The 115,343-nt window shown below is 58.4% G+C and carries 85 protein-coding genes and 33 pseudogenes (2 of these 118 cut by a window edge); 76 read left to right on the top strand and 42 right to left on the bottom strand.

Going from position 1 to position 115,343, the window contains the following annotated elements:
* The 5 genes and pseudogenes from nolG to J3R84_RS29370 form a co-directional block, all read right to left on the bottom strand.
* Nucleotides 1-1,462: the 5' end (the start) of an efflux RND transporter permease subunit gene (gene nolG, locus J3R84_RS29390; protein WP_203530012.1), read on the bottom strand. 1,736 nt of this gene lie to the left of the window's left edge; 1,462 of the gene's 3,198 nt are visible here — the first part of the coding sequence; it begins with the start codon at nt 1,460-1,462; its stop codon lies off the left edge, out of view.
* Between the two features lie 3 nt (nt 1,463-1,465).
* Nucleotides 1,466-2,569 carry a nodulation protein NolF gene (gene nolF / locus J3R84_RS29385; protein WP_011970885.1) on the bottom strand — a complete coding sequence of 368 codons (1,104 nt, stop codon included), beginning with the start codon at nt 2,567-2,569 and terminating at the stop codon, nt 1,466-1,468.
* 83 nt (nt 2,570-2,652) lie between these two features.
* The gene (glmS, locus tag J3R84_RS29380) at nt 2,653-4,479 is read right to left on the bottom strand and encodes a glutamine--fructose-6-phosphate transaminase (isomerizing) (protein WP_018009574.1); all 1,827 of its coding nucleotides are present in this window, start codon (nt 4,477-4,479) and stop codon (nt 2,653-2,655) included.
* 690 nt (nt 4,480-5,169) lie between these two features.
* Nucleotides 5,170-5,466, bottom strand: coding sequence for a hypothetical protein (locus J3R84_RS29375; RefSeq protein ID WP_203530011.1), 297 nt, complete (start codon nt 5,464-5,466; stop codon nt 5,170-5,172).
* Nucleotides 5,467-5,707: 241 nt separating this feature from the next.
* Nucleotides 5,708-5,920: pseudogene (locus tag J3R84_RS29370) on the bottom strand (hypothetical protein).
* 180 nt (nt 5,921-6,100) lie between these two features.
* On the opposite strand from J3R84_RS29370, the pseudogene J3R84_RS38865 reads away from it, so the two are divergent.
* A pseudogene (locus J3R84_RS38865) lies at nt 6,101-7,072 on the top strand (peptidoglycan-binding protein).
* Nucleotides 7,073-7,192: 120 nt separating this feature from the next.
* On the top strand, nt 7,193-7,486 hold the full coding sequence (locus J3R84_RS29355) for a hypothetical protein (RefSeq protein WP_225906561.1): 294 nt from the start codon (nt 7,193-7,195) through the stop codon (nt 7,484-7,486).
* Nucleotides 7,487-7,789: 303 nt separating this feature from the next.
* On the opposite strand, the gene J3R84_RS29350 is transcribed toward J3R84_RS29355, so the two are convergent.
* Nucleotides 7,790-8,308, bottom strand: coding sequence for a hypothetical protein (locus J3R84_RS29350; protein ID WP_203530010.1), 519 nt, complete (start codon nt 8,306-8,308; stop codon nt 7,790-7,792).
* Between the two features lie 147 nt (nt 8,309-8,455).
* Here J3R84_RS29350 and J3R84_RS29345 point away from each other — a divergent pair.
* Nucleotides 8,456-9,020: pseudogene (locus J3R84_RS29345) on the top strand (aminotransferase class I/II-fold pyridoxal phosphate-dependent enzyme); the annotation flags it as partial.
* 275 nt (nt 9,021-9,295) lie between these two features.
* On the opposite strand, the pseudogene J3R84_RS29340 reads toward J3R84_RS29345, so the two are convergent.
* A pseudogene (locus J3R84_RS29340) lies at nt 9,296-10,181 on the bottom strand (type IV secretory system conjugative DNA transfer family protein); the annotation flags it as partial.
* A 41-nt stretch (nt 10,182-10,222) separates the two neighbouring features.
* Between J3R84_RS29340 and J3R84_RS29335 the strand changes: the two are divergent.
* Nucleotides 10,223-10,407, top strand: a pseudogene (locus J3R84_RS29335) (Lrp/AsnC ligand binding domain-containing protein); the annotation flags it as partial.
* A 231-nt stretch (nt 10,408-10,638) separates the two neighbouring features.
* Here the strand turns inward: J3R84_RS29335 and J3R84_RS29330 are convergent.
* Nucleotides 10,639-10,818, bottom strand: a pseudogene (locus J3R84_RS29330) (transposase); the annotation flags it as partial.
* Nucleotides 10,819-11,449: 631 nt separating this feature from the next.
* Between J3R84_RS29330 and J3R84_RS29325 the strand changes: the two are divergent.
* The 17 genes and pseudogenes from J3R84_RS29325 to virG all read left to right on the top strand — a co-directional run bounded on the left by J3R84_RS29325 (nt 11,450) and on the right by virG (nt 26,367).
* The gene (locus J3R84_RS29325; RefSeq protein ID WP_011970881.1) at nt 11,450-12,157 is read left to right on the top strand and encodes a type IV secretion system lytic transglycosylase VirB1; all 708 of its coding nucleotides are present in this window, start codon (nt 11,450-11,452) and stop codon (nt 12,155-12,157) included.
* A gap of 13 nt (nt 12,158-12,170) precedes the next feature.
* A complete protein-coding gene (virB2, locus tag J3R84_RS29320) occupies nt 12,171-12,533 on the top strand; it encodes a pilin major subunit VirB2 (protein ID WP_011970880.1) in 363 nt (120 codons plus the stop codon).
* Nucleotides 12,530-12,856: a type IV secretion system protein VirB3 gene (locus J3R84_RS29315; RefSeq protein ID WP_011970879.1), complete on the top strand. Its 327-nt coding sequence runs from the start codon at nt 12,530-12,532 to the stop codon at nt 12,854-12,856. The genes virB2 and J3R84_RS29315 overlap by 4 nt, the downstream gene beginning before the upstream one ends.
* Nucleotides 12,856-15,225, top strand: coding sequence for a type IV secretion/conjugal transfer ATPase VirB4 (gene virB4 / locus J3R84_RS29310; RefSeq protein ID WP_011970878.1), 2,370 nt, complete (start codon nt 12,856-12,858; stop codon nt 15,223-15,225). The genes J3R84_RS29315 and virB4 overlap by 1 nt, the downstream gene beginning before the upstream one ends.
* Nucleotides 15,226-15,238: 13 nt before the next feature.
* Complete coding sequence (virB5, locus tag J3R84_RS29305; protein WP_203530008.1) at nt 15,239-15,922, top strand: pilin minor subunit VirB5; 684 nt, start codon at nt 15,239-15,241, stop codon at nt 15,920-15,922.
* Between the two features lie 81 nt (nt 15,923-16,003).
* Complete coding sequence (locus tag J3R84_RS29300; protein ID WP_203530007.1) at nt 16,004-16,891, top strand: type IV secretion system protein; 888 nt, start codon at nt 16,004-16,006, stop codon at nt 16,889-16,891.
* 32 nt (nt 16,892-16,923) lie between these two features.
* Nucleotides 16,924-17,091, top strand: coding sequence for a type IV secretion system lipoprotein VirB7 (locus J3R84_RS29295; protein ID WP_011970875.1), 168 nt, complete (start codon nt 16,924-16,926; stop codon nt 17,089-17,091).
* Entirely contained in the window at nt 17,078-17,791 is a 714-nt protein-coding gene (locus J3R84_RS29290) for a type IV secretion system protein VirB8 (RefSeq protein ID WP_011970874.1), read from the top strand. Before J3R84_RS29295 ends, J3R84_RS29290 begins: the two co-directional genes overlap by 14 nt.
* Complete coding sequence (locus J3R84_RS29285; RefSeq protein WP_203530006.1) at nt 17,788-18,669, top strand: P-type conjugative transfer protein VirB9; 882 nt, start codon at nt 17,788-17,790, stop codon at nt 18,667-18,669. The genes J3R84_RS29290 and J3R84_RS29285 overlap by 4 nt, the downstream gene beginning before the upstream one ends.
* The gene (virB10, locus tag J3R84_RS29280; protein WP_028054757.1) at nt 18,666-19,784 is read left to right on the top strand and encodes a type IV secretion system protein VirB10; all 1,119 of its coding nucleotides are present in this window, start codon (nt 18,666-18,668) and stop codon (nt 19,782-19,784) included. Before J3R84_RS29285 ends, virB10 begins: the two co-directional genes overlap by 4 nt.
* 39 nt (nt 19,785-19,823) lie before the next feature.
* Nucleotides 19,824-20,864, top strand: coding sequence for a P-type DNA transfer ATPase VirB11 (virB11, locus tag J3R84_RS29275; RefSeq protein WP_011970871.1), 1,041 nt, complete (start codon nt 19,824-19,826; stop codon nt 20,862-20,864).
* Between the two features lie 321 nt (nt 20,865-21,185).
* The gene (locus J3R84_RS29270; protein WP_057207512.1) at nt 21,186-22,223 is read left to right on the top strand and encodes an IS110 family RNA-guided transposase; all 1,038 of its coding nucleotides are present in this window, start codon (nt 21,186-21,188) and stop codon (nt 22,221-22,223) included.
* 351 nt (nt 22,224-22,574) lie between these two features.
* Nucleotides 22,575-23,469: pseudogene (locus J3R84_RS29265) on the top strand (IS110 family RNA-guided transposase); the annotation flags it as partial.
* A gap of 42 nt (nt 23,470-23,511) precedes the next feature.
* Nucleotides 23,512-23,763 carry an IS66 family insertion sequence element accessory protein TnpB gene (gene tnpB, locus J3R84_RS29260; RefSeq protein WP_101780113.1) on the top strand — a complete coding sequence of 84 codons (252 nt, stop codon included), beginning with the start codon at nt 23,512-23,514 and terminating at the stop codon, nt 23,761-23,763.
* Nucleotides 23,764-23,930: 167 nt separating this feature from the next.
* Nucleotides 23,931-24,125: a hypothetical protein gene (locus J3R84_RS29255; RefSeq protein WP_203530157.1), complete on the top strand. Its 195-nt coding sequence runs from the start codon at nt 23,931-23,933 to the stop codon at nt 24,123-24,125.
* A gap of 314 nt (nt 24,126-24,439) precedes the next feature.
* Nucleotides 24,440-25,516 (top strand): elongation factor 1-alpha C-terminal domain-related protein, encoded by a 1,077-nt coding sequence (locus J3R84_RS39120; RefSeq protein WP_435526098.1) that lies wholly within the window; start codon nt 24,440-24,442, stop codon nt 25,514-25,516.
* Between the two features lie 125 nt (nt 25,517-25,641).
* A complete protein-coding gene (gene virG, locus J3R84_RS29245; RefSeq protein WP_011970867.1) occupies nt 25,642-26,367 on the top strand; it encodes a two-component system response regulator VirG in 726 nt (241 codons plus the stop codon).
* A gap of 106 nt (nt 26,368-26,473) precedes the next feature.
* Here the strand turns inward: virG and J3R84_RS29240 are convergent.
* The 6 genes and pseudogenes from J3R84_RS29240 to istA all read right to left on the bottom strand — a co-directional run.
* Nucleotides 26,474-26,854, bottom strand: a pseudogene (locus J3R84_RS29240) (ATP-binding protein); the annotation flags it as partial.
* A gap of 220 nt (nt 26,855-27,074) precedes the next feature.
* Complete coding sequence (locus J3R84_RS29235) at nt 27,075-28,001, bottom strand: tyrosine-type recombinase/integrase (protein ID WP_225906608.1); 927 nt, start codon at nt 27,999-28,001, stop codon at nt 27,075-27,077.
* Entirely contained in the window at nt 27,998-28,972 is a 975-nt protein-coding gene (locus tag J3R84_RS29230; protein WP_207932888.1) for a tyrosine-type recombinase/integrase, read from the bottom strand. Before J3R84_RS29230 ends, J3R84_RS29235 begins: the two co-directional genes overlap by 4 nt.
* Nucleotides 28,973-28,983: 11 nt before the next feature.
* Complete coding sequence (locus J3R84_RS29225) at nt 28,984-30,195, bottom strand: tyrosine-type recombinase/integrase (RefSeq protein WP_203530177.1); 1,212 nt, start codon at nt 30,193-30,195, stop codon at nt 28,984-28,986.
* 137 nt (nt 30,196-30,332) lie between these two features.
* A pseudogene (locus J3R84_RS29220) lies at nt 30,333-30,857 on the bottom strand (ATP-binding protein); the annotation flags it as partial.
* The gene (gene istA / locus J3R84_RS29215; RefSeq protein WP_435526097.1) at nt 30,854-32,368 is read right to left on the bottom strand and encodes an IS21 family transposase; all 1,515 of its coding nucleotides are present in this window, start codon (nt 32,366-32,368) and stop codon (nt 30,854-30,856) included. The gene istA and the pseudogene J3R84_RS29220, both read right to left, overlap by 4 nt.
* Before the next feature lie 247 nt (nt 32,369-32,615).
* Between istA and J3R84_RS29210 the strand changes: the two are divergent.
* The 3 genes and pseudogenes from J3R84_RS29210 to J3R84_RS29200 form a co-directional block, all read left to right on the top strand.
* Nucleotides 32,616-32,882: pseudogene (locus J3R84_RS29210) on the top strand (hypothetical protein); the annotation flags it as partial.
* A gap of 80 nt (nt 32,883-32,962) precedes the next feature.
* A protein-coding gene (locus tag J3R84_RS29205) for an IS630 family transposase (RefSeq protein WP_113569768.1) occupies nt 32,963-34,023 on the top strand; the annotation gives its coding sequence in 2 pieces (ribosomal slippage) (nt 32,963-33,455 and nt 33,455-34,023; 1,062 coding nt in all).
* A gap of 20 nt (nt 34,024-34,043) precedes the next feature.
* A pseudogene (locus tag J3R84_RS29200) lies at nt 34,044-34,833 on the top strand (IS110 family RNA-guided transposase); the annotation flags it as partial.
* 589 nt (nt 34,834-35,422) lie between these two features.
* Here J3R84_RS29200 and virD4 read toward each other — a convergent pair.
* Nucleotides 35,423-37,114, bottom strand: a complete 1,692-nt coding sequence (gene virD4 / locus J3R84_RS29195; protein WP_024312635.1) for a type IV secretion system ATPase VirD4 — start codon at nt 37,112-37,114, stop codon at nt 35,423-35,425.
* Nucleotides 37,115-37,713: 599 nt separating this feature from the next.
* Nucleotides 37,714-38,601: a hypothetical protein gene (locus tag J3R84_RS29190; RefSeq protein ID WP_018009356.1), complete on the bottom strand. Its 888-nt coding sequence runs from the start codon at nt 38,599-38,601 to the stop codon at nt 37,714-37,716.
* 208 nt (nt 38,602-38,809) lie between these two features.
* Between J3R84_RS29190 and J3R84_RS29185 the strand changes: the two are divergent.
* Nucleotides 38,810-40,149: pseudogene (locus J3R84_RS29185) on the top strand (aldehyde dehydrogenase family protein).
* Between the two features lie 302 nt (nt 40,150-40,451).
* Complete coding sequence (locus J3R84_RS38860) at nt 40,452-40,709, top strand: transposase (RefSeq protein ID WP_354006120.1); 258 nt, start codon at nt 40,452-40,454, stop codon at nt 40,707-40,709.
* 318 nt (nt 40,710-41,027) lie between these two features.
* On the opposite strand, the gene J3R84_RS29180 is transcribed toward J3R84_RS38860, so the two are convergent.
* The 11 genes and pseudogenes from J3R84_RS29180 to J3R84_RS39115 all read right to left on the bottom strand — a co-directional run.
* Nucleotides 41,028-41,777 (bottom strand): carbonic anhydrase, encoded by a 750-nt coding sequence (locus J3R84_RS29180; RefSeq protein ID WP_203530112.1) that lies wholly within the window; start codon nt 41,775-41,777, stop codon nt 41,028-41,030.
* Between the two features lie 252 nt (nt 41,778-42,029).
* Entirely contained in the window at nt 42,030-43,172 is a 1,143-nt protein-coding gene (locus tag J3R84_RS29175; protein ID WP_225906589.1) for a pectate lyase family protein, read from the bottom strand.
* Nucleotides 43,173-43,238: 66 nt separating this feature from the next.
* Nucleotides 43,239-44,857, bottom strand: a pseudogene (locus J3R84_RS29170) (putative bifunctional diguanylate cyclase/phosphodiesterase).
* 925 nt (nt 44,858-45,782) lie between these two features.
* Nucleotides 45,783-46,970, bottom strand: coding sequence for an IS91 family transposase (locus tag J3R84_RS29165; RefSeq protein WP_203530113.1), 1,188 nt, complete (start codon nt 46,968-46,970; stop codon nt 45,783-45,785).
* A gap of 4 nt (nt 46,971-46,974) precedes the next feature.
* Nucleotides 46,975-47,673, bottom strand: a complete 699-nt coding sequence (locus tag J3R84_RS29160; protein ID WP_435526096.1) for a tyrosine-type recombinase/integrase — start codon at nt 47,671-47,673, stop codon at nt 46,975-46,977.
* 43 nt (nt 47,674-47,716) lie between these two features.
* Nucleotides 47,717-48,816, bottom strand: a protein-coding gene (locus J3R84_RS29155) for an IS3 family transposase (protein ID WP_144239139.1) whose coding sequence is annotated in 2 segments (ribosomal slippage) — nt 47,717-48,564 and nt 48,564-48,816 — 1,101 coding nt in all. Because the reading frame shifts where the segments join, the coding sequence is not laid out codon by codon here.
* Nucleotides 48,817-48,882: 66 nt separating this feature from the next.
* Nucleotides 48,883-49,065: pseudogene (locus tag J3R84_RS29150) on the bottom strand (phage integrase N-terminal SAM-like domain-containing protein); the annotation flags it as partial.
* A gap of 405 nt (nt 49,066-49,470) precedes the next feature.
* Nucleotides 49,471-50,649, bottom strand: coding sequence for an IS110 family RNA-guided transposase (locus J3R84_RS29145; protein ID WP_025429639.1), 1,179 nt, complete (start codon nt 50,647-50,649; stop codon nt 49,471-49,473).
* Nucleotides 50,650-51,071: 422 nt separating this feature from the next.
* On the bottom strand, nt 51,072-52,457 hold the full coding sequence (locus J3R84_RS29140; RefSeq protein WP_203530135.1) for a transposase: 1,386 nt from the start codon (nt 52,455-52,457) through the stop codon (nt 51,072-51,074).
* A 223-nt stretch (nt 52,458-52,680) separates the two neighbouring features.
* Nucleotides 52,681-52,945 (bottom strand): annotated as a pseudogene (locus J3R84_RS29135) (UPF0149 family protein); the annotation flags it as partial.
* Nucleotides 52,942-53,133, bottom strand: a pseudogene (locus tag J3R84_RS39115) (transposase domain-containing protein); the annotation flags it as partial. The pseudogenes J3R84_RS29135 and J3R84_RS39115, both read right to left, overlap by 4 nt.
* A 279-nt stretch (nt 53,134-53,412) precedes the next feature.
* Here J3R84_RS39115 and J3R84_RS39250 point away from each other — a divergent pair.
* Together J3R84_RS39250 and J3R84_RS29130 are read left to right on the top strand one after the other, a co-directional pair.
* Nucleotides 53,413-53,514 carry a hypothetical protein gene (locus J3R84_RS39250; protein WP_018009359.1) on the top strand — a complete coding sequence of 34 codons (102 nt, stop codon included), beginning with the start codon at nt 53,413-53,415 and terminating at the stop codon, nt 53,512-53,514.
* A gap of 27 nt (nt 53,515-53,541) precedes the next feature.
* Nucleotides 53,542-53,835 (top strand): hypothetical protein, encoded by a 294-nt coding sequence (locus J3R84_RS29130; RefSeq protein ID WP_018210635.1) that lies wholly within the window; start codon nt 53,542-53,544, stop codon nt 53,833-53,835.
* A gap of 307 nt (nt 53,836-54,142) precedes the next feature.
* On the opposite strand, the pseudogene J3R84_RS29125 reads toward J3R84_RS29130, so the two are convergent.
* Nucleotides 54,143-54,449 (bottom strand): annotated as a pseudogene (locus tag J3R84_RS29125) (GcrA family cell cycle regulator).
* A pseudogene (locus J3R84_RS38855) lies at nt 54,446-54,863 on the bottom strand (hypothetical protein); the annotation flags it as partial. The pseudogenes J3R84_RS29125 and J3R84_RS38855, both read right to left, overlap by 4 nt.
* A 231-nt stretch (nt 54,864-55,094) precedes the next feature.
* Here J3R84_RS38855 and nodD2 point away from each other — a divergent pair.
* Nucleotides 55,095-56,021, top strand: coding sequence for a transcriptional regulator NodD2 (nodD2, locus tag J3R84_RS29115; RefSeq protein WP_011970740.1), 927 nt, complete (start codon nt 55,095-55,097; stop codon nt 56,019-56,021).
* Nucleotides 56,022-56,308: 287 nt separating this feature from the next.
* Complete coding sequence (locus tag J3R84_RS29110) at nt 56,309-57,397, top strand: IS630 family transposase (RefSeq protein WP_011970739.1); 1,089 nt, start codon at nt 56,309-56,311, stop codon at nt 57,395-57,397.
* A 260-nt stretch (nt 57,398-57,657) separates the two neighbouring features.
* Here the strand turns inward: J3R84_RS29110 and J3R84_RS29105 are convergent.
* The 5 genes and pseudogenes from J3R84_RS29105 to J3R84_RS29085 form a co-directional block, all read right to left on the bottom strand.
* A pseudogene (locus tag J3R84_RS29105) lies at nt 57,658-58,128 on the bottom strand (IS5 family transposase); the annotation flags it as partial.
* 301 nt (nt 58,129-58,429) lie between these two features.
* Nucleotides 58,430-59,584 carry an IS110 family RNA-guided transposase gene (locus J3R84_RS29100; protein WP_203530189.1) on the bottom strand — a complete coding sequence of 385 codons (1,155 nt, stop codon included), beginning with the start codon at nt 59,582-59,584 and terminating at the stop codon, nt 58,430-58,432.
* A 38-nt stretch (nt 59,585-59,622) separates the two neighbouring features.
* A pseudogene (locus J3R84_RS29095) lies at nt 59,623-59,994 on the bottom strand (IS5 family transposase); the annotation flags it as partial.
* A 389-nt stretch (nt 59,995-60,383) separates the two neighbouring features.
* The gene (locus J3R84_RS29090) at nt 60,384-61,550 is read right to left on the bottom strand and encodes an IS91 family transposase (protein WP_018481639.1); all 1,167 of its coding nucleotides are present in this window, start codon (nt 61,548-61,550) and stop codon (nt 60,384-60,386) included.
* Nucleotides 61,551-61,563: 13 nt separating this feature from the next.
* Complete coding sequence (locus J3R84_RS29085; RefSeq protein WP_203529966.1) at nt 61,564-62,424, bottom strand: tyrosine-type recombinase/integrase; 861 nt, start codon at nt 62,422-62,424, stop codon at nt 61,564-61,566.
* Nucleotides 62,425-63,098: 674 nt separating this feature from the next.
* Between J3R84_RS29085 and J3R84_RS29080 the strand changes: the two genes are divergently transcribed.
* The 38 genes and pseudogenes from J3R84_RS29080 to syrA all read left to right on the top strand — a co-directional run bounded on the left by J3R84_RS29080 (nt 63,099) and on the right by syrA (nt 100,028).
* Complete coding sequence (locus J3R84_RS29080; protein WP_028054713.1) at nt 63,099-63,779, top strand: flavin reductase family protein; 681 nt, start codon at nt 63,099-63,101, stop codon at nt 63,777-63,779.
* Nucleotides 63,780-63,989: 210 nt separating this feature from the next.
* Complete coding sequence (locus J3R84_RS29075; RefSeq protein ID WP_011970736.1) at nt 63,990-64,337, top strand: response regulator transcription factor; 348 nt, start codon at nt 63,990-63,992, stop codon at nt 64,335-64,337.
* A gap of 79 nt (nt 64,338-64,416) precedes the next feature.
* A pseudogene (locus J3R84_RS29070) lies at nt 64,417-64,665 on the top strand (cyclic nucleotide-binding domain-containing protein); the annotation flags it as partial.
* Between the two features lie 271 nt (nt 64,666-64,936).
* A pseudogene (gene ccoN, locus J3R84_RS29065) lies at nt 64,937-66,556 on the top strand (cytochrome-c oxidase, cbb3-type subunit I).
* Between the two features lie 13 nt (nt 66,557-66,569).
* Entirely contained in the window at nt 66,570-67,301 is a 732-nt protein-coding gene (gene ccoO / locus J3R84_RS29060) for a cytochrome-c oxidase, cbb3-type subunit II (RefSeq protein ID WP_203529965.1), read from the top strand.
* A 12-nt stretch (nt 67,302-67,313) separates the two neighbouring features.
* Complete coding sequence (locus tag J3R84_RS29055; protein WP_011970733.1) at nt 67,314-67,466, top strand: CcoQ/FixQ family Cbb3-type cytochrome c oxidase assembly chaperone; 153 nt, start codon at nt 67,314-67,316, stop codon at nt 67,464-67,466.
* Nucleotides 67,467-67,469: 3 nt separating this feature from the next.
* Nucleotides 67,470-68,339 (top strand): cytochrome-c oxidase, cbb3-type subunit III, encoded by an 870-nt coding sequence (gene ccoP, locus J3R84_RS29050; RefSeq protein WP_011970732.1) that lies wholly within the window; start codon nt 67,470-67,472, stop codon nt 68,337-68,339.
* A 73-nt stretch (nt 68,340-68,412) separates the two neighbouring features.
* Nucleotides 68,413-69,382: pseudogene (locus J3R84_RS29045) on the top strand (heavy-metal-associated domain-containing protein); the annotation flags it as partial.
* A 206-nt stretch (nt 69,383-69,588) separates the two neighbouring features.
* Nucleotides 69,589-70,140, top strand: a complete 552-nt coding sequence (gene nodL, locus J3R84_RS29040) for a nodulation O-acetyltransferase NodL (protein WP_203529964.1) — start codon at nt 69,589-69,591, stop codon at nt 70,138-70,140.
* Nucleotides 70,141-70,336: 196 nt separating this feature from the next.
* Nucleotides 70,337-70,552, top strand: a complete 216-nt coding sequence (locus tag J3R84_RS29035; RefSeq protein ID WP_011970946.1) for a hypothetical protein — start codon at nt 70,337-70,339, stop codon at nt 70,550-70,552.
* On the top strand, nt 70,530-71,960 hold the full coding sequence (gene noeA, locus J3R84_RS29030; RefSeq protein ID WP_024312489.1) for a nodulation protein NoeA: 1,431 nt from the start codon (nt 70,530-70,532) through the stop codon (nt 71,958-71,960). Before J3R84_RS29035 ends, noeA begins: the two co-directional genes overlap by 23 nt.
* A 6-nt stretch (nt 71,961-71,966) precedes the next feature.
* Entirely contained in the window at nt 71,967-73,628 is a 1,662-nt protein-coding gene (gene noeB / locus J3R84_RS29025; RefSeq protein WP_203529963.1) for a nodulation protein NoeB, read from the top strand.
* A gap of 1,110 nt (nt 73,629-74,738) precedes the next feature.
* Nucleotides 74,739-75,434 carry a GntR family transcriptional regulator gene (locus J3R84_RS29020; protein ID WP_018210195.1) on the top strand — a complete coding sequence of 232 codons (696 nt, stop codon included), beginning with the start codon at nt 74,739-74,741 and terminating at the stop codon, nt 75,432-75,434.
* Between the two features lie 462 nt (nt 75,435-75,896).
* The gene (locus J3R84_RS29015) at nt 75,897-76,499 is read left to right on the top strand and encodes an amino acid synthesis family protein (protein ID WP_011970941.1); all 603 of its coding nucleotides are present in this window, start codon (nt 75,897-75,899) and stop codon (nt 76,497-76,499) included.
* 18 nt (nt 76,500-76,517) lie between these two features.
* Nucleotides 76,518-77,351 carry an alpha/beta fold hydrolase gene (locus J3R84_RS29010; RefSeq protein ID WP_018210193.1) on the top strand — a complete coding sequence of 278 codons (834 nt, stop codon included), beginning with the start codon at nt 76,518-76,520 and terminating at the stop codon, nt 77,349-77,351.
* A complete protein-coding gene (locus J3R84_RS29005; protein ID WP_011970939.1) occupies nt 77,348-78,283 on the top strand; it encodes a flavin reductase family protein in 936 nt (311 codons plus the stop codon). Before J3R84_RS29010 ends, J3R84_RS29005 begins: the two co-directional genes overlap by 4 nt.
* On the top strand, nt 78,280-79,320 hold the full coding sequence (locus J3R84_RS29000) for an LLM class flavin-dependent oxidoreductase (protein ID WP_011970938.1): 1,041 nt from the start codon (nt 78,280-78,282) through the stop codon (nt 79,318-79,320). Before J3R84_RS29005 ends, J3R84_RS29000 begins: the two co-directional genes overlap by 4 nt.
* Nucleotides 79,321-79,325: 5 nt before the next feature.
* On the top strand, nt 79,326-80,789 hold the full coding sequence (locus tag J3R84_RS28995; protein WP_011970937.1) for an aldehyde dehydrogenase: 1,464 nt from the start codon (nt 79,326-79,328) through the stop codon (nt 80,787-80,789).
* A gap of 5 nt (nt 80,790-80,794) precedes the next feature.
* Nucleotides 80,795-81,121, top strand: a complete 327-nt coding sequence (locus J3R84_RS28990; RefSeq protein WP_011970936.1) for an NIPSNAP family protein — start codon at nt 80,795-80,797, stop codon at nt 81,119-81,121.
* Nucleotides 81,122-81,158: 37 nt separating this feature from the next.
* Nucleotides 81,159-82,169: an ABC transporter substrate-binding protein gene (locus J3R84_RS28985; RefSeq protein WP_011970935.1), complete on the top strand. Its 1,011-nt coding sequence runs from the start codon at nt 81,159-81,161 to the stop codon at nt 82,167-82,169.
* Nucleotides 82,170-82,261: 92 nt separating this feature from the next.
* Nucleotides 82,262-83,137: an ABC transporter permease gene (locus tag J3R84_RS28980; RefSeq protein WP_011970934.1), complete on the top strand. Its 876-nt coding sequence runs from the start codon at nt 82,262-82,264 to the stop codon at nt 83,135-83,137.
* A gap of 1 nt (nt 83,138) precedes the next feature.
* Nucleotides 83,139-83,939 carry an ABC transporter permease gene (locus tag J3R84_RS28975; protein WP_011970933.1) on the top strand — a complete coding sequence of 267 codons (801 nt, stop codon included), beginning with the start codon at nt 83,139-83,141 and terminating at the stop codon, nt 83,937-83,939.
* A complete protein-coding gene (locus J3R84_RS28970) occupies nt 83,936-85,015 on the top strand; it encodes an ABC transporter ATP-binding protein (protein WP_011970932.1) in 1,080 nt (359 codons plus the stop codon). The genes J3R84_RS28975 and J3R84_RS28970 overlap by 4 nt, the downstream gene beginning before the upstream one ends.
* A gap of 79 nt (nt 85,016-85,094) precedes the next feature.
* On the top strand, nt 85,095-86,567 hold the full coding sequence (locus J3R84_RS28965; protein ID WP_011970931.1) for an NAD-dependent succinate-semialdehyde dehydrogenase: 1,473 nt from the start codon (nt 85,095-85,097) through the stop codon (nt 86,565-86,567).
* Nucleotides 86,568-86,934: 367 nt separating this feature from the next.
* A pseudogene (locus J3R84_RS28960) lies at nt 86,935-87,285 on the top strand (transposase); the annotation flags it as partial.
* Nucleotides 87,286-87,337: 52 nt separating this feature from the next.
* On the top strand, nt 87,338-88,492 hold the full coding sequence (locus J3R84_RS28955; protein WP_203530189.1) for an IS110 family RNA-guided transposase: 1,155 nt from the start codon (nt 87,338-87,340) through the stop codon (nt 88,490-88,492).
* A gap of 311 nt (nt 88,493-88,803) precedes the next feature.
* On the top strand, nt 88,804-89,226 hold the full coding sequence (locus J3R84_RS28950) for an IS5 family transposase (RefSeq protein WP_203530152.1): 423 nt from the start codon (nt 88,804-88,806) through the stop codon (nt 89,224-89,226).
* Nucleotides 89,227-89,600: 374 nt separating this feature from the next.
* Nucleotides 89,601-89,758: pseudogene (locus J3R84_RS28940) on the top strand (RNA polymerase factor sigma-54); the annotation flags it as partial.
* 540 nt (nt 89,759-90,298) lie between these two features.
* A complete protein-coding gene (nifH, locus tag J3R84_RS28935) occupies nt 90,299-91,192 on the top strand; it encodes a nitrogenase iron protein (RefSeq protein ID WP_011970918.1) in 894 nt (297 codons plus the stop codon).
* 99 nt (nt 91,193-91,291) lie between these two features.
* On the top strand, nt 91,292-92,794 hold the full coding sequence (nifD, locus tag J3R84_RS28930; protein ID WP_203530151.1) for a nitrogenase molybdenum-iron protein alpha chain: 1,503 nt from the start codon (nt 91,292-91,294) through the stop codon (nt 92,792-92,794).
* A 90-nt stretch (nt 92,795-92,884) separates the two neighbouring features.
* Nucleotides 92,885-94,441, top strand: a complete 1,557-nt coding sequence (gene nifK, locus J3R84_RS28925) for a nitrogenase molybdenum-iron protein subunit beta (protein ID WP_207932881.1) — start codon at nt 92,885-92,887, stop codon at nt 94,439-94,441.
* 58 nt (nt 94,442-94,499) lie between these two features.
* A protein-coding gene (locus J3R84_RS28920) for an IS5 family transposase (RefSeq protein ID WP_139353949.1) occupies nt 94,500-95,263 on the top strand; the annotation gives its coding sequence in 2 pieces (ribosomal slippage) (nt 94,500-94,815 and nt 94,815-95,263; 765 coding nt in all).
* Between the two features lie 66 nt (nt 95,264-95,329).
* On the top strand, nt 95,330-96,757 hold the full coding sequence (gene nifE / locus J3R84_RS28915) for a nitrogenase iron-molybdenum cofactor biosynthesis protein NifE (RefSeq protein ID WP_011970915.1): 1,428 nt from the start codon (nt 95,330-95,332) through the stop codon (nt 96,755-96,757).
* Between the two features lie 486 nt (nt 96,758-97,243).
* Complete coding sequence (nifX, locus tag J3R84_RS28910) at nt 97,244-97,741, top strand: nitrogen fixation protein NifX (protein ID WP_011970914.1); 498 nt, start codon at nt 97,244-97,246, stop codon at nt 97,739-97,741.
* Nucleotides 97,742-98,214: 473 nt separating this feature from the next.
* Nucleotides 98,215-98,418 carry a CCE_0567 family metalloprotein gene (locus J3R84_RS28905; RefSeq protein ID WP_011970913.1) on the top strand — a complete coding sequence of 68 codons (204 nt, stop codon included), beginning with the start codon at nt 98,215-98,217 and terminating at the stop codon, nt 98,416-98,418.
* Nucleotides 98,415-98,732 (top strand): ferredoxin III, nif-specific, encoded by a 318-nt coding sequence (fdxB, locus tag J3R84_RS28900; RefSeq protein WP_203530148.1) that lies wholly within the window; start codon nt 98,415-98,417, stop codon nt 98,730-98,732. Before J3R84_RS28905 ends, fdxB begins: the two co-directional genes overlap by 4 nt.
* Nucleotides 98,733-98,874: 142 nt before the next feature.
* A pseudogene (locus tag J3R84_RS28895) lies at nt 98,875-99,147 on the top strand (SRPBCC family protein); the annotation flags it as partial.
* Between the two features lie 635 nt (nt 99,148-99,782).
* A complete protein-coding gene (syrA, locus tag J3R84_RS28890) occupies nt 99,783-100,028 on the top strand; it encodes an exopolysaccharide biosynthesis transcriptional regulator SyrA (RefSeq protein ID WP_011970911.1) in 246 nt (81 codons plus the stop codon).
* Between the two features lie 603 nt (nt 100,029-100,631).
* Here the strand turns inward: syrA and J3R84_RS28885 are convergent.
* The gene (locus tag J3R84_RS28885; RefSeq protein ID WP_225906605.1) at nt 100,632-100,928 is read right to left on the bottom strand and encodes a transposase; all 297 of its coding nucleotides are present in this window, start codon (nt 100,926-100,928) and stop codon (nt 100,632-100,634) included.
* 192 nt (nt 100,929-101,120) lie between these two features.
* A pseudogene (locus tag J3R84_RS28880) lies at nt 101,121-101,366 on the bottom strand (ATP-binding protein); the annotation flags it as partial.
* A gap of 160 nt (nt 101,367-101,526) precedes the next feature.
* Here J3R84_RS28880 and J3R84_RS28875 point away from each other — a divergent pair.
* From J3R84_RS28875 to J3R84_RS28860, 4 genes are read left to right on the top strand one after another with little or no spacing between them, the layout of a single operon-like run.
* Nucleotides 101,527-102,738 (top strand): tyrosine-type recombinase/integrase, encoded by a 1,212-nt coding sequence (locus tag J3R84_RS28875; protein WP_203530177.1) that lies wholly within the window; start codon nt 101,527-101,529, stop codon nt 102,736-102,738.
* 11 nt (nt 102,739-102,749) lie between these two features.
* Entirely contained in the window at nt 102,750-103,514 is a 765-nt protein-coding gene (locus J3R84_RS28870) for a site-specific integrase (RefSeq protein ID WP_203530176.1), read from the top strand.
* 53 nt (nt 103,515-103,567) lie between these two features.
* Entirely contained in the window at nt 103,568-103,723 is a 156-nt protein-coding gene (locus J3R84_RS28865) for a hypothetical protein (protein WP_203530175.1), read from the top strand.
* Nucleotides 103,720-104,646 (top strand): tyrosine-type recombinase/integrase, encoded by a 927-nt coding sequence (locus J3R84_RS28860; RefSeq protein ID WP_225906608.1) that lies wholly within the window; start codon nt 103,720-103,722, stop codon nt 104,644-104,646. The genes J3R84_RS28865 and J3R84_RS28860 overlap by 4 nt, the downstream gene beginning before the upstream one ends.
* Before the next feature lie 197 nt (nt 104,647-104,843).
* Here J3R84_RS28860 and J3R84_RS28855 read toward each other — a convergent pair.
* A pseudogene (locus J3R84_RS28855) lies at nt 104,844-105,194 on the bottom strand (ATP-binding protein); the annotation flags it as partial.
* Nucleotides 105,192-105,326 (bottom strand): annotated as a pseudogene (locus J3R84_RS28850) (transposase); the annotation flags it as partial. The pseudogenes J3R84_RS28855 and J3R84_RS28850, both read right to left, overlap by 3 nt.
* A 246-nt stretch (nt 105,327-105,572) precedes the next feature.
* On the opposite strand from J3R84_RS28850, the pseudogene J3R84_RS28845 reads away from it, so the two are divergent.
* Nucleotides 105,573-106,809 (top strand): annotated as a pseudogene (locus J3R84_RS28845) (IS110 family RNA-guided transposase).
* Nucleotides 106,810-106,899: 90 nt separating this feature from the next.
* Here the strand turns inward: J3R84_RS28845 and J3R84_RS28840 are convergent.
* Nucleotides 106,900-107,898, bottom strand: a pseudogene (locus tag J3R84_RS28840) (IS256 family transposase); the annotation flags it as partial.
* A gap of 208 nt (nt 107,899-108,106) precedes the next feature.
* Nucleotides 108,107-109,048, bottom strand: a complete 942-nt coding sequence (gene nodD3, locus J3R84_RS28835) for a transcriptional regulator NodD3 (RefSeq protein ID WP_024312554.1) — start codon at nt 109,046-109,048, stop codon at nt 108,107-108,109.
* Between the two features lie 881 nt (nt 109,049-109,929).
* Here nodD3 and J3R84_RS28830 point away from each other — a divergent pair.
* Nucleotides 109,930-110,835 (top strand): annotated as a pseudogene (locus tag J3R84_RS28830) (IS3 family transposase); the annotation flags it as partial.
* 21 nt (nt 110,836-110,856) lie between these two features.
* Here J3R84_RS28830 and J3R84_RS28825 read toward each other — a convergent pair.
* Nucleotides 110,857-111,637: pseudogene (locus J3R84_RS28825) on the bottom strand (IS256 family transposase).
* 600 nt (nt 111,638-112,237) lie between these two features.
* Here J3R84_RS28825 and syrM point away from each other — a divergent pair.
* A complete protein-coding gene (syrM, locus tag J3R84_RS28820) occupies nt 112,238-113,218 on the top strand; it encodes a nod/exo genes transcriptional regulator SyrM (RefSeq protein ID WP_026160743.1) in 981 nt (326 codons plus the stop codon).
* A gap of 84 nt (nt 113,219-113,302) precedes the next feature.
* Nucleotides 113,303-114,066, top strand: a protein-coding gene (locus J3R84_RS28815) for an IS5 family transposase (RefSeq protein WP_139353949.1) whose coding sequence is annotated in 2 segments (ribosomal slippage) — nt 113,303-113,618 and nt 113,618-114,066 — 765 coding nt in all. Because the reading frame shifts where the segments join, the coding sequence is not laid out codon by codon here.
* Between the two features lie 75 nt (nt 114,067-114,141).
* Here the strand turns inward: J3R84_RS28815 and tnpC are convergent.
* On the bottom strand, nt 114,142-115,343 hold the 3' portion of the coding sequence (tnpC, locus tag J3R84_RS28810; protein WP_013845737.1) for an IS66 family transposase. Its footprint extends 418 nt past the window's final position; only the last 1,202 of its 1,620 coding nucleotides appear in the window; the start codon falls outside the window, past its right edge; it ends in the stop codon at nt 114,142-114,144.

Genomic DNA, 115,343 nt, shown 5'->3' with positions numbered 1-115,343 from the left:
TGCTCGACAGCATCGGATCAAGAGTAAAGGACACAAAGAGCGAAATGAACACGGCCACGGCTACGGTAACGCCAAACTGAAGGAAAAAGCGACCGATCAGCCCGCCCATGAAGGCAACCGGCAGAAACACAGCGACGATGCACAGTGTTGTCGACAGCACTGCAAGGCCAATCTCGTTGGTACCATCCAGGGCCGCCCTTACAGGATCCTTGCCCATCTGTAGATGGCGAGTGATGTTTTCACGTACGACTATCGCATCGTCAATCAGAATGCCGATGGACAAGGAGAGTGCCATAAGAGTCATGATGTTCAGCGTGAAGCCGAGAGCGTAAATTGCCGCGAATGTGCCAATAACTGAAATGGGGAGGGTAAGGCCGGTGATAACCGTGGATCGCCAGGAGTTCAAAAATATGAACACGATCAGCACTGACAGAACACCTCCTTCGACCAGCGTTCGCTGTACTTGGGAAACCTGGGAAGCAATGGGGCGGGAGTTGTCACGTGTGATGGTGAGTTGGACGTTGTCCTTTGTCAGTTCTGCGTTCAGCGCGGAAACTTCCCTGCGAACTGCGGACGCAACCTCGACCGTGTTGGCGCCTTGGACCTTGACGATGTGCAAACCGAGAGTCGTCTGGCCTTGGTAGTTTGCAAGGCTGGTAACTTCGGCGCCTGTGTCGAGAATGGTTGCCACTTCCGAAAGGTAGACGGGATAGCCATTTCTTTGAGCGACGATGATGCGGTTGAAGGCTGAAGTATTCGCAATGCGTCCCTCGACCGTTACGATTCGCTGATTGATGCCGGATGTAAGCGTTCCCGCCGCCCGATCCTGGTTTTCGCCTCGGATTGCTTCGATGACGGTGGCGACAGGGAGGCCGTGGGCCCCGAGACGATCAGGGTCCACAACAACGAGAACTTGCCGCTCGCTGCTGCCAATCAGTGAAACTTGGCCGACGCCCGATATAACGCTCAGGCGATTGTTGATCACGCGAGTGGCAAGCGTGGTGATTTCGGGCAGCGTCCGGCTCGTCGAGGACACTGCAACAGAGAGGATTGCCTGGCCTTCGGGCTTGTATCGCGTGACCTGAGGGGTCGCCACTGCGTCGGGAAACTTAGTTTCAAGACGCGCAACCCTGTCGCGCACCTCCTGTGCCGCGTCTTGTGAATCGACATCGACTTCGAACTGCACCACGACGATCGAACGCCCTTCGTAGGATTCCGAGGTGATGGTGTCGATTCCGCCGATAGTGTTGAGCGCCGCCTCAATCGGCCGTGAGATCTCGCTTTCGACCGATTCGGGCGATGCTCCGGTGTAGGTGGTCGCGACCACTACGACTGGCAGGTCGGTCTCGGGGTAGTGATCGACACCGAGTCGACCATATGAAAACAGACCAAGGACAAGGATCATCACCATCATCATGGTAGCGAAGACCGGATGGTTGATGCTGATACGTGTGAGGAACATCCCTCAGATGCCTTCGATGATCACGGGCGTATTGGCGACGAGATCGGGCAATGGGGCGGTTACGATAACATCGCCCTCGCTCACTCCCGACACCTGCACAAGATCACGGTCGCTCCAACTCCTGCCGAGCCCGACAGGTCGCCTTTGCAAAACGCCCGCTTTCACCTTGAGAACGAAAAAACCATCTGCGTCGTGTCGGATTGAAGCCGCCGGTAGTGCGATGACATCCTTCTGGTCGTCTACTCTTAGATCGCCGATGGTGAACATTCCGCCTCTCAACAGGCCTTCCTCGTTGTCGACGGCGATGAACACTCGCACAGCACGGGATCCGGCTTCGGCGGTGGGCGAGATACGAGCGACCTCTCCGGAAAACGTCCGGCCCGGAAAGCCCTCTACCGTCAGCTCTACGGGCTGCTTGAGGCGAATGAGCGGGATCCGGCTTGTGGGAACACCGGCGTCAACTTCCAGCCGATTGAGCTCGACAATAGTCATCAGTTGGGTATTCAGCGGAACTGTCTGGCCCTCTTCAACCGAACGCGCAGCAATAACGCCACCGAACTCGGCTCGCACTTCTGCATGGGAGAGCGATCGTTCGGCATCCGAAACCTCGGCCTGTTTCGATCTTAGCTGCGCGCGAAGATCAAGCACATCCGCCAGCGCAGCAAGCCTCGTGGCCTCCGATGCCGCGCGTCGTTCACTAAGTCGCGTGTTTCGCTCAAGCACTGCCTCGGCGAGGTCGGTCTGCGCGCGAAGGGCATCCGCCTCTGCTTTTCGCCCCGTCACCGCCGATTCGAGAGCTCCCCTTTCGAAACGGACGAGGAGATCGCCGGCATTGACCACGTCCCCGATCTGAACAGGTAGCTCAATGATCGTCGAGGATACGCGTGAGGTCAGTGTAGAACGTCGAATGGGCGTGAGAGAGCCGACTATACGAACGTCGTTTGCCATGTCTTGCCGGACGGCGGTGCTTACGTCGGCTTTGGCAAGCTCGATCGGGCTACCGTGTTTAACCTGCCCAATTGCCCGACCTTGCGAAAGAACGATGGTCACGGCCAAGCTTGTGGCGAACGCCAGTTTCTGGAGATTGCACTGAGCAGATATCGTCATCTGGAGCTCTATTCGACGTTTGCTTAATACGAGGTGTGGTGCTTTACGACGGAGGAACGTTGCCAACTATGAAAATGGGGCCATCATTCGACCGTTACCGATTTCGCAAGGTTGCGCGGCTGGTCCACGTCGGTCCCCATGGAGACGGCCGTATGATAGGCGAGAAGCTGGAGCGGCAATGAGAAGATCATCGGTGCGATGATCTCGTCGACGAACGGCAGCACGATCGTGTGCATCGTGTCGAGTTTCGAGGCGGCTGCTCCTCTCTCGTCGGTTATGAGGATGATCCGGCCGCCACGTGCTGCCACCTCCTGCATATTCGATACCGTCTTGTCGAAGAAGCGGTCATGCGGCGCAATGACGATGACGGGCATGTTTTCGTCGATAAGGGCGATCGGTCCGTGCTTCAGCTCGCCCGCGGCATAACCCTCGGCGTGGATATACGAGATCTCCTTAAGCTTCAGCGCCCCCTCCATTGCCAGTGGAAAGCTGGTACCGCGTCCGAGATAGAGCACGTCGCTGCATTTCGACAGTTCCCGCGACAGCGTCTCGATTGCGGGCTGGATACTGTTCAGCACCTGGCCCATGATCCGCGGCATCTCGGAAAGGCTCTTTACGAGCGCCTGCTCCTCCTCCGCGCTCACGGTCCCACGAGCTCTGCCGGCGCCGACTGCGAGTGCGGCAAGAACTGCAAGCTGGCAGGTGAAGGCCTTGGTCGAGGCGACGCCGATCTCCGGGCCGGCAAGGATTGGGAAGACCGCGTCGGACTCGCGCGCGATGGTCGACTCGCGGGTATTGACCACAGCGCCGATCTTGAGGCCGTGCTCCTTGCAATATCTCAGAGATGCCAGGGTGTCGGCGGTTTCGCCCGACTGCGAGATGAAAAGGGCTGCCGACTGCGGCGACAGAGGTATATCGCGATAGCGGAATTCGGATGCGACATCGATTTCGACAGGCAGGCGCGCATAGCGTTCGAACCAGTATTTTCCGATCAGGCCGGCAAGATAAGCGGTGCCGCAGGCCGAGATCGCCAAGCTCGGGACCTTGGCGAAATCGATACCGTCGGAAATCGGAACAACGCGGTTTTCTATGAAGTTCACATAATGGCCCAGAGCATGGGCGATGACCTCCGGCTGTTCGTAGATCTCCTTCTCCATGAAGTGCCGATGGTTGCCCTTGTCGACCAGAAAGGCAGCGGTGGTGGAAATCTGGCGCGGACGTTCGACCGTATTGCCGTCGAAATCGAAGATATGAACGCCGGTCTTGCCGATGACCGCCCAGTCGCCATCGATCAGATAGGTGATCTCATTGGTAAAGGGAGCAAGCGCGATCGCGTCCGAGCCCAGGAACATCTCGCCGTTGCCGTGGCCGATCGCCAGCGGCGGACCGTTGCGTGCGGCCATGATGGTCGATGGGTCGTCCTCGAAGAGAATGGCGAAGGCGTAGGCGCCCTTGATGCGCTTCAGCATGGCAAGCATGGCTTCGCGCCGCCCCAGTCCATCACGGCGGAACTTCTCCAGGAGATGCGCGACGACCTCCGTGTCGGTTTCCGTCTGGAACTGGGCTCCTGCCGCGGCCAGTTCGTCCTTGAGTTCGGCGAAGTTCTCGATGATGCCGTTGTGTACGACCGCCACGCCCCGGGTGAAATGCGGATGGGCGTTCCGTTCCGTAGGCGCCCCGTGGGTCGCCCAGCGGGTGTGTGCGATGCCGATGGTGCCGGCCAGCGGCTGCTCTTTCAACCTGTTCTCGAGATTGACCAGCTTGCCCTCGGCCCGACGGCGCTGCAACGTTCCCGCCTCGATCGTCGCGACGCCGGCCGAATCATAGCCGCGATATTCCAGACGCTTCAAGGCTTCGACCAGCCGCTCCGAAACCGGCTGATGTCCAACGATACCAACAATCCCGCACATGTTCTCTCCGAAATCATCTAGGCACAACAGTAGGACTACCCGCCGCGCCTTCATTCAGGGTCTTCTAAATAACATTCAGCAAGATTGGTAAAATCGATTATTAGGATAGCAATCATCCACCCTATGGATAAAGAAAGATCGGTTCGCAGCCGGTGATTCGAGCCCTACGGCTAAAATGGCGCTGGGTTAACCTTGACCAACAAAGCGGCGGTGATGACCGCGATGGGCATCCGATCAGAGCCGGCACGGTTTGGATGAAGCAAGGCGCCGCTAAACTGCCCACCGTTATTACTGCGATTTACGAGGACTTAGTCGGTCGGCGAGGGACCCCATTGGATCTCGCCCAAGTGCTATTGGAAGGGCTTACGGCGACGGAGCGCCGGCGCCGACTGCGAATGCGGCAGCTGCAGTTAGAGGCCATTGGCGACTCTTTCGTTCGCCCAAGCGTTCGATAAGATAGCCCAGCTTGAGAAGACGGGGTGCGTCGCGGTTGCTTTCCGCAGGTGGGGAGAAGGGAGTCGCGCCGACCGCTTGCCAGCGTCCTCTCCCCTCGAGCGGAAAGGGTTAGGGGAGGGCGCGCAATCGCTATCCTCGGCGACATGTTGTTCGACGGCAAGAAAGGCCCGGCGAAGCCGGGCGCTCGTACTTGCAATTTTAGGTCTAAATGGTTCAACCTGTTGCGTTCAAAATCTAGGAAATGAGCGCGGTCTTCGGTGCGGCTCCGACCTTTTTGTCGGCTACCCTGCCTTGCACATTACAAGCATCGGGATCGAGCCGACGCCATACGCGGCCGCGAGCTGGGGTTTCATCGAAATTGACCTCAGGCTGCGCATGCACGTAAAGCAAAACATTCTCTTTTACATGCAGGCCATATGGAACCATGAGCCCCCGGACCAGCGGTTCTTCCGCCTGCGTGCCCCGCGTCAGTTCCACTTTATTCCATTCGCAGGCCTCTTCACAGCGTCCAAGCCGGGCGATCCAGCTCATCTGTCTTTATCACAAGCACCAACCACGACTATTATGGCTCGGGAAGACTCTTCCCGTCGCCCTCGAACTCATGTTCGAGCAACGATCTTTGTTGCGGAGCGTTTCGTTTCAGGGGCTCACCGAAGGAGGAGTGCGATGCGTCCTGCCGAGCGCGTCAAGATAATAGACGCGCTGCAGCTCTCGCAGCAGTCGTTTTCGTGGCGGCATTTATTGCCGCCTTACTGTCTTGATGGCTCAATTTTCAAATGATGCCGGAGGAGCCTGATTCAGGCTCATCGTCGGGATGTCGGTCTGGGTTCGATCGGCCTTGACGATTTGGCTTTGAGGTCCTCGGCGAGGCCGGCAAGCTGTGCCGCAACGTCCAAAAGATTGAAACGGCGCTATGTGCCGCGATGTCTGAGAGGTCAGAAGCCGGCTCGATTGGGCCGGCGCTTTTCGCTTCGTTATCGTCCATGTTCAATTCCCATTTCCATTGACGTGGATCAATGGCGAGGCCCGTCAAGGGCCGGGGCCGATGACGAGCCTCCCGGCCGGCTGCGAGGGGCAAGACGACCAATGTCGGTCTAATCCCGAACACTGCCGGCCCCCATAAACCAGCCGCCGAATATTCCCCAACGACAACCAGGAGACCTCAATGAGCGCCATCACCGCTCAGCAGGTTCGCGCTGCCGCAAAGGGTAGGGTGAACGAGAGCAATCTCGCGTCCGTGCTTGTGCCGCTGCACAGATACTGGGAGCGTTTCGGCATGGATCGGCCGCACCGTCTCGCGCAGTATTTCGCCCAGTTCATGCATGAGAGCGGAGACTACCGCTACGATCGAGAGATCTGGGGGGCCGACGCCGGCGCAGCAGCGCTACGACACCCGCACCGATCTCGGCAACACGCCGGAGAAGGATAGCGACGGGCACCTCTACCGCGGTCGCACCGGTACGCAACGGACCGGCAAGGACAACTATCGCCAGTTCCGCAACTGGTGCCGCGCGGGCGGCCTCGACTGCCCCGATTTCGTCAAGGATCCGGACGCGGTCAATACCGATCCGTGAGAAGGCCTGGTGTCTCTGTTCTACTGGGACACCCGGGACCTTAACCGCTGGACCGGCGAAGGCGACGCCGAGACCATCACGAAGAAGATCAACGGCGGCAAGAACGGCCTGGCTGATTGGTTTGGCCGACTGACGCGGATCTCGCTCGTTCTTCTCGGCTACCGCGCCGACAACGTCCTTCAGTTCCAAGCTGACCAGCGGCTGCAGGTCGACGGCGATGTTGGTCCGAAAACCCGTGCTGCGATGCATACGGCGCTTGTAGCGCTCACTCCGGGCGAAGCGGCCCGGCCGGAGGTCGAGGCGGCCCCGGTGACGGAGGAGAAGCCGGTACCGGTACCTGTCACGCCGCTAAGCCTAGACGCGCCGTGGTGGAAGTCCAACGAGGTCATCACTCCGTCTGTCGTCGTCGTCGAGCACTTTCGCTGCTCTACGAGATCGGCGGCATACCCTGACAGAACCTCCTCCTGATCCTTGTCGCGTTCAGCGGCATGGCCGGCTTCCTCTACTGGCGCAAGAACGCCGATAGGAAGGCCGTCGCGAAACAGGTCGAGACGATGGTTTGATGTTCTGCACTCCTCGCCTCATCGTGGCTGCGGCCGGTCTCGCTATCATCGCCGCCGTCGTTGCCTGGATCTACCGGCAGGGCGGCGACGATGTCAGAACCTCCATCGAAAGGCAGAACAATGAAGCTGGCCGCACTGCGGACGATGACTGCACTCGCTTTGACCTTTGCCCTCCAGGGATGTGGGAGTTCGGCGCCGGCAAGTGCCGACGGTCTCCGCCGCGTGGTGGGCACTGATCTAATCGGCGGGCGTGGCGGGACGCCGGCTGATCAACGCAAGATCGATCGGACCGTCGTCGGCATCTGCGCGGCGGCGGTCTGGACGAGAAGGGCGCTGAATGTCGCAGAAATATTCGTCTTTGATCGAGCTGCTCAACGCGTGGTTCGGCGGCGCGGCGACGACCATCACCCATGATCGGCGCGATGGTCGGCCGGCTGATGTGGCACACGAACGAAGTCTGGAAGATGCGCCGGAAGTTCTTCGGAAAGAAACTGCTACCCGATCGCCGTCGGCATGGCCTTCATCGGCGCGGCTTTGGCGTCGTGGTTGGCGCTGGAGCAACCGATGGCATCGGGACTCATTGCGCTCGCCGATCTCGGGCCGCGCGGGTCCGAGGTGCTGTTCATGCGGTGGTTTGCGGCGAAACTCGACAGGCAAGACTGAGCGGCCGAACGCGCTATTGCTGCGGCCTCAGCCATGTGGCCTTTTGTGCGCGGCTTAGACATTCCATATCCTGGGCCAAGCTGTGGACAGGCGCGTCTTTGGCCCCCGGGGCCGATTAAGAAGAGGGAAGAACGCAACCCAGAGATAGAAAAATAGGAAGCTGAACAGCCCTGTCGCTGCATTCTTCTTCAGGTCGGTTTCGCTCCAATTGAGCGCCAGCATTCTACCGATGACGAGAGCGCCAGCGACATACGTCCCGTAGTAGAACATCGCTATCCTCTCCTTAGATTTGCGAATCCAGGCCTCATAGAGGCGAGTTTCCCCGCCCCGTCGCTCCTCGAGCCACTCGGCCTCGCTGCGGAGGGTATTGTCATTTTTCACACAATAGATGGCGAGCTCTTCAGGCGTCGGGAGAAGGATAAACATGGGCCTGTAGAGTTTACGGCGTACCCGCCCGGGAATGCTGATAGCATACATGACGCCCTTGCCCAAAAGCGCCAGTACGTAAAGGATTGTTATGATTGCTGTTGCGGCCGCCGATAGATCGGCCAGTGTCTTCAGAACGTCACTCATTGCGCCCCGCGCTAACTATTCCTGGTGCAACCTAGTTGCGCAGGCCGAGCTGATCAACCAGTTCTCGATTTTGTCCTCTGATGGTTCGAAAACTCGGGCCGGCTGGGGCGCTCTCGAGGCGTTGGGCTGCCATCTCCGTCGCCATCATATGACGTACGTCCGATTCCGCCGCTGTGGATGATCGGTCAAGGTCGGGTCATCTATGTCGGCACCGTATCCAAGACGCTGTCGCCAACGCTCCGCCTTGGTTACATGGTGTTGCCTGGCACGCTGGTGGAGCCCTTTGTCCGATGCAAGCAGATCACCGATCGACATAGCGAGCTTCGAGCAAGAGGCTCTCGCTTCGATCATCAAAACGGGCGCATATGAAAGCCACGTTCGAAAGATGAGGCGACTGAACGCCGAAAGGCGTGCGGTATTCCTGAATGCATTGGCCGAAGCGTTTGGCGACGAGGTCGACATCGTTGGGACTTCGGCGGGTCTCCATGTCGTCGTGTCGTTCAACCATCTCACTGGCAGCGATGAAGAGCGTTTCGCCGCCTGCGCGAGGCAAGAAGGTGTTGGCATCTACCCAATCTCGCGTCTGTATGCGGCCCCAACAGATCGACGTGCGGGGTTCATATTCGGATACGCCTCCATGCCCGTTGAGCAGATCGGAAAGGGTGTGAATGACCTAGTACAGGTCTACCGATCCAAATTCCGGTCGGCATGAGCGGTTTGGGCCGGCACCAGAAGTTCCGGCTCGTAACCACGAGCAGCAGCAAAAGGGATCGAAAGCCGACCTAAGAAGGGTCGCGTAAGGGTTGTGGAGAGGCTGAGGGGGCTTGTTCTGTTAGGCGGCTTCTGAACGTTGGACCGAACCTGCAAGTGCCTAAGCGGCGCGTCTGCTGGCGCACCTGAGCGATCACCTTCTCGAGCGCCACGGGGGTTCTTCCGACGCGACGCATCCGCTCGAACCACTCGTCGAGCTCGTCGCGTTGACCGGCACTAAGGGTCGATCTTTCCGGGTCCCATGTGTCCTGGAGTGTCAGAAGCGCGCTTCGCAAACAAATCGGCCGCCACGCCAGCTTCGACGGGATCAGGCAGGGTCGAGCTGAAGATATCGATGATGTTGCGGCGCTTGGACGGAGACTTGTCGCCAAGCTTCTCAGCCTTTTTCTCGACCACTTCCTTGAGTTGTGCGGCCTTTGATTTGAGGCCTTCCTCGATGGCCTTTATCCGGGCTTCCACCGCATCGAGGCTTGCAGATGCTTCCGCACCGCCCGTTTTTGCAGCAGTCGGCTTAGGCTTCGGGCGCAGCGCCTTTTTATTGACTGTGCGTTTGGCAGGTGCTGCAGGTTTCTCTTCTGCTGCAGTGGCTGCCTTGAGCGGTGCTGCCTCCGCCGCGGCGGCTGCCAAAGGCTTCTCCTCTTTCGCTGGCGCCGGCGAGGGAATTTCGAACGGTTTTCCCCCCGTTGGCATATTGCGGGGTTGTCGCCGGCACGACCTTCGGCGGGAAATAATCGACTTCCGGCACTTGCGGAATGTTGGCCTGGGAATACGCCTCGGCTGATTTGAAGGGCTGCGTTTGGAAGAACCGGAGCTTTTCACCGAAGATTGGCCGTTGTCCTTCGATGAGCAGGACCATCTTGTTCTCCGGCATTTGCCGGACCTCCTGCGGCATCATCAGATCGCGTTCGCGAATCTGCTCTACCTTCGTGCGGCGAGGCAGGCCCATCAGTTCGATCGTGCGGGATTCCGATTGGTAGCGGATCGTGCGCTTTCCGAGCGCGCGGGATGCGTACTCGGCTGTGGCCTGGTCGTCGGCGCCAAGGACGAGCTGATAGCCACAATTGCCGAGCAGCGAATGCCGGGAGGTTTCGCCGTAGATCTTCGGACGCGGCACGCTCGTCTTTGTCGAGGTAAGGAAGGCACCCGAAATCATTTGAATGCCATATGGTGATTGGTGGTTTCGACTATCTGGTCAAAGCACGATAGCTGACATGGCGATGTTTCAGAAATTCCTGCAGCGGGTCATTCTGCCGCTTCCTGGTGTCAGGGAAACGCACACTTACGCATCAATCGGTGATGTGAAGCCTGACGCATTGTTGCCGCTTTGACACCTCCGGTTTTCTGGGCCGATTGAGGCTGGGAACTCCGGTCAACGCAGTTTTCGGCATGAATAAGTCGAAATTCGCGGAGGCGCAGATCGCTCTCTGCGGCAAAACGGGAGGAAGCGGGGTTCCCGAGGTCGTCCGCACGGCCTGCCGATCAGATGAACATGGTCACGGCTGCGCCGTCGGTGAGCTTCTGGCCGAGCTTGATGATCTGGGCGAGGATTGTCGCGTGCCGCGCCTGTTGGCGGGGCCGCCCTCCAGGCGCTCGACGTCGAGATGGTCGTCAAGCTCCGCATTGAGGATGCGCTCTGAAAGCGCCTTCTTCAGATCGTCCAGCAAACCGTCCTTGCCGAAAACCTCGGATGGATCACGTCCAGCCAGGAGCTGGTCCAGAAGTTCTTTCTCGATAGCCATGTGATGATTCTCTCCTTTTCATCATCATGGCCCACCGCACAGAATTCCTGACAGTCCCCCGGCCGCCGCACCCGGCGCTTCCACAGCCGATCGCAGCCAGTGGACTCGTGTCGGGGTCATGCGCATTGAAGCGCATCACTCAACACGCACGATCTGAAGAGTGGCGTTGAACCGCCGTCATAGATCGAGGCAACGGCCCAATAGACGCCGTGCCTGCGCAGCATCCTTTGTCTGGCGTGCCAGACGCGCCGCAGATGCTCCCTATTAAAATCTCCTCGTAATGAATAGCTGACCTGACCCCCAAATTCTCGATCCAGCTAGACCACCACGTCGTATTCTCTGCTGCCCTTACTTTCCTAAGAGGTTCACTGCTTCGTGTGATCACTTGCCGCTAGTTGGTCGCCTTTGTGCCAGTCTTAATGCGGCAGTGGTAGCGATATCGCGCGAGCTAATAAGAGCGATCCCCCTCTCTGCCTTGATCCGGTGGATCATCTCGTTCCCATTCGTTTCAAACGTAACCAGAATGTGGAATTGCAACATCCTAGAGTAACAGACCGCGTTGATAATCCCGAGTGATCAATGACCTGGCCGCTGATTCTTTCGGCAGCTCTCGACTTTTAGGCGGTAGGAAATGTTAAACGCAGCTTTGCCCTTGGCTGTCGCCATCTTGGCCTCGATGTGCGTATCGAGCAACGCCGCGCCAATCTCCTTGCGTGAGTTCGAGCGCCTTGCACGCGGATGCGCGCCGCAGGTAAATCCGTCTACGCTTGCCGCAATCGCCAAGGTTGAAAGCGGCTTTGATCCGCTTGCGGCACATGACAACACCACCGGAGAGAGCCTTCACTGGAACGATCAAACGCAAGCGCGCCAGAGCGTCAGAGCCCGCCTCGAGGCACAACATTCAATCGACGTTGGGCTTATGCAGATCAACAGTAAGAACTTTTCCGTCCTCAATCTCACGATAGAAAAGGCCTTTCAGCCCTGTATTTCACTTGTGGCCGCGGCGCACTTGCTTGAAAGCCGCTATGCCGGCGGCGACACTGCCGCAGAAAAGCAGTTGGCGCTTCGCCAGGCAATCTCGGCCTACAACACGGGTGACCTGACGCGCGGATTTGCGAACGGTTATGTGCAGAAGGTTGAGTCAGCCGCTCGAGAGATCGTGCCACCGCTGGTCGGATGTCCGGAAAAGGCTGATGAAAAGCCGATCTCGGAAAAAATATGGGATGTGTGGGGTTCGTTAGAGCCAGACTTATCGGCAGGCGATCTCATCAGCCTCCCCGCACTCCAGAAGCCTGGAGACCATGAACATCTCGAAAAACAACATATTATATTCGATTAAATGGAGCGTAGTAATGGCGTCACTTAACAAACATCGTGCGCGTTTGAGTCCTGTTGCTTTCTTGAAAGCCATGTCGCGCACAGCGGTTGACCATGCGCCCGCTGCCGGCGGAGCGGCGGTGTGGAGCATTGTCTGCTCCGGGCCAGCGACGGCGCAAGTGACGGGGGGGACCGACCCTGCCACAATGGTGAATAATATCTGTGCATTCATCCTTGGTCCCTTCGGACAGTCTCTGGCTGTGCTCGGCATCGTCGCCATCGGCATATCGTGGATGTTCGGCCGTGCTTCACTCGGTCTCGTTGCCGGTGTCATCGGGGGGATCGTTATCATGTTCGGGGCCAGCTTCCTTGGTAAAGCCCTCATAGGGGCCGGATGAGCGACCGACTGGAAGAGAGTACTCTCTACGTAGCAGCGACACGCCCTGCATTGTTCTTGGGCGTGCCGCTGAACTTGGCGGCATTGCTCATGATGTTAGCCGGCCTGATCATCGTCGTTGTTCAGAACCCTCTTTACGAAATCATTCTTGTGCCACTGTGGTTCGGATCACGTGTTGTTGTCGAGCGCGACTACAACGCGGCCAGTGTAGCCCTACTCTATCTCCGGACGGCTGGGAGAAGCGTGGATGCGCCGTTCTGGGGCGGGGCAAGCGTCAGCCCCAATCCTATCAAAGTGCCGAGACGAGGACGAGGAATGCTTTAATGTTCGGCACAAATGGCAGGAACGAGAGGTCTGGTGAGATATATCTACCATATGTCGGCCACCTCAGCGATCAGGTTGTCCTTCTCGAAGACGGCTCAGTCATGGCTATGGCACACGTCAAAGGTTTGCCCTTCGAAATGGAAGACGTTGCCATCCGCAATGCACGCTGCCGAGCGTTCAATACGCTCTTACGCAACATTGCCGATGATAGTGTATCAATATGTGCTCATCTGGTCCGACATAACGACGTGGCGTTGCCCCCGGCGCGGCACTTTCATAGCGGGTTTGCTGGTAGTCTGAGCGAAGCTTATGAGCGGCGTGTGCTGTCCGGAAAACTCTTTCGAAACGATCATTTCCTCACCTTGGTCGTGTTTCCCCGAACTGCGGTCGGTAAAATCACGGGCCGGTTCATCAAGCGGAACAATAGAAACGAGAACGATTTAGCAAATCAGACGCGGAACCTGGAAGATCTGTGGCACATCACTAGTGGCGCCCTCGACGCCTATGGTCTCCGCCGGCTTGGTCTCCGCGAGAAAGATGGCGTGATTTTCTCGGAAATCGCGGAGGCGCTCCGACTTATAATGACCTGCCGTGCCACTCCGGTTCCAGTGGTTAGTGGTTCACTGGGCGCTTCGATTTATACCGACCGAGTAATCTGCGGCAAGCGGGCACTGGAGATTCGAACCCCGGGAGATAGCTACGTTGGCTCATTGTTCTCATTTCGAGAATATCCGGCAAAGACGCGGCCAGGCATGCTCAATCCGCTATTGTCCGCGAATTTCCCGCTCGTGTTGAGCCAAAGTTTCTCCTTCCTCACGCGTGCACAGGCCCATGCCAAACTCAGCCTCAAGTCCAGTCAAATGACGAGTTCCGGTGACAAGGCCGTCTCCCAAATCAATGAACTCGCCGAGGCAGAGGACGCGTTGGCAAGCAGCGAATTCGTAATGGGCGCGCATCATTTGAGCCTGTGCGTGTATGCCGATGATCTCAATAGCCTTGCCAACCGCGCCGCAAGCGCCCGCACGCGATTGACGGATGCGGGCGCCGTTATCGTCCAAGAGGGTATTGGTATGGAGGCGGCTTATTGGGCGCAACTTCCGGGGAACACCAAGTGGCGCACGCGACCCGGGGCGATCACCTCACGCAATTTCGCGGGCCTTGTCTCGTTCGAGAATTTCCCAAGTGGCAAGGATTCCGGCCACTGGGGCAACTCGGTTGCGCGCTTCCGCACCAATGGTGGAACCCCTTTCGACTACCTCCCTCACGAGAATGACGTGGGTATGACGGCAATATTCGGACCCGTCGGAAAAGGCAAAACAACGCTCATGACCTTTGTCCTTGCGATGCTCGAACAGAGCATGGTTGGACACGATGGTGCGATTGTCTTCTTTGACAAGGACCGCGGTGGTGAACTGCTGGTACGTGCCACGGGAGGCACGTATCTGGCGTTACGTAGAGGCGTTCCCAGTGGCCTGGCGCCTCTACGGGCCCTGGACGATACGTCGGCCTCCCGAGACTTTCTGCGCGAGTGGGTGACAGCCTTGATCGAGAGCGATGGACGGGGAGCTATTTCGCCGGAAGAGAACCGCCGCCTGGAACGCGCCATCGTCCGGCAGCTTTCATTTGAGCCCGCTATGCGTTCCCTCGCGGGCCTACGCGAATTCCTATTACACAGCCCGTCCGAAGGCGCAGGAGCGCGACTGGAGCGGTGGTGCAGAGGAAACGCGCTCGGTTGGGCCTTCGATGGCGAGGTGGATGAAGTAAGACTGCATGCCTCCATTACCGGCTTCGATATGACACAGATTCTGGAGTACGAAGAGGTTTGCGCGCCGGCGGCCGCATACCTCCTCCATCGCGTGGGCGCTGTTGTGGATGGCCGTCGCTTTGTCATGTGTTGCGACGAGTTTCGATTTTATTTATTAAACCCTCAGTTCGCTGCAGTTGTAGACAAGTTCTTGCTCACTGTTCGCAAGAATAACGGCATGTTGATACTCGCAACACAGCAGCCTGAGCATGTTCTCGAATCGCCCCTCGGAGCCAGTCTCGTGGCACAATGCATGACAAAAATTTTCTATCCATCTCCGACGGCGGATCGATCAGCCTATGTCGGCGGCTTAAAGTGTACCGAAGGAGAATATCAAGCCGTTCGCGAGCAGATGGCAATCGGGAGCCGCAAATTTCTGCTTAAGCGCGAGAGCGGAAGCGTTATCTGCGAATTCGACCTCGGCGAGATGCGCGAATATGTCGCCGTGCTATCGGGTCGGGCCAACACGGTGCGTTTTGCCGATCAGCTCCGTGCCAGACACGGGGATGCTCCTGGTGCGTGGGTAGACGAGTTCATGGCCCGTTACCAAGAAGTTCAAGACTGACGGAGGAAGTTTCATGAAATTTACCCAACTGACAGTAACGACTATTGCCGCTTGCCTTACTATGCAGGCCCCGGCCCGAGCGCAGTTCGTTGTCACCGACCCCGGAAATACATATCAGGCAGCGATCACTGCTGGTACCACTATTCTGAACTATGCGAAGACAGCACAGATGCTCGAACAGACGATTGCGATGGTGGGGATGTTTACAACGAACTTCGCAGTCACCGGCCTGTTGAGCCAAATCAACCAGGGGAATAAGTACCCCTCGACGAATAAGCTAAGCGAGCAGATGTTTGACAGTCAGAGGCCAGTCTCGGCCACAGCACGCGCTATCGCAACGGACCGCGATCGCGCAATCGATGGCAGCGACGCACATGCAGAGTTGCTCCGTGGGCAGATCACCGGTGCTGCTAATGCCGCGAGTGTTGCAGCCGACAATCTCGAGTTGATGGACAAGCGCCTCCGCGAAAATGGCAACACGCTTGGTCAGCTGTCGCGTTCAAGGAACATTATGCAGGCAACTGTAACAAACGGATTGCTTCTCAAACAGATTCACGACGCAATCATCCAGAACAGCCAGGCTACGAGTCTGCTGACGATGGCCACTGCACAGGCCAGCCTCCACGCTGCAGAGGAGGCCGCCGCCCAGCGACGAGAACGCCTGGAAACCGCGAAAATCTTCAGCCCCGGACTATAGTTGAACGGTAGGTAATGCGGCTCAGATAAAAAGTTCAACTCCGCCCACCTGCGGTGGAAAGAGCCAAACCAGGTTGGAGCGATGAAATTCTCAGTATCTGCGCCTTTTACGACTATACACACGGTCTTCGATACCGCCTTTACAATCGCACTGGACTCAGTGCTCGAAAAAATCCAGAGCGCAATCAATGCCCCTCTGGTTGCGTGCGTTACGCTTTGGATCATAGTCCAGGGCATTCTGGTGATACGTGGCGAAATCGATACTCGTGTTGGGATCATGAAGATCATCAGAGTATCGATCGTTGTAGCCCTTATCTTGGGCCAGGCTAACTATCACTCTTATGTAGTATTATTCTTCGAGGATACTATACCTAATTTCGTTCACAAAATCAGCGGTAGTAGTATTGCGCTGATTAATATCCCGCAACAGCTCGACCTGATGTTTGCGTTAAGTCTGGGCTCGTTTCAGAAGATTGCGGCCGAAATAGGACCAATGAATAGCCAAGACATTCTCGCCTTTGAAGGCGCACAGTGGGTTTTTTACGGTGCGCTTTGGGTAACGTTCGAGGTCTATGATGCCTGTGGGATTCTTACTAAGGTACTATTAGCGATCGGTCCGCTGATCCTGGTCGGCTATCTCTTTGATCACACCCGCGACATGGCTTCAAAATGGGTCGGCCAGCTCCTCTCTTACGGGCTGCTGCTTCTCCTGTTGAACATCGTGGCGACCATCGTCATAACAACGGAAGTAGTGGCTCTCAAACTAATGCTCATTGTGATCAACAATGCGGGCACGACGGCAGCCAAGATTATCGGGCTTTATGAACTCGACATGCTCTTTCTAGCTGGGGACGCCCTGATCGTCGCGCTTCCGGTGATCGCGGGCAATATTGCAGGTGCTCATTGGTCAGGCTCGAATAAATCTCTCAGCAGCCTTAGCCGCCAGTTGGCCCAAGTTGCGCGCCGTTGAACGCAATGACAAAGAACTAACAGGTTGATTGCATGAAGTATTGTTCTCTAATCCTATTCCTCGCTTTGGCCGCTTGCAAAACAAGTGATACCCTGGCGACCTGCAAGGGTGCCGCGTTTCAGCTGAATGTGGAGCGTTGGCAACCCACGGCTTCAGATCTCCAGTTCGAATGTACGGGAGAGCCAAATGAAGAGCGCTGAACATGCTCTCCTGGTGGAGCGAGGAGCGCTTGCCGCGCACTACATTGAAGTAGAGGCCTTCCAAACGTCACGTGCGAAGTCGGCGCGGCGTCTTTCCAGGGTTCTGGTCGTCATTGCGACGGCCGCTGTTTTTGGAAATATCGCGCAGGCCTTCACCATCGCGACTATGGTTCCGCTTGCCAAGCTCGTGCCTGTGTATCTCTGGGTACGACCGGATGGAACCGTTGACAGCGAAGTGTCCGTGTCTCGACTTCCCGCAACGCAAGAACAGGCCGTTATCAACGCTTCACTCTGGCAATATGTCCGTCTGCGCGAGGGGTATACAGCCGACACAGCTCAATACGCCTATGATCTCGTATCGAGCTTCAGCGCACCATCTGTGCGCCTGGAATATCAGCATCACTTTAATTACCCTAATCCGACGTCACCGCAGGTCACAATCGGTGAGGGGGGGAGACTAGATGTCGAGCACATCTCCTCAAATGATATTGCGACGGGCGTGCAGCAGATTCGTTTCAACCGAACGCTCATGATGGATGGCCAGACGCCGGTGATGAGTACATGGACTGCAACGGTCCGGTATGAAAAGGTGACAAGCCTGTCCGGTGAATCGAGACTGTCCAACCCAGGGGGGTTGACTGTTACCTCCTACCAAGTCTCGGAAGACACCGTATGGAACGAGGGGCGTAGCGAGCAATGATAACAAGGACCTTCCTCACAATAATCTGTTTGCTTTGCTTAGCGATAGCCGCGCATGCGGAGGACACACCTGCGGCCGGCAAACTAGACCCGCGCATGCGGTATCTGGCCTACAATCCTGACCAAGTCGTCCGACTATCGACCGCTGTCGGGGCCACGTTGGTTGTTACATTCGGCGCCAGCGAGACCGTAACAGCCGTCGCCGTCTCTAATAGCAAATATCTGGCAGCCCTTCCGCGCGGCCACTATCTCTTTTTCAAGGCAAGCCAAGCCCTCCCGCCGCAGCCAGTCGTCGTGCTGACCGCTAGCGAGGCAGGTACCCGACGATATGTCTTCAGCATCTCTACCAAGACCATGTCTCAGCTTACCAAAGAGCAGCCTGACCTCTATTATAGTGTGCAATTTGTCTATCCTGCCGACGAAGCTGCTGCTCGGCAAAAACAAGCAGAAAAGTTGTCGATCGTCGGTCGGCTTCGGGCGGATGCGGAGTATCAACAGAGGGCTCAGCATTTATTGGATCAGCCGGCCGCAATCGCGGATTCCGGAGCCAACAATTTCCATTACATCGCACAGGGCGACCGTTCGCTTACGCCGTTGGAGGTTTTTGATAACGGAGTCAGTACTGTATTCCGCTTTCCAGGCAATGTGCGCATCCCGTCCATATACGTGATCAATCCGGACGGCAAGGAAGCCACCGCCAATTATTCGGTCAAAGGAGACTATGTCGAGGTTCCCGCAGTTGCCCGTGAGTGGCGCCTGAGAGATGGCCATACGGTATTAGGCATCTGGAATAGCGCATACGATCCCATTGGACGAAAGCCGGGCACCGGCACAGTGAGACACGATGTGTGGCGCGTTCTGAAAGGGGCAAGTCGATGAACGACGCCAATCCACAAACCGGGCACGACGTAGATGCAGACGGATCCCTGGTCTCTGAGTCAACTCGCCGGCGTCTTTCAGGACCGCAGAAGTTGATGATTGCAAGCACTATTGTGGCATCATCACTATCCTTAATCTGGGTTAGCGGAAGTTCAAAGAAAGAAGTGGAACCTACTCCGCCTCAAACAACAGTTCTCACCAACACCGAGCCCTTTCGTCCGGCACCAATTGAGGTTGCTCCCGTTCGTTCAGCTCCCCCGTCAGTTGGTCAGCCGGAGGCTCCCCCGTCAGCACAGAGCTCCTCGGAACCAAATGATCCGCGGGCCGAGCAATCGCCAATTTTTGCCTATGAAAGCGGTGAGCAAGACACCGGCCACGCACGCGAGGACAAAGAGGATGATACCTCGAAACAACTTCCCTCGAGGCTCGCGGATGAAGCTTCAGTCGATAATGACTTATCGACGCGGATGAAAGCAGGCGTCCAGGAGCCTAGCCGGGCCACACTCTTGCCGCACCCTGACTTCACGATCACGCAAGGAACAATCATTCCCTGCATTTTACAAACAGCGATCGATACAAGCTTGCCTGGCTATGTGAGGTGCCTTCTACCTCAAGACGTCCGCGGGGCAACGAACAACGTTGTGCTTCTAGATCGCGGGACAACCGTCATTGGCGAAATTCAGCGGGGCCTTCAACAAGGCGACGCGCGCGTTTTTGTGATCTGGAATCGCGCCGAAACGCCGCATCATGCCGTAGTTTCGCTCGCGTCACCAGGCGCTGACGAGCTCGGTCGCTCAGGTATGCCGGGCACGGTGGACAATCACTTCTGGCAACGTTTCGCAGGGGCAATGCTCTTGAGCGTCGTTCAAGGTGCGTTCCAGGCCGCCAGTCAGCACACAGAAAGCTCCGGCGGGCCTAACCTCAACAGCTTTCAAAGCAATGGGGCACAAGCCGCCGACACGGCGCTTAAAACGACGATCAACATCCCGCCAACCCTGCAGAAGAACCAGGGGGACGCAGTATCGATATTCGTGGCTCGAGATCTTGATTTCTCAGATATATACGAGCTTCGCATGACCACTGCGACAACGAGCGCGCGCCATCGCCGGCCCTAGCCCAAGCAGGCCAACGACAACGAATATTCGGAGATCTCAATGCAAACCGAGGCAGATCCTCAACTGCGTTTGCTCCTCAAACCAGTACTAGAATGGCTTGAGGACCCAAGGACCGAAGAGGTCGCGATTAATAGACCAGGAGAGGCTTTCGTCCGGCAAGCCGGAGCGTTTACGAAACATCCTCTATCTCTGACCTATGACGATCTCGAAGATATCGCGATCTTAGCGGGAGCGCTACGAAAGCAAGATGTTGGACCACGAAGCCCTCTCTGCGCCACCGAGTTGCCAGGCGGAGAGCGGCTGCAGATTTGTTTACCGCCAGCAGTTCAGTCAGGTACTGTCAGCCTGACGATCCGCCGCCCATCTTCTCGCGTTTCGGAACTTAAGGAAGTCTCATCTCGCTATGACGCTTCGCGCTGGAATCAATGGCGCTTCCGCCAGGAGCGCCAAACTCAACAGGATATGCAGATCCTTGAGCATTACGCCCGCGGTAATTTGGAAGAATTCCTGCAAGCGTGCGTGACAGGGCGGCTGACGATGCTGCTTTGCGGCCACACGGGTAGCGGCAAGACGACGATGAGCAAGACTTTGATTAACGCCATTCCGCCGCAGGAAAGGCTGATCACCATAGAGGACACGCTCGAGCTCGTGATTCCACATGAGAATCATGTCCGGCTACTTTATTCGAAGGATGGGGCAGGAGTAGGTGGGGTGACCGCGGAGCAGCTTCTACAAGCCAGTCTCCGCATGCGGCCGGACCGAATACTGCTCGGCGAGATGCGCGACGATGCCGCTTGGGCATATCTCAGCGAAGTGGTATCTGGCCATCCAGGATCAATCTCGACTATTCACGGAGCCGATGCCGTCCAAGGTTTCAAGAAGCTCTTTTCGCTCGTCAAGAGCAGCCCACAAGGAGCTGCCATAGAGGACCGTACGCTGATTGACATGCTATCGGCGGCCATCGATGTCATCGTGCCGTTCCGGACCTACGGTGACGTCTACGAAGTTGGCGAGATTTGGCTGGCGGCCGACGCGCGTCGACGCGGAGAAACAGTCGCTGGTCTTCTGGACCAGCATTAGGGTGCAACAGCCTTTATCTTTTAGCTATGTCGCTGTGGATTCCTCGCCGGGAACCATCATCCAGCCCGGGCTTCTTAACTCATTGAGCGTCTTGCCCGTGGCTCCGCGCCCGCAGCCTTAGCATTGGGCGACTCGGCGTACCCCTCCGGTGATGGCCGCCTTGCCGAGGTAGGCTGAAGAGTGCGGTCCTAGTGCAAGCACTAGATGGTGTAACGGGCGGTGCCCAGCCAGCAAGGTTTGAAAGGCTGGTGGTCGTCCCTCACAATGATGGTGTCGCGGAGTCAGGAATGGCCTGCTCCATAGCATCACGGAGAGACGACCATGAAGCAGTATGCCGGCATCGACGTGTCATTGGAATGCTCAAGCGTGTGCGTGGTGGATGCGGATGGCCGCATTGTGCGGGAAGCAAAGATCCTCAGCGAACCCGATGCGCTGATCGCCTGGTTCGGCGAGCACGGCGTGGCGATGGAGCGAATTGGTCTGGAGGCCGGCCCTTTGTCGCAGTGGCTCCATGCCGGGATGGTGAAAGCAGGTCTTTCGGTCGAGCTGATTGAGACGCGCCACGTGCGGGCAGCCTTTAAGACGATGCCGGTCAAGACCGACAAGAAGGACGCACGGGGCATTGCGCAGTTGATGCGGCTTGGCTGGTTCAGACCGGTCCACTGCAAATCCCTTCCGGCCCAGGAGGTGCGTGCGCTGCTGACCGCCCGCAAGCTCATTCAGGGTAAGCTTCACGACATCGAGATGAGCATCCGGGGCATTCTGCGCGGCTTCGGCCTCAAGGTCGGGCCGACGACGCGACGCACCTATGCGGCACGGATCCGCGAGCTGATTGAGGGTCATCCGACACTGGAGGCGATCGCCGCGTCGCTATTGAAGGTGCGCGACACACTTGCTGACGAATTTGCAGGTTTTGAGCGCAAACTGCGCGCTATGGCTCGTCAGGACGACAACGCACTTCGGTTGATGACGACGCCCGGCGTCGGCGTCCTGGTGGCGCTGACATTTGTGTCGGCCATCGACGCTCCCGAGCGCTTCCGATCATCCCGAGCGGTGGGGCCGCATTTCGGATTGACGCCGAAGAAGTACCAATCGGGCGAAACCGACTATAGCGGTCGCATTTCAAAGATCGGCGATGTGGGCGTGCGAACCGCGCTCTACGAGGCGGCCAACGTCATCCTCACGCGACCGGTCAAAGGCTCCGATCTGAAGTGTTGGGCACTGGCGGTCGCCAGACGTGCGGGGCCTAGAAAGGCGCGTGTCGCGCTGGCCCGCAAGCTGGCGGTGGTGTTGCATCACATGCTCCGGGATAAAACCAACTTCATTCCCCACAAGGCCGCGCCAGCAATGGCCGCCTGAGCCGGAGACAACAGGACAGCTTTCGGGCGGGCACCACCATCAGCCGCCCGGAGCAAGGTCCCTTCGCCGGGACGATGGAAGGGTTAGGCCGCCATACGGCAAGCAGCACTCAGGTGACTGCGCGTTCCTAGATTGGCCAGCCGGTCCTCAGCAGACCCCATACAGCAGCGGCCCAGCGCCGACTGCGGACAGAAGCAAGCACTCGGCGAGGGATTAAGCTCACAAGGGATTGACTCGGGAGAACCCGTTACAGAAGACCGTATGTTCGTTGGTGAAGGCCGCTCACCCACGCTGTAGATTGTATGGGCTCTGGAATTGGCCAGAGCGACCTACCGATCAGCGAGGGAAGACATGACAGGCGAGCACGTAGCTTTCATTGGCTTGGACACGTCGAAGTTTAAGATTTCGGTGGCGGTCGCCGACGGCGAACGCAACGGTGAGGTTCGGTTTCTGGGTGACATTTCCTCCGAACCCGCATCCGTCGCAGGAATGGTCAAGAAGCTGGCTAAACGCGGGGCCAAGCTCCACTTCTGCTACGAAGCCGGCCCTACAGGTTATGGACTCTACCGGCAAATCGTTGAATTGGGTCACGAATGCAGTGTTGTCGCACCGTCATTGGTGCCAAAGCATGCCAGTGATCGGGTGAAGACAAATCGTCGCGATGCGACCAGCCTTGCGAGGCTTTATCGAGCCGGCGGACGAAGCACACGAGGCGGTTCGCGACCTGGTGCGTGCCCGCGACGCGGCTTTCGAGGCACAAAAGCAGGCACGACAACAACTCCACTCGTTCTTACTCCGTCACGGCCGATATTATACAGGACGCAAAGCCTGGACCCGAGCGCATGGACGGTGGCTGGCATCCCAAGCGTTTGAACATCCCGCGCATCAAATTCTGCTGGCCGAATACTGTCAGGCCGTTGAGGATGCCGGAGTTCGCCTTGATCGACTGGGCAAACTGATTGGTGAGACTCCGGCCTCTTGGTCAATGGCCCCGGCGGTCGCCACCTACCAAGCGATGCGCGGTGTCGCGTTCATGACAGCCGTTACGTTGGTGGTCGAAATCGGAGATATCCGTCGCTTCGACAGTGCCCGTCAGTTGATGGCATATCTCGGACTCGTTCCTTCAGAAAGCTCAACAGGCGAGCGCGTCAGGCGCGGAGGGATCACCAAGGCGGGCAACGCTCGGGCACGCCGCGCACTGATAGAGGGGGCTTGGACATACCGCTATCCAGCGAGGATCAGCCCCGTCCCGAGCGGTGTGAAGGTCTGGCTGGCGACGGGCTATAACATGCGGAGAGGCTTTCCCGGCCTGTCGCTGATGGTGCAGGAGACGTTGAAGCGCGATCAGATGAGCGGCCATCTGTTCGTCTTCCGGGGCCGGAGCGGCCAATTACCAACATTTTGCATACGGTTTTCGTTTTGCGACGATCGCATATCCTTGGCATCCGCTGTTCGGGAGAAAGGTGCAGGTCTCGCCGTATCGGCGCGGCAAGAGCCTGATGGCGATCTATACGGACGAGCGGCCCGATCTTTCCCGTGAGTTGCCGAACTGGATGTTCGATGAGCGCTATTGCGGCGAGATGAGACTTGGACCACCCGAGATCAGCATCGCTGGTCTTAATGAATTGGCTTCCGCCTTAGCATCATTCGGCGCGACTCGGGCAAGAGGCGCAAGATCCCGTCCTTCGAGGAAGAAGGAGAAGGGTGATGCGAAGCAGGCGACATCAAAATCGCGACCAGCTCGTCCTACAGTTGGAGCGTCAAAATCTTGAGGTTCCGCTCAAGAACGTCAAAGGGTTAGTGGAAGCGCTGGAGGATCTTCTGCTGGAAGCTTTTGAGGTGAGCAGGACGGCGAAGACGGGAGGCGCAGATGAACATCACTCGCCTGCGCGTCATTGGTAACGGGAGTAAGGAACGCTGCACCCCATTCGCGAAGTCTACGACTACACGGAAAGCGCGCCATTGTGCGTCGTCTGGGGCACACGATGACCACTGGCCTCCTACAGGCCGGCGTCGATCGCGGCGTTATCCCCTGTGGCTCGGCCATGAATCGGTCGAGACGACACAAATCTATCTCGAGGCGACGTTGGCGATGAAGGAGCCGACGTTGATAAAGACGCCCCCTTATTCCGGGCTGGAGTTCCTGAATAGGCTGTAGACGCATTCTGCGGCATCCATAGCGTAGATTATCGGTATCCGAATAATCAATTTTACCAATGTCGGTGCGTCCTATTAGAGAAGAATTCAGGTGCGGAGAGAGAGGGAAGCTTTCAAGAGGGATGGGCTCGATTTTTTTCGGTCGTGTCGCCGCTTACATGGCGCCATCATCCAATCGGCGTCAGGATTGGACGTGCCGGTGCGTGCCTAACGCATTCGACCGCTGGGGTGAAAACAACAATCAGCTTGAGCTCTCTATCTACTGGCTAACCTCGACGGTTAGTTCACGCCAGACCCGGTCCAGCGTCAAGGAGATCGTCACCCGTTACAGGGACCACGTGACAGCAAAGGAGGGCGAGGCCGTCTTCTTCGTCTTTGCCGTGAGGGCCTCGCGCCGCAACACGCTCGTGGCCCCTTCTTCGAGACCTTTAGTGGCAGGTCAGTTCGGGGCGCACGTCATCTGGTCCGATGTCAATCCGGTCTTCCCCCGGCGGAAGTATATTCTGTGGGCGAAGACGGACAGTGCCAGCACTGTCACCTTGCTCAATCAACAAGTGAATGTCTACACCTCCGTGCACGAGGCAGCGATATCGCTGAGCGAAGTTGGTGTCTGCAACTTCTCTACGCACGGGCCGATCGCGTTCGACTCTTACAAAGACAACAAACTAGCAACTGGTGACTTGATCTTCGTCGACGGGGTGACCAATGCGACTGTCGCAGCCCCGCTAATTGATTTCCCGCTGCGGCGACCACGACATCAGCCTTTGGCAGGCCATGGACGTGAACAAAGGCGCGCTTGCAGCGACGCAGAGGCGCCCTGCTGTCCTGTCATTCACCAAACTTTCCGGCGACAGCACGGCGATCGCAAATGCACTCGACAGGCTCCTGCACGGCGGCGGCAATCACATGTTTCCGTCCGGCGGCGACCACTTGGGCCACGGGGGGTAGCCTTCACGGACGCCGATCGCGTCGAGGATATTGGACGCGTCGCGGAGCGTTCAAGCTGGTGGGCGTTTCGGTGCCGACATAGCCGTTCCGCGACAAAAGGCGCACGGCAAGCGCGTTGCTGGAGAAGCGAGTTCATCGGAAGTTTTGGAGGATACGCCGTTGGAAGAGTGCGCGCGCCATGGCCCTAAGGGCCTAAACGAAAGGCGTTTGCCGGCAGATCCGGAATGCGGCCGGTGTCTCGTCCTACGGAGTGCCCGTTAAGAGCTGCACCGGGCAATCAGAAACGATTGATTGAAGATCGAAAGGTGAGCCATTGAAACACGTTCTTGTCATCGATAACGATGTCGCCATGCGGCACCTCATTGAGGAGTATCTAACGATGCATGCCTTTAAGGTAACCGCACTAAGCGATGGTGGCCAGCTCAATCGCGTGCTCTCGTGTTATCCGGTCGATCTGGTGGTTCTTGATCTTGCTTTGGGTCGCGAAGATGGACTGGACATCGTCCGCAATTTGACCAGCAAAACGGATATTCCCGTCATTGTCATCAGCGGAGATCGGCTTGAGGAGACCGAAAAGGTTGTCGCACTGGAACTCGGAGCAACTGATTTCGTTCCGAAGCCCTTTGGAATGCGAGAATTCTTGGCCCGCATTCGCGTAGGATTGCGCCAGCGGGCCGTCATTCCACGGACGAAAGATCGCCGTTCCTTCTATTTTGCCGGTTGGACGCTCAATCTTAAGCAACGCCGAGTGATCTCTGAACAGAGAGGCGAGCTCAAGCTGACCGCAGGTGAGTTCAATCTTTTAGTCGCCTTTCTGGAAAAGCCACGCGAGGTTTTGTCCAGAGAACAGCTTTTGCTTGCGAGCCGAGTACGTGGAGAAGAGGTGTATGACCGAAGCGTCGATGTCGTGATCCTGCGCTTGCGCCGAAAGCTTGAGTCGGATCCGGCCAACCCTCGTCTGATCAAAACATTCCGGGGTGCAGGCTACTTCTTTGAGGCTGATGTCGATATTCACTACGGAGGCACATTGGCCGCGTGACGGGTAGTCCTCACGACGACGTCGGCGGGTAGGCTCCCGGTGAAGCAGCCATTGAGTATAGCGCGACGATCAGGATGAGACGGCGGCGACAATCTGGATGAGATTCTTATGTCGCGGTCGGGATGACCGTATCATGCTGATTGTCGCTGGCAAGAGTCTCGTCGTGTTCTGATTGTCGCTCCGCGACAATCTGGGAAGCACTTTTGATTGTCGCGAAGGCGGCAGGTCTGCCGCGCTGGCGTTTGGCTTCCATGGCGGAACGTCGCCGATAACTTTCGACGTTCATTTCGAAGATCGTTGCGTGATGAACAAGTCGGTCCACCGCGGCAAGCGTCATGGCCGGGTCCGGAAAGACGCGGTTCCATTCTCCAAAGGGCTGATTGGCGGTGATCATGATGGAACGCCGCTCATATCTTGCGGAGATGAGTTCGAAGAGCACGCTGGTTTCGGCCTGGTCCTTGGTGACGTAGGCCAGATCATCAAGTAATGTTGTGCTGCACATTACTCGATTAACGTGCACTGCACAGAGATGTGGAGCTGACACCGCAAGAGCCCGCAGACGCGCGACTTCCCACGATACAACTCCACATAACTGAGCGTTTACAAGCGGCGCAGCCAGCCTAACATCCCGCCATCATAAGCGATGACCGTCTGATCTTTTGCCGATGACATCACGTCGGGAAAGACTTGTTCGAGCGCTTGCCGCTTCATATCGATATCGGCCCGCGCGTATAGCGCATCGTTACGTTCAGCCCCGAGTGGCCAAGCCATTGACTGATGGTGGCGATGTCAACACCCGCCTTGAGAAGGTGGATGGCCGTCGTATGCCGCAAAGAGTGGGGATGGATGCTTTTTCCCGCCAGGGTGGTTTCTTCCCCCGCAGCCATATCAACATATTTGCGCAGCAAGTATCGAACACCGAACCGGGTCAGTGGTGTGCCGCGGTCGTTGAGAAAGACCCTTTGCTCGGCGGGATTATCTGAGGGCGGGTGCAGCGTGTTGATCAACTCCTGAAGTAGTTGGGCCGTGTTTCGCCAGATCGGGCAGAGGCGAACCTTGTTGCCTTTGCCGTGCAAGCGCACCTGACAGGGCGATACCAGACGAAGGTCACAAATGCGAAGATTCAGGATTTCCTGAACTCGTGCACCCGTATTGAACATCAGCGAGAACAGCGCGTAATCCCGCTGCCCAGAAGGCGTGCGGCGGTCGATACGCGCCAGGACGCACTTGATTTCGGGCTCTTCGAGATATTCGACAGGTGCCACCCGCGCGCCCCTCTTGAAGGGAAGTGTCACCACCAGTTGCAGGGTATCCATATATTCGGGATGCTCCGAGATCAGGAACCGCGCAAAGGTATGCATCGCCGCCAGCCTTGCATTGCGGGTCGCAATGCTGTTGCCACGCTCGACCTCAAGTGACGTGAGAAAGCTGCCGATCCTGTCGGCATTGATGTCGGAGACGTCGATGCTTTCAACGGATCCATTGGTCTCTGCCGCTGCAAATCGCAGGAACAGGACCATCGTGTCGCGATAGCTTTGGATCGTATGATGGCTCATGCCGCGGAGAGCGGGAAGATATTCTTGAAAGAAGCGTGCCATGCTTCGGCCCAATGCGGTGGATTGATGTTTCTTCATGCCACAACCTCGCTGACGAGACCGCCGAAAGCCCCTTCAAAGCGGTCGCTGGCGATCTCTCTCAGCTTTGGAAGGAAGTGCAGATAACATGCCGTCGACACGATGCTGACGTGGCCCATGTAGAGAGCCAGTTTCGGCAAATTCGATTGCACATCGGCGCCGTCCAGATACCAACGGATGAGCGCGCCGACCGCAAAGCTGTGCCTCAGATCGTGGATGCGCGGGCGCCGGCCCTCGCTATCCTCAACACCTGCCATTTTGAATAGAGCGTGGATGCCGCCGCTGATCCCAGTTCCGGTATAGGCACGAAGACCGCCTTCCGTGTTGATGAGAAGGGGTGTGTCTGGATCCCTGCTGAAGGGTGGGGCGAGACGTTTTCGAAGGTAGCTGCACAATTCGGCATGTGCGTGGGACGACAGCGGCAATATTCTCGATTTGTGGAACTTGGATTCCCGTACCCGCAACACCCCGCTTTCAGGCTCACAGTCTGCCAGCGTAAGGCGTAGCAATTCGCCGCGACGCATCCCGGTCGTGTACAGCAGAATGACGGCCATCCTATATACCGCAGGCCGCAGTGGCGATCCCGACGCGACGGACATATTGTTCGCAGCCGTCAACATTTTGGCTATTTGCCCAGGCTCCACGATAACGGGACGCCGGTAAGGCTGGGGCCGCGCGAAGTACAAGGGATCAGGGACAAAGCAGCCCGGCTCCTTGCGCCGTCGATAAAGGCAGAACATGCGGACAACGCGTTGGCGATAACGCTGGGTATTGCTTGCCAGATGAGGGAAGGTGGCACACCACCGATCAAAGCTTGCTCGGTCAAGATCCTGTCCGGTGCGGCTGATAAATTCGCGCAAGGACACCAGAACCCTTTCCTCCGGATAATAGCGGCGACCAAGAGCGCGCTGGTGGGCAAGCCATGCCACAATTGGCTGATCGAGGGGTGTCGGAGAGTTGGCTGTGAACATTGCCGTTCTCCTTAAAAGCCGGCAATACCAGGTACGGGCAGAGCCACCGTACGCAGCATGTCCGTCTCGATGCGAAGATAAACGCAAGTGCTCTCAAGGCTATGATGGCCGAGCAGGTCACCGATCGTCTTTACCCCAACGCCGCGGCCTAGCAATCGCATGGCAAACGAATGGCGCAATGCGTATGATGAGACACCATCTAGCGGCAGGCCGCTTTGCCGTGCTCGCTTGGTGAAGATGTCGCATATCCCCCAGCTCGTCAGGGCTCCCACAGGACTACGCGCTTTAAGGAATAGAAAGTTCGTCGCCGCATCGCAGGGACGCCCATCAACAAGATATAGGTCGAGGATTTCAAGGGTCTGGTCGGCCAAAGGAAGAACGAGCGTCGAACGAGTCTTGCGCTGCTCTACCCGCAGCGTACGTCGCTTCCAATTGACTGCGTCCAACGTCAGCGCTGCAATCTCAGAAGGTCGCAGGCCGTAATAGGCCATGAGGTGGAGGATCGCATGGTCACGGCGGCCGAGATAATCAGTCCTCGCGACCGAGGACAGCAATTTTTCGATCACCTCCCAATCAAGGGCACGAGGTGGCAATTCTCCACGATAGGTTCTGGGCGTATCGATGCGCTCTAGCCCTCGCGCAGTCTTACCACGATCGCCGCAAAAACGCAGGAAAGCGCGCAGATGGGCAACCTTGTGCTGGAGTGTTTGGCGCAGCACCCTGCGGCTCAAGATATGAATGAAGTTTTCGACGTGCTCTGATGTCAGTGCGGAAAGATCCTGTGACACGCCAGCCGACAAGGACAGAAACTCCTCGATCGTTCCCAAATGCTGACCGATCGTCGCCGGTGCTAACCCCCTCACGTCTAGAAGATATTCTCGATATCGCAGCAGCAACTGCTCCACGGGGCCTTGCGGCTGTGTTTCTTCGAGCCGCCCCTCTGCCTTGAGGAAGCGGCGATACGCGCGTTCGGTGGAAGCGTGGCGCAGAGCGCCAGGAACGAAGGCTAACGCTCCGTCCAATTCGGCTTCGAGTAGAATCCGGCCACACTGAAGAGCGGCCGTGGCCTCGAGAATGCACTTCAATCGGTGGACATGGCGACGTGTCGCAGCACCAGGTAGATATCCTGCTGCGAGCAACCACCGGGCAAACAATTCAAGCTCCGCGCCGAAGCGCGAACATTCGTAATGACAAAAAGACTTCGGGAACAAAACCTTTAGCATGGCGCTCTCCTGTTGAGGTTTGGGGAGCGGCCATCCTAGGTGGACGGTGATTCAGTTATGTGGAGTTGTATCGTGGGAAGTCGCGCGTCTGCGGGCTCTTGCGGTGTCAGCTCCACATCTCTGCGCAGTGCACGTTAATCGAGGATGAGCAGATCGAACTTGTTGAGCTTTGCGATGGCGGATTCGAGTTGGAGTTCACGCCGTGCGACCTGAAGCTTCTGGACGAGATCGGTCGTGCGCGTGAACAGCACCCGCCAACCGTTCTCGATCAGCGCGAGGCCGATGGCCGCGGCGAGATGGCTCTTTCCGCCGCCCGGCGGACCGAACATGAGGATATTGGCACCTTTGGCGAGCCAACTATCGCCGGCGGCAATCGCCATCACCTGGGCCTTGGAGACCATGGGCACGGCGTCGAAGGCGAAGCTGTCGAGTGTCTTTCCAGGCGGCAGATGCGCCTCGGCGAGGTGGCGTTCGATCCTGCGATGCGCTCGCTCGGCCAACTCATGTTCGGCGATGGCCGACAGGAAGCGGGCGGCTGGCCATCCCTCCCGATCGGCCTGCTCGGCAAATTGCGACCAGAGCGTCTTGATCGTCGGCAGCCTCAGCTCATTGAGCATGATGCCGAGGCGGGCTTCGTCGATGGTGTTGTGGACGTTCTTCATGCGGCCTCTCCCGCATAGGCAGACCCCATCAGGGCTTCATAGCTATTGAGCGATGCGAGCTGCACATGAACGGTCGGCAACTGATCCGGGTCTGGGCCGAAGATCGCTCTCAAGGCCACCAGGTCGGGCAGTTTGCGGGCGTCGAGCGTTCTGGCAAGCTCCTCGGCCAGTTCACGCTCGCAACCGCGATCATGAGCCAGGGCCAGTAATTCGACGGTGATCTTGCAAGCCTGCCGGTCAGGCAGTTGCTCGATAAGAGTGTCGAAAGCCCTTCGATATTCAGGCCGGGGGAAGAGCTTGTCGCGATAGACCAGGTTGAGAAGCGCCATGGGCTTTTTGCGCAGAGAGTGGATGACGTGGTGATAGTTGACGACCTGATCGTGCTTGCCACTCGCATGGGCGCGACCTCGTGGCAGCGTCAGTAGATGCGTGCCGCCGATGAAGACGTCGAGGCGATCGTCAAACAAACGCACACGCAGCCGGTGGCCGATCAAGCGGGAGGGGACGGTGTAGAAGACCTTGCGCAAGGCGAAGCCGCCGGTGCGGGACACCGTGACGACCACCTCTTCGAAGTCGGACGTGCGGCGATCGGGAAGGACCTGCAGATGCGGGCGCTCGGTATCGATGCGCTTGCCATGTGCGGCATTACGGCGGCTGACGATCTCGTCGATGAAGGCGCGGTAGGAGCGGAGATCGTTGAAGTCTCGGGTGCCGCGCATCAGGAGTGCATCGCGAACCGCGTTCTTGAGATGGCCGTGAGAACTTTCGATTGAGCCGTTCTCGTGGGCGACGCCCTTGTTGTTGCGCGTCGGCGTCATCCGGTAATGAGAGCACAGGCCCTCATAGCGGTTTGTCAGATCGACCTTGGCATCGGCATCGAGGTTGCGGAAGGCGGCCGACAGGCTGTCGCTGCGGCGATAGAGCGGCGATCCGCCAATGGACCACAGGGCGTTCTGCAGTCCCTCCGCCAAGGCGACGAAGCTTTCGCCGCCAAGGATGACATGGGCGTGCTCGAAGCCCGACCAGACCAGCCGGAAGTGATAGAGCAGATGGTCGAGCGGTTGGCCGGCGATCGTCACGCTGAGGCTGCCCATGTCGGTAAAATTCGACAGCCCCAACCGGCCGGGCTCGTGCGTCTGGCGGAAGATCACCTCCTGTGCCTCACCGTGAACGGCTCGCCATGACCGGATTCGCCGCTCAAGTGTGCGGCGAATGCCTTCGGGAAGTTCCGGATGACGCCGCAGCATCTCGTCGTAAACGGCGACCGCACGAATGCCGGGAGCGGCCTTGAGGAGCGGAACGACCTCCGCATCAAAGATATGCTCAAGCGGATCGGGACGACGCCGACCGCGGGGCGGCTTGTTCTGCGACGGAAGGCGCTGCTCTTTCTCCATACGGAATGCCGTCGCCCGGCTGATCGACGCCTTCGCGGCGGCGACCTCAACAGAATGCGTTTGTCGATACTTCATGAATAATCTCATCTGATGATCGGTTACATGGCGACCCGGCACAAAGGTGGTTCTCCATTCCAGAAAACCACCACCGTAGCGGGCCGACCGCGATCATGAGACGCCGAAAAATTGCGCCGCGGCGGGGGTGTAACTCCGGTCGGGCTACGCCCTCCCTTCGTCACACCCCCGCCGCCGAGTCTCATCCTGATTGACGCTGAATCTCACCTTGATTGCCGCCGCGCACATTGAGATTGACCTGATGTGGTGGACGGCCTCCGCTCCCGAATCGCAATGTGCCAAAGTGTGGCTGTCGAAAGTCACATTAGGAGAGCCGCCCACGGAGCATGTTAGCACAATCGGTTTGGGTATCGCCAAGCATGTCTTTCAGGTGCATGGCGTAAACGCGGTGGGCGCGGTAGTGGTCCGCCGAAAGCTGCGACGTGACGATGTTGCAGGTTTCTTCAGGACATTGCCGCCGTGCCTGATCGGAATCGAGGCGTGTGCGACCGGGCACCACTGGGCTCGGGTCCTCATTGCGCTGGGGCACGAGGTTCGGCTGATGCCGGCGTCTTATACCAATCGTCACTGAGTCTGACTCTCATGATTCCCAAAAGCCGACGAATCTGAATCGATGGCGCAAACAGGAGGTTTGCGATGGGTTCGGCGATTTCGTTGCGGTCAGAGTATGATGGGGATGGGTTGCGGCGTCTGGCTCGGCAGACACGAGATGCCGACCAAGCTCGGCGTCTTCTCGCCCTCGCATCGATCTATGATGGCGGCTCTCGCGCAAATGCTGCTCGGATCGGCAGCGTGACAGTTCAGATCGTGCGCGACTGGGTGGTTCGCTTCAACGCACGCGGTCCCGACGGGCTGGTCAACGGGAAGGCTCCGGGCAAGCCGTCACTGTTGAACGAAGATCAGCGCACAGCCCTGGCACAAGCCATCGAGCGCGGCCCCACGCCTTATCTCGACGGCGTCGTTCGCTGGCGTCTGTGTGATCTGGCCCAGTGGATTTGGGAAGAGTTCCGGGTCTCGGTGAGTGAAGAGACCTTGGGTCGCGAAGTGCGATCAATGGGCTACCGCAAGCTCTCGGCTCGCCCGAGGCATCATGCGCAGGATGCCGAGGCGGCTGAGGCATTTAAAAAAACTTCCCCACCACTGTGGCAGAAATCGCCGCCGGTCCCGCCAAGGGCAAAGTGATCGAAATCTGGTTCCAGGACGAGGCCCGTATCGGGCAGAAGAACAAGATCACCCGCCGCTGGGCCAAGCGTGGATCAAGGCCATCTGCGCCGCACGACCAGCGCACCCGCTCGGCCTATATCTTCGGCGCGATCTGCCCCCAGCACGGCAAGGCCGCCGCCCTCGTCATGCCCTGGTGCGATACTCATGCCATGAACCAGCATCTGATTGAAATCGCCAGAAACGTCACTGAGGATGGGCACGCCATTCTCATCATGGACCAGGCGGGATGGCACATGTCCAACAACCTGGCCGTCCCAGAAAACATCACCATCCTGCCTTTGCCGCCGAAATCGCCGGAACTGAATCCCGTCGAAAACATCTGGCAGTTCATGAGGGATAACTGGCTATCCAACCGCGTCTTCAAGTCCTACGAGGATATCGTCGACCACTGCTGCTACGCTTGGCGAACACTACAGGAGCGGCCATGGAAAATCATGTCAATTGGCCGACGGCAATGGGCGCAAGGGTTCTGATCAATGACGGTTGGTATTACGTCAAGCCATGCGTGAAGCGGCAAAAGAATGACGCGACAGATGCCGAGGCGATCTGCGAGGCGGTGGCGCGGCCGACGATGCGCGTCGTTCCGGTGAAGAGCGAGGAGCAACAGAGTGTCATGATGCTGCATCGCGTCCGGGAACTTTTGATCCGGCAGCGGACAATGCTGGTGAACGCTTTGCGCGGCCACCTGGCGGAGTTTGGCATCGTAACTCGGCAGGGTATCGTCGGTGTTGGTATGCTGATCGCGTTGGTCGAAGAACGATGGCCATAATCTCATCCCTCCGCTTGCACGGTCCGCGCTTCTTTCGCTGATTGGGCAGTTGCGGGAGGTGCACGAGAAGGTCGGCGAGATGGATCGCCAAATTCATGCTTGGCATCGCTCGAACGAGCTGAGCCGCCGCCTCGAGACCATACCTGGAATTGGCCCGATCACTGCCAGCGCAATCGCCGCGACCGTGACAGACGCGTCGCTCTTCAAATCTGAACGACAACTCGCGGCGTGGATAGGCTTGGTACCGCGACAGAATTCATGGGGTGGCAAAGACCGGCTCGGGAGGATTAGCAAACAAGGCGATCCCTATCTCCGCAGACTTCTTGTCGTTGGGGCGCATGCGGTACTTCGCTTCAGCCGCAAGGCCAGAGTTCCGCCGACACGTTGGGCGGCCGAGCTTTTGGCGAAGAAACCGTACAACGTTGTCGCTGTCGCTTTGGAGAACAAGATGGCGCGGATCGTCTGGGCGTTGATGACAACAGGCAAGCGATTTGAGGCGGCCGCCATCCTTTGAAAAGTCAGGAGGCTGCAGGAACTGGTGAGGTGCAAATGGTGTGATGGCGAACGGTCGAGCCGGGATCGGACGAACCCGATCAGTGGGTGCCGCTTCAAAGCGCGTTGACCTGTCTGGGATCCGATCAGCGGGCTACATCAGGGCCAGCGGCATGAACAAGCCGCAATCAGAGGCCAAATACATGCCTGCACCCGACCAACTTGCCGGAAACACTAAACTGCCCCTTGCCAAGCGGAGGCCGTCCATACATGCCACTGAATTTTCGTTGTTGTTCCGTAATCAGACAGGACATACCTCTCGCAGAAGCCGATGTGACATTTAGCGGCGTGTTGTCCGCGAGCTGCTGCCGGGCTCATGCGGCGAGACGGCCCTAGAGGATGCAGAAAGATGGGCAGCGAACAAATTTCTTGGGTCGCTGATCGTACAGCCGCCACAAGGGCAAAAGCTATTGCATTGGCTCGAGGCTCGAGGCGGCGATCTTGTTGGATGAATATTGCTATCATTCTGCAGCATCTTGCGGAAAAGGACGAAGCGCTTAGCTGCCCGTGAATCGCGGTTTGCGGAGTATGGCTGGTCAAAATCCTTAAAGCTAGACGTGGCTAAATCTCTCGTCTGCAATCATCAGGGGTGCTGGCTCCGGAAGCCTGCCCGTCTGGCTATCAAAGATGCGCTTCAGTGCGCGATCGGAATAATATCGTACCTTTCGTAGTTGCAATGGTGGCTGACCCTTAATGAGAACGATCTGGTACTTGTCGGGTAGTAGACGCACCTGTTCTGGCCTTAATAAAGGTGCTCCTTGATCTGAGTGTTGAATATTGCGATCGAACGTAAGGCTTTGGGTATAGGAAGTTGACCGCGCTTGAAATGTATATTCACCGATGGCTTTCGAAATATAAACCGGTGTCTCATCGTCAGCTGTTGCCATAAAGACCTGCACACCAGTATTGCTGAGGAAATTCTGCTTTCCAGACTCGTCGTATGTTCCGGTCAGTGCCGAGAGACTTTGGATAATGAACATAAAACGGCCCTTGTAGCCCGCGATCGTGGTGATTGCAGTCTCAATCGCCTCGAGCTTACCAAGATGCTTGAATTCATCGAGCAGGAATAGCACTTCGTGCTTCTCGTCCTTGCCGGGCAGCGAGCGTTGCAGAATTGAAACGACCTGCTGGAAGAGCAGGCGCATCAGAGGCGCGACCACCTCAAGATCGTTTGGGCTGACGCAAAGATAAATGCATGTCCTGCGACGTCGCAGGTCGTAGATTGAGAAGTCCGATCGGCTTGTCGCCGCTTTAATCAGCGGGTCGGCCCATAAGTTCAGCCCGCCATCACCGAGCACAGAAGTGTAGGAGGTCAGAATCTTTGTATCATTACTCGCCATTTCATCGAAGATCCGCTGAGCCTCCTTATTCTGGGTCTCCTGCGCAAGACGCGCAAAAAGGCTATATTTCTCCCCTGGCTGAGCAAAGAGGTCGTAGACGGCCCCGATGGTTGGCGTACCGCGCTCGATGCAGGCAAGAATGCCGGCGACAAAAAGATCTCGTGCGCCGTTGATGAAACCTTCCGCACTCTGTCCCTTGGTCGCAATGAGGTTTGCCGCCAAACGACGCGCTTCGGTGAACTGCCGCTCTGACGGCAATGCTAGGATATCCAATAGAGGATTATAGCAATTCGTCCGCCGCTCGGGGTCTAGCGGTGCCAATTTGAACACGCTATCGCCCCGCGCTTTGCGAGCCCTAGAAGTGAGATCAAAGAGCTCGCCCTTAACGTCGAGGGCTATCACCGAGCCCTCGAACGTTAGTAGCGTTGGAATTACAATGCCGACGCCTTTTCCCGCGCGCGTCGGCGCAACGATGAGGCTGTGAGGCTGCTCGCTATTGGTCAGGTAGTAGTCAGACCAAAAAGGCCCGCTCGTCTTTCCGAACACCGGTCCACTGATGCGGCTGTACCGCTGAAGATAACCCGCGCGCCGCATTTCATCCACGCGAGCCCAGCGTGCAGTACCGTGATGTTGCCGATCGCGCACGGATACCATCTGCTGAACGAGCAGAATGGCTGCCGACGTTAAGACGACGACAGCCAAACCCCTATAGAAGAAGAGAGTTGTGTATCCCAGATAGAAAGGCGTCTCATACCAAAAAGCGAGGATGTCAAATGTCATCAAAGCCCTTCCATCAAAACCAAAACGGAACGTTGAGTAGGCGCTTGCCCCACAATAACCTACTGCCAGTGAACACATGATGCTCCCAGCTATCCTTAAGGGCCTAGTTTTGCTTGAAATCATCGGTCCATCGTATCGTTCGACTCTCAGTAAAATGCTGCGCTCCTCACGGGTTGAACACGCGAGATTGCCGCCGACAGCGCGGCGCCGCAGAAAGCGGTGATCCCAGACCTGCGCAAGATGGGGAACATCCAGCGACGGACTTAATGGTTAAGTCGCGAAGAAAACGTGATCAAGACAACACAGTATACTATCGTTACAGCTTAAATTAGCTCAAAACATCTTTGTATCTCGGGGTTGGCGGGTTAATTGCCCCGCCTTCGAAGTTTTCGGAAGGTCAAATGGGCAGGCGGAGTTAGACTCACGTTTTACAACTGGCGCAAATAATACCGGTCATAAAAGCCGACGGACAACAGCTAGATTAAAAGTTTTTAACGGCAAGCTGTCGAAACTCGTTAGCCACAAGCTTATCCTCAAGCACATGCTTTAGCCTTCCTGCCTATGCTGAATGTCCGGCGAGAGCGGGGGGCAGTTCACCCCCCTGCAACCGTGGATTTACAGCTGCGAACCGAAGAAACCATGAGTACAACCTTGTAATTGGATGCCGGCAAGGCCGAGAACGGCAACGGGTAGAAAGCGTTACTGTGCCATAATCAAAGGCCTCAACGGCCCGAGCCATCAGCGCGATCTCTGCTTCTGGAGGAAGCGATCAGGTCCTCTCGGGCGTGGTTGTAAGCGTGGCTTATGGACTGCCCGACTTCACCCGCCCGCCGCAGCTGTTCATTCGACGTTTGCGGGCCTACCGTGTCATGGACTGAAGCCTCGATTTTTCTTATGTGCTCGTCTAAATTTGCAGTCCGTTCCTCTGCTACATGCCGCGGCTTCGGCATGTGCTGCAATGAGTTACGGATGTCGGGAAGCGAGTGGGCTTGTTCCTTTTGATTTGCGTCTAAGTGGTGATACGTGGCGAAGATAGCAGTTTGTGCGACCGACCTGACCGTGCGGTCCTGATGGGGATCAGCGGCCAATTCAATGACCTGCTCAAAGATGCGAGATTTATTGTGGTCATTGAATTTACTGAAGTTTTCCGCCACAAGCAGAACTCCAACAGCTTGCTCCATTGGCCCCATGTTGCCAATGCGATTAACAAGAGCAGTTTGCTTCTCTGATCCTAGATAGTGGGCTAGATTAGCGGCCGCTCCGACCTTGAGCAATGCTACATCATCCGAGCCGAACCCCAATCCGTCCGTCAACTTGTCGACCAGCTCGATCGCTGATCGTCCGAGCTGATTGTTGCGCCTTTCAAACGTTGTGAGCTCAGTTTCTTCCCCCGGTGCAGCGTCCCGAGCCGCACGTAGCGCTTGCTTCTCGAGGGATTTGAAGGTCCCAAGATTGAGTGCTGTATCGCGCGGGTTAGAAGTTACCAACCGTTCTGCAACATTGGCAAGTGGTCCCGTTGGAAGATTAAGGAGGTTGCGGCGTTCCTCGGCCCTCCCTACGTCGCCGGATGAACTTGCATTTGCGCGTGTCCGTTTGTTATCGCGATCCATTGCTCGGCCTCTAAAGTCGTTTCTCTAGCCTATGAGGTTAGCACCGAAGCTTGATCTCGCAAAACGATGTGGTGTTACGATTGTAATCGCGCAGAGGGGCATTGTTGCGTGGATCACCCGGCGACTGATATTGAGCCGCGTGGTGCACGGGTCGTTTAGCGGTCGTGGTGTAGGCAATCGGCAACTCAATAACCGATCTGTGACCTTGATGCCTTTCAAACATAACGCCGCCCGCCGCCATCGCATCGGCAGTATGAAATTCAAGGTGACGAATTGGCCGTCGCGCTCCGGCATCCTCGAGCGCCATGCGATCCTGAAGAAAACCGCCGACGAAATCCTCGCCCCCAAGGACGAGCTGGGACGGCTGCTGTCGCGTGAGGAGGGCAAGACCCTCGCCGAGGGGATCGGCGAAACGGTCCGGGCCGGTCAGATCTTCGAATTCTTCGCCGGCGAAACTTTGCGCCTCGCTGGCGAGGTCGTCCCATCGGTCAGGCCGGGCATCGGCGTCGAGATCACCCGCGAGCCGGTCGGCGTCGTTGGCATCATCACGCCCTGGAACTTTCCCATCGCCATCCCGCCTGGAAGGTCGCTCCGGCGCTCTGCTACGGCAATACCGTCGTCTTCAAGCCGGCGGAACTGGTACCGGGCTGTTCATGGGCGATCGTCGATATCCTCCACCGTGCGGGCCTGCCAAAGGGCGTATTGAACCTCGTCATGGGCAAGGGTTCGGTCGTAGCCCAGGCAATGCTCGACAGCCCGGACGTTCAGGCGATAACCTTCACTGGCTCGACCGCAACCGGAAAACGGGTCGCCGTCGCCTCGGTCGAACATAACCGCAAATACCAGTTGGAGATGGGAGGCAAGAACCCGTTCGTCGTGCTCGACGACGCCGATCTTTCCGTTGCCGTCGAAGCGGCCGTCAATTCCGCCTTTTTCTCGACCGGTCAGCGTTGCACCGCCTCGTCGCGCATCATTGTCACGGAGGGAATCCATGACCGGTTCGTCGCGGCAATGGGCGAGCGGATCAAGGGCCTCGTCGTCGACGATGCGCTGAAAGCCGGCACCCATATCGGCCCCGTGGTCGATCAGAGCCAGCTCAATCAGGACACCGACTACATCGCCATCGGCACGAAGGAGGGCGCGAAGCTCGCCTTCGGCGGTAAACTGGTCTCGCGTGACACGCCCGGCTTCTATCTGCAGCCGGCGCTGTTCACCGAGGCGACGAACGATATGCGTATCTCCCGCGAGGAAATCTTCGGACCTGTCGCAGCCGTCATCCGCGTCAGGGATTACGATGAAGCGCTGGCCGTCGCCAATGACACGCCCTTCGGTCTGTCTTCGGGTATCGCCACCACCAGCCTGAAACATGCGACGCATTTCAAGCGCAATGCCGAGGCCGGCATGGTGATGGTCAACCTGCCCACGGCGGGTGTCGACTTCCACGTGCCGTTCGGCGGCCGCAAGGCTTCCTCCTACGGTCCGCGCGAGCAGGGCAAATACGCCGCTGAATTCTACACCAATGTGAAAACCGCCTACACGCTGGCGTGAGACCAGCTCGCCCGTCCATTCCGGTCCGCGGTCCTGTAGTGGCCTGAGACCTTGCTCAAGAGTTGCCGGGACGTTCCCCGCAACGAACCATAGCGAGGCCAAAGTTCCCCTTCTGTGCTTCCGTGCTTCCAGAGCCGCATAATGTATCACCCGGAACTGCGCTCACCCGAGCAATTTTACAGTTCCGCTCTCTCGAGCAAACCGTTTAGAACGGTAAGCGTGGCGTGATGACCGCCTACCGGCGCTACCGTGGAGTGGGATAGTGTCCACCAACTGCTAAGTGCACACTATGGCGGTATTTGATGTCGGGAATGAGCGAAGCCGCGAAGCGCGGTCGACGAAACTGGTCGCTGGAAGACAAATGGCGAATTGTTCAAGCAGCGCAGCTTCCCGGCAACTCGGCAGCGGAGGTGGCGCGCCGGCGCGGGGTCAACAGCAAACTGCTTTTCCGTTGGATACGGGCAGCTGAGGCCAGACAGCTGGGTCACAGGCCGGATTCCCTTGTGCTTCTGCCGCAACCCGCCTTGGACCTCATTCCGATGGGTGTGTTTTGGCGATGACGAAGGGACTTCGATGACGATACCGGTCTCCCCCTCTGCGGGGGCTCCCCCGGTGGCGAGTTCGGCGCGGTCCAAATCGGTGTTGCCGGCCAAAGGGCCGACATTGGACGAGCGCCCTGGTGTCATCGAAATCGATTTTGCCAATGTTGTTCGCGTTCGCGTTGACGCCTTCGTTAATGAGAAGGCATTGCGGCGTGTTGTTGCAGCGCTGGGCACGTAGTCCCCCCCGTGGTGAACCTTCAACAGATTGGCGCCGAGGAAGACCAGTTCGAGACTAAACTGGGAGCGGTCGAGAGGCTCGAACTCTTCTCGCGTCAGCTAAGAGCTCAGGATATAGCGGCGATTTGCAACGAGGGCTGGACGCGCATTCATCGAATAGAGCGCAGTGAACCTATCGATATCGGCCGCGTCCACCTCTATCGGGTCCTGCGCTACCATCCAGTCGACGATCTCGCTGCAGGGTGGTGTGGTGAGAGACCCTTCATAGGCCCAATACTTGAGTGACGTCGGCAGCAAACCGCTCGGGTCGACATTAGGGAGTGCGGTCTGCTCGCCGGTCTTTTGCGGGAAAGTCGCCGCCAAGCTGGCGAAGGTCGTATTGGCGGCGCCTGGCACAAAGAAAACGCCCAGCACGCCGAGTGCACCCGTTTCGGCGTGTTTATGGACAAAATGGACCTCCATCGGGAAGCGATGGCCCTCGACCAGATGTTCGCTCGGGGCGTGGAAATGGTACTGCACCAGCTCATAAGGCTTGTCGCCGCGGCGGAGCGTGCCGCCGGGCGCCGCTTTCACCTGGATCGTGTGCCCATTGTTGAGGATCGCGCCGCCACTTTTCCAGTTTAACGCCAAGCCTGGGATATCGGCCTTGATCGCACCCCTGATGTCCAGCGGCGACTGCTGCGAACCGGCCGAACAGGCACTGTTCTCGTTGCTCAAAGACCCCCAGTGCTCGGGACCCGCTTCGCCTTCATAGCTCCAATGTTCGGCTTCGGCTGCATAAGCGGTCTTGGCGCAAAGCGGACAAGCAGCAAGCAAGGCCAAACGTTTGATGAATTCACGTCTTTCCATATTCATTCCCTTTCGGACGAGACGAGCAATAGATCTCGGCCTCGAAGATACTCATAAAAGCGATTGCCTATTGTCCCATCGCTCGCAGTGGCGGTGATGATCGCCGCTTCCTGTTCTGGGCGCTTACTGGACGGGTCGATCAGAAGTAGTACACGCTTATCAGTAGTAGTACACGCTTATTGTCGTCGCTTGAAGTTGTCTTGGGGCGGCCGAGATGGATGTGGTGGCAAGGTCGAAGGGACCTGCACTTCTTTACAGCTTCCCCGCACCAGCCTTCGCGAGCACATTCGCTGGCACTTCCGCAGCGTTCAGTGGGGTATAGCTATAGGGCGGCCGCCAACCGATTTGGCGGTTCCATGAGCAAACGAGCGTTGCTCCATTGAGCAGCGACCCGTCGTCCCTATAGACACGCCCTCCGTAATTACCTGCGATCTTATCGCAGCCCTTCACGCCATCAATGTGGAATACGTTGGCCTCGGAAAAGATCCTGGATTCTTTACCCACACCATGAGCATGTGAAAACGGATAGACGCGGTTCGCCATGCTTCCTGTGTGATAGTTATTGTAGAGATGCACTTGGCCGAAGCGGACGCGCGGCGCCCGTGCGGAAATGTTCTGGAAAAGAGTATTGTGAATCGTAACCTTGAGCCGACCACTGTCCTCACCGTCGGCGCCGTCGCTTGAGCCGATCAAATTGTTCTTCTCATGGTCGCGGAATATCGAATACGAGATGGTTACGAAGTTCGCTCCGTTTCGCACGTCGAGCGCGCCATCGTGGTGCTGCTTGGGCCTGCCGTTTTGCATTCCGTTTTGGTCGTCTGTCCGGCGGCCGTCGGTGAAGGTGACATGATCGACCCAAACGTTCCAGGCCCCATCGATCGTCACAGCATCAAATCGCGAATTCCAGTTCCCGTTTTCTCCATCATTCGGGTTCCAGGCGGGTTGTGGATCCCAAGGGTTTTCGATCCTTAGATTTCGAATGATTACGTCGTTCGAGTTTACGACCACATATGCCTCTTGAAGTTCCGCCCTTGTTCCGACCCCAATCAAGGTTGTCCGAGGCGGAAGTACAATTTTTGCCCGTGATTCCATCTCTGCGGACGTCTTGTAGGCCCGCCCCTGGCTGACGTCGATCAACCCGGTGACGCGGACGATCCGCCCACCCTGGCCAACGCGAGTCGTCAGGGCGTTTTTCAATTCTCGGGCGTTTCTTACCGTGAACACATCGCTTGCAGCCGCATGTGCGCCGCCTCGGGTGCCGCCATTCTGGGTGGCCCATCCCGTTGTGGCGGTCTCCCTACTGGGATCCGATTGAGCAGCGACGGGCAAAGGCATGCACCCTAGGGCCAGCAACAGCCCAGCACCCAAAACAGAGGTTCGATCGATGCTGTTCATATATTTCCCAATTGGTTTGATGGTATTTGGTACTGTCGAAACTAAGAACGACAGTGCCGCAAGCAGCTAAAAGTCTTCCAGAGCCGACCGTTGGCTTGCCATTGATGATTGTCGCAGGAAATTTCTTATCGAATCGGGGGGCGTGGCTGCGCCCAACAAATTTCCCTGCAAGCGGTCGCACCTTAGCTTGCGTAGCCACGCCGCCTGAGCTGCGGTCTCGACACCTTCCGCTGTGACCCGCATTCCCAATCCGTGCGCAAGTGCGACGATCGCGCGGACGATCGCCTGGCTTTTCTCGTCAGTCTCGACGTCCTTGATGAAGTAACGGTCGATCTTGATCGTGTCGAACGGGAAGTTCTTTAGGTACGCCAAGGACGAATATTGCGTCCCGAAGTCATCGAGCGAGATGCGGATACCCATCACCTCCAACGTGTGGAGGGTGTCGAGGTTGTTGGCGGTGCGCTCGAGCAATACCGACTCGGTGATTTCCAACTCCAGGCGTTCTGCGGACAGACCCGCAGAATCCAGGGTATTGGCCACAGGGTCGGTGAGCCCTTTGCGGAGGAATTCGGCCGGCGAGAGATTGACCGCAACTGTGAAGTGCTCGGGCCAATTCACCGCTTGTCGGCAGGCTTGCTCTAGCACCCATTCGCCGATCTCTACCATCAGGCCGTCTGCTTCCGCCAAGGGAATGAACACGGCCGGCGGCACGATCCCAGCATAGGGATGTTGCCACCGCAGCAGGGCTTCGAAGCCAACGATCGCATCGGTTTCTATGAGCGGTTGGTATTCGAGGAAGAATTGCCGTTCCTGCAGGGCGACACGCAGACCGCGCCTTAGCATCTCGCGCTGTTCCAACATGATGAGCATGGAGCGATTGAAGCTTCTGGGTCGCCCGCGCCCATCGTTCTTGGCGGCATAAAGCGCGATGTCCGCAGCCTTCATCAGTTGCTCGCCATCGTTTCCGTCGTCGGGCGCGATCGCGATCCCGACGCTCGCTCCGACGAACACATCGATACCTTCCACGGTGAACGGCTCCTTGAAAGCATTCACGATCGACTCGGCGAGACGTTTAGCTTCCATCGACCGCCCACTACGCTGGAGAACGGCAAATTCATCACCGGCAAGCCGATAAGCGATGCCTCCTTCGCCAAGCATGGCCTGAAGTCGCTCGGCGGTACCCTGAAGTACGAGATCACCGGCAGCATGCCCGAGCGTATCGTTGACGGGTTTGAAGTCGTCGAGGTCGATTTGCATCAGTGCAATTCTTTCCACGCCCTCGACTGGAAGACGGGCGTCCAAGTCGTCGCTAAATTGCCGGCGATTAGGTAACCCGGTCAACACGTCATGCAACGCCTGGTGGCGAAGGAGAACGCGTTCGTCGCCCTCGAGTTCTAGGGAGGACGGGGAAACTGCGACTTCCCCCGTCTCGAAGATCCCGAGGAGGCCAGATTTAATGCGGCAGATAAACAGCTTCCGAGCAGGGGGATGACGATGCTTCGCGGAAAACCGGTGACAAGCACCGATTCCACGACCATCTTATGGTGAGAACCCAGGAGCTCCGGATATACACTCCCGATGGTCGCCTGCGACGATGCGGAGATCTGATATTTTCGCCCGAGTGCTGCGGAACAGCCGATAAGATTGGTATTCTCATAGAAGGAACTGAGCTCGTCGGCTTCCATCAAAGGCAAACTAAAAACTGCATCGAACTCACTCATTCTCGAAACTCTCGTTGGTCCAGAGGTAAAGAGGTAAGCGCTCGCGCGCACTTGCCGCCAATCCGCACGGCCCCGGATAGGCGTGCCGTTCTGCAGTCAGCCTCATTCCGGGCCGCACGTTAATGTTGCTCGTTTCCCCGCCTCAGAAGCTATAGCACGGCTGTATCGGTCAATGGCGCTGCCAGTGCAAGGCTGATTTCTAAAGTACTTGATCTTTTTGGAACGAGGTGCGTCTAGCGCAGAGCGGGTGGGCAACTTTAAGATGGTATGGCTGGTTCTCGCGGGGCCGGCGCCACGCTGATCGGACTTAAAATGGATGCTCAGAGCACCCACACACACGAACGCCAGTAAAGCATGCAGTTGTCATGGTCGGGCAATCGACGCGGGCGCCGCGGAGCTTTTGGCCAGCGCGGGTCGCACCAGACGCGACTTTCTCTTGAAGCATCACGGCGGCGTCCACAAATGTGCTGCAGAGGCACCGAAGGAGTTCAGCATGATTGAATCCGTACCGTAAAGCTGCGTGAATGATGGGGGACGACCCTCCGGAATCTGGAGGGTTATGTGAGGTCGCATCCGTCGTCGCGGCGAGCTCGAGCGACCTCACATAAGCCGGATTGAAGTAAGGCGCGGGTTGTTTGGCGCCGTTATGGAGATAGTAGAGCACGCTGTTTGACGACGATAGCGAATTCGTCGCGTGCAGCGGTGGCACGAGCGAATCTTGGCTTGATCTGGCGACCTTCGCGGGCAGCTTGCCGGACGATCGGAAGCGATTTTTGCGCTCTCAATGCACACTGTCGGTCTTTCAGTGTGGCCAGGGCCAAGCGGTATCGCGCGCCGGCGCGGCGCTTGGTTTTGTGGGCATATCGGAGGGGGTGCGGATTGTCGGAGTTCATGATGTATCGCACCAGAAAGATGATGGCCGGGGCGGCGAAACAGGCGCAACAGTGATTCCTGTCCTACGCATGGGACGCCGGCAGTCAGGGCATTCGTGGGATTGCCCGTGCTGTGATTTGCCGGCCTGCGGCCGCTCCCCTGCTGATGATGGTTGATCGAGGATCTGCCTGCAGAGGCCGATACGATCCCGTCGGTGGCTATTGGCGAGAAAGCCGAAGTGGCGCATGCGGTGGAAGCCGTCAGGGAGCACGTGAAGAAGAAAACGCCGGATGAACTCGTGCGGGTCAAGGCGCATGATCTTCTCGCGGTCGCGACCATTGCCACGGTAATCCTTCCATCGGAAGGCTACGTGGCCGTCATCGACCTCGACGATGCGGCTGTTGGCGATGGCAACACGATGGGTGTAGCGGCCGAGATAGGCAAGCACCTGGTCCGGACCACCGAACGGTGGCTTCGAATAAACGACCCATTCCACGCCACGGGCATGCGCGAGATGGCGGGTGAACGCCTCGTTGTCGTTGAGATGGGTGAGTTCGTTGGAGAAGCGGAGTTCGCCGTGAGCGAAGGCGTCGGCGAGAGCCGTCAGAAAGAGCCGGCGGAACAGGCGCGACAGCACGCGCACAGGCAGAAAGAAGCCCGGCCGGCATGTGACCCACCTTGACCTGTCGGGCGAGAGACCGCCGCCGGGCACGACGCAATGGACATGGGGATGATGGGTCATGGCCTGGCCCCAGGTGTGAAGCACGGCGACGATGCCGATCTCGGCGCCCAGCCGCTTGGGATCGGCGGCAACGGTCTGCAGCGTCTGGGCTGCGATCCGCATCAGCAATGCATAGACGACCGCCTTATTGTGAAAGGCGATCTCGGCGATGCCAGGTGGTAGCGTGAAGACCACATGAAAGTACGGGACCGGCAACAAATCGGCGACGCGTGCATCGACCCACTCCTTGCGGGCCGCGCCTTGGCACTTCGGGCAATGGCGATTGCGGCAGGAATTATAGGAGATGCGGGTCCTGCCGCAATCGTCGCAGGCATCGACGTGACCACCGAGCCTGGGCGTCCGGCAGGCTTCGATGGCGCCCATAACGCGTCGCTCGCCGCGGCCAAGATGACCGGCGTTCTCACACCTGTAGGAACTCCCATGTCGTCGAAAGATGTCGGCGACTTCGAAGGTGGGGCGCAACCGATTACGATTCCGGCGGCGTCACCTCAAGTCGTAACCGATCGAGCGGACTGGCCGTCGACCGGATCGTGTCGGTGGAGACCTGCGTATAGCGCGCTGTCGTCGAAAGGTGGGCGTGGCCGAGCAGGACCTGGATGATGCGGATATCGGTCCCGTTCTCGAGCAGGTGAGTGGCAAAGGAATGCCGCAGTGTATGGACGGTGACGCGCTTGGAAAGACCCGCCGCCGCAACCGCCGAACGGCAAGCCGAATGCAGCACCCACGGCTCGATTGACTTGTCAGGATCGCGCCCAGGAAACAGAATGTCCTTGGGCCGCGCCAAGCGCCAATAGCTGCGCAGGATGCCGAGCAGTTCCGGCGACAGCATGACGTAGCGGGCTTTGCCGCCTTTGCCACGCGTGATGTGGATCACCATCCTTGAGCTGTCGATATCGTTGGCGCGAAGACCACAGACCTCCGAGACCCTGAGGCCGGCGGCATAAGCCGTTGTCAGAGCCACCCGCGCCTTCAAGCTGGAGACGGCTTGCAGAAAGTCGACCACCTCGTCGCTCGAAAGAACAACCGGCAATTGGCGAGGCTCGCGCGCATACGGAATATGCTCCGGGATCGTATTCTGGCCGAGTGTCACGCCATAGAGGAACCGGAGTGCGCAGACGATCTGGTTCAATCCGGACCAGGATATGCCCGTTGACGTGAGACCCATCTTCCCTCCATTTTTCAGGAGAGTCGTTGGTTTCAATCTGACTTCAAGCGGCCTGTTTTTCCATAGCCATTTTCATTGCGAATTCGCTGGGTGTGATATTTCCGAGCGATGAGTGTGGTCTGTTTCGGTTGTAGTCCTCCTTCCACGCTGTGATGTCCGTCCGCGCCTGTGTCAGCGATGAGAAGAGGGTTTCGTTGAGGCATTCGTCGCGGAAGCTGCCATTGAAGCTTTCAACGAAACCGTTCTGCATCGGCTTGCCAGGTGCGATGTAATGCCATTCGACGTGTGTGCCCTGGCACCACTTGAGAACGGCCATGCTGGTCATTTCCGTGCCATTGTCAGAGACAATGGTCCTTGGCTTTCCGCGCCGTGCGATGATCGTATCCAACTCCCGAGCAAGCCGCAGCCCTGAGAGTGACGTGTCGGCGACTAGCGCCAAGCACTCACGGGTGAAGTCGTCGACAACGGCCAGGACGCGGAAGCGGCGACCATCGGTGAAGGCGTCGCTAACGAAGTCCAGGCTCCAGCGCTCATTGGGACGCGATGGTAATCCCAACGGCCGCCTGGTTCCCAGGGCACGCTTGCGCCCGCCGCGTTTGCGGACGGTCAGCTTCTCTTCCCGATAGAGCCGCCTGAGCTTCTTCAGGTTCATGACGATACCCTGCCGATCCAACATCACGTGGATGCGCCGATAGCCGAAACGGCGGCGCTCTGACGCTACCTTCTTCATGGCATCCCGGATATGGGCGTCATCAGGCCGAATACTGCGATATCGCATGCTCGACCGGTCAATGGACAAAACCTCGCACGCCCGACGCTGGCTCACACCATGCTCCTTGCAGACATGAGCCACCGCATCTCGCTTCACATCGGGCGTCACCATTTTTTTGATGCGACGTCCTTCAGGATCGCGTTGTCCAGCATTGCTTCGGCGAGCAGTTTCTTCAGCTTGGCATTCTCATCTTCCAAAGCCTTTAGCTTCCTGGCGTCGGAAACATCCATGCCGCCATACTTCGCCTTGTATTTGTAAAAGGTTGCCTCCGATATCCCATGCCTGCGGCAGACATCGGCCGTCTTCTGGCCACTCTCCTGCTCGTTCAGTATCCCGATGATCTGCTGTTCCGTGAACCGTGCACGCTTCATTCCGTCCGTCTCCTCAATGTGACGGACTCTACCAAAATTTGGAGGAAGTTCAGGGTCTCAGGTCACCGTAGACACAAGGTGGACCTGGAAGGCGTGGACCTCGTCCAGGCCGAGCCGATCCGGTGATCGGCCGAAATGGCGGCTAAACTTTGCGACTGCATAAAGATAGGATTGCTGCGTGGCCGGAGAAAGATTGCGGACCGTCATGTCCTCGATCATCCGGCGACGCAGAGGGCTCATCTCGGCCATCTGGATCTCCTGTCTGAAGGATGGGTTTGCAACACCCAAATCCTCTCAGACAGGAGGCATCTCTCAAAGCGGGCACCAATTGCCGCGACTAGCGGCTCACATGGGGAACTTCGGGTCAAGAACTTTTAAAGGTCCATCGCATGTTTCCTTCGGTCGCTCTTTCGGCATCCAAGGCTGAGCCTGTTCGCGTGAACGGGCCTGTTTCCATTGCCGGTTCAAACTCACATTCGGTCGCCGCGCCGAGCGGCTGCACCATCATTCCGCTTGCGTTGCGGCAAAGGCTCAGGAGGACGAGACCATTCTTAGTAGCGGCGTTTGAAGCCATGTCGCGGATCGGTTCGTCCCCCTGGATCCGCCAGGATTGATCGCTCCTGGAAGATTAGAGAATGTGGCTTGTGTGCATTGTCAGGCCGTCTTTAACACCGCGCCCTCGATGACAACGCCGGCGATCACATATTTCCATAGAGCAACCAACAATTTGCGTGCCAGCGCCACGATCGCGCTCTTCTTCGCGCGCCCACCGCTGGATTGCACGCGGGCCGTAAACCACTGGCTCAACGCTGATTGCGGCTGATGGCGCAACCACAACCACGACAGTTGGATCATCGTGGTACGCAGGCGCGGGTTGCCCGCCTTCGAGACGCCTTGCTCGTGATCGATGGTTCCACTCTGCCAGGGTGTCGGTGCCAGCCCCGCGTACGCAGCAACCTGTCGCCGGTTGTCAAAATGGCGAAACAGCCCTTCGGTCCAGAGAACAGCCGCGAATTCCAGACCAATGCCTTTGACTTCGCACAACATCGCCCCAGTTGGGATCAGCGTTGCCGCCACGCTGTTCTTTTGCGCCGCCAGGAGCGTATCGCGCTCGTTCTCCACCGCTGTAATTTGCTCTAGCAACAATTCAAGGCGATCAAGTTCACGGCTTATTTGAGTTTTGAGGTGGGTCGGCAAAGGACGGCCATCACCCGTGTGAAGCTCGTCCAGTTGCTTGCGCCGGTTCTTGCGCAGCGGCTCGTAACCACTTATGCCCTGACCGAAGAGCAGGCCTTTAATGCGATTGACATGTTTGACGCGCTCGGCGATCAGAACCTTGCGCTCCCGGCAAAGGCGACGGCGATCTTCTTCCTCGGGGCTTGGCGCATTGACCATGGCGCACACCCGTGGCTCTCCGCGTTTGAAGGCCAACAGCGCTCGGACCAGCGCCTCACCATCCAATTTGTCCGTCTTCGCTCGCCGGCGCCTGCGCGAGGTTGCTATCGAGGCTGGATCGACGACGTAACTTTCTATCCCGTTCGCCTTCAGCACACGATCGATCCAGAAGCCGTCAAGCCCGGCTTCCTGAATGCTCACGATCGGAACCTGATTGCCCGTACGAGATCGCACCTTCTCCTGGAGCTGAGTAAAACGACCCAGCAATGCCGTCACATCGCCGCCAACCACAGAGTGCTTCGACATCTTCTCGCCGTTTCCCGGCGACAACGATGTGATCAGCCAGGTTGAGCGAGAGAGTTCCAACGACACGAAAATTGCGGCAAGATCAGTGCGGATAGCGGTCGGCGAATGCGGTTGGGAAGTTCCAGCTTCCATGACGGCGTCTCCTATGAGGTGAGTGCGTTATTGCAGCCTCACTCTGCCAGAGCGCCGGCCGCTATTCACTCCCCATGGAATCTTAGTTCAATCGGCTTTCAGGAGCAGGTCTCAAACCAGTCCGAGCTGCTGCGGTAAAGAGCGTGTGTGGTGAGCGCGTCGGATGAAAAGTTCGGTCGAGATCCGAGCAGGTGCATGTTCGAAAGACGAACGAAAGTGAACTCTCCGAAGCCTTCTCGGCGTTCGTCGACGCTTTCCGGCATAGACAGCGGAATTAGTGGTGGGCCCCACAGCCCAATGTCTCCTATTGGCGGATATCGTTGAAAAACTCGGAGTTTGAGCCTCCGCGACTGTCTTGCGAAGTTTTCAGGGGGAAGAAGGCTCTGAACCCGGCGCAGGTGGAGGCTCCGAGCCGCAGGCCATTATGCAGTCATGGCGGCTGGGAGGCGTGAAGGCCTAAGCTTTGCCAGCCTTCTGAGGTTTTGTGCGGTTGCTGCGAGCAGGAATTCATCGCGTGCACCACAGGGACCGCGCAGTCTCAACCTGGCCATCCGCAGGATGCGCTTGAGATGAGCGAAGAGCATCTCGACCTTCTTGCGACGATGCCGTGAACGCTCGTAATCGGGCGTGCCGGCAATGGCTCTGGCGACGTCACGGGCATCCTCATTGAGATCACGGGGGACTTTGCGAGCAACTGCGTTCGGGCAGCAGCGCTGTTTGAGTTCGCAAGCGTCGCAGTCCTTCTTGCTGGCCCGATAGAGCCGGGTGCCTTCACTGGTATTGCCCGATCGAGGCGTCGCGTAGGTGCGGCGGAACTGAACCAACTCCTTGCCCGCCGGGCAGATGTAGCGATCGCCCTCGCCATCCCAATTGAAGTCGGCACGCGAGAAAGTCCCGTCTGTCCGGTTGGACTTGTCGAACACAGGAATATGCGGAGCGATCTCCTTTTCCTTCACAAGCCAGGCCAGATTGTCAGCGGAGCCGTAGGCACTGTCGGCGACCAGATAACCCGGCTTCAGGCCAAAGCGGTTCTCTGTTCTGTCGATCATGGTACGTGAAGCGCCAACTTCGGCCTGTCGAATGGCACGAGTGGCTTCGACATCAAGAATGACGCCGTGGTCGGTGTCGATCAGGTAGTTGGTGGCGTAGGCGAAGAAGGCATGGCCTTTATGGGCACCCGTCCACTGGGCGGCCGGGTCTGACGGGGAAACAAACTTCGGCGTTACCGGCGAAGCCGCACCAAAAGCAGCGTCATCAAGCACCGCCAAATATTCCTGGACCGAGCGGCCTGCATTCTCCTTCGCTTCTTGCGCGCTCCATTCTGCGCCCGATACCGAGCGCTGTTTGTTGGCATCCGCGGCGATCAAGCTTGCATCGACGGCAAAGCCTTCAGCACCGACAAGACCCTGTACCAGACAGCGCTCAACCACCGTCTCGAACAGATGCCGAAGGATATCGCTTTGCCGGAAACGCCCATGGCGGTTCTTCGAGAAGCTGGAATGATCCGGCACCTTGCCGTCCAGTCCAAGCCGGCAAAACAAACGGTAGGCGAGATTGAGATGAACCTCCTCGCACAGCCGGCGCTCCGACCGGATGCCCATGCTGTAGCCAATGATTAGCATGCGCATCATCAGTTCCGGATCGATCGACGGACGGCCGGTGCTGCTGTAGTAGGGCTTCAACTGCGCGCGGACGCCATCGAGGTCTAGGTGGTTGTCGATCCGGCGTAGAAGATGGTCGGCTGGCACATGCTCATCGAGACTGAAATTGTAAAAGAGCTGCGCCGGAGCCGCCTGCGTTCCCATCATTCGCCTGATCCCCTGCCAAATCACTCAGAGGATTGAATCACGCGTCCCAAGTGCCCGCAATGCCGAGTTTTTCAACAGTATCGGCGCAAACCTGCAGTTCGGCGGCATCTATGCATGTCCGCTTCTGGGATACCACCATGCTCTGCTCAGTGTCCGACTTGAGGGCGCGTTCCGGACGTGGCTAGCGTAGCGGACGGACAGCTGACCTGATTGGCTAGCGATTGCGGTTATATTCCGCAACGATGGTCTGCCACGGCCCGATGTTCGGTTGTTTCCATCGGCAGGTTCAGGGCCTCTGGGCCAGCCAGCTCCGGGATCCACTGACGTGGGTCGATAAACTTCGGGCCGATGATGAGAGCCGTGAGATAACCATCGAGACCGCTCATCGAGCAGATCGGCGACACAGGACGACGTGCCCTGATGAAGGCTTCGAACGCCTCATCATCGAGCTTCGGTCGTGTCGTCGTCCCTTGGCTGTTTCGTGTCATGCCGCCCGTCGCTCCCGATCTGCAATGGGCCTCGCGTTCCGCCTTGCCCACGGCAAGAGGCTTTCCATGCGGTAGGGCCTTCACTTTGCCGGAGATGAATGCGTTCCAGCACATCGGCAAGCATTTTCAGGATCCACCCCGTTCAGCTTCGCTGTGTTGACGAGCGATGCCAGGACCGCGAAGGACTTGTACCTGATCTGCTTCGGCAGGGAGTCAAGGCGAGGTACAAGCCAGGTGATTAGGCGCATCCAGCTCACGATCTCCGGGCCCGCGGCCACGGAGGCGAACTGCTCGCGTTGGTCGCTGGTCAGGTCGGGGAACCGGCTCTCGTCCAAGAACCGCAGGTCGCGCATTGCGTCGTTCGCACTGCGAGGATGAGGCGTCGGAGCAGGCCAGCGTTATCGCGGAGCAGGTTTTGAACGCAAGCGCGCGCCATCGCTCGCCAGGATGAGAACGCACAGCGGTTGATGACGACGCCCGGCGTTGGCGTCCTGGTGACGCTGACTTTTGTGGCGGGCGTCGATGCGCCGGAGCACTTCGTCGGATTGGCGCCGAAGAAATATCAATAGGGCAAGACCGATCATAGCGGTCGCATCTTGAAGATCGGCGATGGCAGCGTGCGGACCGCGCTCTACGAGGCGGCCAACGCCATCCTGACGCGACCGGTCAAAGGTTCCGATCTGAAGGGTTGGGTGTTGGCGGTTGCAAGACGTGCCGGCCCAGAAGCCCAGTCCTCCGACCAGTCGAACTGGAAGGCTTCGCCCGGTTCAAACGCCAAGGGCGACCGAAGCCGGCGCATTGTTTCGACCGCCTCCCGCGTAATGGGCCAGCTGGTGATTTGGGCTTCAACGACGCCAGGAGATCGCGAATGGAGTTCGCCTTCCGGTTAAACAACTCGCCAAGGCGTCTGGCGTGAGCATTAGGCCACCGCGCTTTGACCTCCATCAGGATCTGGTTCTGACGCGAGGCGATAGCCGCTCCGCGGTGATGGTTTTGCAGCAGACCCTCAACTGCTGGCAGCGGTGCTTGATGAACTCGTTCTGCTGATCGCGGGCGGATGCTTTCAGCCGGGCAGGCTTGATCGGAGCGGCGTGCCTCATGTCCACCGGATCATGACGCGCTTCAGCTCTCCCGTCAGTCGCGCTTTGACAACAGCGTAGTGGTGCGCCTGGCGATCGAATTGTGTTTGGTGGACGACTATGAAGTACCCCGTTGGCGATCGGCTCTTGATTGGTGGTTTCGGCAGTAGCGGTCCGTTGTTTCCGCGCGCAGAACATGTACGGTCCGCCGGTGTTGAGAGGCTAGCAGCATTCGCTGCCCAGTGCGCGGGTCTTCTTCCCAGCATCACCACGCCACGGGAATAGACCGCGGTCGCGGAAGGCCAGTCCGACAATGACGTTTCGGCTGCCGCCAAAGCGCTTGGCGGTCCGGGAGGCAGAGAGGTCATCCCCTTCCAGAGATTCGCAGCTGCTTCGATATCGACGGTGCGGTGCTGGATGGTCATGCCGCCCGCTCCTCTTCGATCGGCTCCGCCGCTTCGATGTCGGCCTCTACCTTGCCGCGATACGCCCTCTGTTCGGCGGTGACCTGGCTGGCACCGGGAAGCGCCGACATGCGGGCGAGATCGTCGGCGCGCTCCGGCGGCACCCGCGGGGGCTCGACGTTCAGCTTGGTCTGGATCCTGCTGCAGTTGACGCGGACGGGATCGGCGACCAGACCTCGTCAATTGCCCAGAGATGACGAGAACCGGCAGGCAGTTCCCGCGTTTTGGCGAGGTGGGCGAATTCCGCACCTCCGGCGACCCTGACGAAGCCCTTCTCCGCCAACTCAATGGCGCGCTCGCGCTGGGAGACGCGCAGGTACATGAGCCCATAAGAGCTGGCAGCGTTCGGCTCACGGAGTCCTGGATCGCCCTAAGCAAGCAACTGAAAAAAGACCCTGACGCCTGTCTTTGGCTCGCTGCCTGCTTGGCAGGAAAATCGGCCGCGTCCGGCGTTCGATGGATTGAATGAGGAAATGAAACGTCAGTCCAGCGAGGTATGAGGAAGAATCCTTCGCTGAAGCTTGATTTCGTTAACTTCAGGGTTCTCTAATGGTAGTGTGAAAATCGATTGTTTGGGAACAATCATCTCCGCTATGGATACCGCACATGCGTTTTAGGGGCCTAGATCTAAACCTCCTCGTCGCGCTCGACGCACTGATGACCGAGCGCAAGCTCACGGCCGCCGCACGCAGGCTCAAGCTCAGTCAACCGGCCATGAGCGCCGCTATCGCGCGCCTGCGCACCTATTTTGGCGACGAGCTGTTTTCGATGCAGGGCCGTGAACTTATCCCGACACCGCGTGCCGAAGCGCTCGCCCCAGCGGTGCGTGAGGCCCTGCTGCACATTCAGCTCTCCATCATTGCTTGGGATCCGATCAGTCCAGCCCAGTCGGATCGCCGTTTCAGGATCATCCTTTCGGACTTCATGACACTTGTATTCTTTGAGCGGGTTGTGGAGCGCTTGGCTCGGGAGGCTCCTGGCGTCAGCTTCGAGTTGCTGACGCTAGACGACGATCCCTATGAGCTTCTCCGGCGCGGGGATGTTGATTTTCTGATTCTTCCGGACTTGTTCATGTCGAGCGCGCATCCCAAAGCGAAGCTGTTTGCCGAGCCGCTCGTGTGCGTCGGCTGCCCGACGAATGAGCAGTTGCTTGGGGATCTCTCTTTCGAAAGATATATATCGATGGGGCATGTGTCAGCCCAGTTCGGGCGTGCGTTGAAGCCCTCCTTCGAACAATGGCTATTGCTGGAGCACGGCTTCAAGAGACGTGTCGAACTTGTCGTGCCAGGTTTTACCTTGATTCCGCCTTTGCTGCCGGGCACCAATCGTATAGCCATTCTCCCATTGCGCCTGGTCAAGTATTTCGAACAAACGATACCCCTGCGGATCGTCAAGCATCCGCTGCCGCCCCTCTGGTTCACTGAGGCTGTCCAGTGGCCCGCCCTCCACGACAAGGATCCCGGAAATGTCTGGATCCGGGAGTTACTCTTGCAGGAAGCCTCGTGCAGCGAATTTCAGGGAGAAATGTTTTAGGCGCCCTCGAACGACATTAACTGGCTTCTCATCGAGACTGTACTTCATGGGATCAAAATGCATCCGCCGATAGGCGTGATGGTCAGGCCTTGTCATCTTCAAGGTCGCGGCCAGAAGCGCCCCAAGCCGGCTAGATGCCCCTGCGGAGGAGGCCGCCCGACAAGGGGCGCCACCGACGTGGGCGGGTTCTTCAGGCATTAAAATGGTAACATCCGAGATTCATGCTAGTCACCTGGAACTAAAATTCACTACATTGTATGCTTGGCCTCTTCATTGGAGGTTGAGGCATGGCAAATGCGACTGGCCGACCAACGCCCCCATTGGTTTTGAGCGAGGCGGAGCGGGAATATCTGGAGCGACAGGTGCGCAAGCATCGTGTTGCACGCTCCCTGTCGGAGCGGTGCCGGATCATTCTTCGCTGTGGCGAGGGAGTTCCGAGCAAGGTCGTTGCGGACGAGCTCGGCGTGCATGAACATACGGTTGGCAAATGGCGACGGCGCTTCCTCAAAGACCGACTCGATGGGCTGCTCGACGAAGTTCGCCCTGGTCGGCCCCGAACCATCGACGACGATCAGATCGCGGCTGTGATCGAGCGCACGCTGCGTTCAACGCCAAGCGATGCGACCCATTGGTCGATCCGCTCGATGGCAGGGGCCACAGGCTTTTCGCACACGACCATCCGCCGGATATGGAACGCTTTCGGCCTGCAGCCGCATCGCACAGAGACGTTCAAGCTTTCCAGCGATCCTTTGTTCGTCGATAAGGTCCGCGACATCGTCGGTCTTTATCTGTCACCTCCCAATCGGGCGCTGGTTCTCAGCGTGGACGAGAAGAGCCAAATCCAGGCTCTCGACCGCGAGCAGCCAGTGTTGCCGATGATGCCTGGCGTGCCGGAACGGCGCACGCATTCCTATGTCCGACACGGCACAACCACGTTGTTTGCCGCTCTGGATGTCGCCTCCGGCTTTGTCATCGGCAAATGCTACAAGCGGCACCGTGCCACCGAATTCCTGGATTTCCTCAAGCAGATCGATGCGAGCGTACCGTCCGATTTGGACGTTCATATCGTGATGGACAACTATGCGACCCACAAAACTGCATCGGTCAAAAACTGGCTGATGCGACGGCCGCGCTACCACGTGCACTTCACCCCGACCTCGGCGTCATGGATCAATCAGGTCGAACGCTGGTTTGCGGAACTGACCCGCAAGCAGCTCCGTCGCGGCGTCCACACTTCGACAATGCAGCTCGAAGCCGACATCCGAAGCTTCATCGAACGCCATAATCAGAACCCGAAGCCTTACAGGTGGACGAAATCCGCACACGACATCCTGGCCTCCGTCAAACGTTTCTGCCAGAAAGTCCAGGACTTATGACACGAATTTCGGATTCAGATGACTAGCGTAGGACTTCTTCCGTCGCCGCCAGAATGAGCTGACGCAGAAACAGAAATCACGCATTCGAGAAGCCCGGTTTTCGACGCTTGCGCTCACTCTATGTTTCACTGAGCTTAATTTGATGCTCAAGGAGAGAGCTGCACGTGATTGCGAGAGCATCACGAGCAATAGCCGCGGTTGAGGCAAAGTGCCCTACAAGCAGAGGTCACACGTCGCCAAAAAGGCGGCTGCCGAACAGGCTACTGATTCAAACAGCCTAGGCTGTAGTGACAATTTAATGATTTAAGCCAGAGCATGATGCTTGCGAGTTTGACAAAGCCGAGGAAGTGGGCGGCGAGTTTGTCGTAGCGGGTGGCGATGCGCCGCCATTGCTTGAGCTTGGCGAAGAAGCCCTCGATGCCCCAGCGGTTTTTGTAAGCGACCTTGTCGTAGCCGTGCTGGTATTTGCGATGGCGACGCGGCGGGATGACGGGTTCACCGCCTTGATCGAGGATGATGTCGTGCAAGCGATCGGCGTCGTAGGCGCGATCGGCGATCACTTGGGCGGCCGGCAGGCCCTCGACCAGATCACAAGCTGGCGCCATGTCGTTCTGCTGACCGGGCCCGACCTCGAAACGGACCGGCAGGCCGAGCGCGTCTACGACGGCGTGGAGCTTGGTGCCGAAGCCCCCGCGGGAGCGACCGAGAGCCTGGGCTTCAGGTCCCCCCTCATATGATGAGTTGTAGGTCAAGGGGATGCGACCATTTTGTAGTCCTTTCTGCGCGATCGACGGTATCCAGTTGCGCCCATTTCTCAGTACCGGCATGGCGAGCCTTACCTGTACCACCTCATATCCGGTCGCCGCTCAGGACGGCTGCACCATAATCCCGCATTCGGGGGTTGGGCTCAGGAGAACGGAACCATTCTTTTAACCGGCGATAGAAGCCATGGGGGGCTTCGGTCCGTTCGCCTGGATCCGTCAGGCCTGCTCAGGCCCGAGGATTGGGTTGAGTTACGGTCAAGGGATGTGCTCAGGCCTTGGTCATAACGGCTCCCTCAATCTCGACGCCGCTCGTGGCATACTTCCACAAGGCGACGAGCAGTTTGCGCGCCAAGGCCACGATCGCAATCTTCTTGCCGCGCCCGCCGCTGTGGCTGACGCGTTCATGGAACCAGCGCGTCAGGGCCGAGTCCGGCTGATGGCGCAGCCAGAGCCAGGCCAGCTGGATCATCATCGTGCGCAGCCTCGGATTGCCTGCCTTCGAGACGCCTTGCTCGCGATCGATTGAGCCGCTTCGCCACGGCGAAGGTGCGAGCCCGGCATAGGCTGCGATCTGGCGTCGGTTGTCGAACTGGCGGAACAGCCCTTCGCAAGTCAGGATGTTTGCAATCTCCGCGCCAATGCCCTTGATGCCTTTGAGCATCGCCTGTGGCGCGGTACTATCCGCCGCGGCACACTGCGCATCGCGCTCGGCTTCGACGGCTTTGATCTGCTCGTTCACCAATTCGAGCCGATCGAGTTCACGACTGAGCTGCGCCGTCAGATGGGCAGGCAGCAGCCGGCCATCTCCCGTCCGCAATTCCTCCAAGCGTTCACGCCGGTCGCGACGCGTCGGCTCATAACCTCGGACGCCAATGCTGAAGAGCAGGCCTTTGATCCGGTTGACGTGCCTTTTGCGCTCCTCGATCAGAGCTTTGCGCTCCCGGCCGATCCGACGCTGGTCCTCCTCTTCAAGCGTCGGCACACGCACCATCGAGCAGACCCGCGGTTCACCGCGCATCCACGCCATCAGCGTGCGAACCAGAGTCTCCCCATCGATGCGGTCGGTCTTCGCCCGGCGCTGCCGGCGCGACACCGCGACCGATGCGGCATCGACGACATGGCTCGTGATCCAGCCTTCCGCTTCGAGCGCGCGGTGTATCCAGAAACCATCGAGCCCCGCCTCCTGGATGACAACCACGGGGTAGAGCCTGCCCTCCCGCACCTGCGCCTTCTCGCGCAAGAGGTTCAAGCATGCCAGCAATGCAGGCAGGTCGCCGCCGGGTACCGAATGACGCGACATCTTCTCGCTGCCAGGCGATAGCGACGTCACCAGCCACGTCGACTTCGACAGTTCCAACGAGATGAAAATCGCGCCAAGATCAACTCGGATAGCGGCAAGTGGCGAGGCTGGTTCTGCTGTCATGGCAAGTCCCTCCAGAGTGGTTGGTAGCAAACCGACTCTGATCTCCCACAGGCCGCTGTCCACCACTCATCATGGGATCTTTTGCGCCGTGCCCCGGCCGCTTGCGCTTGCGCGCGAATGACGGTCGCATCAAGCATCATCCATTCCAGGTCTGGATCGCCGGCGACCGCTTCGAACAGTCGGTCGAACACGCCCGCCTCAATCCAGCGGTAATAACGCCGCTTTGCCGTCTGGTGGGGACCGAACCGTTCCGGCAGGTCGCGCCAGCGCGCACCCGAGCGCGCCATCCATAACAGCGCGTCGACGAAGCGCCGGCCATCGCTGCGCGGGCCGCGCTTACCCTTGCGCCCGCCCGGCACGAACGGTCTGATGTGCTCCCACTGATCGTCACGAAGAACTTCACCTTCCAAAGCTGACCTCCAAAAGCCAGCTTTGAATCTGATTTGGCGCCTGATGGGAATCTGGAGGGTTCTGTGAGGTCCGCGCGCCGTGCGTGCGGCATTCACTGATCGGACCTCATTGAAGCCGGATTGAGCGAAGGCGCGGGTTGTTTGGCACTATGGGGATTTAGCCGAAGTGGTAGATGGTGTCTGGCAGGGGTGAGCCTTGGCGGAGCACGTGGACAGGTCTGGAAGGGTTTTGAGGGTATTTGCGGTGTCTTTGACGTTCCTATCGGCTGGTTTGCGTCGGCCGAACTCTTGGTGGCGTTGCCGCTCAGGCACGATTGGCCAAAGCATTCGCCTCGCGGCCCCTCGGCATGCCGACGCTGATCGTTGCAATGATGCCGCGCATGATATGATCATGAACTGTCGTTCCATGCTGGCCGGCGTACCGGCTGGATCGGGGCCCACGCGGCAATGATCGTCATGGTTCCGCCGCAACAGGAGCAGCGGTGTCGCAAAGGTGGTGGCTTTGCGTCCGGTTCTTCGACCGGCGGCGGGACGTCGAGCAGGCTTCGGCACAGGTCCAGCTTCAGTTGCCGATGGCCATTGGCAAGCAGGCCGTAATGACGAATGCGGTGAAAGCCGTCCGGAACGGTGTGAAGCAGGAAGCGGCGGATGAACTCGTGGGCATCGAGCGTCATCACCTTTTGCCTGCCGCCCGTTCGATAATCCTTCCATCGGAATGTGACGCGATCGCCATCAATGCTGACGAGCCGTGAATTGGAGATGGCAATGCGATGGGTATAGCGGCCGAGATAGGCCAGCACCTGTTTGGGTCCGGCAAATGGCGGCTTGGCATAGACGACCCAGTCGATGCGACGCGCTGCTTTGATGGTTCGATTGAAGGCGAGCGGATCGGCCAGACCGGCGATATCGCCGAAGAATTGAAGTTGGCCCAGATCGTAGGCCTGCTTCAGCTCGTTGAGAAACAGCCGCCGGAACAGACGCGACAGGACCCGTACGGGCAGAAAGAAGCTTTGCCGGCAGGCGACCCAACGGGACTGGTCGAATGACAACCCACCGCCCGGCACGATGCAATGGATATGCGGGTGATAATGGAGGTTCTGTCCCCAGGAGTGCAGCACCGCGATGAAGCCGATCTCCGCACCCAGATGTCTGGGATCGGCAGCAAGCTTGCGCAGCGTCTCGGCGACGGCGCGAAACAGGATCGTGTAAACGGCATTCTTGTTCTGGAAGGCGATTGCGGCGATCTGCTGCGGTAGGGTGAAGACGACGTGGAAATAGCCGACCGGCAGAAGGTCGGCCTGCCGCGCGGCAAGCCAGTCACGGCTCGCCTGTCCCTGGCACTTCGGGCAATGCCGGTTGCGGCAGGAATTATAGGCGATGCGGAACGCCGCGCAGTCCTGACATTGCTGGACATGCCCGCCCAGGCGAGCGGTCCGGCACATCTCGACCGCACTCATGACCCGGCGTTCGACACGCCCGAGATGAGCGTCGTGTGTTTGACGATATCTTTCCCCGTGGCGGCGAAAAATGTCCGCCACCTCCAGTCCCGCCGCCATGGCGAAGCTATGCTCAGCCTGGCGGCACCACCTCTAACGTCAGCCGGTCGAGCGGGCTGGTCGTGCTGCGGATCAGGGTATTGGAAACCTTCGTGTAGCGTGCCGTGGTGGACAGATTGTTGTGGCCGAGCAAAACCTGGATGATGCGGATGTCGGTTCCGCTTTCCAGAAGATGGGTGGCAAAGCTGTGACGCAGCGTATGTACCGTCACCCTTTTGTCGATGCCGGCAGCAGTGCACGCCGAACGGCAGGCAGAATACAGAACCTGGACGTCGATGGGCTTGGTCTCGTCCCGGCCCGGGAACAGCCAGACCTCGGGTCTCGCCAGCCGCCAATAGACCCGCAGGATCGCGAGCAACTGCCCGGACAGCATGACGTTGCGATCCTTTCCGCCCTTGCCATGCTCGACACGGATGATGCCGCGTTCGCCATCAATGTCGCGGACCTTGAGATGGACAGCTTCCGAGGCGCGCAGCCCCGCCGCATAAGCTGTCGTCAGTGCGGTGCGGGTTCTCAGGCTCGGAACTGCTTCCAGAAACCGCACGATCTCGTCGCCGTTTAGGATCGTCGGCAGCTTGGCGGGTGTCCGGGCATAGGCAATGCGTTCCGGTATCTCGGCATGACCGAGCGTGACGCCAAAGAAGAACCGTAGGGCACAAACTGTCTGGTTCAAGGCCGGCCACGATAGGCCCGAGGAGACCAGATGCACCTGAAACGCGCGCACGTCTTCCAGTCCAAGACGGTCTGGCGAACACCCGAAATAGCGCGAGAACTTCGTCACCGCATGCAAATACGATCGTTGCGTCGCTGGCGAAAGATTGCGGATCGTCATGTCATCGATCATGCGCCGGCGCAGCGGGCTTATCTCTGTCATCGTCATCTCCTGTTCAAAGGTTGGCTAAAACAGCCCAATCCTTCAAATCAGAAGCGCATCATGCAAATCCCGCACTCCAAGTGCCGCGCCAGCGGCTTCGTTCAATCCCCAGACCGTTAAATTGTCACTACAGCCTAGTATCATTTGAGCAAAGGCATCGCACTTTGGAATGCTCCTGGGGCCCGACCTGGCCGATCGCCCTTTCCTAGGGTTCAAACGTCCTTGCTTCACGACGGGACAGAGCGGCCGTCGGCGAGCTGGGACGTCGTCGCGTGGCTTAGGTCCCGAATTATGCGCGTGGAACACGTCTGGTTCGCAGCCGCTTCAGCGAACGCCAGCTTTCCGTGGGAGGGAGCAAAAGTCAGCCTCATTCTCTAATTCTGTCACTGGGAGATCGTCAGAGAAATAAGTGCGTCGATATAAGGCGCTTGGTCGGGGATCAGGTCCCGCATTAAAGAGTCGCTTGACAGCTGCATCATATGGCATACCATAAGACATCATCTTGAAGAGGGCTGCCAGTGGCGGCTCAAATACGCAGGGAAGTGCGGGAGGTCTCAGGTCGACAGAACGGCCCTATCGTTGGCGATCCGCGGCGGGCCGGGCACATGGCAATTTAACGGCGGAAACCGTTAGGCAACGATCGCGAGATTTCTGGCGCGCAAAGGGGGAATGACATGAAGGCGGACGTTTTCGACCCGAGAGCTTTGCGCGAGGCGTTTGGAGCGTTTCCAACCGCAGTGACGGTCATAACAGCCAGCGATCCGGCGGGCAGGCCGGTTGGTTTCACTGCCAACTCCTTTACGTCTGTATCCTTGGATCCGCCGCTGCTGCTCGTTTGCGTTGCCAAGACTGCGCGCGACTACCCAGCAATGACCGCAGCCGAGCACTTCGCGATCAACATTCTGTCAGAGGCCCAGAAGGATGTGTCCATTAAATTTGCCCGCCCCGCCGAAGATCGCTTCGCTGCTGTCGACTGGGCGAGGGGCCCGAACGGCTGTCCGATATTCGAGCAGGTGGCCGCGTGGTTTGAATGTTCGATGCATGATGTCATCGAGGCGGGCGACCATGTCATGATGGTCGGTCGCGTGACGGCCTTCGAAAGCAGCGGCTTGAATGGTCTGGGCTATGCTCGCGGCGGCTACTTCACTCCGGGAGCCAATTCCTCTGCAGCGGGCGGAGAGATCGGCGCCGTCGCGGTGTTGGAGCGCCACGGCGCGCTTTTCCCATTGGGCGACCAAAATCTGGCTCTTCCGAGTTACAGCGCCGGAAGCGGTGACCCGGCAAAGACGCTGGCGTCCCAACTCGAACAATTGGGACTGAGCGTCCACGATTGGTTTTCTCTGTTTGATCTTTAAGGACATGCGGCGGGCTACAATCACAGACTCGGCCTGACCGAGGGTAGCCAAATTTGCAAGATGAAGGCGAAGAGCCTCCCCCATCTCGTTCGCATGGCTCTCGCCGGTGGGATCTGCCGAGTTGATCTCGCGCAATGCGGCGCCTTGCCACAAACGGCTTAATGGCAGCTCATTGCGGGCAGGCGCCCGCCGGATTGCGCGGGACTCAAATTGTTGGATGCGAAAACCATTATCGTCGTTGCAGCGGACCAAGGCCTCCGGCGGTCCGTCGCATTCGCGCTCGAAGTCGAAGGATATTCCACCGAATCCTACGAGACCGTGCAGAAGGCTGAAGCCTCTAGCGGGGAAGCGCTCTGCACGATTCTCGACGATGAGATGTTGAAGTCAGAGACCGTGGCCGCCACGCAATTGTTTAAGAATCTTGGATCGCGGGCGATATTGCTGGTCGATGGCCTGTCGGCCCCTCAGCCACCTGCGGACTACACGACCCTGACAAAGCCCTTCACCGGTGCCGACCTGCTCGGCGTGATCAACAGCCTGATCGAAGCGGCTAAGTAGTATCCCTTAGTGATCTAACCGAATTTCTCCAAGTCACCCGAATTGGCAATCTGTCCCCACATCGAACAGGGGATAATGCATGTACGCCGCTGCACAAGTCAAACCAAAGTCCTTCGAGGCCGAACACCTTGGACCGGCCCCAATTTCTGGCCCCCATCTTGTCGCCACCTACAAGGCGGGTCGCGAGATCTATGCCCAGGGTGATCTGAGCGACAAGTGCTATCAGGTTTCGACCGGAGCCGTGCGTGTCTACCGCCTCCTTTCAGATGGACGCCGACAAGTCGTATCCTTTCATCTCCCCGGCGAAATGTTCGGGTTCGAAGCGGGACCCGGGCAGGAAGCGCTGCTGTATCCGGCGTGCTGCGCGCCGAGCTTGCATCAAGACCGCAATGTGCCCGGGTGACCGGCTCCGCGAACAGGGGCCTGGCAGCCGCGTTTCCCACGTCGCGGTCACTCCGGTCTCCGAGGCATGCGCGGCGACGCTCTCAGTGTCCTAATCTGAATCAAGGTGCCGAAGCTATGGCAATTCTCGAACGACGTTGGCGGCTTGCGCGCAAGCGTTCACCGTCAGCGATTAGAAAAGAGGTGGGGACCCAATCATGAAACAGACAGTCGAGATGGTCGTACTTGCCGTCGGCGCCTTCCTGGCGCTGGTCGGAGCCGGTCTCGCCCAGGACCGCCTGTTCGGCGCGCACATGTGGATACTGTTCTTCGTGCTGCTCGGCGGCACATTGGTGCTCATGCGCCGCGTTGATTTCCGTCCGGCTTCCGCGGGTCGCCGGGCCGGAGAGACGGAATATTTCGACGAGGTCGTGAAGTACGGCGTCATCGCCACGGTATTCTGGGGTGTGGTCGGTTTTCTCGTAGGCGTCGTCGTTGCCCTGCAACTTGCCTTCCCCGACCTCAATGTGGAGCCCTGGTTCAGCTTCGGCCGCATGCGGCCGCTCCACACCTCGGCCGTGATCTTCGCGTTTGGCGGCAACGCATTGATCGCGACGTCCTTCTATGTGGTTCAGCGCACGAGTCGAGCGCGCCTCTTCGGCGGTGATCTCGGCTGGTTCGTTTTCTGGGGTTATCAGCTTTTCATCGTGCTTGCAGCGACCGGCTACCTGCTTGGAATTACCCAGAGCCGCGAATAAGCGGAGCCGGAATGGTACGTCGATCTTTGGCTGACAATCGTATGGGTTGCTTATCTGGCCGTCTTCCTCGGCACGATCTTGAAGCGCAAAGAACCGCACATCTACGTGGCGAACTGGTTCTATCTCGCCTTCATCGTCACCATCGCGATGCTGCACATCGTCAACAACCTGGCGGTGCCGGTATCGTTCCTGGGTTCCAAGAGCTATTCGGCCTTCGCCGGCGTCCAGGACGCGCTGACGCAATGGTGGTACGGCCATAACGCGGTCGGCTTCCTCCTGACCGCCGGCTTTCTGGCAATGATGTACTACTTCATCCCGAAACAGGTAAATCGCCCCGTCTATTCCTACCGGCTGTCGATCATCCACTTCTGGGCGCTGATCTTCATGTACATCTGGGCAGGTCCCCACCACCTGCACTACACGGCGCTGCCCGACTGGGCTCAGACGCTCGGCATGGTCTTCTCCATCATGCTCTGGATGCCCTCCTGGGGCGGCATGATCAACGGCTTGATGACGCTCTCCGGTGCCTGGGACAAGATCCGTACGGATCCGGTCGTCCGCATGATGGTCATGGCCGTCGCCTTCTACGGCATGGCGACCTTCGAGGGGCCGATGATGTCGATCAAGTCCGTCAATTCGCTAAGCCACTATACCGACTGGACCATCGGTCACGTCCATTCCGGCGCGCTCGGATGGAACGGCCTCATCACCTTCGGTGCCGTTTACTATCTGGTCCCGAAGCTCTGGAACCGGGAGCGTCTTTACAGCCTGCAAATGGTCAATTGGCACTTTTGGCTCGCCACCCTCGGCATCGTCGTCTATGCCGCCACAATGTGGGTAGCGGGCATCCAGCAGGGGCTGATGTGGCGCGAATACGATGATCAGGGTTTCCTCGTCTACTCCTTCGCGGAGTCGGTGGCGGCGATGTTCCCGTACTACGTCATGCGTGCCGCGGGCGGTGCCCTGTTCCTCGCCGGCGCGCTCGTAATGGCCTTCAACGTAACAATGACCATCCTCGGCCGCATGCGCGATGAGGCCGCGGCCATGGATGCCGCGCCGCTGCCGGCACCGGCAGAATAGGAGGGACTAGACCATGTCCATTCTCGACAAACACGCGATACTCGAGCGCAATGCCACGCTGCTCCTAATAGGCTCGCTCCTGGTCGTCTCCATCGGCGGAATCGTGGAAATCGCGCCGCTCTTCTATCTCGAAAACACCATCGAGAAGGTCGAAGGCATGCGGCCATACTCTCCGCTGGAGCTTGCCGGCCGCGACATCTACATCCGCGAGGGATGCTACGTCTGTCACAGCCAGATGATCCGTCCTTTCCGTGACGAGGTGGAGCGCTACGGCCACTATTCGCTGGCGGCGGAGTCGATGTACGACCATCCCTTTCAATGGGGTTCCAAGCGAACTGGACCGGATCTCGCCCGCGTCGGCGACCGCTATTCCAATGAATGGCACGTTCAGCACATGATCGAGCCCCGCTCGGTCGTGCCGGAATCTGTGATGCCGAGCTACGCCTTCCTCAAGGAGACGCCGCTCGAGGTGAAGACTGTTGCCATGAGCCTCGAGGCGAACGGGGCGGTCGGCGTTCCCTACACCGACGAGATGATCGACAACGCGGCAGCGGACCTAAAGGCCCAGGCCGATCCGAATGCCGACGGTTCGGGCGTGGAGGCACGCTATCCCAAGGCCAAGCTCGGCGACTTCGACGGCGATCCGCAAAGGCTGACGGAGATGGACGCGCTCGTCGCCTATCTCCAGATGCTGGGCACGCTCGTCGACTTCTCCACCTACGACGACGCCGCCGGCTACCGCTGAGAAGGAGGCAACATGGAAACGTACACTGCCATGCGGCATTTCGCCGATAGCTGGGGATTGCTCGCCATGACGTTGTCCTTCCTCGGCGTCGTCTTTTTCATCTTCCGCCCCGGCGCCAAGAAGGCTGCCGCTCAGGCGTCTGTCATCCCGCTGAAGGAGGACTGATCCATGGCCGACAAGCACAAGCACGTCGACGAGGTCAGCGGCGTAGAAACCACCGGGCACGAATGGGACGGCATCCGCGAGCTCAACAATCCTCTGCCGCGCTGGTGGGTCTACAGCTTCTATGCCACGATCATCTGGGCGATAGGATATGCCGTCGCTTATCCATCATGGCCAATGCTGACGGAAGCGACCAAGGGCGTCCTCGGCTATTCCAGCCGCGCCGAAGTAGGCGTCGAACTGGCCGCTGCCAAGGCTGCACAGGCCGGCAATCTGGAGCAGATCGCATTGAACTCGGTCGAAGAGATCATCGCGAATCCGCAACTGCAGCAATTTGCCGTTTCCGCCGGGGCTTCCGTCTTCAAGGTGAATTGCGCCCAGTGCCACGGCTCGGGGGCTGCGGGCGGGCAGGGCTTCCCGAATCTCAACGACGACGACTGGCTCTGGGGCGGCAAGCCGCAAGAGATCTACCAAACCATAGCTCATGGGGTTCGCCACGCCACCGACGGGGAAACTCGGGGTTCCGAGATGCCGCCGTTCGGCGACATGCTGACACCAGAGCAGATGCAGCAGACGGCCGCCTACGTGATGAGCCTCACCCAGGCACCGTCGCAACCGCACCTCGTCGAGCAGGGTAAGCAGGTGTTCGCCGACAATTGCGCTTCCTGCCATGGCGCAGACGCGAAAGGAAACCGCGAGATGGGAGCACCCAACCTCGCCGATGCGATCTGGCTGTACGGCGAGGGGGAGCAGGCGGTGATCGCGCAGATGAAGACGCCGAAGCACGGCGTCATGCCCGCATGGCTGCCGCGCCTCGGCGATCCGGTGGTGAAAGAGCTTGCGGTCTTCGTTCATTCGCTCGGCGGCGGCGAGTAGCGGATAGGAGATCCAGGCGGCCGAACGAGAGCGGTGTGGCCGGCGCAACGACTTCCCTCTGTGAAGTTGTTCACTGCCGCGGACGGGTCAGTGGCTCCCTTCTTCCGAAGAACTTCGGCTGACGAGCCGGGCACTTGGAGGCGGGTTGCGCCAGACGGACCTCAGCGTGCCGGCGTTCACTGCGGTGCTTGCATCACCACCATCGAGACGGCGTTGTGGGAAAGATCCGAAGTCGAACGGACGCGCGTCAATCTCTCCACCCGCCGCGTTTCGATCGTCTGGAAAGAGGAGGTCGCTGGAAAGCGCAGCGACCCTGGAGAACTGGTGCGCGCGATCAGCGAGCGCGGCTACGAGACGCATATCTTCACGCCCGGTGAGGGGGAAGGGGATGCCGTTCTGAAGCAGTTGATCCGTGCGGTCGCGGTGTCGGGCTTTGCTGCTGCCAACATCATGCTGCTTTCCGTGTCCGTCTGGTCGGGTGCGGACGCGGCCACACGCGATCTCTTCCACTGGGTCTCGGCCATGATCGCAGGGCCGACGCTGATCTACGCGGCCACTTCTTCTATCAGTCCGCCTGGAATGCGCTCCGCCACGGGCGGACGAACATGGACGTGCCGATCGCACTTACCGTCACTCTCTCCTATGCCATGTCGAGACGATCGGCCATGGGGAGCATGCCTGGTTCGACGAGACCGTGACCCTTCTGTTCTTCCTGCTCATCGGCCGGACGCTCGACTATATGATGCGCGGCCGCGCACGATCCGCGGCCTCGCACGGCTATCGTCGCGTGGCGCGACAGTCCTGCATGCCGACGGCTCGCCGGAATATCGCGCCGTCGGTGAGATCGAACCCGGCGAGCGACTGATGATCGCTGCTGGCGAAGGGATACCGTCGACGGCTGCGTGGTATCGGCACCAGCGACCTGGACCGCTCGGTCGTCAACTGCGAGAGCGAGCCGATTTCGGTCAGCTCGGGTGACGCGGTCGCGCAACTCCTTCCTTGTCGAGATCATGGGGCTGATGGAGGCGGCCGAAGGCGGGAGAAAAGCTGGTGTCATCCACCGCGCGGATGATGGTGATCCAAACAATCGATTTTACTAATCATCAAGTGTGCTCGATAGAAGGCAAGGCGAAAGAATTCAAGTTAGTGCGGGCGTGTGCGCCAAAGACTCCGGGCATAGTCAAGGCGATGCAATAGTCAACATCGGGCAACCCCCTATCAACTATCAAAGACGTTCTGAGAGGAGACGATGACACGCACTCAAAAAGAGAAGATGCTCGCAGGCGAGATGTACAACGCAGCGGATCCAGAAATCCAAGCCGACCTGCTGGCCGCTGGGGCTTGGCTGAAGCGCTACAATAGTACTTTGGGCGATTCCGCCGAGCAGTGGCATTTGTTCCTCCGCGAACGGCTAGGCGAGGTTGGGCCTGGAGCGATTATCCGTCCGCCCTTTCACTGCGATTACGGCTTCAACATCAGTATCGGAGCCCACGCCTATATGAACTTCAACTGCGTCATCCTCGACGTGGCAAAGGTGACGATCGGCGATGGGACCGCCATTGGGCCTGCTGTGCAGATCTATACCGCCGATCATCCGGATGACCCCGAGCAGCGGCAGGCGGGGCTGCAGCTCGGGCGACCTGTCCTCATTGGCAAGCACGTATGGATTGGCGGTGGCGCGATCATCCTCCCGGGCGTGACCATTGGCGATCATGCGGTCGTTGGCGCGGGAAGCGTAGTCACGCGCGACGTCCCTGCGGGCGCAAAAGTAATGGGAAGCCCAGCTCGGGCAAGGGGCTGACCTTCGGCTCCTTGGTCGCGCGCTTGCCAGATGGTTCGAGCTCTCTATGCGCTCAGCCGAAAGTATCCTGTGATGAGGCCGCGACGCTTCCCTGCGTACGTTCGGGGCACAACAGAAGCAGGACCAGCCACTGAAGGCACAGGAAATTGACCACCGTTAAAACTTGAATAACAACCAACATGCGAAGGGGATATCGATGCCGATAATTATGAGTGTTCTGGGATTTCTCATCCTTTCTATTGTGCCAGCTCATGCATATCTCGACCCCGGCACGGGCAGCATGCTCGTTCAGGGCTTGATCGGTGCGTTGGCGATCGGCGGAGCAGCTGTCTCCGGATACTGGAATAAGATCAGATGGGCTGTCAGATCTTTTTTAGGCCGGGAGAACAATGGCAAGAATGGCGGAAAGTAAGTTGGTGGCGGCCGCACCGAGACCCGGACGCGTCGCCGGTTCCTTTAGAGATCCGTCTGGTCAAGTCTTCCACTTCCAGGATCGCATTCTGCGGACAATGGATTCGGCTGCTGCAATCGAGTTTGCCAGTGCTGAGAGAGTAATGCGACAGCTCGTGGATGAAGGGCGACTCGTCGACTTCTCAGACGCGGAGCCGAGCCTTCATCAGCTTTTTCAAGGGAATATTGCTCGAGTTCTGCAGCATCCCCTCCTGGAGCAAATCACCTACCCATACGAGTGGTCGTTTGCTGGATTGAAGGCGGCGGCGCTTTTTCATCTTCAACTGCAGCTTGATCTACTTGATCAGGGTTTTTGCCTGTCGGATGCGACCGCTTATAACGTTCAGTTTGAAGGGTCACGACCAACTTTCATCGATCATCTGTCTATAAAGCCGTACCGCGATGGACAGCTTTGGTATGGACATAAGCAGTTTTGTGAGCAGTTCCTCGTTCCACTGTTACTACGATCCGTTTTCGACATCACGCATCACAGCTGGTATCGCGGCAACCTCGAAGGGGTGCCGAGTGCGGATTTCGTAAAGCTGCTGAGTACCCGACATTGGTTTTCCCACAAGTTGTTCATGCATATCATTTTGCCTGCAAAGCTGCAGTCATCTAGGACATCGCAGACCAAGGTAGATCTTGGAGACTCTCGTGCGAGACGGCTTCCTAAGGATGCCTTCCGCGCCATGCTCGCCCAACTTTACAGCTGGATCAGCGGACTGAAAGTTGATGTTGGAAAACAATCGGTTTGGCAAGGATACGCTGCGAACAACACGTACACAGCTACCCAGAGAAGCGACAAAGGGCAGTACGTCGCAGAGTTTGTCGCTCAACACAAGCCGCGAACTATAATCGACCTTGGCTGTAATACCGGTGACTTTAGCTACGTAGCTTTGGAGAATGGTGCACAGAAGGCGATCGGCTTTGATTTCGACCCGCACGCGCTCGACGCCGCGTTCGACCGGTCAGTTCAGACATCAAAGAACTTTCTTCCACTCTACCTTGATGCACGTAATCCATCGCCGAGCCAAGGGTGGGGCGAACGGGAGCGTCAAGGGTTCAGCTCAAGGTTTTCGGCAGATGCTGTTCTGGCGCTAGCCTTCGAACATCATTTGGCAATCGCTCACAACGTTCCCCTTGCCGAGGTTGTCGCATGGGTGACCCAAGTTGCACCAAAGGGCATTATCGAATTCGTTCCGAAGGAGGACGAGACTGTGCGACGCATGTTGGCGGGTCGAGAGGACATCTTCAGTGACTACAACGAAGAAGCTTTTGCAAGCGCGCTCAGCCAGAAAGCCCGGGTGGTGAGCAAGCACTTAATACCCGGCAGCAAACGAACGTTGTACACGTTCGAAAGGTCGGAGTAAGCAGAAATGAAGCGAATCGTCTTACTGCTATCACCTCTGGTAATCTTGCTTAGCCCGATCATTGACGCGTTTCAGGGAGTGTATATTGACCCCAGAAGCGATGCAGGGTACGCCGTCATCGCTTTTGTGGCCATAATTGGACTCGCCCTGGGCATGATTGCAACCTTTTGCTATAAAAGGGGAGCTGTTGGCAACGTCGTAACAGCAGGCACACTCGCCGTTACCCTTTTCCTTTTTGGCGATCTTTCATACGGTGTTTTCTGGAGACTAGCAGACCACATAGGAATGGGGGGCGCCGCCGCGTTGGCGTTCGCTGGACTGGTTGTACTTATTCTGGTCCTATTCAAGCTCATGGCCGCTGTGCCCCGTATGATGGCCGCATTTGCCGTAGCCCTACTGGGCTCTACAGTTCTTGATCGCGGCTTGATTACTGAGGCGAGCGCCGAAGAATCCGCGCCGGCCTTGATTTATATCGTGACTGATGAAATGATCGGCATTTCCGGGATTGACACAAGATTACCCCATGGAGCAGAAGCCAAAGCCGCATTGTCGCGGGTTTTCCAGAAACATGGGTTCCGGCTCCATTCCAAGGCTTTCAGTCGCCACATTCTGACTCAGGTTTCAGTACCAGCCGCCTTGAACATGGACTATTCTTATAATTTTCCCGGCGATAGATCGCATTATGCCTACCCGGGGGAGGTAACAAAGTTCAAGGAACTGTCGTTATTCAATCTGTGGCGTCGACAAGGGTTATCCGTCAATGTCTTCCAGTCTGCTCATCTTGATTACTGCAAAACTGAAGCGCTAGTCGACTGTCACACCTTCGCATCATTTGACGGAAGTAGATTTATTCAACGGCAGCGGATCGAGGGCGGCCCATACCGGGACGTTCCACCCGCTTCCGCTTCGCTGGCGGATGTTAAAGCGCTGATCGAGGGAAACAGGCAAAGCCTTGCAATGGCAGCCGTTGGCTTCGTGGCCTCCAACTTGCTGGAGACGAAGGACACGGCACTACAAGAATGGCACCCGCGGTCTTACGACCAACTAGCCTTCCCTTACTGGCTCGGACAGTTCCAGAACATGATTCTAGATAAAGGTCGTGGAAACGCCTTTTTTGCTCATTTTCTATTTCCGCATAGTCCCTCGGTCTACAACAAAGATTGCAAACCAACGAACCGTTGGGTTGAGAGGTCATATCTTACAGAAGTCCGCGGGTTGGCAGGTCAAGAGCTAGATGAAGCGCGGGTGAAAGAATATGGATTCTACTTCGCTCAAACGCTGTGTCTTGCCAAGCAACTAGATAAGTTCTTTAATGCGGTTCTTAGCGATAAGAGATTTCAGGACGCTACGATAGTCGTTCATGGCGACCACGGCTCACGTATTTCTGCGGGTAGAAATGTCGAGACTATGTCTCCGAGGGATTACGTCGACAATTATTCCGCTCTTTACGCTGTCAGAAAGCCCGGCGTGGCGACGGGTACGGACTATAGGCTACACTCGGTTCAGTGGTTAAACGCTTCTCTGTTCCGTGGCAATGTATCAGAGGTCGCCCCGACCGTAGTAGGATCTATGCAGGGTAAATCTGACGATTCAGCATTGTACGCACCCATTACCGACCCAGACCACGTTGCTATAATGCCGATGCATGACTTTGACGCGTCCCATTGATCAATCGCCTGCATCGAAGACTCATCGCTTCAGCGGGCCTCCCATTAGTATCCCCACGGCCCACACACTTTCTGGGCTCCGCACCGCAACTCGCCGCTTCGAATGCGCAACCCGAAACGGTTGGAGCGAAAATTGGATAAACTTGCGGGCAGGGTCAATCGCTCTCGGCTTGCGAAAGAGCTAATCTCCGCGCTGTCGAACCTAGGGCAGCTTGCGCGCCTACGAGTAAACGTCGAAGAGTCAGGCCAACTGGCTCGCGTCAGTCGATCAAGAGATACTTGGCTATGTTTCAGCTATTTAGGGACGAACACGCTACCTTAGAAGCTAGAAGCAAGTCTGTGTGGCCACGGTCCGTTCGGCCGCGCAACTCGACGTCGACAAACGCGCCCTTGCTCCGAGGGTAGGGGAGGGAATGGACCACCGGCGATCTCGGGTACGGAAATGATCAGACCGGACAGCGTGGTGTTGCCTGGAAACGGACGCGCTTTGCGTCTCGTTCGGCAAAGCTGGGTGTACGACCGCCCGCCAAAGGATCAAGGCTCTCGACTATCCTCTCTCGAACAACGTCGTGAGCCGACGACACAACGTGGTTCCGAACGAACGAGCAGCTTCACTGAGTAGCAACCGCCGATGGATTGTTCAATGTACGCGCGGCACGAGGCAGCACCTTCACGCCCATTGAGACCTGCACGACGGTCGCGGTCCCGCACTGCATTGCGGGATACGCCGGTAGGCGGCTTTCTCAAATTTTTGGTATGCTCGAAGGGTTCACGCGATGACACGATCATGGAGTGATCGAAGGGTCAAATGCGACACCTCGAGATGGTGAGCACGCCCCGCGGCGGGAACTTTGACTTCATGAGCCTGGCTCGATGAGGTGATATCAAGCATCATAAATAGGTGCGGCCACGGCCCAGCAATTCGGACTTCACGAGTCCCGTTGCTACGCATCGGAAACATCGACGCGATAGTGATCGCGAGCAACTGATCATGGCAGTTGCCTTAAGCGGGGCATCCAGGTTATATACTGGTACGCCATAATACGGCAGGGCGGATTCGTTCTCGTGCGGAACTTATACCTGGTTGGGCGAATTTAAACGAGGTGAGCCGATGAACGATGCACTGGCAGGGAATGCCATTCGGGTAGAGCGTCCGACAAAAACATTGAGGGAACTGGCGCTCGACAAGGTGCGGGACGCTATTGTCGACGGTTATTTCAGACCGGGTGATCGCCTTGTCGAGCGCGATCTGTGTGCGCGACTCGGTGTCAGTCGTACAATCGTCCGTGAGGTGCTGCGGCACCTCGAATCCGAGGGCCTCGTCGCGAACTTGCCTAACAAAGGGCCGATCGTCGCGCGTCTAGATCTGAATGAAGCGAAGCAGATCTACGAAATTCGCGGCGCCCTCGAAGGGATGGCCGCCCGACTTTGTGCGGAGCGAAACGACTCGACCGTTGTTGCAGCCCTTGAAGCGTCCTTGGAAGGCATCCGCCAGAGCTATGCTGCTAAGGATATGCCCGCGGTTCTCAATCACACTTCCGCATTCTACCAGACGCTTTTTACCAAGGTCGATCGCCACGTTGCCTGGGGCGTCGTCAGCCTGCTGACCGTCCGGATCAACCATCTTCGTTCCATGACGATCAAGACTAGAAATCGAGACGTCGAAGGACCGGCACAGATGGAAAGGATCGTTGAGGCCATCCGAAAAGGCGACGGCGAAGCGGCTTACACGGCTGCCCTTGATCATGTCGCCAGAGCTTCCGTCATCGCGGAGGCCGTACTCTCAGCGCAGCAGACGGGCGACTGACGAGGTTACGACTATGATCGGCGACGAAGGCTGACTCTACCCACCTCAGACTGGCTCTCAGATCTGCTCGTTGGCCATGAGCCAACTGGCGCCTCCTTTCTTCTGATTGCAGTCGTTGGGTAATCCAAAGCGTTTGTGCAGCATGATGTGGCGGTCATTGCTCGATGGAACATCCTTCGGGTTGTGCCGCCGCCTGAACACCATCCCTGAACGCCTCAGAATCGCCGCTTAACGTGGCCGCTGCTGACGTGCTCGGGTTTGCGCACGATGCGCATCCCCCGCATTCCGCTGCAAAAAACCGACCGCGATCAACGCGCTCGGTTTGCGTTCGCCCTCAATCGCAAATTTTTTCCTACCAAAATCGGGCACTTGGCCGGAATTCGGGCTTTGCGTTGAAGAGCCACTTGACTGTGTTATATGATGGCATACCATAAGACCAATAGCTCACAGGAAGGATGTCCTATGCCCGTTCAGATCCGCAAGACGCTGCTCCAGATGGAAACGACCCTAATCGAGGGCGGGAAAGCCGCCCCTCAGCCGTTAAAGCTGTTTTCGGCGGTGGCGGTGTTGAAAAATCCGTGGGCTGGGCACGGCTTCGTCGAGGATCTGAGGCCGGAGATTCACAGAGCGGCACCGGTACTGGGCGAGCTTTTAACTAGGATGATTATCGATGCCGTTGGCTCCGCCGAGGCGGTTGAAGCTTATGGGAAAGCCGCCGTGGTCGGGATCGATGGCGAAATCGAGCATGCCTCGGCGCTCATCCATACCTTGCGTTTCGGCAATCATTATCGCCAAGCGGTTGGCGCCAAATCATACCTGGCCTTCTGCAATACGCGCGGCCCTGCCAATGCCCCCATCATGATCCCCCTGATGGACAAGAACGACGAGGGGCGCCGTTCGCACTACCTGACAATCCAGACCGCAGTACCCGATGCCCCAGCCGCCGATGAAATCGTGGTGGCTCTTGGCGCCTCGACTGGCGGACGTCCTCATCACCGGATCGGCGACCGTTACGAGGATTTGAAGGAGCTTGGGCAAGATGTCACCAATCCGGCCGGTGTCTGAGCGGCGGTGGACACCTCGATGCAAACGGTTACATCACACACATCCGGGGAGGGCGGCGCCTCCCTTCCGCGCAAGACCACTGCGCGCGGCACCGCCTACTTCGAAGCCGGCGATGGAGAGACGTTAATCCTCATTCACGGCGTCGGCATGCGCCTCGAGGCTTGGGCGCCCCAAATCGAGGCTTTCGCAAAAACCCACCGGGTTTTCGCATTAGACATGCCGGGGCATGGCGCAAGCGAAAAAATCCCAGCGGGCAGCACGTTGCGGGACTACGTTGCTTGGTTTGGCTGCTTCCTGGAAGACCTGAGCATCGCACGGGCGAGTATCGCCGGACATTCGATGGGTGCACTTATTTCCGGAGGCGCGGTGGCAACTTTTTCCGACCGGATCACTCGTGTCGCTTACCTCAACGGCGTTTATCGCCGCGACGCCGCGGCGAAAGCTGCAGTCCTGGCGCGCGCTGAAGCTATCCGTGAAAACGGGGTCGACGCGGAAGGGCCTTTGGAGCGGTGGTTCGGCGAGGATCCGGAGAGCCAACGTGCTCGAGAGCTAACACGAACATGGTTGGAGATGGTCGATCCGGAAGGATACGCGATTGCCTATGCCGCCTTTGCGGGGGGCGATGAGATCTATGCAGACTGCTGGCCGTCCGTCGAATGCCCGGCTCTCTTCCTAACGGGCTCGGGAGATCCGAATTCGACACCGGAAATGGCCAAACAGATGGCGTCTGTGACGCCAAAGGGATGGGCACGCATTGTCGATGGTCACAGACATATGGTCAATCTAACCGCCCCCGAGATCGTCAACGCGTTGATGTCCGAATGGCTGACTTCCAGGGAGAAACCGAGATGACTGCGGAAGTTTTCGACCCGAGAGCCTTGCGAGACGCGTTCGGCGCATTTGCAACCGGAGTGACGGTGGTGACGGCGAGCGATGCGGCAGGCAAGCCAATCGGCTTTACGGCCAATTCCTTTACCTCTGTCTCATTGGATCCGCCGCTGCTGCTCGTTTGCCTTGCCAAGAGCTCGCGCAATTATGATTCGATGACTTCGGCAGGGCGTTTCGCCATCAACGTCTTGTCCGAAACGCAAAAAGACGTCTCGAATACATTTGCCCGCCCCGTGGAGGATCGGTTTGCAACGGTCGATTGGCGGCTTGGCCGGGACGGCTGCCCGATATTCTCAGATGTGGCGGCCTGGTTCGAGTGTTCGATGCAGGACATCATCGAGGCGGGCGATCATGTCATCATAATCGGTCGCGTTACCGCCTTCGAAAACAGCGGCCTCAATGGCCTGGGTTACGCCCGGGGCGGCTACTTCACGCCGAGGTTGGCAGGAAAGGCGGTTTCCGCTGCCGTTGAGGGAGAAATTCGTCTCGGTGCGGTGCTCGAACAGCAGGGCGCGGTATTTCTGGCAGGCAATGAAACCCTGTCGCTTCCGAATTGCACCGTCGAAGGCGGCGATCCTGCGCGCACGCTCGCCGCCTATCTCGAACAACTGACCGGGCTGAACGTCACCATCGGATTTCTCTACTCGGTTTACGAGGACAAGAGCGATGGTCGTCAAAACATCGTTTACCACGCGCTTGCCAGCGACGGTGCACCACGACAAGGCCGGTTTCTCAGGCCGGCGGAGCTCGCTGCGGCCAAGTTCAGCAGCAGTGCGACCGCCGATATCATCAATCGTTTCGTACTCGAAAGCTCTATCGGCAATTTCGGCATGTATTTCGGCGACGAGACCGGCGGCACGGTCCATCCGATCGCGAAGAAGGACGTACACTCATGAAATTCTCACTCTTCGTTCACATGGAGCGCCTGGATGCTTCGCAAGACCACAGGACGCTTTACGAAGAATTCATCAAGCTGTGCGAAGTCGCCGACAAAGGCGGCATGCACGCGATCTGGACCGGTGAACATCATGGAATGGAGTTCACCATTGCGCCGAATCCCTTCATAACGATTGCCGACCTTGCCCGCCGCACTAAGACCGTGCGGCTTGGAACCGGCACGGTGATCGCGCCCTTCTGGCATCCGATCAAGCTCGCGGGAGAAGCCGCAATGACGGATCTGATCTGCGAGGGTCGCCTCGACATCGGAATTGCCCGCGGCGCCTATTCCTTCGAGTACGAGCGGCTGCTGCCGGGCCTCGACGCCTGGAGCGCTGGGCAGCGCATGCGCGAACTCATTCCGGCGGTGAAGGGGATCTGGGCGGGTGATTACGCCCACGACGGCGAGTTCTTCAAGTTTCCGGCCACGACCTCGTCACCGAAGCCGCTGCAGAAGCCCCATCCGCCGATATGGGTTGCTGCGCGCGACCCCAACTCGCACGAGTTTGCCGTTTCGAACGGCTGCAATGTGCAGGTGACGCCACTCTGGCAGGACGACGAGGAGGTTCGGAGCCTGATGGGACGGTTCAACGACGCCTGCGCCAAGGATCCAGAGGTCCCGCGCCCGAAGATCATGCTGCTGCGGCACACCTATGTCGGCTCCGACGAGGCGGATATCGCGCAGGCAGCTCATGAGATGAGCGTATACTACAATTACTTCTTCGCCTGGTTCAAGAACGAAAGACCGATCAGACAAGGCCTCATTGATCGGATTCCGGACGAGGAAATTGCCGCCAATGCCATGCTCTCAGGCGAGGCAATGCGACGCAACAACGTCGTCGGCGCAGCCGACGAGGTCATCGCCCGCATCAAGAGCTACGAGGCAATGGGATATGACGAATATTCCTTCTGGATAGACACAGGCATGACCTTCGAGCGCAAGAAGGCTTCGCTCGAACGCTTCATCGCCGATGTCATGCCAGCATTTGCGGAGTAGGGCACATGCAGCGCTTCCAGTGTTACATCAACGGTGAATTCGCAGACGGCGAAGCCCGCTTCGAAAGCATCGATCCCACCACCGGCCGTGCCTGGGCAGAGATGCCAGAGGCACGGGAAGCGGACGTCAATCGTGCCGTCGAGGCTGCACGTATCGCCCTTCACGACCAGTCATGGTCCACACTGACGGCCACGCAGAGAGGCAAGCTCCTCTACAAGCTTGCCGATCTCGTCGCTGAGAATGCCGGAAGACTTGCCGAGCTGGAGACCCGCGACACGGGCAAGATCATCCGCGAGACCTCGTCGCAGATCGCCTATGTCGCCGACTACTATCGCTACTACGCCGGGATCGCCGACAAGATTGAGGGCTCCTATCTGCCGATCGACAAGCCCGACATGGATGTCTGGCTGCGCCGCGAGCCGATCGGCGTCGTGGCCATGGTCGTGCCGTGGAACAGCCAGCTTTTCCTTTCGGCCGTAAAGATCGGTCCGGCACTGGCGGCCGGCTGCACCATGGTGGTGAAGGCCTCGGAGGACGGGCCGGCGCCGCTTCTCGAATTTGCCCGGCTGGTGCATGCGGCGGGTTTTCCCGCCGGTGTCGTCAACATCGTCACCGGCTTCGGCCCATCATGCGGCGCGGCGCTCAGCCGCCATCCGCAGGTCGATCACATAGCCTTCACTGGCGGGCCGGAGACGGCGCGCCATATAGTCCGCAATTCAGCGGAAAATCTCGCCTCGACCTCGCTCGAGCTCGGCGGCAAATCGCCCTTTATCGTCTTTGCCGACGCAGATCTTGAAAGTGCGGCCAATGCCCAGATCGCCGGGATCTTTGCCGCGACCGGGCAGAGCTGCGTGGCCGGCTCACGGCTGATCGTCGAAAAAAGTGTCAAGGACCGCTTCTTGCAGATCCTAAAGGCCAAGGCAGAGACAATTCGCATCGGCAGCCCGCTCGAGATGTCGACGGAGGTGGGACCGCTCGCGACGGAGCGCCAGTGCAACCACGTCAAGGCCCTTATCGCACGCTCGCTGGCTGCTGGCGCGAAGCTGGTGACCGGAGGCACAGCGCCGGAGGGCACCGGGTTCTATTATCGCCCGACCATTCTCGATTGCGACGGCAGCGCATCGCCGTCCCTCGAGAACGAATTCTTCGGTCCTGTGCTCTCGGTTCTGTCTTTCGAGACAGAAGCTGAAGCTCTCCATCTCGCCAACGGCTCCCGCTTCGGCCTTGCAGCCGGGGTCTTTACGCAGAATCTCACCCGAGCGCACCGCCTCATGAAGGGAATTCGCGCGGGAATCGTCTGGGTCAATACCTATCGGGCGGTCTCCCCGGTCGCGCCCTTCGGCGGCTTCGGGCTCTCGGGTCACGGGCGTGAGGGCGGCCTGGAGGCGGCGCTCGACTATACCCGGAGCAAGACCGTTTGGCTCAGGACGTCGGACGATCCAATTCCTGATCCCTTCGTGATGCGGTGAGAGCGATGTTTTACGAGATCCGCACCTATCGGCTGAGGAATGGCGCGATCCCTACCTACCTGAAGGTGGTCGAGGAAGAAGGGATAGCCATCCAGAGGAAGCATCTCGGCGAACTTGTCGGCTACTTCTTCTCCGAAATCGGGCCGATCAACGAGATCGTCCATATCTGGGCTTATCCGAGCCTCGATGAGCGCGAGCGTCGGCGAGCCGCACTCATGAACGATGCGGCCTGGCGGGATTTTCTTCCCAAAATACGCGACCTGATAGAAGTCGCTGAAAATAAGATCATGAGGGCGGCACGATTTTCGCCGACAGGTGCCGTCGCGTCTTAGAACAACCAAGCAAAACCGGAACACGGAGCAAGGGAACATGAATAGGATATTTGTTTTGGCGGCCACTGCCGCGACGATTGCTACAGCGATGCCGGCGACGGCTGCCGATCTCGTCTTTTCGAGCTGGGGCGGCACGACACAGGACGCCCAGAAGGCTGCCTGGGCCGATAAGTTCACCGAAAAGACCGGCATTAACGTACTGCAGGACGGGCCGACCGATTACGGCAAGCTGAAGGCTATGGTCGAGGCGAATGCCGTCACCTGGGACGTCGTCGACGTCGAGGGCGATTACGCCGCTCAGGCCGGCAAAAAGGACCTCCTCGAGAAACTCGACTTCTCTATCATCGACAAGTCCAAGCTCGATCCGCGCTTCGTCACTGATTATTCGGTTGGCAGCTTCTATTATTCCTTCGTCATAGGTTGCAACAAGGATGCGGTCGATGCCTGCCCTAAGACCTGGGCGGACCTCTTCGACGCCCAGAAATTCCCAGGGATGCGCGCCTTCTACAAGTGGTCCGCGCCGGGTGTCATCGAGGCCGCCCTGCTTGCCGACGGTGTATCGCCCGATAAACTCTATCCGCTCGATCTGGATCGCGCTTTCAAGAAGCTCGACACGATTAAGTCCGACATCATCTGGTGGTCAGGCGGCGCGCAGTCGCAACAGCTCCTCGCCTCCGCCGAAGCGCCTTTCGGTAGCGTCTGGAACGGCCGCATGACGGCGCTCGCGCAAAGCGGCATCAATGTCGAGACTTCCTGGGAACAGAACATCACCGCCGCCGACGCTCTCGTAGTCCCCAAGGGCTCGAAGAACAAGGAAGCGGCGATGCAGTTCATAGCGCTCGCCACATCGCCAGAAGCTCAGGCCGACCTTGCAAAGATCACCGGATACGCGCCGATCAACCTGGATTCGCCTAAGATGATGGATCCGGAATTGGCAAAGACCCTGCCGGACGCGCAGACGGCAAGCCAAGTGAATGCGGACATGAACTACTGGGCCGAGAATCGCGATGCCATCGGCGAGCGCTGGTACGCCTGGCAGGCGAAGTAATCATTGGGAACGGCTGGAAGGACGTTGTGGCGTTCTTCCGGTCGCTCCGGCAGCCGGAAAGCGGCGCGCCTTGCGTTTAGGGAGGAGAAACAATGGTATCGCAGACCGAAACCGGGAGTGGGAGACCGAATTCGCCTGCACAGGTCCGGCGGCTGACCGACTTTGACCTGACATTGCCAGCCCTAGGGCTGCTGATCCTGTTCTTCGTCATGCCGGTCGCCATGCTGTTAACGCGTAGCGTCACAGAGCCGGTGCCGGGTCTCGGCAACTATGCCGAATTGCTGGGCTCATCAACCTACCTGCGAATATTCGCAAACACCTTCATCGTTTCTAGCCTCGTCACACTTGTATCGTTGCTGATCGGCTTTCCTGTCGCCTGGGCACTGGCCATCATGCCTAGCCGCGCGGCATCCATTGTGTTCGCCATTCTGCTTCTATCCATGTGGACGAACCTTCTTGCGCGTACTTACGCGTGGATGGTGTTGCTTCAGCGCACAGGTGTCATCAACAAGATGCTGCTTGGAATGGGGCTCATCGATACGCCGCTTCCGCTCGTCAACAATCTGACGGGAGTGACGATCGGCATGACCTACATCATGTTGCCCTTCATCATCCTGCCGCTCTATGGCGTCATCCGGAAGATCGATCCTGCCATCCTGCAGGCGGCTGCTCTTTGTGGCGCCAATCGCTGGCAGTCGCTCGTGCGCGTGCTGCTGCCGCTCGCAATGCCGGGCATGGCGGCAGGTGCGCTTATGGTCTTCGTGATGTCGCTCGGCTACTTCGTTACGCCGGCGCTGCTCGGCGGTACTTCGAACATGATGCTCGCGGAGCTCATCGCACAGTTCGTCCAGTCTCTCGTCAACTGGGGCATGGGCGGCGCCGCGGCCCTGGTGCTTCTGGTCGTCACCCTAGCGCTGTACGCCGTGCAGCTTCGTTTCTTCGGCACAAACCGGATGGGAGGGCGCTGACATGCTCCTGAATTTCGACCGTCTGGGCTGGTGGAAGCTCGTTCTCATCGGCATCACGTTGCTGACAACTGCCTTCCTGCTCCTCCCCATCCTATTCATAGCGGCACTCTCCTTCGGTTCGTCGCAATGGCTAATATTCCCGCCGCCCGGTTGGACGCTCAGGTGGTACCAGGAGCTACTCGAAGATCCCCGTTGGCTGGACTCCGCCTGGACGAGCTTCCGCATCGCAATCATCGTTACGGTGCTGTCGGTCCTTCTCGGTCTAGTCACTTCTTTCGGTCTGAACCGCGGGCGGTTCTTGTTTCGGGAAGCGTTGAAGGCGCTATTTCTGACGCCGATGATCCTGCCCGTCGTCGTGCTAGCCGTGGCGCTATACGCCTTCTTCCTGCAGATCGGTCTCAATGGAACCCTCACCGGCTTCGTCATTTCCCATCTGGTGCTGGCACTGCCGTTCTCAATCTTGTCGATCACAAATGCGCTCGAGGGCTTTGATAAATCGATTGAGGATGCCGCCGTTCTGTGCGGCGCTTCGCCTTTCGAAGCCAAAATCCGTGTGACGCTGCCGGCCATCAGCCACGGCGTCTTCTCAGCGGCAATATTTTCCTTCCTCACCTCTTGGGACGAAGTGGTCGTCGCGATTTTCATGGCGAGCCCGACGCTTCAGACGCTTCCCGTAAAGGTTTGGTCGACCTTGCGCCAGGATTTAACGCCGGTCGTTGCCGCCGCCTCCACGCTTCTCATCCTCTTGACAGTACTTTTGATGGTGCTCGTCGCCATCGTCCGTAAAGGATTAAAATCATGAATAGACCCTTCCTGCAGATTCGCGGCATCCGCAAGGAGTATGGCCCGGTGACGGCCGTGCAAGATGTTACTATCGATGTTGCACAGGGGGAATTCCTGACCTTTCTTGGCCCTTCGGGATCCGGAAAAAGCACGACGCTTTACATCCTGGCCGGCTTTGAGAACCCGACGCGCGGGGACATCTTGCTAAATGGCGAAACGCTGCTGGCGACGCCTTCGCACAAACGCAATATCGGCATGGTGTTCCAGCGCTACACGCTGTTTCCGCATCTTTCCGTCGGCGAGAATATCGCCTTTCCGCTAAAGGTCAGGCGTCTTCGGAAGGCGGAGATCGACGCCAAGGTGCGCGCGATGCTGAAGCTCGTCCGGTTGGAAGGCTTTGAGGACCGTAAGCCCGCGCAGATGTCCGGCGGCCAGCAGCAGCGTGTGGCCTTGGCCCGCGCACTCGCCTATGACCCGCCAGTGCTGCTGATGGATGAGCCGCTTTCTGCCCTCGACAAAAAGCTGCGCGAGGAGATCCAGCACGAAATCCGCCGGATCCACCAGCAGACGGAAGTCACAATCTTGTATGTCACGCATGACCAGGAGGAGGCACTTCGTCTTTCCGATCGCATTGCCGTTTTCTCAAAGGGCGTGATCGATCAGATCGGCACAGGGCCGGAACTATACGCCAACCCGGCCACTCGGTTCGTGGCCGAGTTTATCGGCGACAGCGATTTTCTCCCTTGCGACGTGGTCTCGACGGTCAATGGCCGAGCCGATATTGCTGTGTGCGGTTCCATGACCATTTCGAACATTCCGCTTCATGGGACTGCTTCTTCGGGGAGCAAAGCGGCGCTTATGCTGAGGCCGGAGCGGCTACTGTTGTCAAAGACGAAGTCAGACATCGGGTTGCCGGTCACGGTCAGCGATATCACCTTCCTCGGCAACAACGTCCATGTGGCCACGAAAACCCGCAAAGGCAACGACCTGTCCGTCCGCCTTCCCTTCGGTCATGAAGCGATCTCGGGACTCAATCGGGGAGATGCCGTTTGGCTCAGATTCGATGCCGGGTCGGCGCACGTTTTCGGTCAGTGAAATAGCCGCTATTTGTGGGACGCCGGGCGATGGAACAGTAGCGGCCCGGAAACAAGGCGACGCACCAGGAGACCTACGCATGACGATTTCGGAAACACTGCTCGTCAAACTGAAGGATCCCAGCCTCGCTGTCGATAAGGGTTTGATCGGCGCCGAATGGCTTGACAGAAGCGACAGCGGCAAGACGTTCGATGTCAGCAATCCGGCGACCGGCGAGGTCATCGCCATCTTGCCCGACATGAGTCGGTCCGAAACCGCACGTGCGATCGATGCGGCCCACGCGGCGCAAAGGGCATGGGCGGAGAAGACGGGCAAGGAACGCGCCGCGGTGCTGCGCAACCTGTACGACCTCGTGATTGCCAATGCCGAAGACCTCGCCACCATCCTGACGATGGAAATGGGTAAGCCGCTTACGGAGGCGAAGGGCGAGATTCTCTACGGCGCGTCTTACGTCGAGTGGTTTGGCGAGGAGGCGAAGCGTGTCTACGGCGACACGATTCCGGGCCACCAGCCGGACAAGCGCATCATCGTCCTCAAACAGCCGATCGGGGTCGTGGCGGCGATCACGCCGTGGAATTTTCCGAATGCGATGCTCGCCCGAAAACTGGCGCCTGCCGCTGCCGCAGGCTGCGCAGTGGTTTCGAAGCCTGCCGCGGAGACGCCGCTGTCGGCACTGGCGATAGCCTTGCTCGCAGAGCGCGCCGGCCTGCCTGCCGGAGTCTTCAACGTTATCCTGTCGACCGATTCCGCGGAAGTTGGCAAGGAAATGTGTGCCAATGACAAGGTTCGCAAGCTGACCTTCACCGGCTCCACCAATGTCGGCAAAATATTGATGCGCCAGGGCGCCGACCAGATCATGAAGCTGGGCTTGGAACTCGGAGGCAACGCGCCGTTCATCGTCTTTGACGACGCCGATCTCGACGCCGCTGTCGAAGGCGCCATGGTCGCCAAGTACCGCAACAACGGGCAGACCTGCGTCTGCGCCAATAGGCTTTTCGTGCAGGCCGGAATTTACGACGCCTTTGCCGCGAGGCTGACTGCCAAGGTTAGCGAGATGACGATCGGCGACGGGTTTGAGCCGGACGTCGACGCTGGCCCGCTGATCTCGGAAAAGGCTCTCGCCAAGGTCGAGGAACATATCCGGGACGCCGTGACGAAGGGTGCCGATCTGGTTCTGGGCGGCAATGCGCGGGGCGGTTTGTTTTTCGAGCCGACCGTCCTGACCGGAGCCACCATGGACATGAAGATTGCTCGCGAGGAGACGTTCGGTCCCGTCGCGCCGCTCTTCAAGTTCGAGACCGAGAATGAAGTTGTCAGTATGGCCAACAACACCGAGTTCGGCTTAGCATCCTATTTTTACTCCAAGGATGTGAGTAAGGTATTCCGCGTGGCGGAAGCGCTAGAATACGGCATGGTGGGCATCAATACAGGCCTGATCTCTACGGAAGTAGCTCCCTTCGGCGGTGTCAAGCAGTCGGGGCAAGGCCGCGAAGGCTCCAAATACGGCATCGATGACTATGTGGAAACCAAGTATCTTTGCCTCAGTATTTGAGCGCGCGACGAGCGAATTGCTGGTGAGGGTCCGTTACAACGTACTGGCAATGTTCCCGGTGTATGCTTCGAATGTCGCGTATCGCATCTATTGGAGGGCTGACAGCGCCAGAACGCTTAAAGCAGCCTCAGGCTGTGTTGACTGCTTTGTATCGCTCGAAGGACTGCCTCTGTCCGCGTGGTCTGCCATGTAGACGTGTCCGATAGTGCCGCTGCTCCAAGCGGCGATGATAAGGCATCATCAAAGCCTGGATCAAACACCCAAACATCAATTATCCGTAAAGCAGGATTCTAGGGTCCGGACCCAATAAGTGGGTTTCCTTGCGCACTGCGACGTGATTCACTCGCCTCAGCGAGGAGGCGGTTGCATGTCTGATTTCTTTTGGTTTTCCGACGCGCAGTGGGAGCGGATAGAGCCGCTTTTGCCGACAGATGTGCGAGGCAAGCCGCGCGTGGATGACCGCCGGGTCTTGAGCGGGATCGTCCATGCGCTGCGCTGTGGTGGCCGCTGGGCGGATTGCGCAGATGTCTATGGACCGAAGAAGACACTCTACAACCGCTTCGTCCGCTGGTCCGAACGCGGCATCTGGGAAGGCATCTTCAGTGCGCTCGCAGGGGCCGATGATGCGCCGGATCGACTGTTCATCGACAGCAGTTGCATCAAGGTCCACCGCTGTGCGGGTGGAGGAAAAGATCCCATGATGAGTGGTGGACAGCGGCCTGTGGGAGATCAGAGTCGGTTTGCTACCAACCACTCTGGAGGGACTTGCCATGACAGCAGAACCAGCCTCGCCACTTGCCGCTATCCGAGTTGATCTTGGCGCGATTTTCATCTCGTTGGAACTGTCGAAGTCGACGTGGCTGGTGACGTCGCTATCGCCTGGCAGCGAGAAGATGTCGCGTCATTCGGTACCCGGCGGCGACCTGCCTGCATTGCTGGCATGCTTGAACCTCTTGCGCGAGAAGGCGCAGGTGCGGGAGGGCAGGCTCTACCCCGTGGTTGTCATCCAGGAGGCGGGGCTCGATGGTTTCTGGATACACCGCGCGCTCGAAGCGGAAGGCTGGATCACGAGCCATGTCGTCGATGCCGCATCGGTCGCGGTGTCGCGCCGGCAGCGCCGGGCGAAGACCGACCGCATCGATGGGGAGACTCTGGTTCGCACGCTGATGGCGTGGATGCGCGGTGAACCGCGGGTCTGCTCGATGGTGCGTGTGCCGACGCTTGAAGAGGAGGACCAGCGTCGGATCGGCCGGGAGCGCAAAGCTCTGATCGAGGAGCGCAAAAGGCACGTCAACCGGATCAAAGGCCTGCTCTTCAGCATTGGCGTCCGAGGTTATGAGCCGACGCGTCGCGACCGGCGTGAACGCTTGGAGGAATTGCGGACGGGAGATGGCCGGCTGCTGCCTGCCCATCTGACGGCGCAGCTCAGTCGTGAACTCGATCGGCTCGAATTGGTGAACGAGCAGATCAAAGCCGTCGAAGCCGAGCGCGATGCGCAGTGTGCCGCGGCGGATAGTACCGCGCCACAGGCGATGCTCAAAGGCATCAAGGGCATTGGCGCGGAGATTGCAAACATCCTGACTTGCGAAGGGCTGTTCCGCCAGTTCGACAACCGACGCCAGATCGCAGCCTATGCCGGGCTCGCACCTTCGCCGTGGCGAAGCGGCTCAATCGATCGCGAGCAAGGCGTCTCGAAGGCAGGCAATCCGAGGCTGCGCACGATGATGATCCAGCTGGCCTGGCTCTGGCTGCGCCATCAGCCGGACTCGGCCCTGACGCGCTGGTTCCATGAACGCGTCAGCCACAGCGGCGGGCGCGGCAAGAAGATTGCGATCGTGGCCTTGGCGCGCAAACTGCTCGTCGCCTTGTGGAAGTATGCCACGAGCGGCGTCGAGATTGAGGGAGCCGTTATGACCAAGGCCTGAGCACATCCCTTGACCGTAACTCAACCCAATCCTCGGGCCTGAGCAGGCCTGACGGATCCAGGCGAACGGACCGAAGCCCCCCATGGCTTCTATCGCCGGTTAAAAGAATGGTTCCGTTCTCCTGAGCCCAACCCCCGAATGCGGGATTATGGTGCAGCCGTCCTGAGCGGCGACCGGATATGAGGTGGTACAGGTAAGGCTCGCCATGCCGGTACTGAGAAATGGGCGCAACTGGATACCGTCGATCGCGCAGAAAGGACTACAAAATGGTCGCATCCCCTTGACCTACAACTCATCATATGAGGGGGGCCTTGGCTCATGGTATCGGCCGCACCAAAGGTGGACGGAACACCAAGCTCCATGCTGTCTGCGATGCCAAAGGCCGCCCTCACGTCCTGCTCCTGACGCCCGGCAACGTCCACGATTGCAAGGTGGCAAGGCTCTGTATCGAAGCTCTGCCACCCTCCGCCGAACTCGTCGCCGACAAAGGCTATGACAGCCAGGCTCTGCGCGAGTGGCTCGACGAGCGTGGTACCCAAGCCGTCATCCCGCCGCGCAAGAACCGCAAAATCCAATATGAATACGACAAGGCCATCTACAAGCAGCGCAACGTCATCGAGCGCATGTTCTGTCGCCTCAAGGACTGGCGTCGCCTCGCGACCCGCTTCGACCGCAACATCAAAAACTTCATGGGGGCAATCGCACTCGCAGCCGCCGTCATCTGGTGGTTGTGAGTCCGGACCCTAGCTATCTGAAAAAAGGCTATAAGCTTTATTTGGTCACTCCTTCGGCCTGGCACGACTTTTGCAAGATCACCCAGTGGTGCCCCTACTGTGCGCATTCATTTGTCCCGAACAACCGAACTCGTTTAAACAACAAAGGAAGCAAGATGGCAGCTCTGCGTCAGATCGCGTTCGACGGTAAGGGGATATCCGCAATCTCCAAAATGCACTCGCCCTAACTGGACACGGGTCGGCAATATTGACGGGAGCATCGCGTTAGCATGGCCTTTTCCCCAGCCTTCATTTAATGCAGTCGCATTCGCTGACTATGACGCCGCAGCTGATGCAGTCAATCCAGCTGCTTCAGATAGGTCATCTGGAACTCAGCGGTGCTCTCGGACGACGACATCGTCGACGTCCTCAAGAAGACAGGTGTCGATATCGGCGGGCGCACGGTCGCAAAATATCGCGGAGCGATGAACATCCAGCCTCTGTCCAAGGCCGCCGCGAGAAGCGTGCACTGCCGAGGGCCACGGGACTCTGAGGGATGCTGGCCCGCAAGTACGCTCGAGCAGGCGGGTCCGGTGGCTCCTGGAGCGAGATCGCGACATCAGCCGCCCGGTTTTTGGGCCGCTCTCTTTTGTTCCCCCCGTGGCGGGAATGCACTCACGTTCACAGCAGCTAAGCATATGCGGCAGAAATTCTGTCGTTCCCGATCGCGAGGAAGGCGCAAAAAGAAGCCGCTACCCAGAGCAGACCGTACAGCGTCATCGCGGCCACTCGGCGTGTCGTCGCCCAGTCACAAGGGCTTCCACGCAAGGCGGCAATTCGTTGAGCGATTTCTGGCGCGTGACGACCGCCCACACGACACTGTCCGGTGCCCTTGTCGGCTCCTCGACACAGATTGTTCCTTCAACCATGTGGTCAATTTCCAGATCTAACTATCTGAAAGAAAGTCAGAAGCTTTATTTTAGACACTCCTGCGGCCTGGCACGACTTTTGCACGATCACCCCTGGGCGCGCATGCTGTTGCGCATTCATGTGTCCGAACAACCGAAATAGTTTAAACAACAAAGGAAGCAAGATGGCAGCTCTGCGTCAGATCGCGTTCTACGGTAAGGGGGGTATCGGCAAGTCCACGACCTCCCAAAATACACTCGCCGCGCTTGTCGACCTGGGGCAAAAGATCCTTATTGTCGGCTGCGATCCGAAAGCGGACTCCACGCGCCTCATCCTGAACGCAAAGGCACAGGACACCGTACTGCATCTTGCGGCAACCGAAGGTTCGGTCGAAGACCTCGAACTCGAGGACGTGCTCAAAGTTGGTTACAGAGGCATCAAGTGCGTGGAGTCCGGTGGCCCAGAGCCGGGCGTTGGCTGCGCCGGACGCGGCGTCATCACCTCGATCAACTTCCTGGAAGAGAACGGCGCCTATAACGATGTCGACTACGTTTCATACGACGTGCTAGGGGACGTCGTATGCGGCGGCTTTGCGATGCCCATTCGCGAAAACAAGGCTCAGGAGATCTACATCGTCATGTCCGGTGAGATGATGGCGCTCTATGCCGCCAACAACATCGCCAAGGGTATCCTGAAATACGCCCATGCGGGCGGCGTGCGGCTAGGGGGCTTGATTTGCAACGAGCGCCAGACCGACCGGGAACTCGACCTCGCCGAGGCACTGGCCGCCAGGCTCAATTCCAAGCTCATCCACTTCGTGCCGCGCGACAATATCGTTCAGCACGCAGAGCTCAGAAAGATGACAGTGATCCAATATGCGCCGGACTCCAAGCAAGCCGGGGAATATCGCGCCCTGGCTGAAAAGATCCATGCAAATTCCGGCCGAGGCACCGTCCCTACACCGATCACTATGGAGGAACTAGAGGACATGCTGCTCGACTTTGGAATCATGAAGAGCGACGAGCAGATGCTTGCCGAACTCCATGCCAAGGAAGCCAAGGTAATAGCCCCCCACTGAATCGCCGCCGAGAGGGTGGCGCAGCTGGACGCGGCGTGCCATTCCACAAACGGCGCCATTGATGAGGTGTCACCTGGATCGTGAAATGGGCAGGCCCAAATGAGCCTCGACTATGAGAATGACGATGCTTTGCACGAGAAGCTTATCGAAGAAGTGCTATCCCACTATCCAGACAAGGCGGCGAAGCGCCGTAAAAAGCACCTGAGTGTCGCAAAGAACAAGCAGGAGACCGCCGAGGAAGGACAGGTGGTTTCCGAGTGCGACGTAAAGTCGAACATCAAGTCGATCCCGGGCGTAATGACGATCCGCGGCTGCGCCTATGCCGGTTCCAAAGGCGTTGTTTGGGGTCCGATAAAGGACATGGTGCACATTTCGCACGGCCCGGTCGGTTGTGGCCAATATTCCTGGTCACAGCGCCGCAACTATTACGTCGGTACGACGGGCATCGACGCCTTCGTGACGATGCAGTTTACCTCCGACTTTCAGGAGAAGGACATCGTTTTCGGTGGTGACAAGAAACTAGAAAAGATCATCGACGAGATCGAGGAACTGTTTCCGCTCAACAACGGTGTCACCGTGCAATCGGAATGTCCCATCGGCTTGATTGGTGACGACATCGAGGCGGTTTCGCGAAAGAAGGCTGAGGAGTACAACACAACAATCGTGCCGGTGCGTTGCGAAGGCTTCCGCGGTGTATCGCAGTCCCTTGGACATCACATTGCTAACGACGCGATACGCGACTGGGTTTTCGACACGACCGAAGTCGCGTACGAAGCTGGTCGATACGACGTTAACGTGATCGGTGACTACAATATCGGCGGTGACGCCTGGGCATCGCGCATCCTGCTCGAGGAGATCGGGCTGCACGTGGTCGGCAACTGGTCGGGGGACGCCACACTCGCGGAGATAGAGCGCGCGCCGACGGCAAAGCTAAATCTTATCCACTGCTACCGGTCGATGAATTACATCTGCCGGCACATGGAGGAAAAGTATGGTGTGCCTTGGATGGAGTACAATTTCTTTGGTCCATCCCAGATCGAAGCCTCATTGCGCCAGATAGCGAAACATTTTGGACCGGAAATCGAGGAAAGGGCCGAGAGGGTAATCGCCTGGTACAGCGCCCTGACCTATGCTGTGATCGACAAGTACTGGCCGCGCCTTCGGGGCAAAAGGGTAATGCTTTACGTCGGCGGCTTGCGCCCACGTCACGTCATTACTGCCTATGAGGACCTCGGCATGGAGATCGTAGGGACCGGCTACGAATTCGCCCACAACGACGACTATCAGCGCACTGGTCACTACGTGAAGGAGGGCACGCTGATCTACGACGATGTCACCGGCTATGAACTCGAAAAGTTCATCGAGAGGATTCGCCCCGATCTCGTCGGCTCCGGCATCAAAGAAAAATACTCGGTGCAAAAGATGGGCATCCCATTCCGTCAGATGCACTCTTGGGATTATTCCGGACCGTATCACGGCTATGATGGCTTCGCCATCTTCGCCCGCGACATGGACCTTGCGGTCAATAATCCGGTCTGGGACCTCTACGACGCGCCCTGGCAGAAGGCGGCAATGCTTGCGGCATCAGGCGCCGCTGAATGAGAGTCCGATCTCTCCCCCGCGAGAGATCAGCAACGTCTCGAACGTCTCTGTGCCGCCGTAAGACGATGCCGATATGGAAGAGGTTACCACATGCCGCAGTCCGCCGAGAAAGTGCTCGACCATGCTCCCCTTTTCCGCGAGCCGGAATATAGGAAAATGCTGGCCGAAAAGAAGCGAAACTTCGAACGACCATACCCGGATCGGACCGTCACTGATCAACGCGAATTCACCAAAACCTGGCATTATCGCGAAATAAATCTCGCCCGCGAAGCGCTCGTCGTGAACCCGGCCAAGGCCTGTCAGCCGCTTGGCGCGGTTTATGCGGCGGCCGGGTTTGAGCGGACAATGTCGTTTGTACATGGCAGTCAAGGGTGCGTTGCCTATTACCGTTCGCACCTGTCGCGCCATTTCAAGGAGCCGTCGTCCGCGGTCTCATCTTCGATGACAGAAGACGCTGCGGTATTTGGCGGCTTGAAGAACATGGTCGATGGCTTAGCCAATACTTATAAGCTCTACGATCCGAAGATGATCGCCGTGTCGACCACGTGCATGGCGGAGGTCATTGGTGACGACTTGCACGGCTTCGTTGAAAATGCCAAGGACGAAGGCGCCGTCCCCCATGATTTCGATGTCCCTTTTGCGCACACGCCGGCATTGGTCGGCAGCCATGTCGATGGTTATGACAGCATGGTTAAAGGCGTGCTGGAGAATTTCTGGAAGGGCGAGCAGCGCACTGTAAAACCTGGCTCGATCAACATCATCCCGGGCTTCGATGGATTCTGCGTCGGGAACAATCGCGAGTTGAAGCGCCTGCTCAATTTGATGGGTGTTTCCTATACGTTCATCCAAGATGCCTCCGACCAATTTGATACGCCCTCGGATGGTGAGTTCCGCATGTATGACGGAGGCACCAAGATCGAGGACGTGAGAGCGGCACTGAATGCCGAGGCGACAGTGTCACTGCAGCAATACAATACTCGCAGAACACTGGAATATTGCAAAGCGGCCGGACAGGCGACGGTGTCCTTTCACTATCCTCTCGGTGTCAAGGCGACAGACGAGTTCCTGGTGAAAGTATCGGAGATCTCCGGCAGGGAAATCCCCGAGGCAATCCGCCTGGAGCGCGGCCGGCTTGTCGACGCGATGGCGGACAGCCAGTCTTGGCTGCACGGTAAGAAATACGCGATCTACGGCGACCCCGACTTCGTATACGCCGTAGCGCGATTCACCATGGAGACTGGAGGGGAGCCAACCCACTGCCTAGCAACCAACGGCACCCCAGCCTGGGAAGCTGAGATGAAAAAGCTGCTCGCATCCTCGCCCCTGGGCAATGATGCACAGGTTTGGACGAACAAGGATCTCTGGGCAATGCGCTCACTCCTTTTCACCGAGCCGGTGGACCTGCTGATCGGCAATTCCTATGGCAAGTATCTGGAGCGCGATACCGGCACGCCGCTGATCCGGCTGATGTTTCCGATTTTCGACCGGCACCACCATCACCGTTTTCCCCTGATGGGCTATCAAGGTGGACTGCGTGTGTTGACGACGATCCTCGATAAGATCTTCGACCGACTCGATCGTGAGACGATGCAGGTGGGAGTGACGGACTATTCTTATGACCTTACTCGCTACAGCGTAAACTCATAAAATTTCTTGGCATTTATCGGCCGCCGTGATTCAAGGCTTCGAAATAGGGAAGCATTTGATGACGCGTCGTCGCTACGAACTGACTGACCACGAATGGTCGATCATATCGCCGTTGTTGCCCAACAAGCCACGCGGTGTTGCCCGCGTTGATGATCGGCGGGTATTGAATGGCATCCTCTGGCGGTTTCGAACGGGCTCGCCTTGGGCGGAAGTTCCGGAACGCTATGGCCCGCCGACGACCTGTTACAACCGCTTCGTCCGCTGGCGCAAAGCCGGGGTATGGGATCGGCTTCTTGAAGCGGTGTCCAAGGCCTACGATGGCGACATCGTCATGATCGACTCGACCTGTGTCCGCGTTCACCAGCACGCGGCCACGGGAAAAAAGGGGATGGAGACGATGGTGGCATGGGACGTTCCCGCGGCGGGCTTACGAGCAAAATCCACGCGCTCGTCGATGCCGAAGGTCGCCCCGTCAATCTGCGTCTGACTGGTGGACAGATCGCCGATTGTGCCGAAGCCGACGCGCTGACGGATGAGCTTGGCGAGGGGGACATCCTGCTGGCCGACAAGGGTTATGACACGAATGCGATTCGGGCCAAGGCCGCCGAGCGAAAGGCCTGGGCCAACATCCCGCCGAAGAGTAATCGCAAGGGCTCTTTCGTGTTTTCGCGCTGGGTCTATCGGCAACGCAATCTCGTGGAACGGTTCTTCAACAGGATCAAGCAGTTCCGAGGCATCGCAACCCGATATGACAAGCGCCCGGAAAACTACCTCGCCGCCGTAAAGCTCGTCGCAACAAGAATATGGTGCCAAAGTTTATGAGTCGACGCCGTAGAGCAGCGGACGGCCAAAGCCGGCGGCCTTCTGATTGCCTCGGAGGCCAGCGCCATGCCCTCGCTCAGTGCTAAAAATCAGGCCTTCTTCAACGAACCTGCCTGCGAAAGAAACCGCAGCAAGGACTTTGAGGTGCGAAAGAAGGGTTGTTCGCAGCCGCCGATGCCGGGAGCGGCAGCCGGCGGCTGCGCATTTGACGGGGCAAAGGTGGCACTGCAGCCGATCACCAACGTCGCACATCTGATCCATGCACCGCTCGCCTGTGAGGGCAACTCCTGGGACAATCGCGGCACGGCTTCTTCGAGTCACATGCTGTGGCGCACAAGCTTTACCACTGATGTTACCGAATTAGACGTGGTGATGGGGCATAGCGAGCGAAAGCTCTTCAAAGCAATCCGCGAGATCAACGAGGCGTATGCCCCGGCGGCGGTCTTCGTCTATGCGACCTGCGTTACGGCACTGATTGGCGACGACATAGACGCGGTGTGCAGGCGTGCGGCGGAAAAGTTCGGCTTGCCGGTCGTGCCGGTCAATGCGCCGGGCTTCGTCGGCTCAAAGAACCTGGGCAACAAACTGGCGGGGGAAGCCTTGCTCGATCATGTCATCGGGACCGTAGAGCCCGATGATGCCCGGCCTAGCGACATCAATATCCTTGGCGAATTCAACCTCTCCGGTGAATTCTGGCAGGTAAGGCCGCTGTTGGACAAGCTTGGTGTCCGCGTCCGCGCCTGTATTCCAGGCGACTCGCGCTATCTCGATATTGCCACAGCGCACCGAGCACGCGCAGCTATGATGGTGTGCTCAACGGCGCTCATCAATCTCGCACGCAAGATGCAGGAGCGCTGGGACATTCCCTTTTTCGAGGGCTCTTTCTATGGCATCACCGACACTTCGGAAGCACTCAGGCAGATCGCTGGACTGCTTGTAAGGCAAGGGGCCGGTCCGGACCTAATCAGTCGCACCGAAGCACTGATTGTAGAAGAAGAGGCAAGGGCGTGGAGGAGACTTGAGGTCTATCGACCTCGGCTGCAAGGCAAGCGCGTGCTTCTCAATACCGGGGGGGTGAAATCCTGGTCCGTCGCACATGCGCTGATGGAGATCGGCATGGAAATCGTCGGTACGTCAATTAAGAAATCGACGGACAATGATAAGGAGCGTCTTAAGCAGATGCTCACGAACGATAGCCGTATGAGTGGGGCGGCGACGCCGCGCGAGCTTTACTCGGCTCTATCGGATCACAAGGCTGATATCATGCTGTCGGGCGGACGCACGCAATTTATAGCGCTCAAGGCCAAAATGCCCTGGCTCGATATCAACCAGGAGCGCCAGCACTCCTACGCCGGCTACCACGGCGTAGTGGAACTCGCGCGCCAGATCGACCTATCAATGCACAACCCGACCTGGGCGCAGGTGCGCGAACCGGCGCCATGGGAGATGGCTCCTGCGCGAGGAGATGGAGGAGGAAGCGCTACTGTGATTTAGCTTGGCGGCAAGATCCCCCGCAACTTCGGTGAGCTTGTCGTCGCCTGAAGGAGGAAGGTCTGTGCCATATCGCCATCGACTTCATCCGTCCATATCGTAGGTCCGGAGAATCACATTTCAACGGTCCAGGAGGCACTAGAGTTTTTGTACATGACACTTGAGCAAGAAAAGGTGGCCAAGCTTCTGGGCGCGGCGGTATCTCCAGGCTGGACAGTCGCGGAAGCACTTGAAGCGATCTAGGAATTAAAGCGACGTGAACTACGCTAGCGACCGCCCATAAACGCCTGTTTTTCTGGTTTGTTAGAGGTATTTTGCCCGCTGCGGCGTGTTTTCTGCTCCATTCATCCGGCTTCACTCTCTTCGACTGCCTCTCAGCCAAGCTGCAGCATAAATTAGGGGATGCACGATATGTTCTCCGAACTTTCCAACCTCATGCACTCCTCGCGCGACACCCACTAAATGCAGTCTGTAGTCGGGAATTGCCAAATGATCTCCATTCGTCGTCTCTCGCTCGTCAGCAATCAGTCCCAGAGAGAGATTTCGGACCGGCCCTTAGGCGCATTGCGCATTGCGATTGCTACTGAAGATATCAAAGGGCTGAACGCACATTTCGGGTCGGCCAAGCGTTTTGCCATCTACGACGTGACAGCTCACAAGTCGCAGTTCATGGAAGCCATCGAGTTCGATAACGCTTCGGACGAGAGCGGAAGGCATCGCACTGAAGGTGACGGCCGCATCCGGTCGAGGGTGTCCGCGTTGAAGGGCTGCCAGCTTTTATTTTGTCTCGCCATCGGGGGTCCTTCGGCCGCCAAGGTAATTTCCGCAAAGATTCATCCCATCAAAGCACAGCAGGCTGTCTCCATGAGCCAAGTATTGTCGAGCGTCCAGACAATGCTCCAGACGGCTCCTCCACCTTGGCTGCGTAAAATGTTGGCGGATGCAGGTGCAGCTAAAAAGAGAGCCGACTTTGAGGACGAGGACTGAATGATGAGGCGGTTACTGATCCCGCGGGTCGCCCCTGCCGCCAATGATAGCAAAGCCCTTTCCGATCCGCTCATCTGGCGGCCTCCTGGGCCGATCCATGCTCAGGATCCCTAAGCATCGTCGAAGCGCAAGTGCGGTGCCGAGCTACTGGTCAACTTCCAGTCATGAAGAACAGCGCCGCGCCATCCCGGTAATCGAGGGTTCCTGATCCGGCCGGCTGTGGAGGGGCCGTCGACCGCTCTATCGAGGAGCGAAGATTCTAATGATCTCGCGGGCGGAGAGTTCCGCCACTGAGAGTTTAAGGCGAGTGCTATTTACGACCAAACGGCTCGTCGAGTGCTGAAGGCCCTATGTGACGTGCACCGATTCACCTTTAACACGCTCTGAAAGTCGGCCAAGGCAGTACGAAGCTGGTCAACGATGCGGTCGCAGTGCGCGAACTCATCCACATTTGGGATGAAGGGGGAAAGATCATGTCAGATCTTGAAGAACTGAGGAAACGGATGCGGAAACTGCAGTCGCGGGCCGGAACTGCAATGATGGAATTGCACGACCTCGCAGAGGATCTTCCAAGTAAGTGGACCGAAATCATGGCAGTCGCGGAAAAAGCGTTTCGCGCTTTTGCTGAGTTGGACGCTGTGAAAAGAGAACTTGCTGAGTCGGAGAATGCACAATGATAAGCTCATTCGTGACGCGCGACGGATCCAGATGGATGCCAAAATATCTATCCGCCATCGACGGTGCGACCTGCATCGGCTGCGGTCGCTGCTTTAAAGTCTGCTCGCGCGAGGTTATGCACCTTCACGGCATAGATGATGTAGGTGAAATTCTCAGCCCATTCGATGGCGAAGAGGACGATTTCGGTGGTGAGCTCAATCGTATGATCATGGTCGTCGACTTCCGTGGCCGTTGCATCGGCTGCGGAGCATGCGCCCGCGTCTGCCCCAGGGACTGCCAGACTCATGTCGCGGCTGACATACTTGCCGCGTGATCGGACAGAAGAACCGGTAGAACGGCGATGTCGTTCGGAACTCTCGAACCGATGGGCGTCCCTGTGCACCAACGGCCGAATTGCGTTGACGGTGATCCTTCTATGTCGACCCTGACTACCACCATTAGATTTGGAGCAAATCCATATCCTCGGCGATCACGCGATCCGCGCGCTGCCCGAATTGACTGAGGTTACGACCACGTGGCTCGTCAACAAGGATCCGGTCGAGGGTTGCTCGAGTATACAATCGAGGATCTCACGCATGTCTGGACGGAAACCAATGACCGGGCCCGGCAGATCGTCGAGGAAATTGCCTTTGGCATCCACTCTCCGGCCTATGAATCGGGCCCCATATTCGACTGAAGACGAGGGCGGCGTCATGCAATTCGGGGAGTGGTATTCGAACTTCATGCTGGAGCTCTTCAGGGTGGGCCGAAAACTCGTGCTTGTGACTATACACCGGGAGCATAACGGAATGTCGGCTTTGCATGAGGGGGGCGGGCCGATAGCCACTATCATTACACCGGAGGCGCATCGGCGAAAAGCATGACCGGTTCGTAGACGAGGAGTGACTGATGACATCGTTAAGTGTTCCGACCGGTGACCCCGATGACAGTGATGACGAACCATTCATCAACTGCATCGCCGTTGACCCGAGCTCAAGATTTCTGCGGATCGTGGAAGCGGGGAGGCCCCGCCGAGCTTATGAGCCAACTTTGCCGTGACGCCGCTCTGATCCCGCCGCCGGCGACCCCGAATCGATTCTGCTGTGGAGACGCAATATCTCTACGCGGAGGGCGGGCCTCCTAGCCAGGAGCGCGCAAGCCTTCTGGTATCCCTCCGATCGCGATCAGCCGTAGGACTCGGGCGAATGCTACTTACGCCCAAACGACTGTATGACGATTACCGGCTCAGCTTCAAATGAACCGTCGGAGATCCGCTAGATTATACCCGGGTCACGGCAGTTATCTAAAAATGTTGGATATTATTGCTCAGTTGGACGCTGCCGAGGTTGCCGCATGATCCGATGGCAAACCAAGGAGAACGTCATTGTCCTTCAGATTCGTTTGTCTAATCCTATGGCTGCTTCTGTGCGCCAGTTCTCTCGCAATCTACTTTGCCCTGCAGCCCTGCCCCGGCTTCATCGTTACGACGCTGGCTTGCTTGCTGCTCTTCCAACTAGCTTATTTCGGAAGCGTGCTCTTGCTGGTCTGTCTAGCTGCAATCGCGCAGTTATCCGCACGGCTGTGCATTTTCGGTATTTTCAGCGAGAACCGCAATCACAGCTCCAAGTAAAGGCTTCAATGTCGACAGATCTGCGCATCAGGAGGCCCCAGCACGGCGGAGTACCACTTCCACTCTGAACTGTCCGTCTCACAACTCGAACGTCAACTTACTGAGGAGGCGGGTGCAGGCGGCGTTTCACCAGTTCGAGTGGATGTCATTGGCGTTCCGCGGGTTCGCACCGACCAGCCGGTTATGCCTCCGGTGCGTAGCTCCGGCGACACCAGTCGGAAAGTCGGCGTGAAAGGCCTAGTCTATCTCGATGAATCATGTCCCAGGGAGTTCTCTAATCGCGGTTGTCAAGTTGATCGCCGAGGGCGTCACAGGTCAGGCTCATGGTTCTCTTCGAGGTCGGCACTTTGGCCGCCTCATCATGGCGTTGGATAGGCTCGGTCGACCAATGTGGTGTTCGCGGTTGCCTGTATCAGACAGCATCGCATTCCTGAGATCGGTCTTGACCGCGCCATCGTCCTGACCGGACGATCTCGCTGATCTCAGCTAATCATGGACATCACTGTAATGATGCCAGCCCGCCCGGCTCTTGCGATGACCAACGGAAAGGTTCACCGGATATCCACATTGCGTGAAGGATCACGGCCAGCTTTCGGGCTACAGCTATCTTAGCTTTTCGGTAGCCGCCACGCCGCGCGATGCGTAACCCCAGCTCTTCAAAGCGGAGAACCGAGGAATACGCGTCAGCAGCGCATTGGCTGCCTCATACAGGCTGCGTCGGAGAAAGTCGTCGCCCCGTTTCGAAACGCGCCCGGATCTCATCGTCTCACCGGAGGCATAGATGCGAGGTGTTAGACCAAGGTAGGCTCCGGCGCTGGACGATCGTTTGAATCGTGTCGGATCATCAATGGTTGCGGCGAAGCCGAGCGCAGTGATTACTCCCACACCAGGAACCGACATCAGCCGTCTGACGACATTGTTCTGGCGTGCTATCAAGCGAACCTTCGCCTCGAGATGACGGATCTGTGCCGATTCCGATGAAGCCGCCCGTTTGTTCCGAGATGATTGCGCCCCCGGTTTCCGGGATGATCTCGCCCCCTGTTTAGTGGGGTCTGCAGGCGATGATTGTTGTCAGTTCATTCAGGCGAGGTGTCAAGCTTTGCGCGGTAGATTTCGGCGCAGACTATCGCCGCTCAATTCGATGCGGTGGGCATTGTGGACCAACCTGTCGAGTATGGCATCGGCGTAGGTTGGGTCGCCAATGACGCCGTGCCATGCGGACACGGGAAGTTGGCTGGTAATGATCGTTGATTTGCGTCCATAGCGATCTTCGAGGATTTCCAGCAGGTCGTGGCGGGCCTGTTCGTGGAGCGGCTCGAGCCCCCAATCATCGAGTAATGTGCAGCACAACATTACTCGATTAACGTGCACTGCGCAGAGATGTGGAGCTGACACCGCAAGAGCCCGCAGACGCGCGACTTCCCACGATACAACTCCACATAACTGAATCACCGTCCACCTAGGATGGCCGCTCCCCAAACCTCAACAGGAGAGCGCCATGCTAAAGGTTTTGTTCCCGAAGTCTTTTTGTCATTACGAATGTTCGCGCTTCGGCGCGGAGCTTGAATTGTTTGCCCGGTGGTTGCTCGCAGCAGGATATCTACCTGGTGCTGCGACACGTCGCCATGTCCACCGATTGAAGTGCATTCTCGAGGCCACGGCCGCTCTTCAGTGTGGCCGGATTCTACTCGAAGCCGAATTGGACGGAGCGTTAGCCTTCGTTCCTGGCGCTCTGCGCCACGCTTCCACCGAACGCGCGTATCGCCGCTTCCTCAAGGCAGAGGGGCGGCTCGAAGAAACACAGCCGCAAGGCCCCGTGGAGCAGTTGCTGCTGCGATATCGAGAATATCTTCTAGACGTGAGGGGGTTAGCACCGGCGACGATCGGTCAGCATTTGGGAACGATCGAGGAGTTTCTGTCCTTGTCGGCTGGCGTGTCACAGGATCTTTCCGCACTGACATCAGAGCACGTCGAAAACTTCATTCATATCTTGAGCCGCAGGGTGCTGCGCCAAACACTCCAGCACAAGGTTGCCCATCTGCGCGCTTTCCTGCGTTTTTGCGGCGATCGTGGTAAGACTGCGCGAGGGCTAGAGCGCATCGATACGCCCAGAACCTATCGTGGAGAATTGCCACCTCGTGCCCTTGATTGGGAGGTGATCGAAAAATTGCTGTCCTCGGTCGCGAGGACTGATTATCTCGGCCGCCGTGACCATGCGATCCTCCACCTCATGGCCTATTACGGCCTGCGACCTTCTGAGATTGCAGCGCTGACGTTGGACGCAGTCAATTGGAAGCGACGTACGCTGCGGGTAGAGCAGCGCAAGACTCGTTCGACGCTCGTTCTTCCTTTGGCCGACCAGACCCTTGAAATCCTCGACCTATATCTTGTTGATGGGCGTCCCTGCGATGCGGCGACGAACTTTCTATTCCTTAAAGCGCGTAGTCCTGTGGGAGCCCTGACGAGCTGGGGGATATGCGACATCTTCACCAAGCGAGCACGGCAAAGCGGCCTGCCGCTAGATGGTGTCTCATCATACGCATTGCGCCATTCGTTTGCCATGCGATTGCTAGGCCGCGGCGTTGGGGTAAAGACGATCGGTGACCTGCTCGGCCATCATAGCCTTGAGAGCACTTGCGTTTATCTTCGCATCGAGACGGACATGCTGCGTACGGTGGCTCTGCCCGTACCTGGTATTGCCGGCTTTTAAGGAGAACGGCAATGTTCACAGCCAACTCTCCGACACCCCTCGATCAGCCAATTGTGGCATGGCTTGCCCACCAGCGCGCTCTTGGTCGCCGCTATTATCCGGAGGAAAGGGTTCTGGTGTCCTTGCGCGAATTTATCAGCCGCACCGGACAGGATCTTGACCGAGCAAGCTTTGATCGGTGGTGTGCCACCTTCCCTCATCTGGCAAGCAATACCCAGCGTTATCGCCAACGCGTTGTCCGCATGTTCTGCCTTTATCGACGGCGCAAGGAGCCGGGCTGCTTTGTCCCTGATCCCTTGTACTTCGCGCGGCCCCAGCCTTACCGGCGTCCCGTTATCGTGGAGCCTGGGCAAATAGCCAAAATGTTGACGGCTGCGAACAATATGTCCGTCGCGTCGGGATCGCCACTGCGGCCTGCGGTAGATAGGATGGCCGTCATTCTGCTGTACACGACCGGGATGCGTCGCGGCGAATTGCTACGCCTTACGCTGGCAGACTGTGAGCCTGAAAGCGGGGTGTTGCGGGTACGGGAATCCAAGTTCCACAAATCGAGAATATTGCCGCTGTCGTCCCACGCACATGCCGAATTGTGCAGCTACCTTCGAAAACGTCTCGCCCCACCCTTCAGCAGGGATCCCGACACACCCTTCTCATCAACACGGAAGGCGGTCTTCGTGCCTATACCGGAACTGGGATCAGCGGCGGCATCCACGCTCTATTCAAAATGGCAGGTGTTGAGGATAGCGAGGGCCGGCGCCCGCGCATCCACGATCTGAGGCACAGCTTTGCGGTCGGCGCGCTCATCCGTTGGTATCTGGACGGCGCCGATGTGCAATCGAATTTGCCGAAACTGGCTCTCTACATGGGCCACGTCAGCATCGTGTCGACGGCATGTTATCTGCACTTCCTTCCAAAGCTGAGAGAGATCGCCAGCGACCGCTTTGAAGGGGCTTTCGGCGGTCTCGTCAGCGAGGTTGTGGCATGAAGAAACATCAATCCACCGCATTGGGCCGAAGCATGGCACGCTTCTTTCAAGAATATCTTCCCGCTCTCCGCGGCATGAGCCATCATACGATCCAAAGCTATCGCGACACGATGGTCCTGTTCCTGCGATTTGCAGCGGCAGAGACCAATGGATCCGTTGAAAGCATCGACGTCTCCGACATCAATGCCGACAGGATCGGCAGCTTTCTCACGTCACTTGAGGTCGAGCGTGGCAACAGCATTGCGACCCGCAATGCAAGGCTGGCGGCGATGCATACCTTTGCGCGGTTCCTGATCTCGGAGCATCCCGAATATATGGATACCCTGCAACTGGTGGTGACACTTCCCTTCAAGAGGGGCGCGCGGGTGGCACCTGTCGAATATCTCGAAGAGCCCGAAATCAAGTGCGTCCTGGCGCGTATCGACCGCCGCACGCCTTCTGGGCAGCGGGATTACGCGCTGTTCTCGCTGATGTTCAATACGGGTGCACGAGTTCAGGAAATCCTGAATCTTCGCATTTGTGACCTTCGTCTGGTATCGCCCTGTCAGGTGCGCTTGCACGGCAAAGGCAACAAGGTTCGCCTCTGCCCGATCTGGCGAAACACGGCCCAACTACTTCAGGAGTTGATCAACACGCTGCACCCGCCCTCAGATAATCCCGCCGAGCAAAGGGTCTTTCTCAACGACCGCGGCACACCACTGACCCGGTTCGGTGTTCGATACTTGCTGCGCAAATATGTTGATATGGCTGCGGGGGAAGAAACCACCCTGGCGGGAAAAAGCATCCATCCCCACTCTTTGCGGCATACGACGGCCATCCACCTTCTCAAGGCGGGTGTTGACATCGCCACCATCAGTCAATGGCTTGGCCACTCGGGGCTGAACGTAACGATGCGCTATACGCGCGGGCCGATATCGATATGAAGCGGCAAGCGCTCGAACAAGTCTTTCCCGACGTGATGTCATCGGCAAAAGATCAGACGGTCATCGCTTATGATGGCGGGATGTTAGGCTGGCTGCGCCGCTTGTAAACGCTCAGTTATGTGGAGTTGTATCGTGGGAAGTCGCGCGTCTGCGGGCTCTTGCGGTGTCAGCTCCACATCTCTGTGCAGTGCACGTTAATCCAGTATCAGGAGCTGAACATGGCCCAAGGTTCGTTGCAGGCGGGCGTAGCGGCCATCACCACGCGCGAGCGCAAGCTGGGCAAACAGCCTTGGGACACGCTGATAGAGAACTGAGCGATCGTCTCGGCAAGCCTTGTGGCCGAGAGCGCAAGCCAACCAACTCTTTCCGACACCCGAGGGGCCGCAAATGGCCAGATTGTCATGGGCGTTGATCCAGTCGCCACCGAGCAGCTTCATGAAGAGAGCACGGTCGAGGCCGCGGTCGGCGCGATAGTCGACATCTTCTGGGGTGGCCTGGTGGCGAAGCTTGGCAAACCTGAGGCGTGCCGCAAGCTTCCGATCGTAACGCTGCACAGCCAATTCATCGTTCTGCTCGAGCAGGATGGCGCCGACGAGGCGGACGATGGCGTCATCATTGGGGAAGATGCCGACGACCTCGGTCCTGCGTTTGATTTCGCCATTGAGGCGCTCGATCGGGTTGTAACCGGTATAAGATCTGCGGTGCTGATGTTCGGCTGCGATTTTGTGGATCGTGGCGTATGGTGTGACCATCCGGGACAGAGGCACCGGGAGCACGAAGGTGCGGGCAGGCCGATGCATCCGATGAGCTGTGAGCTCGTGTTAGTAGCTGGCCGCCTCTGCGACTCGCCCGGTTGCGCCGAGAGCGCGGATCCGTAGTTGTCGTGTTGCCCGCCGCTCCCGTTGTTGAATCGACAGGAGGCGCTGATGCGACGCGTGATTGGGATTGATATCGAACGTTCGGCGAGCTGGTTTTCTGGGAAGACGTTCGGCTCCACCATGGTGGTCGTGTTGATATGACGCGAACGGCCTTGGAGGGTCTCGGCGAGACCCTCTCAGCAATAGACGAAGTCGTGATAGAGGCGACGGGCAACTGCATGACGGTGTCTCGCGTGCTGTCGCCTTTCGTGCGCAGAGTAGTGATTGCCAATCCGCTTCAGGTCAAGGCGACCGCACAGGCGCATGTGAAGACCGATAAGATCGATGCAGGCACCTTGGCCAACCTGTATGCCGCGAGCTATCTGCCGGAGATCTGGACGCCGGACGCCGCCACGGAGCGCATGCGGCGGTTGGAGGCGCGCCGCTACCAGGTTGTGCGGCATCGGACGCGGATCAAGAACGAGGTCCATTCCATCCTGCACGCCCACCTGATTCCGAAGGGCCCGCATGCCGATCTGTTCAACGGTAGAGGGCGGGACTGGCTTAAACGCCAGCCTGTGCCTGAGGATGAGCAGATTGCCATCGAGCGGTATGTACGCGAACTGGACCGGCTCGGTGAAGATCTTGCGGTCCTCGATCGGCAAATCGCCGAAAGCACGATGGATGATCCCGCGGTCAGGCGGCTGCTCACGATCACGGGCGTCAACTCCCCCGTGGCGACCGGGTTGCTGGCAGCCGTCGGCGATATCCGTCGCTTCAAGAGCCCCCAAAAGCTGGTCAGCTACGTCGGCCTCAAAGCGCGAGTTCGCCAGTCCGGACTTGGCGCTGCTCATCACGGACGTATCAGCAAGATTGGCCGTAGCCATGCCCGCGCCATACTCGTGGAGGCGGCATGGGCGGCGGCGAAAGCGCCGGGGCCGCTGCACGCCTTCTCCGTCCGGGTCATGGCCAGACGCGGCCATCAGGTCGCAGCCGTCGCCATAGCTCGCAAACTAACGGTTCTGGTCTGGCACATGTTGACCAAGGAGGCTGATTACCTCTGGGCTTGCCCAAGTCTCGTCGCACACAAAATGCGCGCGATGGAATTGCAGGCCGGGAAACCTCAGAAAAAGGGGAACAAGCCCCCGGCCCTGCCTACACCTACAACATCAAGAAACTGCGTGACCAGGAGATGCATCTCGCCGAGCAAGCACAAAGAAGCTACGAACGTTTCGTCGAGACCTGGCGTCCGCGCCCGCCAAATCAAAAGGTGCGCGGACGCCTCAATCCGACAAGGCTCGAATGAGGTGGCCCGGCGGCGCTTTCAGCCGATGCACCACGCTTCACCTCGAGGTCGTCCGCGCATCAGCAATTTACCACGTTTGGAAGGAGAGGACTTGTCGATCTTATCCGTCGAGTGCAGCTTGGCGCGGTGGTCCTTCGGGAAGGTCATGTGGGCGAGAACGTCTTCTTCGGCATCATCCATGATGACGGCGAGTTTGGGCACCTCCGGCCGGATCTGATCGGCAACGGCGCGCTGCAGCGCGCCATTGTGTGCTCGCGGCTTGCGGCGTCTCCTGGGCGAAGGCGGAGACGACCCGGCGGCCGCTCTTGTCGGCATGCGCCAGCACATTGCGGATGAAATGAACCCGGGCAACGTTGCCATGTCGCGCTGAGAACCTTGGTGACCGCTGCCTTCAGGCCTTCGTGGGCGTCGGAGACGACCGGCTTGACGCCTCTGAGGCCACGGCGGGTCAGCTTGCGTAGGAACTCGGTCCAGATCGGCTCGGCCTCGGAGGTGCCGACCTCCATGCCCAGCACCTCCCGGCGACCGTTGCTGTTGACACCGACGGCGATGATCACGGCGACGGAGACGATCCGGCCGCCGCGGCGGACCTTCAGGTAGGTGGCATCGATCCATAGATATGGCCAGTCGCCCTCGATCGGCGATTGAGGCAGGCCTTGACCTTGCCGTCGATCTCCTCGCACAGCCGGCTGACCTGGCTCTTGGAGTTGCCACTCATGCCCATGGCCTTGACCAGATCGTCGACCGAGCGGGTTGAGTTTCCCTGCACATAGGCTTCCTGGATGACTGCCGTCACCGCCTTCTCGGCCATGGGCCGCGGCTCCAGGAAGGCCGGAAAGTAAGAGCCCTTGCCTCAAGCTTCGGAATGCGCAGCTCGACGGTTCCGGCGCGCGTCTCCCAATCCCGCTCGCGGTAGCCGTTGCGTTGGGCCGTCCGCAGCGGGTTCTTCTCGCCATAGCCGGCACCGGTGGCGGCGCCCACCTCCAGCTCCATCAGCCGCTCGGCGGCAAAACCGATCATCTCGCGCAGAAGATCGGCGTCGGGGGACTTCTCCACGAGCGCACGCAGGTTCATCATGTCGTCGGTCATCGGTGGTTCCTTCGAATCAGGTTGGTGTCAGCAACCCGACCCTACCGGAGAACATCGATGACCACCGCTCCGCCGCCGGCTCACTACGGCGCTGTTGAGGGCGCGCTCGCGAGCGGCTTCGCTACCGCCGAGCTACACCACCTGTGGGGACACGACCGCTCGATCTGCTGAAAAGAGCGAAGAGAAACAATGCCGCATCCGTCAATGTCTAACGCCCAAGACACCCTGCGGTCTCGCGCGGAGCAGCAATACGGGCGGCCTCATGCAAGAGAATTTCCCGCATCCAGATGCTTGCCTGATCCTTGTTGTGGAGAGCCGGCCACTGGACAGCCTCCGTGTACGAGAGGTGTGGCAGCGGATGCTTGACGATCCGCAAGGGTATGTTTTTCGCAAAGTGGTTGGCCAGCCGCAATGGGATAATGGCTATACGTTTGGTTCCCGAAAGCAGCGGCGGAATTAAATTGAAACCGGGCACGACGAGTTCGATACGTCTCTTGTATCCGTGCTCAAGTAATAACCATTGTTCGACGGAGGGTTTCAGCGCACGTCCGAACTGGGCTGCAACATGCCCCATCGACATATATCTCTCGAACGAGAGATCCCCTAGCAGCTGTTCGTTCTTGAGGCAGCCGACGGAAACCAGTGTCTGGTCAAACAGTTTAGCTTTGGGATGTACGCTCGACATGAACACGTCCGGGAAAATCAGAAAATCGACTTCACCGCGCCGGAGAAGCTCGTCGGGATTGTCGTCGGGAGGCAGCAACTCGAAGCTGACGCCGGGAGCCTCCCGAGCCACGCGCTCCACGACCTTCTCAAAGAATACGAGTGTCATGAAGTCGGAAAGAATGATCCTGAAACATCGATTCGATTGGGCTGGGTTGAACATGTCCCAGGAAATGATGGAGAACTGTATGTGCAGCAGGGCGTCCCGGATCGCAGGGGCGAGCGCCTCCGCACGCGGGGTTGTGATAAGTTCGCGGCCTTGCATCCTAAAAAGCTCGTCCTGGAAATAGGAGCGTAGGCGAGCGATGGCCGAGCTCATGGCCGGTTGACTGAGGTTGATGCTGCGTGCCGCTGCGGTAACGCTTCGTTTGGTCATCAGTGCATCGAGTGCGACGAGGAGATTTAGATCAAGACCTTTGAAACGCATGTCTTCGTTTGTATCCATAGTTGAAAGGTCACCATCCGACCAATCAGTAAAGGCGAACATTTCGCCGGACGTAGCCAGCACGGCAGGACAGCTCTGTTCAATGCACTCGATGCAAGACCAACTGGCGCTCGGACATGCTAGTCTCAGGCGTCAGGTACCGAAGGAACACATACGCTTGTCGGCCGACGGACGAATGCACACGACCTTCTGAAGAGCTGGCCGAGCTCAAGGCCGCCAAAACCCAGCGAAGCGTCACTTCGTTGCGTGGAGCATTCCTGACATTTACCTACGATCGCCTTCCACGTGCGAACGGAATTGTCGTGCGAGCGCGGTGGGCCGAGCGCATCTTCTGTGCGCCATTTCTTCAGTAAGGTGTGCCAGGCGGCCACCGGCTGCGAATCATCGATGAGTCAGCCCGAGCCGCCTCATGCAGATCCGCTTAGCCCTTTCCCTGTCGTTTAAAGGTCAGCAGCCTCTTGGGCATACCAGTCAGATGTCACTGGTGCGCACCACTCGAATTTCGATGGAGTGGCCGAGGACGAGGACGCCCCGGTCAACCTGTGCGCGGCGTTCGGAGCGAGACCATCTGCCGTGGCAGCGTCTTCTCTCCGGGACTTTCCTGAGTACATCAATGGAGTCGCTCCGATAGTCAGATAAAGGATGGCCATATTAGTGGCCACGGTCAGCTCACGCCATGCAAAGTGCGTATCCCATCATGCGCGCTGGGTATGGTCGAAAACTCATTGCCCCGAGATGCAAATCGACAGCATGGAAGAGGTGATCTGCCACGGGTAATTTTCTCAGGACGGGGACCTTATCGGTAGCAACCGACGTGAGGCAATGCGGGGGTCAATTCCTCGATTCGCTTGACAGATTATTGCATGCTGAAGGAGCAGGAGGCCTTGCGAAGGTGGCTGAGCTCTGCCGCAAGCACGGAATTTCGGAAGCGACCTTTTACAACTGGAAAGTCAAACACGGCGGCATGGAGGTTTCCGAGGCGAAGCGCCTGAAGGCGCTCGAAGAGGAGATGCCAAGCTGAAGAAGATGCTGTCCAAGCAAATGCTGGGTGCCGCCGTACTCCGCGAGCTTCTTCAATGTTACGGTCTGCCGCCAGGCGTGAAGCCGTCGCGCATCTGAAGACCTCTCGGAGCGGCGGGCCTGCCAGATCATATCCGCTGATCGGAAGATGGTGCGCTATCGGTCTTGCCGACGCCGGAGGTCGAACTGCGAGCGAGACTGCGAGAGCTCGCCAAAGAGCGACGTCCCTTCGGCTATCGGCGGCTGTTCGTCCTGCTCGGGCGGGAGAAGAGCCGTCCGGGGGTCAACCGCGTCTATCGGCTGTACCGCAAGGAAGGCGCTTTCGGTTCGCAAACGGAAGTCAGACGGCGTGCCGTCGGCACGCGTGCGCCGATCCTCGTCAAGGCTGAACCAATGCCCGCTGGTCGCTGGATTTCGTACACGACCAGTTCGCCTGCGGAAGGAGGTTCCGTGTGCTCAACATCGTCGATGACGTGACGCGCGAATGTCTGGCAGCGATCCCCGACACCTCGGTCGCCCGGCGTCGTATAGCACGGGAGGTGACGGCGCTCCTTGAACGGCGCGGGAAACCAGGCATGATCGTCTCCGATCATGGCATGGAGTTCACCTCGGAGTGCCTGATCGAAGGCGCACAAGGTCGAGTGGCACTACATCGCACCGGGAAAGCCGATGTGAGACACGGCTATGTCGAGAGGTGCAACGGCCGCATGCGCGACGAGCTGCTGAACGAGAGGGGACTGTCAGGAATTCTGTGCGGTGGGCCGGTTTCATCAGTTGAAGAACCGCTCGCCAAAGATGACGGCGAACTGTGTCTTTGCCTCGACCCATTCCCGCGGCGCCCGTTTCCATTGCTCGGCCGCGTTGTTAAGAACGAGATATAACAGCTTCATCGCGGCTTCGTCACCAGGGAAATGCCCGCGGGAACGCACAGCTCGCCGAAGCTTCGAGTTGAGGGCCTCTATTGCGTTCGTCGTGTAGATGATGCGGCGGACCCCTTCGGGGAAGGCGAAGAAGGGAACGACGTGTTCCCAGTTGCGCCGCCAGCTTTGAGCGATAGCGGGATATTTCTGGCCCCAGTACCCTTCCTCGAAGACCTCCAGCGCCTTCAGGCCCGCCTCGGCATCTCGGGCGCGGTAGATGGCTCTCAACGCCGGCACAACGGTCCTTCTATCCTTGTAGGACTCCAACGAGTGCAGGATCAGGTGGACGATGCAGGTCTGGACGATTGTTTGGGAAAGACGGCGGTGATGGCCTCGGGGAAGCCCTTCAAGCCGTCGACCACGGCGATTAGGATATCCTGGCAACCGCGGTTCTTCAGCTCGTTCATGACCCGCAGCCAGAACTTTGCCCCTTCGTCTGCTCGATCCAGAGCCCGAGGATCTCCTTGCTGCCGTCAGCGAGCACGGCCAGGGCGACATAGACGGCTTTGTTGCGTACGAAAACTTGACAGGCCCCCCCGACCGCCTTGCCGAGGCGGGCGCGTTCCCGACGGCGCCCTCGACGGCAAGCCGGTCTCGACGGTCTTCCATCGGCGCTGCAGGCAATGGGCATTTAAAACCGTTTCAAGAGTCTCCTTAACAGAGCTCGCGCCGGGTGAAGACCCTGTATGAGGGATAGTGAAGTGCAGGGGCGGCTGCCTACCGGCCCGTTGAGTGAGGCTATGTATCCAAAACGTGGATGACAGTCATGCGAAAACGCGATTTCTCCTGTCTCGCCGAATGCCATTACAAGAACGTTAGATTTAACCGGAGGGCAGAAGTGGGCAACGAGATCAATTCCGACAGACTCCTTTGCAATGAAAGCATGATTTGCGACCAGGGCAGATGTGTTGAGGCAGTTTTCTTCAGTAAGTTTCAGGCGGGGCCACTTTGGCGAGATCATTTTGTGGCTTGCTCGTTGGCACTGAAATTTGGTGTGAGCCGGCAGTTCCTCGAAAGCATTCTGGACCAGCGTGTCTTCGACACCCCTCACGCTAGGCCTGCGAGACCCGGGGGGGGGGGTCACAGCCAAGTACTTCTGATTAACGGAAAATCACGACGCTTCCCATTTGTCGGCGGGCCAGGAGTGTCTTTGGCACGCACACCCATATTGTGACGACCTGGATCTCCGGGATGTGGCGCGGGAACATTACCTGCCGAGGAGAATAGATCCATGGATCAGCCCACTTGGAAGCGGCCACATAGGGCCAAATTTGCCGGTGTCAGTGACGCCGCACAACAACGGCAAATGCCGAACCTTGCGTCCATCGACCTAAACCTACTGGTGGATCTTGAGGCTCTGCTGCAGTACCGGCACATTACTCAAGCGGCCCAGCACGTCGGCCGTAGCCAACCGGCGATGAGCAGAGCCTTGTCAAGGCTGCGCGGCATGTTAAAGGACGATCTTCTGGTTGCCGGCTCTAGAGGCTTGGTCCTGACGCCGCTGGCTGAATGCTTGACCCAGATGCTGCCTTCAGTGCTAGACGCGATTCGCCAGATGATGAACCTCAGCTTGGCTCCGGCGCAACGGCGATGGAAGGTGACAATGGCTATGCCCGATCACCAAGCGGTGGTTCTGCTGCCACATCTGTTGCCGCGGTTACACGAGCGCGCCCCTCATCTCGACATTGTCACCGATCCGCTTTTTAGCGGCGCGCTGGGGTTACTTGAGCAAGGTGAGATCGACGTGGTCGTCGGGCAGATGGACGCCGCTCCGCTCGGCTACTTGCGGCGCAGACTCTACGCCGACAGCTTCACCTGCGTGCTACGCCACAATCACCCGGCCTTGGCGCAGGAGTGGACGATCGAGGCTTTCGCGGCCTTGCGCCACGTCGCCATTGCCTCGGAACCTGGCGAGCTTTTCGGTCAGATCTATGACAGGTTAACCAAACTCGGACTGCAGCGTGGTGATCCGATGGTGGTTTCCACCGTACTGACCGCGGCGGTCTTGATCGCGGCGACTGACTCAGTGCTAGTTGTACCAAGCCGCGTGGCGACGCGTGTCGCCGCCATGCTGTCGCTCGCGGTGATTCCCCCGCCTGTGGAACTGAGACCATACGAAGTCGCGCTGATCTGGCACGAGCGGTGCCATCGAGACCCAGAGCATCGCTGGCTGCGGGGCGAAATCGCCGCCGCAGCGTCCACGGCCGGTTAGACTAAGACTACAGCGTAAACTCATAAAATTTCTTGGCATTTATCGGCCGCCGTGATTCAAGGCTTCGAAATAGGGAAGCATTTGATGACGCGTCGTCGCTACGAACTGACTGACCACGAATGGTCGATCATATCGCCGTTGTTGCCCAACAAGCCACGCGGTGTTGCCCGCGTTGATGATCGGCGGGTATTGAATGGCATCCTCTGGCGGTTTCGAACGGGCTCGCCTTGGGCGGAAGTTCCGGAACGCTATGGCCCGCCGACGACCTGTTACAACCGCTTCGTCCGCTGGCGCAAAGCCGGGGTATGGGATCGGCTTCTTGAAGCGGTGTCCAAGGCCTACGATGGCGACATCGTCATGATCGACTCGACCTGTGTCCGCGTTCACCAGCACGCGGCCACGGGAAAAAAGGGGATGGAGACGATGGTGGCATGGGACGTTCCCGCGGCGGGCTTACGAGCAAAATCCACGCGCTCGTCGATGCCGAAGGTCGCCCCGTCAATCTGCGTCTGACTGGTGGACAGATCGCCGATTGTGCCGAAGCCGACGCGCTGACGGATGAGCTTGGCGAGGGGGACATCCTGCTGGCCGACAAGGGTTATGACACGAATGCGATTCGGGCCAAGGCCGCCGAGCGAAAGGCCTGGGCCAACATCCCGCCGAAGAGTAATCGCAAGGGCTCTTTCGTGTTTTCGCGCTGGGTCTATCGGCAACGCAATCTCGTGGAACGGTTCTTCAACAGGATCAAGCAGTTCCGAGGCATCGCAACCCGATATGACAAGCGCCCGGAAAACTACCTCGCCGCCGTAAAGCTCGTCGCAACAAGAATATGGTGCCAAAGTTTATGAGTCGACGCCGTAGCGAATAGGCGAGGATGGGTGAGCATAATGAATGAGGACGGTTTGATGATTGAACGTAAGCGGTTAGCTGACGGCGTCTGACCTGAAGTTCCAGGGCATGAGAGCTTCGATTTCGGATGCGGGCCAGCCTTGAGCGATGCGGGTCAAGGTCTGCGAGAGCCAGTCGAGCGGATCGACGCCGTTCATTTTGCAGGTCTGCAACAAGGTGGCCACCGTCGCCCAAGTTCGTCCACCGCCCTCGCTGCCGGCGAATAGGCTATTCTTTCTCGTAATCGTTTGGGGCCTGATCGCCCGTTCGACGATGTTGGAGTCGATTTCGATGCGACCGTCCGTCAGAAAGCGCTCCAGCGCCTCGCGCCGGGTGAGCGCGTAGCGGATCGCCTCGGCGGTTTTGGATTTTCCCGAGACTTTGCCCAGTTCCTTTTCCCAGAGCTCGAAGAGGCTGGCGACGGTGGTCGAGGATTTCTCCTGGCGCCGGGCCGCGCGGCTGTCGGCATCCTTACCGCGAACTTCATCCTCGATGCGCCAGAGCTCGGTCATTGCCAGGACAGTGTCTGTGGCGGCCTGCGAGACTCCGCTGATGTGCAGGTCATAAAACTTGCGCCGTAGATGTGCCCAACATCCTGCAAGCTGGACCGTTTCGTTGCTGCCGGTTTTGGCCCGCGTCTTGGCGAGATTAGTATAGGCCGAGTAGCCATCCACTTGCAGGATGCCGGTGAATCCGGAGAGATGACGCGTCACGCAATCCGCACCTCTGCTGTCTTCAAATCGATAGGCCACCATCGGCGGACTGGTTCCGCCATAGGGGCGGTCGTCGCGTGCGTAAGCCCAAAGCCAGGCCTTGGTGGTTTTGCCCGAACCGGGCGCAAGAGTGGGGAGGGTCGTCTCGTCGGCAAAGATCCTTTCGCCCTCCTTGACCCTCTCCAGGATATAATCGGCCAGCATCTGCAGTTCGAAGCCCAGATGCCCCATCCATTGGGCCATCAGCGATCGGCTGATCTCGACGCCATCACGCAAATAGATCGCTTCCTGCCGATAGAGAGGAAGGCCATCGGCGTATTTGGAAACGGCGATATAGGCGAGCAGCCGTTCCGTCGGCAGGCCGCCTTCGATGATGTGTGCCGGCGCCAAGGCCTGGACCACGCCGTCGCTGCCCCGGAAAGCGTATTTGGGGCGACGCGTCACGATAACCCTGAACTTCGGCGGCACTACGTCCAGCCGCTCGGAGCGGTCCTCTCCGATCAGAACCTTTGCCAGCCCCTCGC

This window comes from Ensifer canadensis (genome assembly GCF_017488845.2).
GTDB classification, from domain to species: domain Bacteria; phylum Pseudomonadota; class Alphaproteobacteria; order Rhizobiales; family Rhizobiaceae; genus Ensifer; species Ensifer canadensis.
The sequence above is the reverse complement of the archived record's forward strand: the minus strand, read 5'-3'. Positions and strand labels throughout refer to the sequence as shown.

Bases quoted from the DNA above. Each gene is read 5' to 3' on its own strand.
- virB4 (WP_011970878.1), top strand. From the start codon at position 12,856: ATGTTCGGCACAAATGGCAGGAACGAGAGGTCTGGTGAGATATATCTA.
- J3R84_RS29140 (WP_203530135.1), bottom strand. From the start codon at position 52,457: ATGATGGGAACGCAGGCGGCTCCGGCGCAGCTCTTTTACAATTTCAGT.
- J3R84_RS28965 (WP_011970931.1), top strand. From the start codon at position 85,095: ATGACGATTTCGGAAACACTGCTCGTCAAACTGAAGGATCCCAGCCTC.
- J3R84_RS28995 (WP_011970937.1), top strand. From the start codon at position 79,326: ATGCAGCGCTTCCAGTGTTACATCAACGGTGAATTCGCAGACGGCGAA.
- J3R84_RS28985 (WP_011970935.1), top strand. From the start codon at position 81,159: ATGAATAGGATATTTGTTTTGGCGGCCACTGCCGCGACGATTGCTACA.
- J3R84_RS29230 (WP_207932888.1), bottom strand. From the start codon at position 28,972: ATGTTCACAGCCAACTCTCCGACACCCCTCGATCAGCCAATTGTGGCA.
- J3R84_RS29375 (WP_203530011.1), bottom strand. From the start codon at position 5,466: ATGAGCTGGATCGCCCGGCTTGGACGCTGTGAAGAGGCCTGCGAATGG.
- J3R84_RS28980 (WP_011970934.1), top strand. From the start codon at position 82,262: ATGGTATCGCAGACCGAAACCGGGAGTGGGAGACCGAATTCGCCTGCA.
- J3R84_RS39250 (WP_018009359.1), top strand. From the start codon at position 53,413: ATGACGACGCCCGGCGTTGGCGTCCTGGTGACGCTGACTTTTGTGGCG.
- J3R84_RS29290 (WP_011970874.1), top strand. From the start codon at position 17,078: ATGAAGAGCGCTGAACATGCTCTCCTGGTGGAGCGAGGAGCGCTTGCC.
- J3R84_RS28870 (WP_203530176.1), top strand. From the start codon at position 102,750: ATGTTCACAGCCAACTCTCCGACACCCCTCGATCAGCCAATTGTGGCA.
- J3R84_RS29300 (WP_203530007.1), top strand. From the start codon at position 16,004: ATGAAATTCTCAGTATCTGCGCCTTTTACGACTATACACACGGTCTTC.
- J3R84_RS29315 (WP_011970879.1), top strand. From the start codon at position 12,530: ATGAGCGACCGACTGGAAGAGAGTACTCTCTACGTAGCAGCGACACGC.
- J3R84_RS29145 (WP_025429639.1), bottom strand. From the start codon at position 50,649: ATGGAAGCTGGAACTTCCCAACCGCATTCGCCGACCGCTATCCGCACT.
- J3R84_RS39120 (WP_435526098.1), top strand. From the start codon at position 24,440: ATGTCGGTGCGTCCTATTAGAGAAGAATTCAGGTGCGGAGAGAGAGGG.
- tnpB (WP_101780113.1), top strand. From the start codon at position 23,512: ATGCGGAGAGGCTTTCCCGGCCTGTCGCTGATGGTGCAGGAGACGTTG.
- J3R84_RS29180 (WP_203530112.1), bottom strand. From the start codon at position 41,777: ATGGAAAGACGTGAATTCATCAAACGTTTGGCCTTGCTTGCTGCTTGT.
- J3R84_RS28970 (WP_011970932.1), top strand. From the start codon at position 83,936: ATGAATAGACCCTTCCTGCAGATTCGCGGCATCCGCAAGGAGTATGGC.
- J3R84_RS29235 (WP_225906608.1), bottom strand. From the start codon at position 28,001: ATGAAGAAACATCAATCCACCGCATTGGGCCGAAGCATGGCACGCTTC.
- nifK (WP_207932881.1), top strand. From the start codon at position 92,885: ATGCCGCAGTCCGCCGAGAAAGTGCTCGACCATGCTCCCCTTTTCCGC.
- J3R84_RS28955 (WP_203530189.1), top strand. From the start codon at position 87,338: ATGACAGCAGAACCAGCCTCGCCACTTGCCGCTATCCGAGTTGATCTT.
- J3R84_RS29285 (WP_203530006.1), top strand. From the start codon at position 17,788: ATGATAACAAGGACCTTCCTCACAATAATCTGTTTGCTTTGCTTAGCG.
- J3R84_RS29055 (WP_011970733.1), top strand. From the start codon at position 67,314: ATGGAAACGTACACTGCCATGCGGCATTTCGCCGATAGCTGGGGATTG.
- syrM (WP_026160743.1), top strand. From the start codon at position 112,238: ATGGATCAGCCCACTTGGAAGCGGCCACATAGGGCCAAATTTGCCGGT.
- J3R84_RS29355 (WP_225906561.1), top strand. From the start codon at position 7,193: ATGAAGCTGGCCGCACTGCGGACGATGACTGCACTCGCTTTGACCTTT.
- J3R84_RS29005 (WP_011970939.1), top strand. From the start codon at position 77,348: ATGACTGCGGAAGTTTTCGACCCGAGAGCCTTGCGAGACGCGTTCGGC.
- J3R84_RS29190 (WP_018009356.1), bottom strand. From the start codon at position 38,601: ATGGATCGCGATAACAAACGGACACGCGCAAATGCAAGTTCATCCGGC.
- virB11 (WP_011970871.1), top strand. From the start codon at position 19,824: ATGCAAACCGAGGCAGATCCTCAACTGCGTTTGCTCCTCAAACCAGTA.
- virD4 (WP_024312635.1), bottom strand. From the start codon at position 37,114: ATGATTTCAAGCAAAACTAGGCCCTTAAGGATAGCTGGGAGCATCATG.
- J3R84_RS29175 (WP_225906589.1), bottom strand. From the start codon at position 43,172: ATGAACAGCATCGATCGAACCTCTGTTTTGGGTGCTGGGCTGTTGCTG.
- J3R84_RS29035 (WP_011970946.1), top strand. From the start codon at position 70,337: ATGCCGATAATTATGAGTGTTCTGGGATTTCTCATCCTTTCTATTGTG.
- ccoO (WP_203529965.1), top strand. From the start codon at position 66,570: ATGTCCATTCTCGACAAACACGCGATACTCGAGCGCAATGCCACGCTG.
- J3R84_RS29020 (WP_018210195.1), top strand. From the start codon at position 74,739: ATGAACGATGCACTGGCAGGGAATGCCATTCGGGTAGAGCGTCCGACA.
- J3R84_RS28885 (WP_225906605.1), bottom strand. From the start codon at position 100,928: ATGTCGGTTCCTGGTGTGGGAGTAATCACTGCGCTCGGCTTCGCCGCA.
- noeA (WP_024312489.1), top strand. From the start codon at position 70,530: ATGGCAAGAATGGCGGAAAGTAAGTTGGTGGCGGCCGCACCGAGACCC.
- J3R84_RS29295 (WP_011970875.1), top strand. From the start codon at position 16,924: ATGAAGTATTGTTCTCTAATCCTATTCCTCGCTTTGGCCGCTTGCAAA.
- virB5 (WP_203530008.1), top strand. From the start codon at position 15,239: ATGAAATTTACCCAACTGACAGTAACGACTATTGCCGCTTGCCTTACT.
- J3R84_RS28860 (WP_225906608.1), top strand. From the start codon at position 103,720: ATGAAGAAACATCAATCCACCGCATTGGGCCGAAGCATGGCACGCTTC.
- nodD2 (WP_011970740.1), top strand. From the start codon at position 55,095: ATGCGTTTTAGGGGCCTAGATCTAAACCTCCTCGTCGCGCTCGACGCA.
- nifX (WP_011970914.1), top strand. From the start codon at position 97,244: ATGATCTCCATTCGTCGTCTCTCGCTCGTCAGCAATCAGTCCCAGAGA.
- J3R84_RS29085 (WP_203529966.1), bottom strand. From the start codon at position 62,424: ATGACAGAGATAAGCCCGCTGCGCCGGCGCATGATCGATGACATGACG.
- nodL (WP_203529964.1), top strand. From the start codon at position 69,589: ATGACACGCACTCAAAAAGAGAAGATGCTCGCAGGCGAGATGTACAAC.
- virB10 (WP_028054757.1), top strand. From the start codon at position 18,666: ATGAACGACGCCAATCCACAAACCGGGCACGACGTAGATGCAGACGGA.
- glmS (WP_018009574.1), bottom strand. From the start codon at position 4,479: ATGTGCGGGATTGTTGGTATCGTTGGACATCAGCCGGTTTCGGAGCGG.
- nifH (WP_011970918.1), top strand. From the start codon at position 90,299: ATGGCAGCTCTGCGTCAGATCGCGTTCTACGGTAAGGGGGGTATCGGC.
- J3R84_RS29000 (WP_011970938.1), top strand. From the start codon at position 78,280: ATGAAATTCTCACTCTTCGTTCACATGGAGCGCCTGGATGCTTCGCAA.
- J3R84_RS28975 (WP_011970933.1), top strand. From the start codon at position 83,139: ATGCTCCTGAATTTCGACCGTCTGGGCTGGTGGAAGCTCGTTCTCATC.
- J3R84_RS29270 (WP_057207512.1), top strand. From the start codon at position 21,186: ATGAAGCAGTATGCCGGCATCGACGTGTCATTGGAATGCTCAAGCGTG.
- J3R84_RS29015 (WP_011970941.1), top strand. From the start codon at position 75,897: ATGCCCGTTCAGATCCGCAAGACGCTGCTCCAGATGGAAACGACCCTA.
- J3R84_RS29100 (WP_203530189.1), bottom strand. From the start codon at position 59,584: ATGACAGCAGAACCAGCCTCGCCACTTGCCGCTATCCGAGTTGATCTT.
- J3R84_RS38860 (WP_354006120.1), top strand. From the start codon at position 40,452: ATGTCGGGAATGAGCGAAGCCGCGAAGCGCGGTCGACGAAACTGGTCG.
- J3R84_RS29090 (WP_018481639.1), bottom strand. From the start codon at position 61,550: ATGGCGGCGGGACTGGAGGTGGCGGACATTTTTCGCCGCCACGGGGAA.
- J3R84_RS28875 (WP_203530177.1), top strand. From the start codon at position 101,527: ATGCTAAAGGTTTTGTTCCCGAAGTCTTTTTGTCATTACGAATGTTCG.
- ccoP (WP_011970732.1), top strand. From the start codon at position 67,470: ATGGCCGACAAGCACAAGCACGTCGACGAGGTCAGCGGCGTAGAAACC.
- noeB (WP_203529963.1), top strand. From the start codon at position 71,967: ATGAAGCGAATCGTCTTACTGCTATCACCTCTGGTAATCTTGCTTAGC.
- nifE (WP_011970915.1), top strand. From the start codon at position 95,330: ATGCCCTCGCTCAGTGCTAAAAATCAGGCCTTCTTCAACGAACCTGCC.
- J3R84_RS29350 (WP_203530010.1), bottom strand. From the start codon at position 8,308: ATGAGTGACGTTCTGAAGACACTGGCCGATCTATCGGCGGCCGCAACA.
- nifD (WP_203530151.1), top strand. From the start codon at position 91,292: ATGAGCCTCGACTATGAGAATGACGATGCTTTGCACGAGAAGCTTATC.
- fdxB (WP_203530148.1), top strand. From the start codon at position 98,415: ATGATAAGCTCATTCGTGACGCGCGACGGATCCAGATGGATGCCAAAA.
- J3R84_RS28990 (WP_011970936.1), top strand. From the start codon at position 80,795: ATGTTTTACGAGATCCGCACCTATCGGCTGAGGAATGGCGCGATCCCT.
- nodD3 (WP_024312554.1), bottom strand. From the start codon at position 109,048: ATGCGTTTCAAAGGTCTTGATCTAAATCTCCTCGTCGCACTCGATGCA.
- J3R84_RS29080 (WP_028054713.1), top strand. From the start codon at position 63,099: ATGAAGGCGGACGTTTTCGACCCGAGAGCTTTGCGCGAGGCGTTTGGA.
- J3R84_RS29255 (WP_203530157.1), top strand. From the start codon at position 23,931: ATGCGAAGCAGGCGACATCAAAATCGCGACCAGCTCGTCCTACAGTTG.
- J3R84_RS28905 (WP_011970913.1), top strand. From the start codon at position 98,215: ATGTCAGATCTTGAAGAACTGAGGAAACGGATGCGGAAACTGCAGTCG.
- virB2 (WP_011970880.1), top strand. From the start codon at position 12,171: ATGGCGTCACTTAACAAACATCGTGCGCGTTTGAGTCCTGTTGCTTTC.
- J3R84_RS29110 (WP_011970739.1), top strand. From the start codon at position 56,309: ATGGCAAATGCGACTGGCCGACCAACGCCCCCATTGGTTTTGAGCGAG.
- nolF (WP_011970885.1), bottom strand. From the start codon at position 2,569: ATGACGATATCTGCTCAGTGCAATCTCCAGAAACTGGCGTTCGCCACA.
- J3R84_RS29010 (WP_018210193.1), top strand. From the start codon at position 76,518: ATGCAAACGGTTACATCACACACATCCGGGGAGGGCGGCGCCTCCCTT.
- J3R84_RS29225 (WP_203530177.1), bottom strand. From the start codon at position 30,195: ATGCTAAAGGTTTTGTTCCCGAAGTCTTTTTGTCATTACGAATGTTCG.
- J3R84_RS29325 (WP_011970881.1), top strand. From the start codon at position 11,450: ATGTTAAACGCAGCTTTGCCCTTGGCTGTCGCCATCTTGGCCTCGATG.
- J3R84_RS29160 (WP_435526096.1), bottom strand. From the start codon at position 47,673: ATGGGTCTCACGTCAACGGGCATATCCTGGTCCGGATTGAACCAGATC.